The 110,696-nt window shown below is 60.4% G+C and carries 115 protein-coding genes and 3 tRNA genes (1 of these 118 running past the window's edge); 39 read left to right on the forward strand and 79 right to left on the reverse strand.

Features of this window, described 5'->3' with window-relative positions; translation table 11 throughout:
- Positions 1-57: 57 nt before the first annotated feature.
- From BVH74_RS11680 to tssA, 14 genes are read right to left on the reverse strand one after another with little or no spacing between them, the layout of a single operon-like run.
- On the reverse strand, positions 58-741 hold the full coding sequence (locus BVH74_RS11680; RefSeq protein WP_080050238.1) for a formylglycine-generating enzyme family protein: 684 nt from the start codon (positions 739-741) through the stop codon (positions 58-60).
- Positions 738-1,664 carry a formylglycine-generating enzyme family protein gene (locus tag BVH74_RS11685; RefSeq protein WP_080050239.1) on the reverse strand — a complete coding sequence of 309 codons (927 nt, stop codon included), beginning with the start codon at positions 1,662-1,664 and terminating at the stop codon, positions 738-740. The genes BVH74_RS11680 and BVH74_RS11685 overlap by 4 nt, the downstream gene beginning before the upstream one ends.
- Positions 1,657-3,708: a LysM peptidoglycan-binding domain-containing protein gene (locus tag BVH74_RS11690; protein ID WP_080050240.1), complete on the reverse strand. Its 2,052-nt coding sequence runs from the start codon at positions 3,706-3,708 to the stop codon at positions 1,657-1,659. The genes BVH74_RS11685 and BVH74_RS11690 overlap by 8 nt, the downstream gene beginning before the upstream one ends.
- A gap of 2 nt (positions 3,709-3,710) precedes the next feature.
- On the reverse strand, positions 3,711-4,553 hold the full coding sequence (locus BVH74_RS11695; protein WP_080050241.1) for a DUF4123 domain-containing protein: 843 nt from the start codon (positions 4,551-4,553) through the stop codon (positions 3,711-3,713).
- Entirely contained in the window at positions 4,538-6,619 is a 2,082-nt protein-coding gene (locus tag BVH74_RS11700) for a type VI secretion system Vgr family protein (RefSeq protein WP_080050242.1), read from the reverse strand. The genes BVH74_RS11695 and BVH74_RS11700 overlap by 16 nt, the downstream gene beginning before the upstream one ends.
- The gene (locus BVH74_RS11705) at positions 6,600-8,147 is read right to left on the reverse strand and encodes a sigma-54 interaction domain-containing protein (RefSeq protein ID WP_080051712.1); all 1,548 of its coding nucleotides are present in this window, start codon (positions 8,145-8,147) and stop codon (positions 6,600-6,602) included. The genes BVH74_RS11700 and BVH74_RS11705 overlap by 20 nt, the downstream gene beginning before the upstream one ends.
- A gap of 10 nt (positions 8,148-8,157) precedes the next feature.
- Positions 8,158-10,788: a type VI secretion system ATPase TssH gene (gene tssH / locus BVH74_RS11710; protein ID WP_080050243.1), complete on the reverse strand. Its 2,631-nt coding sequence runs from the start codon at positions 10,786-10,788 to the stop codon at positions 8,158-8,160.
- 12 nt (positions 10,789-10,800) lie between these two features.
- A complete protein-coding gene (gene tssG / locus BVH74_RS11715; protein ID WP_080050244.1) occupies positions 10,801-11,808 on the reverse strand; it encodes a type VI secretion system baseplate subunit TssG in 1,008 nt (335 codons plus the stop codon).
- On the reverse strand, positions 11,772-13,562 hold the full coding sequence (gene tssF, locus BVH74_RS11720; RefSeq protein ID WP_080050245.1) for a type VI secretion system baseplate subunit TssF: 1,791 nt from the start codon (positions 13,560-13,562) through the stop codon (positions 11,772-11,774). Before tssF ends, tssG begins: the two co-directional genes overlap by 37 nt.
- Positions 13,563-13,587: 25 nt before the next feature.
- Positions 13,588-13,860, reverse strand: coding sequence for a PAAR domain-containing protein (locus BVH74_RS11725; RefSeq protein ID WP_080050246.1), 273 nt, complete (start codon positions 13,858-13,860; stop codon positions 13,588-13,590).
- Between the two features lie 12 nt (positions 13,861-13,872).
- The gene (gene tssE / locus BVH74_RS11730) at positions 13,873-14,277 is read right to left on the reverse strand and encodes a type VI secretion system baseplate subunit TssE (RefSeq protein ID WP_080050247.1); all 405 of its coding nucleotides are present in this window, start codon (positions 14,275-14,277) and stop codon (positions 13,873-13,875) included.
- A 6-nt stretch (positions 14,278-14,283) separates the two neighbouring features.
- Positions 14,284-15,759, reverse strand: coding sequence for a type VI secretion system contractile sheath large subunit (gene tssC / locus BVH74_RS11735; protein ID WP_080050248.1), 1,476 nt, complete (start codon positions 15,757-15,759; stop codon positions 14,284-14,286).
- Positions 15,760-15,780: 21 nt separating this feature from the next.
- Positions 15,781-16,287 carry a type VI secretion system contractile sheath small subunit gene (gene tssB / locus BVH74_RS11740; RefSeq protein WP_080050249.1) on the reverse strand — a complete coding sequence of 169 codons (507 nt, stop codon included), beginning with the start codon at positions 16,285-16,287 and terminating at the stop codon, positions 15,781-15,783.
- Positions 16,288-16,303: 16 nt separating this feature from the next.
- Complete coding sequence (gene tssA / locus BVH74_RS11745; RefSeq protein WP_080050250.1) at positions 16,304-17,863, reverse strand: type VI secretion system protein TssA; 1,560 nt, start codon at positions 17,861-17,863, stop codon at positions 16,304-16,306.
- Positions 17,864-18,267: 404 nt separating this feature from the next.
- Between tssA and BVH74_RS11750 the strand changes: the two genes are divergently transcribed.
- Entirely contained in the window at positions 18,268-19,740 is a 1,473-nt protein-coding gene (locus BVH74_RS11750) for a helicase HerA-like domain-containing protein (protein WP_080050251.1), read from the forward strand.
- Here BVH74_RS11750 and BVH74_RS11755 read toward each other — a convergent pair.
- The 5 genes from BVH74_RS11755 to BVH74_RS11775 form a co-directional block, all read right to left on the reverse strand.
- Positions 19,724-20,647 (reverse strand): PA2778 family cysteine peptidase, encoded by a 924-nt coding sequence (locus BVH74_RS11755; RefSeq protein ID WP_231705507.1) that lies wholly within the window; start codon positions 20,645-20,647, stop codon positions 19,724-19,726. The genes BVH74_RS11750 and BVH74_RS11755 overlap by 17 nt on opposite strands.
- Positions 20,648-20,649: 2 nt before the next feature.
- Entirely contained in the window at positions 20,650-21,054 is a 405-nt protein-coding gene (locus tag BVH74_RS11760; RefSeq protein ID WP_373279451.1) for a PA2779 family protein, read from the reverse strand.
- A gap of 181 nt (positions 21,055-21,235) precedes the next feature.
- The gene (locus tag BVH74_RS11765) at positions 21,236-22,519 is read right to left on the reverse strand and encodes an NAD(P)/FAD-dependent oxidoreductase (RefSeq protein ID WP_080050252.1); all 1,284 of its coding nucleotides are present in this window, start codon (positions 22,517-22,519) and stop codon (positions 21,236-21,238) included.
- Between the two features lie 93 nt (positions 22,520-22,612).
- Positions 22,613-23,101: a SprT family zinc-dependent metalloprotease gene (locus BVH74_RS11770; RefSeq protein WP_080050253.1), complete on the reverse strand. Its 489-nt coding sequence runs from the start codon at positions 23,099-23,101 to the stop codon at positions 22,613-22,615.
- Between the two features lie 67 nt (positions 23,102-23,168).
- A complete protein-coding gene (locus BVH74_RS11775) occupies positions 23,169-23,636 on the reverse strand; it encodes a flavodoxin family protein (protein WP_080050254.1) in 468 nt (155 codons plus the stop codon).
- A 180-nt stretch (positions 23,637-23,816) separates the two neighbouring features.
- Between BVH74_RS11775 and BVH74_RS11780 the strand changes: the two genes are divergently transcribed.
- Complete coding sequence (locus BVH74_RS11780; RefSeq protein WP_080050255.1) at positions 23,817-25,115, forward strand: MFS transporter; 1,299 nt, start codon at positions 23,817-23,819, stop codon at positions 25,113-25,115.
- 60 nt (positions 25,116-25,175) lie between these two features.
- Positions 25,176-27,443: a glucosylglycerol-phosphate synthase gene (gene ggpS, locus BVH74_RS11785; protein ID WP_080050256.1), complete on the forward strand. Its 2,268-nt coding sequence runs from the start codon at positions 25,176-25,178 to the stop codon at positions 27,441-27,443.
- 40 nt (positions 27,444-27,483) lie between these two features.
- Here ggpS and BVH74_RS11790 read toward each other — a convergent pair whose 3' ends face one another.
- Positions 27,484-29,355 carry a choice-of-anchor I family protein gene (locus BVH74_RS11790; RefSeq protein ID WP_080050257.1) on the reverse strand — a complete coding sequence of 624 codons (1,872 nt, stop codon included), beginning with the start codon at positions 29,353-29,355 and terminating at the stop codon, positions 27,484-27,486.
- Between the two features lie 126 nt (positions 29,356-29,481).
- On the opposite strand from BVH74_RS11790, the gene BVH74_RS11795 reads away from it, so the two are divergent.
- From BVH74_RS11795 to BVH74_RS11815, 5 genes are all read left to right on the forward strand, one after another.
- Positions 29,482-30,093, forward strand: coding sequence for a DNA-J related domain-containing protein (locus tag BVH74_RS11795; protein WP_080050258.1), 612 nt, complete (start codon positions 29,482-29,484; stop codon positions 30,091-30,093).
- A 153-nt stretch (positions 30,094-30,246) separates the two neighbouring features.
- Positions 30,247-30,846, forward strand: a complete 600-nt coding sequence (locus BVH74_RS11800; protein WP_080050259.1) for a Yip1 family protein — start codon at positions 30,247-30,249, stop codon at positions 30,844-30,846.
- A gap of 115 nt (positions 30,847-30,961) precedes the next feature.
- The gene (gene ttcA, locus BVH74_RS11805) at positions 30,962-31,786 is read left to right on the forward strand and encodes a tRNA 2-thiocytidine(32) synthetase TtcA (protein ID WP_080050260.1); all 825 of its coding nucleotides are present in this window, start codon (positions 30,962-30,964) and stop codon (positions 31,784-31,786) included.
- A 22-nt stretch (positions 31,787-31,808) separates the two neighbouring features.
- On the forward strand, positions 31,809-32,480 hold the full coding sequence (locus BVH74_RS11810; protein ID WP_080050261.1) for a DNA-3-methyladenine glycosylase I: 672 nt from the start codon (positions 31,809-31,811) through the stop codon (positions 32,478-32,480).
- Positions 32,481-32,552: 72 nt separating this feature from the next.
- Positions 32,553-33,038: a C40 family peptidase gene (locus tag BVH74_RS11815; protein ID WP_080050262.1), complete on the forward strand. Its 486-nt coding sequence runs from the start codon at positions 32,553-32,555 to the stop codon at positions 33,036-33,038.
- Between the two features lie 35 nt (positions 33,039-33,073).
- On the opposite strand, the gene BVH74_RS11820 is transcribed toward BVH74_RS11815, so the two are convergent.
- Genes BVH74_RS11820 through BVH74_RS11830 form a run of 3 tightly spaced genes read right to left on the reverse strand, consistent with a single transcriptional unit; the run spans position 33,074 to position 35,534 of the window.
- A complete protein-coding gene (locus BVH74_RS11820; protein WP_080050263.1) occupies positions 33,074-33,712 on the reverse strand; it encodes a class I SAM-dependent methyltransferase in 639 nt (212 codons plus the stop codon).
- The gene (locus tag BVH74_RS11825; RefSeq protein ID WP_080050264.1) at positions 33,709-34,452 is read right to left on the reverse strand and encodes a CPBP family intramembrane glutamic endopeptidase; all 744 of its coding nucleotides are present in this window, start codon (positions 34,450-34,452) and stop codon (positions 33,709-33,711) included. Before BVH74_RS11825 ends, BVH74_RS11820 begins: the two co-directional genes overlap by 4 nt.
- A gap of 2 nt (positions 34,453-34,454) precedes the next feature.
- Positions 34,455-35,534, reverse strand: a complete 1,080-nt coding sequence (locus BVH74_RS11830; protein WP_080050265.1) for a patatin-like phospholipase domain-containing protein — start codon at positions 35,532-35,534, stop codon at positions 34,455-34,457.
- A 97-nt stretch (positions 35,535-35,631) separates the two neighbouring features.
- Here BVH74_RS11830 and BVH74_RS11835 point away from each other — a divergent pair, with 97 nt between their 5' ends.
- The 5 genes from BVH74_RS11835 to BVH74_RS11855 are packed head-to-tail and all read left to right on the forward strand — an operon-like array spanning position 35,632 to position 39,333.
- Positions 35,632-35,937, forward strand: coding sequence for a PepSY domain-containing protein (locus BVH74_RS11835; RefSeq protein WP_080050266.1), 306 nt, complete (start codon positions 35,632-35,634; stop codon positions 35,935-35,937).
- Positions 35,894-36,259, forward strand: coding sequence for a PepSY domain-containing protein (locus BVH74_RS11840; RefSeq protein ID WP_080050267.1), 366 nt, complete (start codon positions 35,894-35,896; stop codon positions 36,257-36,259). Before BVH74_RS11835 ends, BVH74_RS11840 begins: the two co-directional genes overlap by 44 nt.
- On the forward strand, positions 36,259-36,930 hold the full coding sequence (locus BVH74_RS11845; RefSeq protein WP_080050268.1) for a response regulator transcription factor: 672 nt from the start codon (positions 36,259-36,261) through the stop codon (positions 36,928-36,930). Before BVH74_RS11840 ends, BVH74_RS11845 begins: the two co-directional genes overlap by 1 nt.
- A complete protein-coding gene (locus BVH74_RS11850) occupies positions 36,927-38,243 on the forward strand; it encodes a sensor histidine kinase (RefSeq protein ID WP_080050269.1) in 1,317 nt (438 codons plus the stop codon). The genes BVH74_RS11845 and BVH74_RS11850 overlap by 4 nt, the downstream gene beginning before the upstream one ends.
- Before the next feature lie 52 nt (positions 38,244-38,295).
- Positions 38,296-39,333, forward strand: a complete 1,038-nt coding sequence (locus BVH74_RS11855; protein WP_080050270.1) for a quinone-dependent dihydroorotate dehydrogenase — start codon at positions 38,296-38,298, stop codon at positions 39,331-39,333.
- A gap of 101 nt (positions 39,334-39,434) precedes the next feature.
- On the opposite strand, the gene rmf is transcribed toward BVH74_RS11855, so the two are convergent.
- Positions 39,435-39,650 carry a ribosome modulation factor gene (gene rmf, locus BVH74_RS11860; protein ID WP_080050271.1) on the reverse strand — a complete coding sequence of 72 codons (216 nt, stop codon included), beginning with the start codon at positions 39,648-39,650 and terminating at the stop codon, positions 39,435-39,437.
- A gap of 256 nt (positions 39,651-39,906) precedes the next feature.
- Here rmf and rlmKL point away from each other — a divergent pair, with 256 nt between their 5' ends.
- The gene (gene rlmKL, locus BVH74_RS11865) at positions 39,907-42,084 is read left to right on the forward strand and encodes a bifunctional 23S rRNA (guanine(2069)-N(7))-methyltransferase RlmK/23S rRNA (guanine(2445)-N(2))-methyltransferase RlmL (RefSeq protein WP_080050272.1); all 2,178 of its coding nucleotides are present in this window, start codon (positions 39,907-39,909) and stop codon (positions 42,082-42,084) included.
- 33 nt (positions 42,085-42,117) lie between these two features.
- Here the strand turns inward: rlmKL and dacB are convergent, their stop codons facing one another.
- From dacB to BVH74_RS11885, 4 genes are all read right to left on the reverse strand, one after another.
- Complete coding sequence (gene dacB, locus BVH74_RS11870; protein WP_080050273.1) at positions 42,118-43,599, reverse strand: D-alanyl-D-alanine carboxypeptidase/D-alanyl-D-alanine endopeptidase; 1,482 nt, start codon at positions 43,597-43,599, stop codon at positions 42,118-42,120.
- 63 nt (positions 43,600-43,662) lie between these two features.
- The gene (locus tag BVH74_RS11875; RefSeq protein ID WP_080050274.1) at positions 43,663-44,805 is read right to left on the reverse strand and encodes a PDC sensor domain-containing protein; all 1,143 of its coding nucleotides are present in this window, start codon (positions 44,803-44,805) and stop codon (positions 43,663-43,665) included.
- A gap of 45 nt (positions 44,806-44,850) precedes the next feature.
- A complete protein-coding gene (locus tag BVH74_RS11880; protein WP_080050275.1) occupies positions 44,851-45,651 on the reverse strand; it encodes a TatD family hydrolase in 801 nt (266 codons plus the stop codon).
- A 5-nt stretch (positions 45,652-45,656) separates the two neighbouring features.
- Entirely contained in the window at positions 45,657-47,369 is a 1,713-nt protein-coding gene (locus BVH74_RS11885; RefSeq protein ID WP_080050276.1) for a DEAD/DEAH box helicase, read from the reverse strand.
- A gap of 141 nt (positions 47,370-47,510) precedes the next feature.
- Here BVH74_RS11885 and BVH74_RS11890 point away from each other — a divergent pair, with 141 nt between their 5' ends.
- A complete protein-coding gene (locus tag BVH74_RS11890) occupies positions 47,511-48,443 on the forward strand; it encodes a glutathione S-transferase family protein (RefSeq protein ID WP_080050277.1) in 933 nt (310 codons plus the stop codon).
- A 261-nt stretch (positions 48,444-48,704) separates the two neighbouring features.
- Here the strand turns inward: BVH74_RS11890 and greB are convergent, their stop codons facing one another.
- The 3 genes from greB to BVH74_RS11905 are packed head-to-tail and all read right to left on the reverse strand — an operon-like array spanning position 48,705 to position 52,378.
- Positions 48,705-49,199, reverse strand: a complete 495-nt coding sequence (greB, locus tag BVH74_RS11895) for a transcription elongation factor GreB (RefSeq protein WP_080050278.1) — start codon at positions 49,197-49,199, stop codon at positions 48,705-48,707.
- Positions 49,200-51,701, reverse strand: a complete 2,502-nt coding sequence (locus tag BVH74_RS11900) for an ABC transporter permease (protein WP_080050279.1) — start codon at positions 51,699-51,701, stop codon at positions 49,200-49,202. It abuts the gene before it with no gap.
- Positions 51,698-52,378 (reverse strand): ABC transporter ATP-binding protein, encoded by a 681-nt coding sequence (locus BVH74_RS11905; RefSeq protein WP_080050280.1) that lies wholly within the window; start codon positions 52,376-52,378, stop codon positions 51,698-51,700. The genes BVH74_RS11900 and BVH74_RS11905 overlap by 4 nt, the downstream gene beginning before the upstream one ends.
- Before the next feature lie 10 nt (positions 52,379-52,388).
- Between BVH74_RS11905 and BVH74_RS11910 the strand changes: the two genes are divergently transcribed.
- Genes BVH74_RS11910 through BVH74_RS11920 form a run of 3 tightly spaced genes read left to right on the forward strand, consistent with a single transcriptional unit; the run spans position 52,389 to position 54,324 of the window.
- Positions 52,389-53,024 carry an arylesterase gene (locus tag BVH74_RS11910; protein WP_080051715.1) on the forward strand — a complete coding sequence of 212 codons (636 nt, stop codon included), beginning with the start codon at positions 52,389-52,391 and terminating at the stop codon, positions 53,022-53,024.
- 46 nt (positions 53,025-53,070) lie between these two features.
- A complete protein-coding gene (locus BVH74_RS11915) occupies positions 53,071-53,361 on the forward strand; it encodes a hypothetical protein (RefSeq protein WP_080050281.1) in 291 nt (96 codons plus the stop codon).
- Positions 53,362-53,364: 3 nt separating this feature from the next.
- Entirely contained in the window at positions 53,365-54,324 is a 960-nt protein-coding gene (locus BVH74_RS11920) for a L,D-transpeptidase family protein (protein WP_080050282.1), read from the forward strand.
- A 166-nt stretch (positions 54,325-54,490) separates the two neighbouring features.
- Here the strand turns inward: BVH74_RS11920 and BVH74_RS11925 are convergent, their stop codons facing one another.
- Positions 54,491-54,745 carry an Lpp/OprI family alanine-zipper lipoprotein gene (locus BVH74_RS11925; protein WP_080050283.1) on the reverse strand — a complete coding sequence of 85 codons (255 nt, stop codon included), beginning with the start codon at positions 54,743-54,745 and terminating at the stop codon, positions 54,491-54,493.
- A gap of 229 nt (positions 54,746-54,974) precedes the next feature.
- On the opposite strand from BVH74_RS11925, the gene BVH74_RS11930 reads away from it, so the two are divergent.
- Complete coding sequence (locus tag BVH74_RS11930; protein ID WP_080050284.1) at positions 54,975-56,360, forward strand: GntP family permease; 1,386 nt, start codon at positions 54,975-54,977, stop codon at positions 56,358-56,360.
- A gap of 115 nt (positions 56,361-56,475) precedes the next feature.
- On the forward strand, positions 56,476-56,760 hold the full coding sequence (locus tag BVH74_RS11935) for a GNAT family N-acetyltransferase (RefSeq protein ID WP_080050285.1): 285 nt from the start codon (positions 56,476-56,478) through the stop codon (positions 56,758-56,760).
- A 60-nt stretch (positions 56,761-56,820) separates the two neighbouring features.
- Here BVH74_RS11935 and BVH74_RS11940 read toward each other — a convergent pair whose 3' ends face one another.
- Positions 56,821-57,897 (reverse strand): 3-deoxy-7-phosphoheptulonate synthase, encoded by a 1,077-nt coding sequence (locus tag BVH74_RS11940; RefSeq protein ID WP_080051716.1) that lies wholly within the window; start codon positions 57,895-57,897, stop codon positions 56,821-56,823.
- 241 nt (positions 57,898-58,138) lie between these two features.
- Here BVH74_RS11940 and BVH74_RS11945 point away from each other — a divergent pair, with 241 nt between their 5' ends.
- The 3 genes from BVH74_RS11945 (at position 58,139) to cysB (ending at position 61,203) form a co-directional block, all read left to right on the forward strand.
- Positions 58,139-59,098 carry a putative 2-dehydropantoate 2-reductase gene (locus BVH74_RS11945; protein ID WP_080050286.1) on the forward strand — a complete coding sequence of 320 codons (960 nt, stop codon included), beginning with the start codon at positions 58,139-58,141 and terminating at the stop codon, positions 59,096-59,098.
- Positions 59,099-59,118: 20 nt separating this feature from the next.
- Positions 59,119-60,030 (forward strand): 5'-nucleotidase, encoded by a 912-nt coding sequence (locus BVH74_RS11950; protein ID WP_080050287.1) that lies wholly within the window; start codon positions 59,119-59,121, stop codon positions 60,028-60,030.
- A gap of 198 nt (positions 60,031-60,228) precedes the next feature.
- The gene (gene cysB, locus BVH74_RS11955; RefSeq protein WP_080050288.1) at positions 60,229-61,203 is read left to right on the forward strand and encodes an HTH-type transcriptional regulator CysB; all 975 of its coding nucleotides are present in this window, start codon (positions 60,229-60,231) and stop codon (positions 61,201-61,203) included.
- 28 nt (positions 61,204-61,231) lie between these two features.
- Here the strand turns inward: cysB and BVH74_RS11960 are convergent, their stop codons facing one another.
- Positions 61,232-61,963, reverse strand: coding sequence for a phosphoadenylyl-sulfate reductase (locus tag BVH74_RS11960; RefSeq protein ID WP_080050289.1), 732 nt, complete (start codon positions 61,961-61,963; stop codon positions 61,232-61,234).
- A 220-nt stretch (positions 61,964-62,183) separates the two neighbouring features.
- On the opposite strand from BVH74_RS11960, the gene thrH reads away from it, so the two are divergent.
- A complete protein-coding gene (thrH, locus tag BVH74_RS11965; protein WP_080050290.1) occupies positions 62,184-62,801 on the forward strand; it encodes a bifunctional phosphoserine phosphatase/homoserine phosphotransferase ThrH in 618 nt (205 codons plus the stop codon).
- Between the two features lie 79 nt (positions 62,802-62,880).
- Here thrH and pabB read toward each other — a convergent pair whose 3' ends face one another.
- Genes pabB through rloB form a run of 3 tightly spaced genes read right to left on the reverse strand, consistent with a single transcriptional unit; the run spans position 62,881 to position 66,788 of the window.
- Entirely contained in the window at positions 62,881-64,203 is a 1,323-nt protein-coding gene (gene pabB, locus BVH74_RS11970; protein WP_080050291.1) for an aminodeoxychorismate synthase component I, read from the reverse strand.
- Between the two features lie 11 nt (positions 64,204-64,214).
- The gene (locus tag BVH74_RS11975) at positions 64,215-65,249 is read right to left on the reverse strand and encodes an alpha-L-glutamate ligase-like protein (RefSeq protein WP_080050292.1); all 1,035 of its coding nucleotides are present in this window, start codon (positions 65,247-65,249) and stop codon (positions 64,215-64,217) included.
- Between the two features lie 9 nt (positions 65,250-65,258).
- Complete coding sequence (rloB, locus tag BVH74_RS11980) at positions 65,259-66,788, reverse strand: osmotic stress tolerance membrane protein RloB (protein ID WP_080050293.1); 1,530 nt, start codon at positions 66,786-66,788, stop codon at positions 65,259-65,261.
- A gap of 358 nt (positions 66,789-67,146) precedes the next feature.
- Here rloB and BVH74_RS11985 point away from each other — a divergent pair, with 358 nt between their 5' ends.
- The 7 genes from BVH74_RS11985 (at position 67,147) to BVH74_RS12015 (ending at position 76,228) form a co-directional block, all read left to right on the forward strand.
- The gene (locus BVH74_RS11985) at positions 67,147-67,860 is read left to right on the forward strand and encodes a GntR family transcriptional regulator (RefSeq protein ID WP_080050294.1); all 714 of its coding nucleotides are present in this window, start codon (positions 67,147-67,149) and stop codon (positions 67,858-67,860) included.
- Positions 67,850-68,737, forward strand: a complete 888-nt coding sequence (prpB, locus tag BVH74_RS11990) for a methylisocitrate lyase (RefSeq protein WP_080050295.1) — start codon at positions 67,850-67,852, stop codon at positions 68,735-68,737. Before BVH74_RS11985 ends, prpB begins: the two co-directional genes overlap by 11 nt.
- Before the next feature lie 70 nt (positions 68,738-68,807).
- Positions 68,808-69,968 carry a bifunctional 2-methylcitrate synthase/citrate synthase gene (gene prpC, locus BVH74_RS11995; RefSeq protein WP_080050296.1) on the forward strand — a complete coding sequence of 387 codons (1,161 nt, stop codon included), beginning with the start codon at positions 68,808-68,810 and terminating at the stop codon, positions 69,966-69,968.
- Complete coding sequence (gene acnD / locus BVH74_RS12000; RefSeq protein ID WP_080050297.1) at positions 69,969-72,575, forward strand: Fe/S-dependent 2-methylisocitrate dehydratase AcnD; 2,607 nt, start codon at positions 69,969-69,971, stop codon at positions 72,573-72,575.
- Positions 72,572-73,768: a 2-methylaconitate cis-trans isomerase PrpF gene (gene prpF, locus BVH74_RS12005; protein WP_080050298.1), complete on the forward strand. Its 1,197-nt coding sequence runs from the start codon at positions 72,572-72,574 to the stop codon at positions 73,766-73,768. The genes acnD and prpF overlap by 4 nt, the downstream gene beginning before the upstream one ends.
- Positions 73,769-73,890: 122 nt before the next feature.
- Positions 73,891-75,375, forward strand: a complete 1,485-nt coding sequence (gene prpD / locus BVH74_RS12010; protein ID WP_080050299.1) for a 2-methylcitrate dehydratase — start codon at positions 73,891-73,893, stop codon at positions 75,373-75,375.
- Between the two features lie 64 nt (positions 75,376-75,439).
- Positions 75,440-76,228, forward strand: coding sequence for an SDR family oxidoreductase (locus BVH74_RS12015; RefSeq protein WP_080050300.1), 789 nt, complete (start codon positions 75,440-75,442; stop codon positions 76,226-76,228).
- A gap of 190 nt (positions 76,229-76,418) precedes the next feature.
- Here the strand turns inward: BVH74_RS12015 and folD are convergent, their stop codons facing one another.
- Complete coding sequence (folD, locus tag BVH74_RS12020; RefSeq protein WP_080050301.1) at positions 76,419-77,273, reverse strand: bifunctional methylenetetrahydrofolate dehydrogenase/methenyltetrahydrofolate cyclohydrolase FolD; 855 nt, start codon at positions 77,271-77,273, stop codon at positions 76,419-76,421.
- Positions 77,274-77,549: 276 nt separating this feature from the next.
- Here folD and BVH74_RS12025 point away from each other — a divergent pair.
- The 3 genes from BVH74_RS12025 to BVH74_RS12035 all read left to right on the forward strand — a co-directional run bounded on the left by BVH74_RS12025 (position 77,550) and on the right by BVH74_RS12035 (position 77,875).
- A tRNA-Arg gene (locus tag BVH74_RS12025) sits at positions 77,550-77,626 on the forward strand.
- Between the two features lie 36 nt (positions 77,627-77,662).
- Positions 77,663-77,738: transfer RNA gene (locus tag BVH74_RS12030), tRNA-His, on the forward strand.
- 52 nt (positions 77,739-77,790) lie between these two features.
- Positions 77,791-77,875 (forward strand) — tRNA-Leu (locus tag BVH74_RS12035).
- 136 nt (positions 77,876-78,011) lie between these two features.
- Here the strand turns inward: BVH74_RS12035 and BVH74_RS12040 are convergent.
- From BVH74_RS12040 to BVH74_RS12095, 11 genes are all read right to left on the reverse strand, one after another.
- The gene (locus BVH74_RS12040) at positions 78,012-79,181 is read right to left on the reverse strand and encodes an Arm DNA-binding domain-containing protein (RefSeq protein ID WP_080050302.1); all 1,170 of its coding nucleotides are present in this window, start codon (positions 79,179-79,181) and stop codon (positions 78,012-78,014) included.
- A gap of 92 nt (positions 79,182-79,273) precedes the next feature.
- The gene (locus BVH74_RS12045; RefSeq protein ID WP_080050303.1) at positions 79,274-79,465 is read right to left on the reverse strand and encodes a DUF7696 family protein; all 192 of its coding nucleotides are present in this window, start codon (positions 79,463-79,465) and stop codon (positions 79,274-79,276) included.
- 239 nt (positions 79,466-79,704) lie between these two features.
- Positions 79,705-81,555, reverse strand: a complete 1,851-nt coding sequence (locus BVH74_RS12055; protein WP_080050304.1) for a DNA cytosine methyltransferase — start codon at positions 81,553-81,555, stop codon at positions 79,705-79,707.
- Between the two features lie 326 nt (positions 81,556-81,881).
- A complete protein-coding gene (locus tag BVH74_RS12060; RefSeq protein WP_080050305.1) occupies positions 81,882-82,238 on the reverse strand; it encodes a DUF7673 family protein in 357 nt (118 codons plus the stop codon).
- Between the two features lie 5 nt (positions 82,239-82,243).
- Positions 82,244-82,528 carry a DEAD/DEAH box helicase family protein gene (locus tag BVH74_RS12065; protein WP_080050306.1) on the reverse strand — a complete coding sequence of 95 codons (285 nt, stop codon included), beginning with the start codon at positions 82,526-82,528 and terminating at the stop codon, positions 82,244-82,246.
- A 207-nt stretch (positions 82,529-82,735) separates the two neighbouring features.
- A complete protein-coding gene (locus tag BVH74_RS12070; RefSeq protein ID WP_080050307.1) occupies positions 82,736-85,483 on the reverse strand; it encodes a toprim domain-containing protein in 2,748 nt (915 codons plus the stop codon).
- Positions 85,480-85,779 (reverse strand): hypothetical protein, encoded by a 300-nt coding sequence (locus BVH74_RS12075; protein ID WP_080050308.1) that lies wholly within the window; start codon positions 85,777-85,779, stop codon positions 85,480-85,482. The genes BVH74_RS12070 and BVH74_RS12075 overlap by 4 nt, the downstream gene beginning before the upstream one ends.
- 72 nt (positions 85,780-85,851) lie before the next feature.
- Entirely contained in the window at positions 85,852-86,208 is a 357-nt protein-coding gene (locus tag BVH74_RS12080) for a hypothetical protein (RefSeq protein WP_080050309.1), read from the reverse strand.
- Entirely contained in the window at positions 86,205-86,525 is a 321-nt protein-coding gene (locus BVH74_RS12085; RefSeq protein WP_080050310.1) for an ogr/Delta-like zinc finger family protein, read from the reverse strand. The genes BVH74_RS12080 and BVH74_RS12085 overlap by 4 nt, the downstream gene beginning before the upstream one ends.
- The gene (locus BVH74_RS12090) at positions 86,522-86,992 is read right to left on the reverse strand and encodes a YmfL family putative regulatory protein (RefSeq protein WP_080050311.1); all 471 of its coding nucleotides are present in this window, start codon (positions 86,990-86,992) and stop codon (positions 86,522-86,524) included. The genes BVH74_RS12085 and BVH74_RS12090 overlap by 4 nt, the downstream gene beginning before the upstream one ends.
- A gap of 6 nt (positions 86,993-86,998) precedes the next feature.
- Positions 86,999-87,235 (reverse strand): DNA-binding protein, encoded by a 237-nt coding sequence (locus BVH74_RS12095; protein WP_080050312.1) that lies wholly within the window; start codon positions 87,233-87,235, stop codon positions 86,999-87,001.
- 84 nt (positions 87,236-87,319) lie between these two features.
- Here BVH74_RS12095 and BVH74_RS12100 point away from each other — a divergent pair, with 84 nt between their 5' ends.
- Both BVH74_RS12100 and BVH74_RS12105 read left to right on the forward strand, forming a co-directional pair.
- A complete protein-coding gene (locus BVH74_RS12100; protein WP_080050313.1) occupies positions 87,320-87,664 on the forward strand; it encodes a helix-turn-helix domain-containing protein in 345 nt (114 codons plus the stop codon).
- 129 nt (positions 87,665-87,793) lie between these two features.
- Positions 87,794-88,246: a hypothetical protein gene (locus BVH74_RS12105; protein WP_155121716.1), complete on the forward strand. Its 453-nt coding sequence runs from the start codon at positions 87,794-87,796 to the stop codon at positions 88,244-88,246.
- Between the two features lie 50 nt (positions 88,247-88,296).
- Here BVH74_RS12105 and BVH74_RS12110 read toward each other — a convergent pair whose 3' ends face one another.
- The 4 genes from BVH74_RS12110 to BVH74_RS12125 form a co-directional block, all read right to left on the reverse strand.
- Entirely contained in the window at positions 88,297-88,611 is a 315-nt protein-coding gene (locus BVH74_RS12110; protein WP_231705509.1) for a hypothetical protein, read from the reverse strand.
- Between the two features lie 156 nt (positions 88,612-88,767).
- Positions 88,768-89,037 (reverse strand): hypothetical protein, encoded by a 270-nt coding sequence (locus BVH74_RS12115; RefSeq protein WP_080050316.1) that lies wholly within the window; start codon positions 89,035-89,037, stop codon positions 88,768-88,770.
- A gap of 109 nt (positions 89,038-89,146) precedes the next feature.
- Positions 89,147-89,365, reverse strand: coding sequence for a TrfB-related DNA-binding protein (locus BVH74_RS12120; protein ID WP_080050317.1), 219 nt, complete (start codon positions 89,363-89,365; stop codon positions 89,147-89,149).
- Positions 89,365-89,814, reverse strand: a complete 450-nt coding sequence (locus BVH74_RS12125; RefSeq protein ID WP_080050318.1) for an AcrIF11 family anti-CRISPR ADP-ribosyltransferase — start codon at positions 89,812-89,814, stop codon at positions 89,365-89,367. Before BVH74_RS12125 ends, BVH74_RS12120 begins: the two co-directional genes overlap by 1 nt.
- 198 nt (positions 89,815-90,012) lie before the next feature.
- Here BVH74_RS12125 and BVH74_RS18790 point away from each other — a divergent pair, with 198 nt between their 5' ends.
- The gene (locus BVH74_RS18790) at positions 90,013-90,153 is read left to right on the forward strand and encodes a hypothetical protein (RefSeq protein ID WP_155121717.1); all 141 of its coding nucleotides are present in this window, start codon (positions 90,013-90,015) and stop codon (positions 90,151-90,153) included.
- 13 nt (positions 90,154-90,166) lie between these two features.
- Here BVH74_RS18790 and BVH74_RS12130 read toward each other — a convergent pair whose 3' ends face one another.
- The 26 genes from BVH74_RS12130 to BVH74_RS12250 form a co-directional block, all read right to left on the reverse strand.
- The gene (locus BVH74_RS12130) at positions 90,167-91,435 is read right to left on the reverse strand and encodes a phage late control D family protein (RefSeq protein WP_080050319.1); all 1,269 of its coding nucleotides are present in this window, start codon (positions 91,433-91,435) and stop codon (positions 90,167-90,169) included.
- Complete coding sequence (locus tag BVH74_RS12135; protein ID WP_080050320.1) at positions 91,432-91,863, reverse strand: phage tail protein; 432 nt, start codon at positions 91,861-91,863, stop codon at positions 91,432-91,434. Before BVH74_RS12135 ends, BVH74_RS12130 begins: the two co-directional genes overlap by 4 nt.
- Positions 91,864-91,868: 5 nt before the next feature.
- Positions 91,869-94,448 (reverse strand): phage tail tape measure protein, encoded by a 2,580-nt coding sequence (locus BVH74_RS12140; protein WP_080050321.1) that lies wholly within the window; start codon positions 94,446-94,448, stop codon positions 91,869-91,871.
- The gene (locus tag BVH74_RS12145; RefSeq protein ID WP_080050322.1) at positions 94,426-94,560 is read right to left on the reverse strand and encodes a GpE family phage tail protein; all 135 of its coding nucleotides are present in this window, start codon (positions 94,558-94,560) and stop codon (positions 94,426-94,428) included. The genes BVH74_RS12140 and BVH74_RS12145 overlap by 23 nt, the downstream gene beginning before the upstream one ends.
- Before the next feature lie 8 nt (positions 94,561-94,568).
- A complete protein-coding gene (locus tag BVH74_RS12150) occupies positions 94,569-94,916 on the reverse strand; it encodes a phage tail assembly protein (protein ID WP_080050323.1) in 348 nt (115 codons plus the stop codon).
- A 74-nt stretch (positions 94,917-94,990) separates the two neighbouring features.
- Complete coding sequence (locus tag BVH74_RS12155; protein WP_080050324.1) at positions 94,991-95,506, reverse strand: phage major tail tube protein; 516 nt, start codon at positions 95,504-95,506, stop codon at positions 94,991-94,993.
- A 14-nt stretch (positions 95,507-95,520) separates the two neighbouring features.
- Positions 95,521-96,690 (reverse strand): phage tail sheath protein, encoded by a 1,170-nt coding sequence (locus BVH74_RS12160; protein ID WP_080050325.1) that lies wholly within the window; start codon positions 96,688-96,690, stop codon positions 95,521-95,523.
- A 114-nt stretch (positions 96,691-96,804) separates the two neighbouring features.
- Positions 96,805-97,362, reverse strand: coding sequence for a hypothetical protein (locus tag BVH74_RS12165; protein ID WP_155121718.1), 558 nt, complete (start codon positions 97,360-97,362; stop codon positions 96,805-96,807).
- A gap of 5 nt (positions 97,363-97,367) precedes the next feature.
- On the reverse strand, positions 97,368-98,804 hold the full coding sequence (locus BVH74_RS12170) for a phage tail protein (RefSeq protein ID WP_080050326.1): 1,437 nt from the start codon (positions 98,802-98,804) through the stop codon (positions 97,368-97,370).
- Entirely contained in the window at positions 98,801-99,415 is a 615-nt protein-coding gene (locus BVH74_RS12175) for a phage tail protein I (protein ID WP_080050327.1), read from the reverse strand. The genes BVH74_RS12170 and BVH74_RS12175 overlap by 4 nt, the downstream gene beginning before the upstream one ends.
- Positions 99,415-100,323, reverse strand: a complete 909-nt coding sequence (locus BVH74_RS12180; protein ID WP_080050328.1) for a baseplate J/gp47 family protein — start codon at positions 100,321-100,323, stop codon at positions 99,415-99,417. The genes BVH74_RS12175 and BVH74_RS12180 overlap by 1 nt, the downstream gene beginning before the upstream one ends.
- The gene (locus BVH74_RS12185; RefSeq protein WP_080050329.1) at positions 100,320-100,664 is read right to left on the reverse strand and encodes a GPW/gp25 family protein; all 345 of its coding nucleotides are present in this window, start codon (positions 100,662-100,664) and stop codon (positions 100,320-100,322) included. Before BVH74_RS12185 ends, BVH74_RS12180 begins: the two co-directional genes overlap by 4 nt.
- On the reverse strand, positions 100,661-101,215 hold the full coding sequence (locus BVH74_RS12190) for a phage baseplate assembly protein V (protein ID WP_177344528.1): 555 nt from the start codon (positions 101,213-101,215) through the stop codon (positions 100,661-100,663). The genes BVH74_RS12185 and BVH74_RS12190 overlap by 4 nt, the downstream gene beginning before the upstream one ends.
- Positions 101,216-101,276: 61 nt before the next feature.
- Positions 101,277-101,729 carry a phage virion morphogenesis protein gene (locus BVH74_RS12195; RefSeq protein ID WP_080050331.1) on the reverse strand — a complete coding sequence of 151 codons (453 nt, stop codon included), beginning with the start codon at positions 101,727-101,729 and terminating at the stop codon, positions 101,277-101,279.
- On the reverse strand, positions 101,719-102,252 hold the full coding sequence (locus BVH74_RS12200) for a phage tail protein (RefSeq protein WP_080050332.1): 534 nt from the start codon (positions 102,250-102,252) through the stop codon (positions 101,719-101,721). Before BVH74_RS12200 ends, BVH74_RS12195 begins: the two co-directional genes overlap by 11 nt.
- Positions 102,230-102,460 carry an Rz1-like lysis system protein LysC gene (lysC, locus tag BVH74_RS18935; RefSeq protein WP_231705618.1) on the reverse strand — a complete coding sequence of 77 codons (231 nt, stop codon included), beginning with the start codon at positions 102,458-102,460 and terminating at the stop codon, positions 102,230-102,232. The genes BVH74_RS12200 and lysC overlap by 23 nt, the downstream gene beginning before the upstream one ends.
- Positions 102,348-102,791: an Rz-like lysis system protein LysB gene (gene lysB / locus BVH74_RS18980; RefSeq protein ID WP_080050333.1), complete on the reverse strand. Its 444-nt coding sequence runs from the start codon at positions 102,789-102,791 to the stop codon at positions 102,348-102,350. The genes lysC and lysB overlap by 113 nt, the downstream gene beginning before the upstream one ends.
- Positions 102,788-103,036 (reverse strand): hypothetical protein, encoded by a 249-nt coding sequence (locus tag BVH74_RS12210; protein WP_080050334.1) that lies wholly within the window; start codon positions 103,034-103,036, stop codon positions 102,788-102,790. Before BVH74_RS12210 ends, lysB begins: the two co-directional genes overlap by 4 nt.
- Positions 103,033-103,878, reverse strand: a complete 846-nt coding sequence (locus tag BVH74_RS12215) for an N-acetylmuramidase domain-containing protein (protein ID WP_080050335.1) — start codon at positions 103,876-103,878, stop codon at positions 103,033-103,035. The genes BVH74_RS12210 and BVH74_RS12215 overlap by 4 nt, the downstream gene beginning before the upstream one ends.
- Positions 103,875-104,198: a phage holin, lambda family gene (locus BVH74_RS12220; RefSeq protein ID WP_177344529.1), complete on the reverse strand. Its 324-nt coding sequence runs from the start codon at positions 104,196-104,198 to the stop codon at positions 103,875-103,877. The genes BVH74_RS12215 and BVH74_RS12220 overlap by 4 nt, the downstream gene beginning before the upstream one ends.
- Before the next feature lie 3 nt (positions 104,199-104,201).
- Positions 104,202-104,663, reverse strand: a complete 462-nt coding sequence (locus BVH74_RS12225; protein WP_177344530.1) for a hypothetical protein — start codon at positions 104,661-104,663, stop codon at positions 104,202-104,204.
- The gene (locus tag BVH74_RS12230) at positions 104,654-104,863 is read right to left on the reverse strand and encodes a tail protein X (RefSeq protein WP_080050337.1); all 210 of its coding nucleotides are present in this window, start codon (positions 104,861-104,863) and stop codon (positions 104,654-104,656) included. Before BVH74_RS12230 ends, BVH74_RS12225 begins: the two co-directional genes overlap by 10 nt.
- Entirely contained in the window at positions 104,863-105,324 is a 462-nt protein-coding gene (locus tag BVH74_RS12235; RefSeq protein ID WP_080050338.1) for a head completion/stabilization protein, read from the reverse strand. The genes BVH74_RS12230 and BVH74_RS12235 overlap by 1 nt, the downstream gene beginning before the upstream one ends.
- Positions 105,325-105,420: 96 nt before the next feature.
- The gene (gpM, locus tag BVH74_RS12240; protein WP_373279453.1) at positions 105,421-106,047 is read right to left on the reverse strand and encodes a phage terminase small subunit; all 627 of its coding nucleotides are present in this window, start codon (positions 106,045-106,047) and stop codon (positions 105,421-105,423) included.
- 84 nt (positions 106,048-106,131) lie between these two features.
- The gene (locus BVH74_RS12245) at positions 106,132-107,142 is read right to left on the reverse strand and encodes a phage major capsid protein, P2 family (protein WP_080050340.1); all 1,011 of its coding nucleotides are present in this window, start codon (positions 107,140-107,142) and stop codon (positions 106,132-106,134) included.
- Positions 107,143-107,167: 25 nt separating this feature from the next.
- Positions 107,168-108,010, reverse strand: a complete 843-nt coding sequence (locus BVH74_RS12250; RefSeq protein ID WP_080050341.1) for a GPO family capsid scaffolding protein — start codon at positions 108,008-108,010, stop codon at positions 107,168-107,170.
- 142 nt (positions 108,011-108,152) lie between these two features.
- On the opposite strand from BVH74_RS12250, the gene BVH74_RS12255 reads away from it, so the two are divergent.
- Complete coding sequence (locus tag BVH74_RS12255; RefSeq protein ID WP_080050342.1) at positions 108,153-109,910, forward strand: terminase ATPase subunit family protein; 1,758 nt, start codon at positions 108,153-108,155, stop codon at positions 109,908-109,910.
- On the forward strand, positions 109,907-110,696 hold the 5' portion of the coding sequence (locus BVH74_RS12260; protein ID WP_080050343.1) for a phage portal protein. It continues 251 nt past the right edge of the window; 790 of the gene's 1,041 nt are visible here — the first part of the coding sequence; it begins with the start codon at positions 109,907-109,909; the stop codon falls past the right edge of the window. The genes BVH74_RS12255 and BVH74_RS12260 overlap by 4 nt, the downstream gene beginning before the upstream one ends.

Genomic DNA, 110,696 nt, shown 5'->3' on the forward strand with positions numbered 1-110,696 from the left:
TGTATTGGTCCTGATCAAGGCTGAAGCGCTCTGATGGGGGATCCTGATAGTGGGGTTTCATGGTTCTGCTTGCCTTAGGAGCGACGAGCTTTGCAGGGCGCAGCGGAAGGTATATTCGGCAACGCTGTCCCAGTTCTCGTTGACTAGGCTAGGTGCTGACTCGGACATTCCTGTGCGTGAGAAACTGAAATCAAGGTTACGAATGACTTTACGCGTACCTTCAGCAGGGCCTTGTGGGTCAGTGACTTTGGGGTTTTCCCGATACCAGGTTTCGGAAAACCAGTCGTTGACCCATTCCTTGCCATTGTCAGCCATGTCGTAGAGGCCGAGGGGGTTGGCTGGCAGACGGCTGCCAATCGTGACGTACTTATCTCTGCCGTACATGTGCGCCTTTATGTCACGACTGGTCTCTTTCCCATCATGGGTGGAAAAAATCCATTCCTGACTGCCGCGGTTGCGTGCGGCAAACTCCCACTGGGCAGAGGTGGGCAGGTCCAGCGGCAGGTCGGTTTGGGCACCTAGCCATTGGCAGTAGTCCTTGGCTTCTTGCCAAGTCACCAGGGCAGGTTTATCGATAAAGAACTCGTTGGCAGGGTCTTTTTCGAACGGCTCCCTCGCCCATTTGTCCTGGTAGTTGCGTTCAAAAACCTCAATGCCATTGGTCAATAGGTAGGTATCGAAATCCCCCCAGGTTGTTTTGTGTTGACTCAGCGAGTAGTTGGACAGGGTGACAGGTTTCATGGTTCTGCCCGGCCCTGTGGAAACGCGCTTTGTAGGGCGCAGCGGAAGGTATTGGTAACTATCAGCGTCCACTCATCATTAAAGGTGCTTGGGAAGGACTCGGGGACGCCAATACGAGAAAAACTGAAGTCGAGGTTACGTACAATTTTTTGCGTACCTTCGTCAGGGCCTTGCGGGTCAGTGACTTTGGGGTTTTCCCGATACCAGGTTTCGGAAAACCAGTCGTTGACCCATTCCTTGCCATTGTCAGCCATGTCGTAGAGGCCGAGGGGGTTGGCTGGCAGGCGGCTGCCTACCGGGACATATTCGCCTGTGTCGTGCATGTACCACTTCATATCAGAACTGGTCTCTTTCCCATCATGGGTGGAAAAAATCCACGCCTGACTGCCGCGGTTGCGCCCGGCAAACTCCCACTGGGCAGAGGTGGGCAGGTCCAGCGGCAGGTCGGTTTGGGCACCCAGCCACTGGCAGTAATCCTTGGCTTCCTGCCAGGTGACAGTGGCTGGCTTCTCAACAAAAAAGCGGCTTTCAGGCTCTTGATCGAAAGGCGTTCTTTCCCAGGACTTGGTGAAAGCCTGCACGATGAATGGCAAGTCGTTGGCCAAAAGATAGGTATCGAAATCCCCCCAGGTTGTTTTGTGTTGACTCAGCGAGTAGCTGGACAGGGTGACTTCATGGGGCTGGTCTTCTTCGATGGTCGGCGGGAAATAGGGCCGCCATACGCCATCCTCGCCGACGGCGCCAAAGTCACCCATGATAAAGGTGCCGCCTTCGATAAAGACCAGATTGTTTATGGCGCGGCTGGTCAGTTCGGCAATACGTGGTTGCAGGTCAAGCGCTTTAGCGGCCCGCGAACTTTCCTGACAGCCATAAAGTAGCGTGGCACTGCAAAGCAATGCGGTAATAGCAGAACGATTACGCATAATGTGTTCCTGTCAGTTGAACATGTCGCGCTAGTTGTACCGGCTGGTTGGGCGTGGCGCGCGTACCTTGCAGTCGAGCTTCGATACGCTCGATTTGCAGGCTCGGAAATAGCCGCATCAGGCTGCGCAGACGATTGCGGTTGGCGCTAAAGTTTCCTTTATTACCAGTCGGATTGATGCGGGTAACGGTTTCTTCGTAGTCGCGCCAACACTGACTGACTTCCAGAAGAGCCAGAATGGCTCTTTCCCGGCTGTTGGCCCCCCAGGTGTAGCGATCCCAGAAGGTTGGGCCGTAGTCGAAGCAGAGGATATCCAAAAGGCGCCCTTTGACTTCCGGAGGGGCATATTTGATCCAGCTGTTATCTCTCTGAGCAAGGTCGGACAGGATATTGTCGGCTGTGTTTATGGCCAACTGTTCTCTTTCTCGGGCAGTACGATGTTCCTCGATAAGTGCATTTATTTCTCCTGCTACCCACTCCGCAGCTGCCCCACCATAATGGATGGCTTCAGTTGCATAGCCAACTCCTTTGAGAACGCCTAGTACAGCAAAGTTGGTCAGTTGGCTGAAGGCCCCGGCATCTATTTCCTCGACCTTGCGAAAATCCACGGTTAACAGGGCGTTGTAGACGCACTTGACCATGGTCACAAAGGTTCCAGCGTCTACCTCTGCTCCAACCTCGCCTGAGGCGCCAGCCCCGGCCACCAGTCCGGCATGTACATTGAAGTAAAACTTATGTGTTGTGCTGCTCCACTTGATCTGCAAACGTGCTTCGGCTCCTAGGCCAAGGGCTGCACCCGCACTAACACCCAGAGTGCACAGTGCGACCCACTGTCGCTGTTCTGCCAGCGTGTCCTGCCACTCTATGCTGCCTTCTAGTTTGCCATCGGCACGTACACCGACAAAGGCACCAGCTTCAACCGAAGCTGGGTCTCCTGAGCCACGGCTGCGGTTTGAGTTACCGGTGCCGCGCAGTTGCGGAATACCGTTGCTCATATCGATATGCACATTGGCACTGAGTAAAGCGCTGGCGCCGGCAAAGCCGATCAGTTCGGCCTTGACCCGGGCACGGAATTTACCTAGTGACGCATCCTGCAAACTGCCGTATTCATCGCGATAGCGAATGATCCATTCACTGTCTTCCTCGGCTGGCCAGGCGCATTCGGCATAAGCTTTGCCCTCGATCAGGCTGGCGCTGGCACTGGCCTTGGCTGCTATGTGTGCATTCATGCTTCTGGGGTCATAGCCCGCTTGCAAGCTGGCGCCCATGGCATAGCGCATGGCCTGGGCCTGCGCACCGGCGACGATGGGAGGCATCCCTTCGATAGGCGTCCAGCGAACCGGGTCACTTTGCCATTCGAGCAGGCACCAGTCGGTAAAGCTCTCATGCAAGGTCAGACTGGCTTTGAGAGACGGGGTACGCATGTCTTCGGCTATGGTGTCTAGCAGCTTGCTGCCGTCAACTTTACCGCTGGCCGGGTCATACCAGCCTTTAGCCCGTGCTCTGTCCTGAGCATCTATGCTGTAGCTTCGGTGCCGACGCCAGCCTGAGTCTTTGCGCACATAGGCATAATGTCGGTTACCCATCAGACGGCGTATTTCGGTCAGTTGCAGAGGCTCTGCAGGTTTGGCGCGATCAATGATGCGTTCTTGTTCCAAGCGTTCAATAAAATCATCTTTGAAGCTCTGAATGCTGTCTTCCATGCCTTCCATAGCAGCATGAAACTGCTGGATAAGCTGTTCAAGAATCGCTTCTTCCTGTTGGATTTCACGTTGATGCTCGGCGGTCAACGGTATGAAAACAGCCTCATCTGCCTGATGCAGCAAATCGACGTACTCATCGACACATTCGCTGCAGTCAGCGATTTGGCCAATGGCTCTGGTTTGCCGCGTGCTGGCAGTGTCAGGTAAGCGGATGCTCTGTTGTGGATAGATGCGGTTGGCATCTTCGATCTCGGGGTTAAGGCGCATCAGCGTTGCTACCGTTGTGCCGTTGGAGCGCGCAATAAGGCTGAGGTTGTCCCCGGATTTGACGATGTATTCCATGGTTAGACGTCCTTGTTCAGGCCAAACAGTTGCTGCTCTGCAACGTGCAAACGTTGGTCAGCGGTGTGGCTGTGGTCAGCCAGATAGTCTGTCCATTGCTGAGTGCTGAGTTCATGCGGGAAGCGCCAGGCCAGCTCCAGGTATTGCAGAGCCTGATGTTCAAGTGTGAACCCATAGTTCTGGGCCTGCTGGATCAGACTGGTTATGCGCTCGCGCTGGGTGGCGAAATCTGCCTGGTATGATTTGCAGCCGAGATGATGCATAGCCCGGTCAATGAAACGTTGCTGTTCTTCGGCTTGCCACTGCGCCAGTTGTTCCTCACGTAGCATGTACCAACCTTCGTCATTTACATCCTTCGGCTGTCCGGTGCTGTCGCAGGTGTAGGCTGTCCACGAATCATCGTTATGGATCAACCATTTCGAGATGGGGCCTGACCAAGCTTGAAAATCCTCAGGGTGCATGGAGTTGAACAGTCGGGCGGTCCACTCTGGAGCGTAAAAGCGGCAGTAGGCCAATTGCTGGGATGGCAGGCGGACACTGATCAGGCTACGCAGATGTTGTGCGAGGGTGTCTTTGCCAACGACTGAATGCAGCACCACTCCATGCCTTTGCCAGACTTCGGGAGAACTCAGCAACTGTCCTCCAGCCACGGGTTTGACCAGCCAGGGGCTGGCTTCGATGACTTCCGAGTGCCGGGTACCACGAAACAGTGGTTCGATCTGTGGATGCTCATCGAGAGAGAAAGCCGTAACGGGCACATCCATAGCTAAGCCATCGAGCAACAGATAGCAGTCATCCGAATAGCCGGGAGCCATAGCTCGTTGCATGTTCAAGCGTTCCGGCATGGGCAAGCCTCCAACGGGCAGTGGCCATCTGGCTGGCGATGACACTGGCTGGCCAGTAGCAGGTTATCTCTGGCTGCTGCTTTCAGGCGGGAAAGGTTGTTGGGTTGGACTGCCAGCGTTGCGGTGCCATACATAACCTGCTCGACGGCTCCTGGGGCGCTTGGCCGCAGTATGCCTATTCCCGAACCCCGCCCAGCCGCACCGCCGGAGTTGATCCGAATACCGGGCCCGTTCAGGGTCACGCCACTGGGGTCGAGTTTGAGGAAGGAGCCGCCGCCTCTGGCAGTCAGCTCAATACCCGCCTCGATCACTACTTTGTCGCCAGCGTAATAGTGAATCTCCCGGCCGCTGTCGATGAACTGCCCCTGACCCAGCTTGACATGCTGACTGCTGGCTACGGTCAGATGATCGTCGGCCTTGATCTCGGTCTTTCGGTCGGCATGGGTGGTGTGGTGTTCTTCGGCCAGGTTTTCGCTGTAGCGGTTGGCTTCGATGCGTTCGTGACGTTCATGGCCGACGCGGATCTTCTGGTCGTGTTCGATGTCCTGGTCCCAGTCGCGCTGGGCGTGGATAAAGATCTGTTCCTGTCCGGCCTTGTCTTCGATCCGCAGTTCGTTGAAGCCGTTGCCACCAGGGCTGGAGAGGCTTTTGAACAGGCTGCGGGTTTTGTGTTCGGGCAGCTCATAGGGCACCGGGTGGGCGCTGTTGTACAGGCAGCCGGAGACCAGTGGCTGGTCGGGGTCACCTTCGAGGAAGCTGACCAAGACTTCCATGCCGACTCTGGGGATGGTCACGGCGCCCCAGCCGTTACCGGCCCAACTGCTGGCTACCCGTAGCCAGCAACTGGTGTTGGCATCAGCCTGGCCTTCTCTGTCCCAGTGGAACTGGACCTTGACCCGGCCTTCGTTGTCGCAGTGGATTTCTTCGCCTTCCGGGCCGGTGACTACGGCAGTCTGTTGGCCGAGGACCTTGGGTTTGGGGTGGTTCAGGGCCGGGCGCCAGGCGCTGTCCCAGGGGGTGGCGGTGAAGTGGTTGCGGTAGCCCTGGGTGAAGTCGTCATCGTTGTCGCTGTCACTGGTGACCGACTCTTCCAGCACCTGGGGTTGTTTGCCCTGGTGGTGGATGGCGGTGATCAGCCAGAGGTCGTTCCAGCTCTGGGTGGGGTGGCCTTCGAGTTCGAGGAAGTGGCCGCTGCGCAGGCTCGGCTGGTCGCTGTCGCCGCTGGCCTGGCGGTAGTCGCTGCGGTGGCGTTCGAGGGCACGGCGGGCCAGCTGTTTGCCACGCTCGCGGTCTGTGAAGCGGCCGGGGTAGTCGTAGTCTTCGAGGTCCGGCAGGTGTTCGCTGCGGGCTTCGCTTTCGAGCAGCAGGCGGGCTTTCTGGTGGTCGTAGTCGCGGCGGCTGACCCGGCTGCTGCGGGTTTCCAGGCGCAGGCCGAAGCGTTTGACTACCGGGTCGTCGGCGACCATGCCGTTGCCTTGGTCGAATCCGGTTGGCTCAAGGCGCGGGAAGCCGGTCTGGTCGTCGCCGAACACCAGCAGGTGGCCGTCCGGGCTGTGGCGGAAGTGGTAGTGGATGCCTTCTTCTTCACACAGGCGCTGGATGAAGTGCAGGTCGCTTTCGTCGTATTGGGTGCAGTACTCACGGGCCGGGTAGTCGCTGCCGAGCTGGAACTGCCAGGCGTCGGACTGGATGCCGTGTTCGGGCAGGATCCGGGCGATGATCTCGGGCACGCTCAGGTGCTGGAAGATGCGCTGATTGTGGCGCAGGCCGAGGTAGTGCAGGTGCGGTACCAGTTCCAGCTGGTAGCGGGTCAGGCGCTGGCCGGATTCGCTGACGGCGGCGTGGTGGATCAGCCCGTGCAGGCCGCTGCCGTTGCCCAGGTCCAGCCAGGCGCTGTGCTGCAACAGGGCTTCGAGGTCGATGTCGGGCTGTTCGCTGACCAGTTGCAGCTCGATGCGGTAGCACTGGCTGATGGCCTCGCGGGCGGTAAAGGCCAGGACCTTGAAGTCGTGGTCGAGGCCGTCGAGGGTCAGGCTGAAATGGGCTTCATTGGCCGGATTGAACATGGTTCCTCTCCCTGGATTTCAGATCAGCCGGGCTGATATTGAGACGTTGCATACGGTAAAGAAGGGTGCGGCGCGGTAGCCCGAGCTCGCTGGCGGCGCTGGTCTGATTGCCCTGGTTGCGCTGCAGGCAGTCGAGCAACAGGTTGCGCTCCACACGCTCCATACGTTCACGCAAGCTCAGGCCGTTGGGCTGGCTGATGGTTTCCGGCAGGTTGAAGTGTTCGGGCAACAGCAGGTTGCCGTCGCACAGCAGCAGGGCACGGGCAATCAGTCCCTTGAGCTCGCGTACGTTGCCGGGGAAACTGTAACCGGCCAGATGCTCAAGGGCGCTGTCGGACCAGCGACAGATTTCGCGCTGCAGGAAGCAGCAGGCTTCATCGGCGAAATGCATGGCCAGTATGCGAATGTCTTCTCCACGTTCGCGCAGCGGTGGCAGCTCAATAGGGAAGTGGGTCAGGCGGTAATACAGGTCTTCGCGGAACTGGCCATCACGCACCTGAGCCTGCAGATCCTGATGGGTGGCGGCGATGATGCGCACATCAACCATGTGAGTGTCGCTGCTGCCCAGTGGCCGTACTTCGCCCTCCTGCAGTACGCGCAGCAGTTTGGCTTGCAGGGCCAGTGGCATGTCGCCGATCTCATCGAGGAACAGGGTGCCGCCATCGGCGCTGTCGATCAGGCCCCGGTGGTCTTTGTCGGCGCCAGTGAATGCCCCTTTGCGGTAGCCGAACAGCTCGCTCTCCAGCAGGTTTTCCGGGAGCGCGGCGCAGTTCTGGGCGATGAATGGCTGGGTGCGGCGAGAGCCATAGTCGTGGATGGCGCGGGCGACCAGTTCCTTGCCAGTGCCGGTTTCGCCGGTCAGCAGGACGGTGACCGGGTTGTGCAGGACCTTGCCGATCAACTGGTAAACCGCCTGCATGGCTGGACTGTCGCCGATCAGGCCATAGCCACGCGGATAGTTTGGCGCAGGTTCGCGTACTTCGGTGGTGGAGCTTTGGCCTTGCTGTACTTGTTGCAGCAGATGCAGTTGATGCAGGGCGAAGTTGCCAAGCAGTTGCAGGGAGTCGGCATAGCCATGAAGTTCCAGAGCCTCGTGGCTGGCCAGCAGTAGCAGCCCGGCAACATGTTGCTGGTCGTCGTGCAGGGGCAGGCACAGCAGGCTGCGCCAATCCGCGTTGGTGGCCGGCAGGAACGGGGTGGCATACAGGCTGTTGTCGAGCTGGGCGAGATACAGCACCTGGTTCTGGCACAGGCAGTACTGTAGCAGCTGCTGGTCGTTGTAGTCGCTCGATACGGTGTCTGCTTCGCGGCTGTGCGGCTGGCCGTCGAGCCACTCGGCGGCCAGGGTTAACTGGGTATGCGTGGCATCGAGCAGGAACAGTTGGCCCAGCGGACAGCCGGTCAGGCTGCTGGCGGCTTCGACCAAACGTTCCTGCAACTGACGACTGCCCCGACTGCCAGCCAGCGCGGTGAAGCGCGCGAGCAGGTCTTCGGCATAATGCAGCGGGTGCGTCAGCCGGTCGAACAGGGCAGGCAGTTTAAGCGAACTCACAGACCAGAGCCCCTTCGCCGTTGAGAGTGGCATGCACGTGACGGAGCGTACTGCCGCTAGCCATGGCATCCAGTAACTGGTCGACGATCTGCGGCTGCAACTGTTGATCTATCAGGTGATCGATCAGGCGTGCACCGCTGTCGCCGTAGTGGCAACGTTCGACGAAATGCTCGACCAGGGCCGGACAGTGGCTGAAGCCCAGTTGGCGACGTTGCAGACGATTGGCGAAGCGCTTGAGTTTGAGGCTTACCAGCTCGCGTAATACTTCACCGTCGACCGGGTAGTAGGGCACCACGCGCATACGTGCCAGCAGGGCGGGTTTGAAATGCCGGCTCAGCGTCGGGCGGATGGCCTGCTCCAGATCGTCGGCGGTTGGCCGCTGAGCTTCGGTACAGAGCTGGCTGATTTGCTCGCTGGCGAGGTTGGAGGTCATCAGAATCAGGGTGTTGCGGAAATTGATTTCCCGTCCTTCGCCGTCGTTGGCAACGCCCTTGTCGAAGATCTGATAAAACACGTTGAGTACGTCTGGATCGGCTTTTTCGATCTCATCCAGCAGGACTACAGAGTAGGGCTTCTGGCGTACCGCCTCGGTGAGCATGCCGCCTTCACCGTAGCCGACGTAACCGGGTGGAGCGCCCAGCAGTCGCGAAACGCTGTGCTTTTCCTGGAACTCGGACATATTGATGGTGGTCAGGAAGCGCTCGCCACCGTACAGCAGGTCAGCCAGTGCCAGCGCGGTTTCAGTCTTGCCGACGCCGCTTGGACCTACCAGCAGAAACACCCCGGCGGGTGCATCCGGATTGTTAAGACCGGCCGCGGCTGCCCGCATGGCGCGATCAAGCGCCACTACCGCCTGTTCCTGGCCACGTACCCGGCGGCGCAGCTCAGCGGCAAATCCGGCGACTTTGTTGTTGTGCTCGCGGGCCAACTGCTCAACGGGTACACCGGTCCAGTGGCTGATCACTTCGGCGACCAGCCGCGGGCAGACTTCATGGCTGACCAGACGCGCTGGGGCTGGAACCGCCTGCAACTCGGCCTGCAGACTCGCCAGCTCGGCTTCGAGTGCGGCCAGATCAGTGGTGCTATCAGGCATCAGGTTGTCGGGTAGGTCGCCATCGGTGTCGGGTTCGTTGGCTTCAGTCTGGCTCAGACGCATCTCGGCACATTGCTGGCGCAGGGTCAGCAGCCGGGTGGCCCGCTCGCGCTGTTGATTCCAGCTCTGTTCCAGGCTCAGCAGTTCATCCCGGGCCTGTTCCAGGCGCTCCTGCAGTTGGGTCAACAACAGGTTGTCCAGCTCCAGGCCGGCCTGGTGGTCGCGCTGCTGAGCCTGTAATTGACGCTCGCCTTCGGCAATTTCGCCGCGCAAGCGTTCGATGGCTTCCGGGGCGGAGGCCAGGCTGATACGTACGCGGGCGCAGGCGGTATCCAGTACGTCGACGGCCTTGTCGGGCAACTGGCGCCCAGCCAGGTAACGGGCCGACAGCTCGGCGGCAGCGACGACGGCATCGTCACGCAGATAGACGCCATGACTGCGCTCGTACAGCGGTGCCAGTCCACGCAGAATAGTAACGGCCTCGCTGGTGGTCGGCTCGTGCAACTGTACCGGCTGAAAGCGTCGGGCCAGGGCTGGGTCCTTTTCAAAGTACTTTTTGTATTCGCTCCAGGTGGTGGCGGCGATGGTGCGCAGCTCTCCCCGTGCCAGTGCTGGCTTGAGCAGGTTGGCGGCATCCGAGCCACCAGCCTGGCCGCCGGCGCCGATCAGGGTGTGGGCTTCGTCGATGAACAGGATGATCGGCTTGGCGGCTGCCTTGACCTCATCAATCACGCCTTGCAGGCGGCGTTCAAATTCACCCTTGATACTGGCGCCGGCCTGCAAAAGACCCAGGTCCAGAGACAGCAACTCGACATCGCGCAGGGCCTCGGGGACCTCGCCTGCGGCGATGCGCAGGGCCAGCCCTTCGACGATGGCGGTCTTGCCAACGCCGGCTTCGCCAACGACGATGGGGTTGTTCTTGCGCCGCCGGGCGAGGATATCGATCATCTGGCGCAATGCCTGGTCACGGCACAGGACCGGGTCCAGCTTGCCGTCCCGGGCCTGAGCGGTAATGTTGTGGGTGAAGCGGCTCAAGGCCGAGTCGGCAGCCGCAGCCGGGGCGTTGCCCGTGGCTTGTCCGGCCAGGGCGTAATCGCTCAAACGCTCAATGCGGATACTGTCGAGCATCGGCTGATAGCGGCTGCCAACATAGCGAACCGGGTTGCGTAGCAGGCCAAGCAGCAGGGCAGCCTGATCGATGTGGGTTTGACCCAGCTCCAGATTGGCTACCAGCAGGGCATCCTGGAGCCATTGCACCAGTTCGCTGGCAAACGCCGGGCTGCGACTGCCATCACCCTCACCGCGGGGCTGCAGCAGCGTACGGAAACTGTCGATATCGGCTTCGGCGTCCAGCAGCGCTTTGTTCAGCAGACTGTTGGGCCGCTCAAGCAACACCAGCAGCAGGTCTTCGATCTGAACCTTATTGGCCGCACGCATGACGCAGCGTTCGGCGGCGGCTTCAAGATCGCGGCGGCTGTCCGCGTCCAGAGCCTGCACCAGTTTTTGGATATCTACATTGATCATGTTCATCAGTCCTTAATGAGTTCGTCCGGCCAGGGTGACTTCAGCGTCGCTGTCACGTTGGCCAATCCAAGAGGTCCAGCCCAGCCGGCAGTGATTGTTGCGCCCCAGGTGAAGCTCGCGGATTTCTTCCTTGCGCAGTTGCAGGCGGATGTCATAGGCCAGCGGGGTGCGCAGGCTGAAGCGCACCAGAGCCAGCAGCGGCTGATAGGCACTGCCGGTGGGCAGAAAATCGTGGAAGCGGTCCCAGTCGAGTTCGCGAATGTGGATGCGGAATTTGCCGCTGCGATCACGCACGCTGTCGCCCAGTACCAGGCTGCTACCCAACTGGCTGTTGGCCAGGCCCAGGCGGTTGCGTTGTTCGGGCAGAATCTCAACCTGCCGTTCGACGCACTGTTCGATATGGAGCGCCGCGTGTTTGAAGTAGTAACGCAATACGGCCGAGACCAGCGCGGCGGACTGGGCGCGCATGCTGAGCAGGCCGAGATAGGGCAGCAGACGCTTCCAGTTCAGCTCATTTGAGCTGCGCAGTGCCGGGTAGCCCAGACCGATCAGGGCGAACAACTGGGCGGAAAACCCGTCGTCGGCTCCTTCGCTGAAGCGGCGGTGATAGCGATACTTACGCCAGATCGGCAGCATCAGGCGTTGCAGTCGGTTGTTGAATAGGTCGAGAAAGTCCCGGGTCGGATTGCCAGTCAGGCTGTCGCCCAACGCCTGCTCACTGTAGAACGCAGGCAAAGGCGAACTTGAGCCGAACAGGCCGAGCACATTGACGCGTATCCGTGCGCGCAACTCCCCCTGCTCATGGAAGAATTCCACCTGCTCTATATCCGTGCCGGGAAAACCCATGCTCGGGTTGGCCTGGAATTCCAGGCGCTCGTACAGGGCGTCGTCGGTCAACTGCGGATATTCTTCACGCAGCCTTTGCAGTACCAGCAGAACACCCTGAAACAGGCTGTACTCGCGGATACTGCGACCGAGCCGGCTTAGAGCAGGGGCTGTTGCCCCATGCGTGGTGTCCATTGATACCGCTCTCCCTGGGTGGTTGAAACCTGCAACTCATGGAACGAGTTGAGGCTGGCATACAGTGCAAAGAATTGATCGAGTACCGAGGCGAACAGGAACAGATCGCCTTCGCCAAGAAAATTGTCGCCATCGATCAGCAGTTCGGTGCGGATGCCTCGAACAGGCAGGCCGTGGTGCAGACGGTCTACATGACTGTGGGAAATCTTCTTCAGGCCTTCCAGCCGGCGCTGGCCGACTCGTGCCGCGTGCTGGTCGTAGTAACGCGGCAGGTCATAGGTTTCGAGGATTACTTTGAGTGCCTCGACATTGGCCAGCGACAGGTAATTCAGTGACATGTTGCTGATCAGCTTCCACAGAAAGTCACTATCCAGCGGTGGCGCGTAGCTGGGCGTGACCGTGCTGATATTGCGGAAGCTGAGATAGTCGGGGGTGTCTTCGCTGAGCCGGCAAATATCGCCGATGCCAAGCTGGCTCGGCAGATTCTGGTTGGTACACATCAACTCGATTGACAGCGTCTCATGTCGTTCGCTGCTGCGCGTCCCGAAGCTTAGGTAGGTCTCTAGCCCATCGCCCTGGATCGAGGGTGATTGACGCACGCTGTAGTGAGGTTTTGGCTCGGTGACATCAAAACTGTGGTCGTGCTCGAATGACTCGAAAGGCACATAGTCCTCATAACCCATGCCGCCAGGCTTCCAGCCGGTGACGCGCTCGACCGAGTAGACGCCGCACTGGTGGCTGGCGTATTCGGCCGGGCGCAGCAGATAGTGGTCCTGGCGTCCGTCGAGCCGGATTGGCGTGGCATCGTGGTTGAAAAGATTGACCACGGGGGTGCAATACAGGCGCACATTGTCGCTGCTCGGGCGGATTCGCTGGATACCGGCCTTGCGGATATGGCAGCGCAGCTCCAGGCCGGCGGCCTGTTGCAGCACGTCCTCGCCAGCGGCGCCAAGGCACTCCAGACCATTGATATCGACGAACAGGAACTTGTCTTCAAAAGCGAAGTATTCCTGCAGATAGCGGTAGCCGCTGAAGGTGTTGAGCGGGTAGGGGATCAGGGCCTGATTATCCTCGAACCCGGTTGGTTGGACCTGTTCGGCGGCCAGTCGCAGTGTGCTGGCGGTGGGGCCCTTATGCCAGGGCAGAGGCGTGCCCTGTTTGTCGAGCAGGACCAGTTCGATACCATCCAGATGCCGCAACAGGCCCAGGTAGAGCATCTGGCTGATATAGCGCTCACCGGCAAGATGCAGGCGCAGGCGGCGCAGGGCCAGATCCTTCAGGTTGCCGTCGCAAACCATCGACAGCTTCAGGCTCAGCAGCGCGCCGTCGCCCTTGACCGAGTAATCCAGCTGGCTCAATTGCAGTGGCAGAACCTCGACCTCGCTGGTGGTGCGGAACTGGCAGTTGATTCCCTGTACGGGCACCGACTCGACCGGCGTGTCGCGCGCCACTCGGACGGCTGGCCCTGCGCGCTTTACCGGATCAAACTGCAGCATGCTGAAGGCCGGCAGTGGGCGCATATAGTTGGGCCACAGCAGATGCATCAGCGAGTGCGTCAGTTCAGGCAGTTCGTCATCCAGCTTCTGCCGCAGACGCCCGGTCAGAAAGGCGAAGCCTTCGAGCAGACGCTCGACATCCGGGTCCTTGCCGCTCTGGCCGAGGAACGGCGCCAGCGCCGGGTTACGCTCGGCAAAGCGCTTGCCCATCTGGCGCAGCGCGCTCAGCTCGCTTTGGTAGTAGTGGTTGAATGACACGCAACTATCCCTGTAGTGAGAACAACTATCCGATCAGTACGCTGCCTGAACCCTGGACAACGGTGTTGCCATGGTCGCCACTGCTGCCGATTACGGCGGCGGGCTTGCCATTGATCATTACGCTGGTGCTGACGCCGCCGACCAGGGTGCTGCCGCAGCCGGTCGGGTCGCCCATCCGGGCTGCCGGCAGGCCGTCGATCAGTACATCCGGCGAGCCGGCGCTGATCGGATTGTTGCCGTGGCCCTTCTTCGGGCAACTGGTAAGGTCGCCGACGCGTGCGGCGGGTTTGCCTGACATGGGTAACTCCTTTTACTGGACTCTGACTTGTCCGCTGCCGTCGAGGCTGGCGGAGAAGCTGACTTTCTGGCGTTGGCCGGCTACATCCAGCAGGCCTTCGATGGCGAAGCTCAGACACAGCGGGTCGTGACTGCGTGGCAGCGCAATGACACGTACATTGCGCAGCCGCGGTTCATAACGCTCGATAAAGCCTTCGATGGCTGTGCGTGCCTGTTGCAGAGCATCGTGCACGGACAGGCGCATGTCGTTGAGATCTGGCAGCCCGTAGTCGGGCAGGGTCTGCACGCTGCCGGCACGGGTGCTGAGCATCTGCGCCAGATGCCGGGACACGGACGCCGCAACGGCGTCCGTATGGCCGAGATCGACTCGTTGCGTGGCGTCACCGGCCAGGCGTTCAAACAGGCTGCCGTAACTCACGTCGGTTTATTCCTTGTCGAGCTTGCCGACCAGTGACAGGGTGAAGTCCGCCCCCATGTACTTGAAGTGCGGTCGCACGCTGAGGCTGACCCGGTACCAGCCCGGCTGTCCTTCAACGTCCGATACCACTACCTGGGCAGCGCGCAACGGGCGACGGCCACGGACCTCGGCATTCGGGTTGTCCTGGTCGGCAACGTACTGACGGATCCACTTGTTCAGTTCCAGCTCCAGGTCGGTACGCTCTTTCCAGGCACCGATCTGTTCACGCTGCAGCACTTTGAGGTAGTGGGCCAGGCGGTTGACGATGAACAGATAGGGCAACTGGGTGCCGAGGCGGTAGTTCAGTTCGGCGTTCTTGCCTTCTTCGCTGTTGCCGAAGAATTTGGCCTTCTGGGTCGAGTTGGCAGAGAAGAACGCGGCGTTGTCGCTGCCCTTGCGCATGGTCAGGGCAATGAAGCCTTCTTCGGCCAGTTCGTATTCACGGCGATCGGATACCAGCACTTCGGTGGGGATCTTGGTCTCGATCTCGCCCATGCTTTCGAAATGGTGCAGCGGCAGGTCTTCCACCGCGCCGCCGTTCTGCGGACCGATGATGTTAGGGCACCAGCGGAACTTGGCGAAGCTCTCGGTCAGACGAGTAGCGAAGGTGAAGGCGGTGTTGCCCCACAGGTAGTCTTCGTGGCTGCCGGCGACGTTTTCCTTGTAGACAAAGCTCTTGACCGGGTTCTCTTCCGGGTCATAGGGGTTGCGCAGCAAAAAGCGCGGCAGGGTCAGACCGACATAGCGAGAGTCTTCACGCTCGCGGAACGATTGCCACTTGGCGAACTGTGGGCCTTCGAAGTGATCCTTCAGATCCTTCAGATCCGGCAGCCCGGTAAAGCTCTCCAGGCCGAAGAACTTGGGGCCGGCCGAGGCGATGAAGGGGGCATGGGACATGCTGGCGACGCTGGCCACATGCTGCAGGGTTTTCATGTCCGGTGCGCTGGGGTCGAAGTAGTAGTTGGCGATCAGGGCACCCACCGGCTGGCCACCGAACTGACCATACTCGGCAGTGTAGACATGCTTGTAGAGGCCGGACTGAACGATGTCCGGGCTGTCTTCGAAGTCTTCCAGCAGATCCTGTTTGGAGGCGTTGATCAGCTCAATCTTGATGTTCTCGCGGAAGTCAGTGCGATCGACCAGCAGTTTCAGACCGCGCCAGGACGATTCCAGTGCCTGGAAGCTGGCGTGGTGAAGAATCTCATCCATCTGTTGGCTGAGTTTGGCGTCGATCTCGGCGATCATCCGGTCGACCATGGCCTTTTTCACAGGCTCCTTGTCGTTCTGCGGCTTGAGCAGCTCTTCGATGAAGGCCGAGACGCCGCGCTTGGCGATGCCGTAAGCTTCATCCTCAGGGCTTAGCCGGGTTTCGGCGATGATGCGGTCAAGAATACTGTCCTGGCCGGCGGCCTGGGTTTGATCCAATGCGGTTTGCGTGCTCATGGGCTAACGTCCTTGTCGGTCTCAGGTGTCGAGTTGGTCCTGGGCGGCCAGGCCCAGCTCGGTGAGGATGCGCTCGCGCGAATCGTCGTCGCTCAATACGCTTTCAATCGCCTTGCGGAAGGCCGGGGCATTGCCCAGTGGGCCCTTGAGGGCGACCAGCGCGTCGCGCAGTTCCATTAGCTTGCGCAGTTCCGGAACCTGCTCGACCAGACTGGCGGGGTTGAAGTCCTTCATTGAGTTGATGTTGAGGCCAACCGCCAGCTCATCGGCACCCGAATCGTCCTGTAGACGGTTGGGCACACTGAAGGTCAGGCTGAGTTCCTGCTTGGCCAGCACTTCATCGAAGTTGTTCTTGTCGATCGCGATCGGTTTGCGTTCTTCGATCTTGCGGTCGTCGGCCCGTTGGGTGAAGTCACCCAGGACCATGAGCTTCAAGGGCAGCTCAACTTCTTCCTGGGCCCCGCCGGTGTCCGGCTTGAAGGTGACATTGATACGTTCCTTGGGGGCTACAGAGCCTTCTTTGGCCATCTTCCTTCTCCATTACTTACGGCCCGAGGGCCTGATCCAGTACCGTCTCGAAATCGAGGTGGCACAGCCTGCGGTAGATCCCGTCTCTGCGTTCGCGCACAGCCGCATTCTGCGGCATCAGCTCGTAGCAGTTGTGCAGCAGGCGCAGCACAGTGATGACGAGATCCGGTTCCCAGTCTTCCAGAGCAGAGCCCCGGAGCACGTGGTCAAGTGATTCGAGTTGGGTTTTTGCCAGGTCGTACTTGCGTGCTTCAAAGCACAGGCGGGCACGGGCCAGTTGCCAGTGCAGCCGGGCCCGACCGCCACGTGCTCGTTGCAGGCCGTCCGCCAGGTGCTCGGCTGCGCCACGCAATCCGTCCTGGGCCAGGATTTGCTGGGCTTGCTGGTAGCCTTGTTCCCATTCGGCTTGATTGCCGTCGTGGTGGCTGGTGGCCGTGTTTGGTTTGGCGCTGCGGTTGCTGCCAAGGCTACTCAGCCAGGCGCGGGTTTCGTTGTTGGCGAACGGCGTGCCGTCAAAGAAGCTCAGCGCCTCAAGGCCTGGCAAACGACGCAATAGTTGCGCCAGTTGCTGTTCCAGTTCCTGCATAGCCTGTTCGGCCTTGAGCGCGTTCAGGCACTGCCAAAGCAGGTATTGACCGTCGAGCCAAAACGGTGCCCGGGCCAGGCTGGTTTCAAGTTCCGGCAGCAGGCTGCTGTGCTGGCCCTGATTGATACGTTCCTGAAATGCCGCAAGGCGGTCATTGGGCAACCCGCGCAGGGCTGTCTTACCGGCGGCGTCGTGATCGGGCAAGTTGTCCAGTGGCAACCACAACAGCGTGCGTGACAGGCGGATGGCGCGCGGATCACCCGGGGTCTGGTTCTGCCACCATTGGCACAGCGGCCGGGCCTGCTCCTGCAGGGCGCGCAGGGCCTTGTGAGCATCACGGGTGCTGATGATCAGTTCGGGTGCGGTAGTGCCGACCAGGCTTGGTGGTGGGCTGATTGAGGCCGGATTCGCGGTGGCTGTGGTGCTTGGCGTCGCGCTGTCGCCCGCTGGTTGCTTCAACAAGGCTTGCAGGCGCCGGCACAGCGGCTGGAGGTGGGGGGCGTCATTGCCCAGTTGGGTGCTCAGGGTCTGATCCAGGCTGGTCAGGCTCTGGCACATCTGTTCAATCAGTTGGAGTTGCTCGGCGCTGGGTTTGTGTTCGCCCAGGGCCTGATCAAGACGCGGAGCAAGCCAGCCAAGGGCGGCGCTGCGGGTGCGTTGCTTGCGTGGATGCAGGTCATCCCAATGTTGCGTGCAGAGCTGTTCGAGCATGGCCAGCCCGGCGTGCAGGCCTGGCAACTGCTCACACTGGTACAGGCTCCAGGTTAGCCAGCAGGCGACGCGCAAATCCTTGGTTTGATGGCGCAACAGGGCTTCGGCCAGCTCCAGGACTTTCTTCCAGTCCGGGCCACCATTGAGGTGCAGGCCGGCAGCTTTTTCGAGCTCATTTTCGAGACTTTCAAACTCGGGTGAATAACGAGCGTCATCCCCGGCAAAGTTGTCGTCGCCGATTGCTGAGTGGGCCAGGGAAATATAATAGTCGGCGAGCATGTGAAGTTCGTCAGTCCTTGATAATGCTGTCCGGATAACTATCCAAGTTATCGCTGTGCGTGCCTTTATTGCGCCAAGAGTTTTGCTTAATGTTGCAGCTCTATGATATTGCGCAACTTTTTGCGCACTCGGTGTGCGCAACAATTTGCGCATTGGCGCCAGGCAAGGCGTATCCTAGTGGGGTGGCCTTGTCGAATCAAGGGATAAAGTGTGAACTGATTGGACTTTTATGGTGCTTGAAGGTGAATTGATATCAAGTTGTTATCGGGGTGAAATTAAGTTTGTAGTTTTGTGAACTTGTTGCTGTATTTTTTGCTGAATTCATGTTTGGGGTTGTGTCGGGCGGCAGGTGGGCGGAACAGCGGCTATGCTCCATAGATCCTTTATACGCACCGGAGATCGCCATGAATGAGTCCCATGCGTCTGTCCTGTTGTTGGGGGCTGCCCAGTCCGAGAAGGTAGGGTTGCGCTTGCGCATGGCCAATCGTCATGGCCTGGTGGCCGGCGCCACGGGCACCGGCAAGACCATCACCTTGCAGGTAATGGCCCAGGGATTTTCCGAACTGGGTGTGCCGGTCCTGGTCCCGGACATCAAGGGGGACTTTTCCGGAATTGCCAAGCCTGGTGTCATGAGTCCAGGGTTGGAGCGGCGTGCTGCGGCTGTTGGTTTGAGCGATCTGGTGCCGGCAGCAGCCCCAGTGGTGTTTTGGGATGTGCATGGCCAGCAGGGACATCCGTTGCGTCTGACTATGGCGCAGATGGGGCCGGTTCTGTTGGCGCGTTTGCTCAACCTCAATGACACCCAGAGTGGTGTGCTGCAGATTGTTTTTCGAGTTGCCGACGACAATGGCTGGCTGTTGCTCGACCTAAAGGATCTGCAGGCCATGTTGGCCCATGTCAATGAACTACGAACGGAAATCGGGCCTCGCTATGGCAATCTGTCGCCAGCCAGTATTGGCGCCATACAGCGGGCTCTGCTGACGCTGGAAGCGCAGGGTGGCGCGGATCTGTTTGGCGAGCCGGCGGTCATGCTCGATGATTTTCTGCAAACCGATGAGCAGGGGCGTGGAGTGGTCAATATCCTGCATGCCGAGCGCCTGTACCGGGATAGCCCGCTGGCCTATTCAAGCATTTTATTGTGGTTGCTGTCAGAGCTGTTCGAGCAGTTGCCGGAGCAGGGCGATGCCGACAAGCCGAAGTTCGTGATGTTTTTCGATGAGGCGCATCTGCTGTTCAAGGATGTGCCCAAGGCGCTGGTTGACCGGATTGAGCAGGTGGTGAGACTGATTCGCTCCAAAGGCGTGGGGGTGTACTTCGTGACTCAGAGCCCGCTGGATATTCCCGAGGTCGTGCTTGGTCAGTTGGGAAACCGTGTTCAACATGCCCTGCGTGCCTTTACACCGCGCGATCAGCGAGCCGTTCGTGCGGCGGCGCAGACCTTTCGAGCCAACCCGGGCCTGGATTGCGAGACAGTGATAGCCGAGCTTGGCGTGGGCGAGGCTTTGGTGTCGGTGCTTGATGACAAGGGTGTGCCGACTCCGGTTGAGCGTGTGTTGGTGCGTCCGCCCGCGAGCCAGATGGGCCCGCTTACCGCGCAGGAACGCCGGGAGTTGTTGGCGGCATCGCCGTTGGCCGGGGTTTATGATCAGGTGCTGGATCGTGAGTCGGCCTATGAGATTCTCCGGGCCCAGGCTGAGCAGTCACTGAGGCAGCCTGCTACTCCGCCTGCCGGGCGAGCTCGCAAAACTGCCGAACCTGGTGCCGCACTCGGTGGAATGCTGGGGAGTATGGGGCGGGCGGCAATGCGCAGCATTGGCACCCAGTTGGGGAGGCAGATTGCGCGGGGGCTGCTGGGGTCGCTCAGCGGGAAGCGCTAGCCGGGCATCTGGGCACAGGGCAGGCCTCTGGTGAGCTCTGCTCCAGGCATTCGCGGGTTTTGGCCGCTTCGTTTTCACAGCCCAGGGCTTCGAGCGTGACCAGCAGGTTGTTCCAGCCGGCGGACAGGCCTGGGTGGCGTTCCACCACCTGGCTGAACTGCTGCATGGCTTCGCGCGGTTTGTTTTGCGCCCAGGCGATGTTACCCAGGGCAAAGCCTGCTACCGGCTCGTCGGGCCAGTGTTTCTGGGCTGTCAGGTAGGCGGTAGTGGCGGTATCCAGGCGTCCAACCTGCTCCAGATCATTGGCTGCTCGCAGGTATGCCAGGGGCTCGGCGCTGGCCGGCAGCTGTTCGGGAGGAAGAGTAAGCTGCGCCCAGTTGTCGGCCCGGCGCCAGGTGCGCAGAAAAACCTTGAACGGCTCGCGCTGGGCCTGGTTCAGGCCGCTGTGCAGGATCAGCTCCTGGCTGTTGAGGTCATAACCAACCGCTACTGCGTAGTGCCACTGCGGGTACCAGTTGAACGCCAGATTCTGCATGACCAATACCGGGTTGCCTGCGGCCAGCTCGGCCAGCAGATTCTCCAGTTTGCCATTCAGGGGATAGACCAATAAGTCCTGCTCCCGGGCTGCGGCAACCATCTCGACTTGCAGGGTGCCCTGACGCTCGGGCAGATAGACCCTGTCCTTGAGTGTATCCGGTGAGGCTTCTATGCCGCGCTGGTTGAGCATCATGGCTAGCGAGGCTGGGCCGCACTGATAGGCGTCCTGGGGATGAAAGGGCACATCAAGCATCACCCGAGGTGGCAGGTGATCGAGTTGCTCGGGTGAGGGCAGGTGGAGCTGCCGCCCGGCGCAGGCTGACAGCAAAACTGCCAGCCCGAGCAGGGCAAGAGTGCGTAACAGGTTCAAGATCAACGGTTGATGCAGTTGACGAACTTGTAGACGTTGGTGGCGCAGAGCATGTCAGTGATGATGAAGATCACCAGAAACAGCACGATCACACCCAGCACGCCGGCACCGGCCGGGGCTTCATCAAGTTGGGCGTTGAAGTAGGCCAGTTCAGACGCGGTCAGGCTGTTGATGCGTTGCTCGACCTGGTCGGGGCTGACGCCCATGCTAGCCATTTTTTCCTGCACTGCCTGGTCGGCAAGCATGGCCTTGAGAGCGTCGCGGTCTACACTGAGCTGCTGGTCTGCGATCAGTTCGTGGGTGCCCACCATGGATGCCTGAACATGCAGACTGGTGAGACTGGTCAACATGAACAGCGCGGCCATCAGGATGGACAGGTAACGCTTGGTGGATTGCATGAACGTCATGGTGGGTACTCCTCGTTATGGGTTCGGGCGTCCTTATAGCTGACGACCCAGTGCAGCACTGGTACTGGCCTAGTGCTGCATTGAGCATAGCTGCTGCGCATAGGTCGACGTAATATCTGTGACTCCAAATTACCCCCAGGGTTCCTGGAGTATGCCGGCAATGTGATGCAAGTCACTGATTTTACACGCCGAGCTTGTCCCTCAGGTTGTAGTACCAGGCACCCATGGCGGTGAAAGGAATGCGCATCAACCGTCCGCCGGGGAAGGGGTAGTGGGGCAGTCCGGCAAAGGCGTCGAAACGTTCGGCCTGACCGCGCAGGGCTTCGGCCAAGAGCTTGCCGGCCAGATGGGTATAGGTAACGCCGTGGCCGCTGCAGCCCTGGGAGTAGTAGATATTGTTGCCGATGCGGCCCACCTGCGGCAGACGCGACAGTGTCAGCAGGAAATTGCCGGTCCAGGCGTAATCTATCTTCACACCCTTGAGTTGAGGGAAGGTCTTTTCCAGGTTGGGGCGGACCAGGCTTTCGATATTGGCTGGATCTCGTGCGCCATAAACCACGCCACCACCGAAGATCAGGCGCTTGTCGGCTGACAACCGGTAGTAGTCGAGCAGGTAGTTGCAGTCCTCGACGCAGTAGTCCTGGGGTAGCAGGCTGCTTGCCAGCTCGGGATCGAGCGGCTCGGTGGTTACCACTTGGGTGCCGCAGGGCATGGACTTGGCCGCCAGTTGTGGCACCAGGTTGCCCAGGTAAGCGTTACCGGCGACAACCACGTAATCGGCTTTTACCTGGCCCTGTTCGGTGTGGACTACCGGACGTTCGCCCTGGTCAATGCGAATCACTTTGGACTGTTCGTGAATGATGCCGCCCAGCGATTCAACCGCGGCAGCCTCCCCAAGGACCAGATTGAGCGGATGAATATGCCCGCTGCTCATGTCGAGCATGCCGCCGACATAGCGGTCGGTATTGACCACCTCGCGGATTCGTTGGGCATCCAGCAATTCCAGCTGAGTGTGGCCGTAACGCTCCCACAGGGCTTTTTGCGCCTGCAGGTGCCCCATCTGCTTCTTGTTGAAGGCTGCGAATACGCCGCCATCTTTGAGGTCGCACTGAATGTTGTACTTGGCGATCCGTTCGCGAATGATGCGTCCACCCTCGAAAGCCATATCACCGATCAGGCGGGCCTGCTGAGCGCCTACGCTACGTTCGACTGCATCGATGTCCCGGCTATAGCTGTTGACGATCTGTCCGCCGTTGCGCCCTGAGGCGCCGAACCCGACCTTGGCGGCTTCCAGTACAGTAACCTTGAAACCGTGTTCAAGCAGGAACAGGGCGGTGGAAATACCGGTATAACCTGCGCCAATGATGCAGACGTCGGTCTCGTGGTTGCCGTTGAGCGGCGGCCGCTCAGGGCTGGGGTTGGCGGATGCGGCGTAGTAGGACGTGGTATGCGGCGTATAGGCCATGATGCACCTTTTGTTGAATATTTTTTACAATCTAGGCTGATGCTACCCCCTGAATGGGTTTATTGCCAGAGGGTGATCAAAAAAAATGACAGATCAGGTCTGTGTCTGCTGGCCAGTGAAGTGCAGCAGGTTGCCGCAGCGGCGGCACAGATATTGGCGCCCCTTGGTCACCCAGGCGTGGCGCTGGGCGGTAAACGGCAGGTGCTCGGCACAGCCGCAGCGGTACAGGTACTGGGTCGAGCGTCGGCGCGGTACCTGATACGTGTGGCAGCGCTGGGCGGGCAGGCCGTAGAGGTGGGTCATCAGTCCTTGCCATTCCCGGCCGTGAGGTTTGATCCGTGGGCCGTATAACTGGTGGGCAATCAGGTGAGCAACTTCGTGGGCCACGGTCTGACGCAGGAAGTCGGCGCTGTTCTGCCGGTACATCAGGGCATTGAAGCGCAAGCGGTTGTCATTCAGGTAGGCGACTCCCGCTCGCTGACCGCGCAGGTCGAGATCGACCCGAGGGCGAGGGAAATGGCGGCCGAAATGCTGTTCGGCCAGCCGATAGCAGTCTTCAAGGCGTTGCATGAGCTGGTCCATGCGCCAAGTATAATGCTGCTAAGGCCCGCTCCAGAAGCCTTGGCTCCCTTACGGGATGACCTGCAGGTCAGAAGATACTGTTATCCAGACCGGCAGCCACATACAGACCAAGGTCATAGGCCTGGTCGGCAAAGCTTTCCTGCCACTCGCCCTTGAGGATCAGAGGATCCTGGACCCATTGCCAGCGCAGACCCGTTACGATCGACTCGATTGCCCGGCGGGTTCCGGTGCCATCCATGCCGGCGCGGATGTACAGGGCGCAGGGTAGCCCTTGCTTTTTTTCCAATACCGGGTAGTAGCAGCGGTCAAAGAAGTCCTTGAGCGCTCCGCTCATGTAGCCGAGGTTCTCTGTGGTGCCGAGGATGATGGCATCGGCCTGCAGCACGTCTTCCGGCACCGCTTCAAGCGGCGGGCGCCAGAGTGCCTCGACCTGCTCGATATCGCTGTGGCTGGCGCCCTGCAAGACGGCTTCCACCAGCTTTCGAGTGTTCTCGGAAGGGGCATGAGCGACGATCAGCAGACGTTTGTTCGACATGGGGATTTCCGTTTTCGGTATGTTTCCAGTGTAGCGTTATCGGAGCCCGGGTTGGAGGTGTGTGGGTTTTCTTGGCGCTCCTGTTGCGGTATGGTTTTTAGAGTTAAATATAAATTACGCACCTTTTTCACCCGCCTACCTGCCTGGCACCGAAAACAACCGTATGGGAGATTCGGTTCCATGTTCAGACTGTTGTTGCCGATTGGCGCCTTGCTGACCGGGATTGCCTTGCTGCTGCTGGGCACCGGGCTGCTCAATACCCTGCTGGCTCTGCGCGGCAGCGCCGAGGGGTTCTCCGACCAGATGCTGGGGCTGCTTGGCTCTGCCTATTTCGTTGGCTTCATTGTTGGTACCTGGTTGTGCCCGCGACTGATCCGGCGGATGGGACATGTGCGGGCATTTGCCTTCTTTGCGGCAGCGACCTCGGTCTGCGTGCTGCTTCACAGTCTGCTGGTCGATGCGCCGGTCTGGCTCCTGTTACGAGTGGTCACCGGCGTGGCCCTGGTCGGGATCTACACGGTGATTGAAAGCTGGCTCAATACCCAGGCACCAAATGAGCACCGTGCGCAGGTGTTTGCCGCCTATATGGCAGTCAACCTGCTGGCGCTAGCCATGGCACAACAGCTTCTGCATCTGGATAGTCCGTTGGTCTTCACTTTGTTCGCCGTGGCGGCAATGCTGGTGGTGGTCGCCTTGATGCCGGTTGTCGCCACTCGTTTACCGCAGCCCGAGATCAGTGACACACCGGCCTTGCCGCTGGCCCGGATCTGGCAAGCGGCGCCTGTTGCCTGCGCCGGCGCACTGCTCTCGGGTCTGGCGATGGGCGGGTTCTGGGGCTTGGGTGCGGTTTATGCGGCCCGTATGGGGATGCAGACGGCGCAAATCGCGGGATTCGTGTCGCTGGTGATCATTGCTGGCGCGCTACTGCAGTGGCCCTTGGGCTGGTTGTCTGATCGTATCGACCGGCGCCGGGCAGTTTGTCTGGTTTCTGCGCTGGCGGCGCTGGGCGGGCTATTGATGGCGCTGCTTGGGCCTTTCGGTCAATGGTTGCTGGTCGCTGCGGCGGTGTTTGGTGCCGGCGCCTTTGCGGTCTATCCGACAGTGGTTGCTCACCTGGTTGATCATTTACACAAGGAAGATATTTTATCCGGCAATGCCGCGCTGTTGATGCTGCATGCACTGGGTGCCGCAGTGGGGCCAGCTTTGGCTGGGGCATTGATGGGGCTGACCGCTGCATTGGCCCTGCCGCTGTTTTTTACCCTCATGTTCGGTCTGTGCGCCGTGTATGCCTGGCAGCAGGTGCGTGCAGGACGCGATCGCATCGTTGAGGAGCCGGCCCACTTCGTGCCGATGTTGCGGACCTCGCCGACCGTACTGGAAATGATGCTGGACGAAGACCCGGAGGCCGCAGAGCAGCCGGTCAATCATGCGAAATCGCCCGAACCTGCCGACGAAGCGGACGAGCCAAGCCGCGGCTGAGCTGTCCGTTGTGTTTATGGCTCCGGCTGGTTGGCCGGGGCCGGAAGAGGGGAATCTGTCATGCTACTAGCTACCGACCTGGACGGCACTTTGCTGGCCGGCGATCCGGAAAATCGTCAGCGTCTGTATCAACTAATCAATGCCCATCCGGGTATCAACCTGGTTTTTGTCACCGGTCGCGGGCTCGAGGTGGTGGTCCCGCTATTGTCCGATCCGGCCATTCCTGCACCGGATTACATTATTTGCGATGTCGGTGCGACCATTGTCGATGGTCGGACTCTGCAGCCGGTCTATCCGTTGCAGCAAATGATTGAGGACTGCTGGCCTGGGGAACTACAGGTGTTGGCCGCGTTGGCTGATAAGCCAGGGTTGGAGCGTCAGTCCGTGCCACAACAACGGCGCTGCTCGTTTTTTTGCAGCCCCGAGGCGGTGACCGAACAGTTGCAGGCCCTGGCTAGCGAGCTCGGTTGTGACCTGTTGTTTTCGGCAGGCATGTATCTGGACTGTTTGCCACGGGGGGTTAACAAAGGGAGTACTCTGCGGCGTCTGGTCGAGCATTTGCAGATTGCTGTCGATGATGTGCTGGTGGCAGGCGATACCTTAAATGATCTGTCGATGTACGAGCAGGGTTTCAAGGGGGTTTGTGTTGGAGATTCAGAAGCCGGTCTGCTGGAAGCCACGACTGAGCAAGCCAGGGTGTTGCATGCGCGCCTGAGCGGTTGCGGCGGCATTCTCGAGGCTTTCGCTCACTTTGGTTTTCTTGGCCCTCAGGGGGTTGACTCGGAGTTGCCCGATCTGGAGATCAAGGGCAAGGCTGACCTGGTGATGGTCTATCACCGGTTGCCCTATGAAGAAGGGCTTGAGCAGGGTCGACTGGTGCGCCGGCCACCGTCTTCGCCCAACGGTATCATTCCGACCCTGCTGAGCTTTTTTGCTCAGGATCGACGGGGTTCCTGGGTTGCCTGGTCGACCCATGAGCCGCGTCTGGGGCAGGCCTTTGAAGTTCATACGCCGGTCGACTCAGGTCGCTACCCGCATCTGGTTGCCGCAAGGGTAGCCTTGACCAAGCAGGATGTAGACGTGTTCTACAAGCGCTTCTCCAAGGAGGCTTTCTGGCCAACCCTGCATACCTTCTGGGAGCGTGCCCAGTTTTGCGAAGAAGACTGGCAGGTGTTTCTCAAGGTCAACCGGCTGTTTGCCGAACGCACAGCCGCCGAGGCCGCCGAAGGTGCGACGGTCTGGTTGCATGACTACAACCTGTGGATGGTGCCGGCGTTCTTGCGACCGCTGCGTCCCGATCTGACCATTGCTTTCTTTCACCATACCTATTTCCCCTCGGCGGATGTGTTTAACGTTCTGCCCTGGCGACGGGAGATAGTTGGCAGCTTGTTGCAGTGCGATTACATCGGTTTTCATATTCCGCGACAGGCGGAAAATTTCGTTGATGTGGCGCGTGGCGTTGCGCCGGTCGAGGTGTTGGATTCCATGGACTGCGCGCCGCGTTTCCTGACCTACGGCTGCGCGGTGGGTTTGGACAGGATGACCACGGCGATCATGGTGCATGGCCGGCGAATTGGCTTGGGGGCGCACCCGGTAGGGCTGGATGTGGCTCGGGTGGGAGCGATAGTCGAATCGTCGCAGTGTCAGCAGTTGATGCAGCGCCTGCGTGAGCAACTGCATGGGGTGCGAGTAGTGCTGTCGGTGGAGCGACTGGATTACACCAAAGGCACTCTGGAAAAGCTGCTGGCTTTCGAGGCATTACTTGAGGCTCATCCGGAACTGGTAGGAAAGGTCAGTCTGTTGACCGTCTGCGTGCCGGCGGCACGGGAAATGACTATCTACGATGAGCTGCTGACCCAGATCGAGCGTGCGGTCGGACGCATCAATGGCCGATTCTCCCGGGTTGGTTGGGTGCCGGTGCAGTTCTTCTATCGGGCGTTTCCGTTCGATGAGCTGGTGGCCTACTACCTGATGGCCGATGTGATGTGGATTACGCCCCTGCGCGATGGACTTAACCTGGTGGCCAAGGAATATGTCGCTACTCAGGGCTTGTGTCAGGGGCAGGGTGTGTTGGTGTTGTCCGAGTTTGCCGGGGCGGCAGCGGAATTACATGGTGCCTTGCGTACCAATCCACATGACCCTAATGATCTGCGCGATACCCTGTATGTGGCCCTGGCTTTGGGGCAGGCCGAGCGGCGGGCGCGGCTGCGTGAACTCTATGCCTGTGTCTGTCACAACGATATTCAGCGCTGGGGCGATGAGTTTCTGCAGGCGGTGGCAGCCATGAAACGGCAGGAGTCAGGTCAGGGCGCTGACCAGGCGGCCTGAAAACCAGCGCCGGGCACAACAGTGCCCGGCGCTGATTGACTCAGTCAGCGAACAATTGGTCAATCTGATAGATCGCTGTGGTGCCGCTGACTTCGTTACCGATGATCAGCAGGGGTTCACCATTGGGGGAGTCGTTGGCGGCTACGAATACCAGACCTTCTGCGCCCAGGTCCCCGACGTTGGCCAGGTTGGTTTGCGGATCACTCACCCAGTCTTCACGGGTGTTGAGGTAGTCGACGAAGTGCGGCGCTTGCGGGGAGCTGATGTCATAAACGATTACGCCACCCATGCGCTCAAGACCAATAAAGGCATAGGTCTTTTCTCCCAGCTTGCCAATGGCGACACCTTCGGGTTCGGGGCCTTTGTTGTCGCTGCGGTTGTCAAAGCTGTCGCCAGCGCTGTGGTTGGAGTTGAAGTAGTCACGACAAGGGGTGTCCCGCAGTGCCCCGGTACGGCACTCGTCGCTGGCCAGAAACTGCTCGAATTGATCAGCGGAATCCCAGATCAGATTGGCGTTTTCATCCCAGATAGAGAAGGAGCGGGCGCCGAAGGCGTAGATCTGGTCATACATGATCCGGTCACCGGCCGGGTCCGGGTTGCCATTGCTGTCGAACATCACCGGGTTGCCGCTGGCATCCTTACGGTAGCCATCGACCCAGCTAACGGTCAGGCGACCGAGCAGGTCGTCTTCGCGGCAGTCGCCAGGCTCACCAGCGCTGGCGCCGCAATAGCCGAACACCTCGGGGTTGAGCAGTGCGCCTGCGGCCAGGGCATGCAGGTGCGGCGGCATGTCGTCGCCGACCCGGCGAGCAAAGCCGCTGCGGTGAACCAGGTGCTTGAGGCGGATTTCCTCGACAAAACCCTGACTGGCATCGCCATCCCAGTAGGCCTGGTTGGTTTCACCCCAGGCGCGGGCGTCACCTTCGTTGGCGGTGACGATGTAGGTTGCGCCATCGACGCTGTAGGCCGCGATGCTGTCAGGGTGGTACATGCCGACGACGCCGGGCCAGGTGCGGATGTCGATGACGCCGTCAGTATCGCTGGCATCGATGCCGTTGCCGTCCAGACCATGGTCCTTATAGCCCAAGGGCAGTACGTCGGTGATGGTGGCGCTGGCGATATCCAGCTTGGCCAGGGCGTTGTTTTCCTGCAGGGCGACCCAGGCGGTAAGGCTGTCAGCCGAGACGGCGATGTATTCCGGCTCCAGGTCCTGAGCCACACTGGCATTGGGGCCAAAAATCCGTACTCCCTGGTCGATCAACGCCTGCTTCTGGTCATTGAAAGCCTGGAAACCGGCCGTACGAACGCTGACGATCTGCTGGCCGTCCAGCTCGATCACGCTGACGGAGCCTTCCGGGTCAACACTGTAGTCGTCGCTAGGCTCGCCCTCGTTGGCGACCAGCAGATAGCGTCCGTCCGGGGTGAACGTCAACATGTCGGGCTGGGCGCCGACTTGGGTGTGATCGAGTATGCTCAGGTCATTGGTGTCGACCAGCACCGCGTAACCGTTGTCGGTCTTGTTGGCGGCTTCAACGGCCACGGCCAGCAGACCGTCACGGTAGGCCACGCTGTTGACCACGGCGCCGGGGGCGATGGTTTCCATGGTCAGGGTCTGAATCAGGCTGGGGTTGCTCAGGTCGCTGGCATCGAGCACGTCGATGGCGCCGTTCTGGGCATTGACCACGAAAATTTGCCGGTTGATCGGATCAAAGGCCGGGATTTCAGCCGCGCTTTGGCCGAAGATACCGGAGCTGTAACGGCCCAGGAAACTGAGCGAGATGCTTTCCGGGGTCAGTTCCGGTGCGGGGGCTGGCGGCTCCTCGGGATTACTGCGATTGCTGCTGCCGCTGTTGCAGCCAGCCAGGCCCAGGGCCAGGGCCGTACCGGCGGCGATGATCCACTTATTGTTCATGTTGGGTCCTTGAGAGGTAAGAAAGAGCGGCAACAGTGATACCCCGTGCTGGTGACATGGGCATGTCAGCCTGATGTCGATCCAATGACATTCGGAGCATTGGGGTTGGGCTGATACACTTGAGCAATGACCGTTTCCACTGCCGACCAGTTACTCCCGCCAGATTTTGATGAAGCCGTGCTGGCTGTGCTCAGAACGCACCCCGCCGGGATCGGCGAGTACCGCCTGATTGGCCTGCTGGCCGAGCGCTTTCCTGAGTCGTTATTCGCTACCCCGGGTGCCTTGCGCGACCCGCTGCGGCTGTTTCAGGTGCATTTTCTGCTGTTTCACGCGCTGTACCGGTTGTCCGACCGCCTGGCCGAATGCGGGCAGCAATTGCGCATTCATGCCCTGAGCATTGTGCTTGAGAGGCGTCGGGATAGTGGGCCGGGGCTCTGTGAGCCAGATCCCTTGCGCAGCTATTACCTGGATTGGCAGCAGTGGGTCACAACCCACCGTGAGGATGTTGAGCGACTGCTGAGTCAGTTCAGGGCGATGCCGGCAGCCATTTCTGCTCAGGCAAGAGGCCAGGCCCTGGCCTTGTTTGAACTTCCCGACCCAGCCTGCCCCAAGGCGATTAAGCGCCGCTATCGAGAGTTGGTGAGTCGTCACCACCCCGACCGGGGAGGTGATACCGCGACCCTGCAAGAGATCAATGAAGCTCTGTTAATTCTGCAACGCTATTACGGGAAAGCCTGAAGTCGCCAATTCCTCTAAGCGGGGAGGCTTTTTTTGGCCATTTTTTGGCTATAGTCGAGTACAAGGGCTGCGACACGCTGTCGCACCTGTTCACCCGTTGCTGGGGGGCGTATACCACGACAGCGGGGCAGATAATAATCAGGAGGTCAGACCATGATCCATCACGTATTGGGGTTGTTCACTCATCCGGATCAGGAGTGGAAGGAGATCAAGGGTGAGGAAGAAAGCATTGGTCACATGTATCTTACTCATGTGCTGATTCTGGCAGCCATTCCGGTGGTCTCAGCCTATATCGGCACGACCCAGGTGGGCTGGACCATCGGCACGGCTGAAGCGGTCAAGCTAACCCAGGCCAGTGCGTTGCAGATGACGGCCTTGTCCTATCTGGCGATGCTGGCCGGTGTCGCGGTAATGGGCGCCTTTATCCACTGGATGGCCCGCACCTACGACTCCAGCCCGACGATCACCGACTGTGTAGTATTTGCTGCCTACACCGCCACTCCGCTGTTTATCGGAGGGTTGGCCGCGCTGTATCCGAGTCTGTGGCTGGGCATGATCGTTGGTACAGCGGCCATTTGCTATACCGTCTACCTGCTCTATCAGGGCATCCCGATCTTCATGGATATTCCCAAGGAAGAAGGCTTCCTGTTCTCCAGTTCGATTCTTGCAGTTGGTCTGGTGGTGCTGGTGGCGATGATTGCCACCGCCGTGATCTTCTGGGGCTTCGGTGTGGGGCCTGTGTACCTGCGCTAAGCTCGAGAGAGACAACGCCCCCGCTGGTCGCAAGGTCAGCGGGGGCGTTGTTTTTATGGCGGGCGATTGCGGTTAAAATAGCCGGCTTTGCCAATCATGTGGATGTGTTTGCGCCATGACCAGTTTGAGTGTCAACCAGAATAAGTTGCAGAAACGCCTGCGTCGCCTGACCGCTGAGGCGGTCACCGATTACAACATGATCGAAGAGGGCGACAAGGTGATGGTGTGCCTGTCCGGTGGCAAGGACAGCTACACCCTGCTGGACATGCTGCTGTATTTGCAGAAGGTTGCGCCGATCCGTTTTGAGCTGGTGGCGGTCAACATGGACCAGAAACAGCCGGGTTTCCCCGAAGAGGTGTTGCCGGCCTATCTGGACAGCATTGGCGTGGCTTACCACATCCTCGAGCGAGATACCTACTCGATCGTCAAGGAGAAGGTGCCGGAAGGCAAGACCACCTGTTCTCTGTGTTCGCGCCTGCGTCGCGGCAACCTGTATACCTTTGCCGACGAGATCGGGGCAACCAAGATGGCGCTGGGTCACCACCGTGATGACATCGTTGAAACCTTTTTCCTGAATATGTTTTACGGCGGCAACCTCAAGGCCATGCCGCCCAAACTGCGTTCCGATGATGGCCGCAATGTGGTGATCAGGCCGTTGGCCTACTGCAATGAGAAAGACATTGCCGCCTATGCACGGATGCGCGAGTTCCCGATCATCCCATGCAACCTCTGCGGGTCGCAGGAGAACCTGCAACGCAAGGTGGTCAAGGAAATGCTGCAGAACTGGGAACGCGAGACTCCCGGCCGGGTCGAGAACATCTTCCGGGCACTGCGTAATGTTCAACCCTCGCAGTTGGCTGACCCGAAGCTGTTTGACTTTGTCAGCCTGCAGATCGATGAGCAGGCCACGCCGCGCTTTGTCAATGTGATGAATCTCTGACCGCCAGAGCCAGGGAGGGGTGATGAAGGATTACAAATGGCTCCATGAATTCTGTCTGAACCGTTTTGGCTCCGAGCAGGCCCTGGAAGCCTTGTTGCCACAGCCCAGGCCCGCTGACGAGCTGCGGGCTTTGAGTGATGACCGCTGCCTGTCACTGTTGGCGTTACGGGTGTTTCGCGCCGGGCTCAAGCACAGCTTGGTGGATGCCAAGTGGCCCGCTTTCGAGGAAGTTTTCTTCGGCTTCGATCCGGACAAGGTAGTGCTCATGAGTTCAGAGCACATTGAGCGGTTGATGCAAGATAGCCGCCTGATCCGCCACCTGGGCAAGCTCAAAAGTGTCCCGCGCAATGCCCAGATGATTCTCGATGTGCGTGCCGAGTACGGCAGCATGGGGGCGCTGGTTGCGGATTGGCCGGCAACCGAAATCGTTGCGTTGTGGCGGCTTCTGGCCAAGCGTGGTAACCAACTGGGCGGGCTATCGGCACCACGCTATCTGCGGATGCTTGGCAAGGATACCTTCGTTCCGACCAATGATGTGTTGGCGGCGCTCAAGGCGCAGGGAGTGGTCGACAAGCCGCCAAGCAGTCAGCGTGATCTGGCGGCGGTGCAAGCGGCGTTCAATCACTGGCAGACTGAGAGTGGCCGTCCACTGTGTCAGTTGTCGGTGATGCTCGCCCATACCGTCAACCACTGAACCGGCCGCAGGACTTGACCCGGCGGGATTGACCCGGCAAGGTGAGCGCAGAGGCGCTGGAATGGGGGATGCATGCGTTTGAACATATGGCCGATGATGGTCTTGGCGTTGTTGCTGGTGGGCTGTTCCGGTACGCCGAAAATGGCACCGGAGGTACCAGCCGTCGCTGCCCCGATTGACCCTGTTCAAAGCGATGTGCTGTTCCGGGCCTTCAGCCTGATCGGCACCCCTTACCGTTATGGTGGCAGCTCACCCGATACCGGATTTGATTGCAGTGGCCTGATTCATTATGTCTATCGCGAAGCGGCCGGTATGAGCCTGCCGCGCACCACCTCGGGGCTGAATGCCCTGCAAAGCCAGGCTCCGGCCAATGCGCTGCGCCCTGGTGATCTGGTGCTGTTTGCCATGGGCGGGCGGCGAGTCGATCATGCCGGGATATACGTCGGTGAGGGCCGGTTCCTGCATGCCCCCAGCACGGGCGGGCGGGTTCGGGTCGACGAGTTGCAGGCCAGTCACTGGCAGCGCACGTTCAAGGGCGCTCGGCGGGTTCTGGACTAACAATAAGCTCGGTTCGTGGGCTGGTGCTGGGTCTCTCAAGGTTTGCGCAGCAGTGCCACATCCGCGCCAATCAACTCCAGTTCGGCTCCCCACTGTTGTGCCAGCCATTCAAAAGTGCGGCTGCTGAAAAAGCAGATGTGCGTCGGATCATTCTTGTAATGCCAGCGGGCAAAGGCGTCCGGGCCGGTGACCCGTTTGGTCATCAGGGCCAGCCAGCCACCCGGGCGCAGGCATTGCCAGAGCCGTTGTAGTTCCGATCCCGGTTGCGCCAGGTGCTCCACCACCTCGGTTGCGGTAATGAAATCCCAGTGTTGTTTGAATACTTCGGTGTTGGGGGCGTAGAACAGGTCATACAGCGCGACCTGATGGCCATGCTCGCTCAGCATGGCGGCCAGGGCCGGGCCTGGGCCGCAGCCGAAGTCCAGACCTCGACTGGCAGCAGGCAAGCGTTGCAGCAAGGGCTCTGCCAGCCGACTGAGAAAGCGCCGGTAGCCGGGGTCATCGACCTGGTTTTCATGGCGGTCGTATTCGGCCCGTTCCTGGATTGCCGTCAGATGCCACTCAGGCGGCACAAAGACCAGCTCGCAGTGCTGGCATTGCCAGTAATCCCGACGCTTATCGCGCTGGTAGGGTTGGCTTTCGCCCTGGCATAGCGGGCAGCGATGCTTGCTCATGTCAGAGCGACCAGCAGCAGGGTCAGGCCGTTGTAGAGCGCATGCGCCAGAATGCAGGGCCAGAGTTGCTGGTAACGCCAGCGCAGCCAGCCAAGCAAGAGACCGAGCAGGGCAATTACCAGCATGCCGCCGGGGCTGTAGAAACTGTGCAGCAGGGTGAAGATCAGGGTGGTTGAGGGTAGGGCAACCAGCAGCCCTGGGCGGGTTGCGGCCAGCCCCTGAAACAGCCAGCCACGAAATACCAGCTCTTCGGCTAGCGGCACCCAGACGATGGTGATCAGCAGGGCGAGCAGCAACCGTCCCGCTGGCAGATCAAGCAGTGGGGTAACGGCTCGTGGGGCGCTGCTGGTTTCCGGCCAGGGTAGGTTGGTCTGGATATGCAGGTTGACCCAGTCAGCCAGCGGGTTTGCCAACAGTACCATGAGAACCGCAAGGCTCGTGGCGATCATCGGGCCTCTGGCCGGACGCCATGGGCCCCACAGCCAGCGCATGGCTCCGGCAGGCTTGAGCAGGCACGCGGCGAGCAGACTGCCAACGATGATCAAGCCAGCGAACAGAGCGTCGATCAGGAGAAACTGGGTATCGATGTGCAGGCTGCTGGCAGTGAGCCCGATCAGACCGCGGGCCAGCCAGTGACTGATCAGGCCTAGGAGCGCGTAGATAAAAGCCAAGCGCAGAATGATCAGGGCATCGTCGAGTGCCGAGTGGCTCTGGGCCGGTAGCGCCAGCGGTCCTGACATGTTCAGAGCGGCTGTAGACGTTCGATCAGCCGGCCGCTGTCGGCCAGCTCAAGGAATTCATCGCCTAGTCGCTGGCTTTCGGCCATGGCGCCGCGCCAGTAACGCTCGCGGCCGTCATCGTCGCCCAGGTAACGGTTGAAGTCCCGGCGATCGGGTAGTTTGCCGTGCGGCAGGCTGGCCAGGTACTCGCGCGAGGGGGCCAGCAGCAGAACGTCGGCCAACTGCTCGGGATTGCCGCGCCGCCAGGGCAACGACTTGTCGAACCAGCCAGGCACCACCCGGTCAACGAAGTGCGGGTATAGCACCACGCCGGGCGTCTGGTAGGGCAGGTCCAGATGGTAGTCGAGCAGACCGCCGTCACGGTAAACGCCCTGGCCGGCACCGGGAATATCGCGCACGCCTTGCATCACCATAGGGATCGCGGCCGAGGCCAGCAGTGCCGAGCGCAGGTTGCTGCTGTTCAGGCTGATGTGCTGGCTGGGAAAGTCGAGTAGCTCGGCCAGCGGCGGGCGCTGACGCGGGTCATGGAGGATGACTCGTTCGAAATAACGCTTGAGGTGGCGCCGGCCCAACAGGTTGGCGCTGATGACGCCGGTAAGCCCCAACCCCAGTCGTGAGCGGCTGTCATGGCGCAGTAGCCCAAGGCTTTTCACCACCATGACATTGAGATGGTAGTGCGGGTTATTGAGTACATGGGCCTGATGCTCGCCGAGCAGGGCGTCGAGCATGTCGGCACAGCGTTGACTGATGTCGGCGACGCCAATGCCCTTGGGAAAACGCATATCGGTATAGAGCTCGCCCAGGCGCCGCAACCCGGTTACCGGATCGGGCAGGCAGGCGCTAACGAACCGCCAACTGCCGATTGAGGCGCCGATCAGGCTGCGTGGCTGCGGACTGCGGGCCAGCCAGTCGCCGAACAGTGCCAGATCCAGGCCTTGAATACCCAGGGCCTTTGGGCCGCCGGCTGCTCCCGGAATGACATGGACGTCGCTCGGGCTCAAGCCGTTCTCGCGGATATGGGCCATGGCGCGGTGGCCTGCGCGCAGGGTCAGGGCGGGGGTGGCGATATGTATGGCGGTCATGCGGCTCTTTAAGGTTCGGTTCAGGTAGCCCGGCTAAGCTGTAAAGGCATTCAACTACCGGCCCTGATATGGGGCAGCTCAAATGGAGACTTATACTATGAAAAAACTCACCACACTGTCATGCGCTGTGCTGCTGGGTTTGGCTGGTTCTGTTGCGTTTGCCGATGATGTGCGGGTCGATGAGGCGCTACGGCTGGTCAACGAAGGACAAATTCAGGCACTGGATCAGCTCAACGACAAGGCCCTGGCAGTTCAGCCTGGCGACATCACCGATACTGAGCTGGAGCACGAATACGGACGCTATGTCTACAAAGTGGAGATTCGCGATGCCCAAGGGGCCGAGTGGGACGTCAAGCTGGATGCCAGCAGCGGCGAGGTCCTGCGTCACAAGCGAGATAACTGAAAAACGCCGCAGCGTCAGTGCAGCCTGGCTGCCTCTGGCGCTGGTGCTGGCCCTGAGCGGCTCACCATTCGCCTGGGCGGGCCGCGATATTGGCCATGACGAAGCGCTGTACCTGGTAGAGCAGGGGGTGATATTGCCGTTACAGACGCTCATTGATGATGCCCTGCGACGTTTCCCCGGGCGGTTCCTGGAAGCCGAGCTGGAGTGGGACGATGGCCGTTATGTGTACGAGATCGAGATAGTAACCGAGGGGCGTCGGGTAATCGAACTGGAATATGACGCAGTGACTGGGCAACTGCTCGATATCGACGAGGACGACTGATGCGTTTGCTGCTGCTGGAAGACAACGTGTCATTGGCCGATAGCCTGTGTGCGCTGTTCAAGGAGGCCGGCTATGTGGTCGACTGGCGCGCCGACGGTCGGGATGGCCAGCACCTGGGCGAGCAGGAGCCCTACGACCTAGTAGTGCTGGATCTGGGGCTGCCTGGGCGCAGCGGCCTGGATATCCTGCGTAACTGGCGCGCCGCCGGGATTGATGTGCCGGTATTGATTCTGACTGCCCGTGGCAGTTGGAGTGAGCGCGTTGAAGGGCTCAAGGCTGGTGCCGACGACTATCTGGGCAAACCCTTTCATCATGAGGAGTTGCTGCTGCGGGTTCAGGCGCTGCTGCGCCGTAGTCATGGGCGTGACCCGCAGCCCTGGCTGGAAGCCGGTGGCTTACGTCTGGATGAGCAGCGCCAGCAGGTCTCAGGCCCCGGGTTTGAAGATATTGCACTGTCGGCCAGCGAGTTCAAGCTACTGCGTTATCTGATGCTCCACGCTGGCAAGGTCCTGTCGAAGAGCCGGTTGAGCGATCACCTTTACGACTACGAGGCTGATCGCGACTCCAATGTGATCGAGGTTCAGATCAATCATCTGCGTCGCAAGCTTGGCCGCGATGCCATTGCTACCCGGCGTGGCCAAGGCTACGTGTTTGTCGGATTGGAACCATGACTTCTATCGGTCGCCGTTTGGGTGGCGGATTGCTGGTAACTCTGCTGATTACCGTGGTGCTGATCGGGCAGGGCAGTGTCTGGTTATTCGATCAGGCGCTCAGACGCTATCTGACCACTGTGTTGCAAAGTGAAACCGACTCGCTGCTGGCGGCCATCACGCCGGGTGATCAGGGATTCTACCTCGACAGTCTGCGTATTGACCCTGACTACCAGCGCCCGTTCTCCGGCCGTTATTTCGTGATCGACAGCCTGGACGGGCGCTGGCGCTCACGCTCATTGTGGGATCAGCGCCTGCCGCTCGAAAGTGATCCGGGGCTGCGCGATGTATTGGCCCCAGGGCCCCAGGGACAAGAGTTGCTGGTGTGGTCGGGAAACTATCAGAAAGGCGGGCAACATTTTCTGATCAGTGTGGCGATTGACTACCAGCCCTTGCTGGCATCCTTTGATCGTGCGCGCTGGCTGATCTGGGGGCTGGGGGGCGTGGTGATTCTGTTCACTCTGCTACTCCAGCAGTGGTTGCTGCGCCGCGCATTGCGCCCGTTGGGCCAGGCTCGGGATGAACTGGCTGAATGGCATACCGGCCAGCGTCTGGTGCTGAGCGAGGCGGTGCCGCTGGAGTTCCGCCCGCTGGTGGAGGAAATCAACCATCTGGGTCGTCAGGTTGAGCGCATTATCAAGCGCTCACGCAGCGGGCTTGCCGATTTGGGACATGCCCTGAAAACGCCCTTGGCGGCACTCGATAGCCAGCTTCAGCAGCAGGCCAGCCAGATCGAGCTGGATAGTCTGGAAGCCATGCAGAGCCAGTTGCTGGTCATGCGTCAACAGCTGGAGCGAGCGTTGCAGAAGGCCCGGTTGGCGCCTGAGCGACAGGTCGGCCAGCGCTTCGATCCGGCGCAGGATCTGCCTTGGCTGGTGCAGTCGCTGCACAGCATCCATGGCGACCAGCTTCGGCTGCACCTGCCAGAACAGTATTGTGGCGACTGGCCGTTCGAGCGTGAGGACATGCTTGAGCTGTTGGGCAATCTGCTCGATAACGCTTGTAAATGGGCGCGCACCGGGGTCTGGCTCGATTGGCAGCAGCAAGGCGGTGAGCTGTGGCTCAGTGTCGAGGACGATGGTCCGGGCATTACCGCAGACGAGCGGGATAAGGTCTTGCTGCGCGGCACCCGGCTGGATGAACAGGTCAGCGGTCATGGTCTGGGGTTGGCGATCGTCGCTGATCTGGTCGAGGTTTATGGCGGGCAGATGGACCTGGACCAATCGGCCCATGGTGGTTTGGCCGTACACCTGCGCTTGCCCGTGCAGCCCTGACGGCGGGGCTGTATACTCTGCGCCAGTCCATTCCCCGCACAAGGCCCGTTCCATGTACTCGACCCTGCGCTCGCTGCTGTTCCGTCTACCGGCTGAAACCTCCCATGATCTGGCGCTGGACCTGATTGGTGCTGCCGGGCGTTTGGGGCTGGCAGAACGCTTGGCGCGGCCTGTTGCGCCACAGCCGGTGCAGGTACTGGGCCTGAACTTCGACAATCCGGTCGGTCTGGCTGCCGGTCTGGATAAGAACGCATTGGCGGTCGACGGTCTGGCGGCTATGGGTTTCGGCTTTATCGAAGTCGGTACCGTTACCCCCCGGCCGCAAGCGGGCAACCCTAAGCCGCGTCTGTTCCGGCTACCGGAACGTGAGGCGATCATCAACCGTATGGGGTTTAACAATCTGGGGGTGGATGCCCTGCTTGAGCGTCTGGAGGCTACCCGTTACCGCGGGGTGCTGGGCATCAATATCGGCAAGAATGCGGTAACGCCGGTTGAGAACGCGGTCGATGACTACCTGTATTGTCTGCGCAAGGTCTATGGCCGGGCCGACTATGTCACTCTCAACCTGTCATCGCCCAATACGCCTGGTTTGCGCACTCTGCAGTACGGTGATGCGCTCAAGCTGCTGCTGGAGCAGATCAAGCAATGCCAGATCGAGCTGCAGGCCGAGCACGGCCGTTATGTGCCGGTGGCGATCAAGATCGCACCGGATATGACGCCCGAGGAACTGGGGCTGGTGGCCAATACCTTGGTCGAACAGGGTATGGATGCGGTGATTGCCACCAACACCACTCTGGAGCGCTCAGCGGTTGAAGGACTGAAGCATGCTGATGAAGCCGGTGGTTTGTCCGGTGGTCCCTTGACCCAGGTCTCAACCGAAGTCATCAAAGTGCTGGCTGGCGAGCTGGGTGGCAAGTTGCCAATCATCGGGGTTGGCGGGATTCTGTCGGGCGCCGATGCTGCGGAGAAGATTCGTGCAGGCGCCAGTCTGGTGCAGATCTACAGCGGTTTTATCTACCGTGGGCCAGAACTGGTTCGCGAGTGCGTGGATGCCATTGCGGCGCTGCGGGTCACTGAATTTTCATCTTGAGGTGCCCAGAAATAAATGGCCCCCGCAGAGCGGGGGCCTTGGGCCGCTGGGGCCCGGCGCTGTGGAAGAGCGCCTTGGGAGAAAATCGTCGAATAGGGAGGTCAGCCTACGGCATGCATCTCGTTTAATCGATGCACACCGGAAATACCGGTATAGCCGGCCCAATGATCGGCCCGACCTTCACGCCAGCCATTCATCCAGTTCTGCCGGGCGCTGGGAGTATTGAAAGGACAGGAATCGCGGGACTTGCCCTGAACACCATGTTGATAACCGCGCTGAAATGCTCGTTCCATCGGATCACGCTTGAGTCTTCTCATATGGTAAAGCCCTCGTGTGGTTCAACTACCCGTGCGACAAACGGCCGCCACGGGGTATTGGTACCGGGATAACCTCCCAATACCCGAGAATCGCCAAACCATTCCAGCAGGCCGATTCTCGATACACCGACGCTCAAGACATGGTGCTGTTGTACCCTATAGGGCGGTAGCTCCGAAAGACCAATTCGTCATACCTCCAAAGCTGGTTAGTGGGGTTAGGACATAAAACTGTAACAGAACACTGGAAATCAACCGGATGCGTGAGACTCTTGAATTTTTTGTAACCTGCCCGAAGGGGATCGAGGGTCTGCTGCTCGACGAACTGCATACCTTGGGGATCGACTCGACGAAGGAAACCCTGGCTGGGGTCAGCGTTGAAGGCACGCTGGAGCAAGCCTATCGCACCTGTTTGTGGTCGCGTTTGGCCAACCGTGTGTTGTTGGTGTTAGCGCGTTTTCCTGCGACCAGTGCAGAGGATCTGTATCGGGGTGTTCAGGCGATCGACTGGGCTGATCATCTGGCGGTCAGCGGCAGTCTGGCGATTGATTTCAGTGGCCAGCTTCAGGGAGTAGACAATACTCATTTCGGCGCACTCAAGGTTAAGGACGCAATTGTCGATCAGTTGCGCCAGGCTGATGGCAGCCGCCCCAGTGTCGACCGCAAACAGCCGGATTTGCGAATCAATGTGCATTGCCGCCGGGGAGAGGTGCAGTTGGCGCTGGATTTGTCCGGGCAGAGCCTGCACCAGCGGGGCTATCGCCTTCAACAGGGAGCTGCGCCGCTCAAGGAAAACCTGGCTGCGGCTATTCTGATCCGGGCTGGCTGGCCAGAACTGGCCAGCCAGGGTGCTGCGCTGGCCGACCCCATGTGTGGTTCAGGGACCTTTCTGGTCGAAGCCGCATTGATTGCCGCCGACATCGCCCCCAACCTGCAACGCCAGCACTGGGGGTTCAGTGGCTGGCAGCAACATGTTCCGGCGCTGTGGCAGCGCCTGGTGGATGGGGCTCGGGGCCGAGCCGAGCAGGGGCTGAGCCGTCGACCGTTATGGATTCGTGGCTACGAGGCCGATCCGCGCCTGTTGCAGCCGCTGCGCAACAATATCCAGCGCGCCGGTCTGGGTGAGTGGGTCAAGGTCTATCAGGGCGAGCTGGCCAGCTTTGAACCGCATCCAGATCAGGGGCAAACCGGTCTGGTGGTGTGCAATCCGCCCTACGGAGAGCGTTTGGGCGATACCGCCAGTCTGGTTTACCTGTATCAGAAACTCGGCGAGGTGCTGCGTGAGCGTTGCCCAGGCTGGCAAGCGGCAATTTTTACCGGCAACCCGGACCTTGGCAAGCGTATGGGTATTCGCAGCCACAAGCAGTATGCGTTGTTCAATGGGGCTTTGCCGTGCAAGCTGCTGCTGATGAATCTCGAAACGCAAAGCTATCTGACCGGCAAAGCCGGGGAGAGCGATGTTCCGGTCAGCCAGGATAGTCCAGCCAGCCAGGCGCGGCTCAGTGAGTCGGCGCAGATGTTTGCCAACCGGTTGCGCAAAAACCTCAAGACGCTGGGCAAGTGGGCGCGTCAGCAGGGGATCGACTGCTACCGTCTGTACGATGCCGATATGCCCGAATTTGCCGTAGCTGTCGACTGGTACGACGGGTGGGTGCATGTGCAGGAATATGCAGCGCCTGCATCGATCAGTGAAGATAAAGCTCAGGCCCGACTTCAGGATGTGCTGGTGGCTTTGCCGCAGGTGCTGGGAGTGGCGCCTGAGCGGATTGTGCTCAAGCAGCGTCAGCGTCAGGCAGGCAAGCAGCAGTACCAGCGCATGGATCAGCGTGGTCAGTTTCTGGAGGTGCGTGAAGGTCAGGTCCGTTTGCTGGTCAACCTGACTGACTACCTGGATACCGGCTTGTTCCTTGATCACCGGCCAATGCGCCTGCGGCTGGCCTCTGAGGCTGCGGGCAAGCGTTTTCTCAACCTGTTCTGCTATACCGCCACGGCCAGTGTGCATGTCGCGGTCGCTGGCGCGCGTAGTACGGTTAGTGTCGATCTGTCCAAGACCTATCTGGATTGGGCGCGGCGTAACCTGTCACTGAACGGTTTGTCTGATCTGCATCGCCTGGAGCGCGCCGATGTGATGCAGTGGCTGGAAGCGGATAGCGCTGAGTACGACCTGATCTTCATTGATCCGCCGACCTTCTCCAACTCCAAGCGCCTGGATGACGTGTTCGATGTTCAGCGTGACCATGTACGCCTGCTGGACATGGCCATGGCGCGTTTGGCCAAAGGCGGGGTGCTGTACTTCTCCAACAACTTCCGTCGTTTCAAGCTTGATCCGGAGTTGGAGCAGCGTTATCAGGTCGAGGATATATCCGCACAGACCGTGGATCGGGACTTCCAGCGTAATCCGAAGATTCATCGGACCTGGCGTCTGACCCGGCGCTAAGCCGTTACCGGGTCAGGCAACAGGCCCTGACGGTCACTGCTGTTTGTGGCTGGCGACGTCAGTCGGCACGCGGCGGTGCACGTCCTTGAGTACTAGGTCCAGCGCTTCGCGGCCTGCTCCTGCCGCGCCATGGTTGATGATTGCAGCGACGGCCCAGGACTGGCCGTTGGCATCACGGGTTATGCCAGCGATGGCCCGGACATTGCGCAGCGAGCCGGTCTTGATGTGCGCTTCACCGGCCACTGGCGTGCCGCGCAGGCGGCGACGCATGGTGCCGTCCATGGCCGCCAGCGGCATGGATGCGATGAACTCCGCAGCAAAGGGACTTTGCCAGGCCTGCTCCAGCATCATGGCCAGATCACGAGCAGTCATGCGTTCAATACGTGACAGACCAGAGCCATTATCCAGTACCAGGCCGCGGGGTTGAATGCCCTTGCCGCTCAGCCATTGGTTGATTGCCCGGGTGGCGGCCTGGTGGTCGTCAGCGTCATTGGCGCTGCGCCGTTCGCGACCGATGGTCAGAAACAACTGCCGGGTCATGGTGTTGTTGCTGTACTTGTTGATGTCGCGCACCACCTGGACCAGATCCGGTGAGTAGCTGCGTGCCAGCAGTTGGGCATTGGCCGGAGTGCGGCCAATCCGTGTGGTTCCGGCGATGGTGCCGCCCATTTCCTGCCATAGAGTACGAATCAGGCTGCCGGTATAGGTGCTGGCGTCAAGCGCAGACAGGTAGCGTTGCGCGCTGCAACCCTGGTGCAGGCTGCCAGTCAGAGTCAGTCTGGCGTGACTGCCATGGTCCTGCAGTCCGTAGGTGATGTTGGGCCAGGGGCAGGAACGGACCGCCGGCAGCAACTTCAGTTGATTGTCGATCTGCAGCTCTGGCAGGGCTGGCTCCAGGTGCGTGCGCACACCGCCGGACTCGCCAAAAGTGCTGAGGGTGAACAGTTTGAGGTTGCTCAGCAGCGGATCGGGTTCCACCAGAAACGGGCGGCTGGGATCGTTGCCATCATCCTGAAAACGCACCGGGTTGGCCGGGAAGCGCAGGTCTGCTGGTTGCAGCACCAGATCGCCGCTGATAGTACGGACTCCGGCGGCGCGCAGGTCACGCAGCATCAGCCAGATCCGCTCCATGGTCAGCTTCGGGTCGCCATTGCTGCGAAAAACCAGATCCCCCTGCAGTACGCCGTTGCTGATCGGGCCGGTGCCGTACAGGTCGGTGTGCCATTGATAGGTTGGGCCAAGCAGTTCCAGCGCAGCGTAGGTTGTCACCAGCTTCATAGTCGAGGCCGGGTTAAGTGGCTGGTCGGCATTGACGAACTGTGGCATGCCCTGACCCTCCAGCGGGATGACCGCGAGGGCGAAAGCGTTGGCAGGGATTTGGGCGTTGGCCAGTGCCGTGCTGATCTGGCCGGGCAGGCGGCCCTGGTCGCCGGATTCTGCCCACAGTGGTGCTGCGAACGAGATGCCCAGCACAGTGATCAGGCAGCACAGACGTTGTTTGTTGAAGAGGGGCATAGAGGCTCCGACAGCGCTGCTGGTTGGCATTAACAATGCCCCATCATCCCGCAAAAGCCTGTCTCAGCCAAGGGCTGAACGCGTTCCAGAGCGGCGTCGCGCCGCTAACCAGACCAGTGGTACCAGCACCAGCATCAGTAGCAAAGTGGCGAACACGCTTTGGCGGCGGATCCGGTAGGCGTCAGCCAGCAGTTCATCTTCCGGGACCAGTATGGCCAGGTAACTGTCGGGTATATCCTTGACTGGCAGGCGCTGCTGCAAGACTTGCCAGTGACGCCCCTCCAAGGTCAAAGGCTGCTGTCGTTCGATCTGATAGCCGTCCAAAGCCAGAGCGGCCAGCAGAGTGCTGCCCAGTTCGTTAAAACGCTTCAGACGCAAGGGGCCGCTGCGGCTGGTGCTGATGATGCGCTGTACGTCGTGATAGGCGATTACGGTGCCTTCGGTATCGTAGATCAGTAGTTCACTGGATGGGGTCATGCGGTGGTCTGCGAGCAGCGTGGAAAGCTGGCTCAGGGTCAGGTCGGCACCGAGTACGGCGTTGTCACCGGCAGGCCTGGCCATGGTGGTGCCGAACTCGTTGGTGGAGAAGAACACGTAAGGGGTGGTGATGATCTGATTGGCGCTGGCCTTGGCTGCCTCGTACCAGGGTCTGGTGCGGGGATCGAAGCCGTCATGCGGCGGGTGCTGGCTCTCAAGCAGCTTGAATGTTTGATCCAGGTACAGATGGATGACGACCGGACGCCGGTACTGCCCGGCAGCGATATGCCAGACCATCCAGTGGGCAGCCTGGGGGGCGTTGAAGCGGTCTCGGCTGGCCGCGTTGGGTAGCGGTCGCAGCATCAGATAATCACCGCTGTCCCAGCCGATATACACCGAGTTGAGTTGTGGATTGTCGGTCAGGACCTGGGCCAGCATCGGGATTCGGGTCAAGCGCTGCTCAAGGTTTTCGGTGTCGGGCAGTGCATCCAGCGCCAGTAGGTTCAGTGCTCGTCTGGGCGGGTTATAGGTGGCGGCCAAGCTGTACTGGAGTTGCTTGGCGATCTGGTTGAACAGCGCATTGCCGCTGCTGAGCATGGCTCGGCTGTGCAACTGGTAGTGGAGCAGGGCCAGCAATAGCCCGGTAATCAGGATCAGGGTGCTGGCCAACAGTAGCGCTGGCCAGGGAAATGCTGAGGCTGGGCGTTCCGATTGGGTGGGTTCTGGCATGCCGCTTCCTTAGTGCAGGATGACACTGTGCCAGCAGACTATAGACTACGCGTCGGGAGTTGGCAGGTTGAAGCACTGGCGAGCGGTTTCGCTGGTATGTTTGGCCAGTTGTTCCAGTGATTCGCTGCGGCAGGCGGCGACGGTGCGGGCCACTTCCAGCAGCCAGGCCGGCTCGTTGCGCCGACTTTTCGGCTTGTTGGCGAGTGTCCGCGGAAGCAGCCAGGGAGCGTCGGTTTCCAGCATCAGCCGGCCGGCTGGAATATCGGCGACCAGGGAATGCAGGTGGGTGCCACGGCGCTCGTCGCAGATCCAGCCGGTGATGCCGATGTGCAGGTCCAGATCCAGATAGCCATACAGCGCCGTGCGGTCGGCAGTGAAACAGTGCACTACTGTCGCCGGGAGTTGGTCACGGTAGTCGCGAAGTATTTCCCGTAGGGTCTGACTGGCATCGCGTTCATGCAGAAACACCGGCATGCCCAGTTCGGCGGCAAGGCTGAGCTGGTCTTCCAGTGCCTTGCGCTGCTGTGGGCGAGGGGAGAAATCGCGATTGAAGTCCAGGCCGCACTCACCAATGGCCTTGACACAATCGGCCTGGGCGAGCTGGCGTAGTTCAGTGCAGGAATGGGCTTGCCAGTGGCGGGCGTCATGCGGGTGGACGCCAGCGGTGCAGAACAGCCGCTGAGGCGCTTCGGCACACAGTTGCTGAACCTGATGGCAATTTTCTAGGGAGGTGGCGGTAAGCAGGATCTGACTGATACCGGCTTGCCAGGCGCGTTCCAGCACCTGGTCCCGGTCCTTGTCGAAGGCGGCGTCAGTAAGATTGACGCCGATATCGATCCATTCCATCGGTATTAGCCGCGAGGCTTGCCCTTGCGTGGGGGCTGCTTGCCGGCGAAGTCGCGGCGCGGCTTGTGGTGCCGTGGCCGATGCTCGGTCTCGCCAGGCGGCAACGGCCAGGCCTTGATCTGCAGAGTCATGCCGTTGATCTCAATGCCAGCCAGACGGTTGAGCGTCGAGCTGTCGAGTTGCGGCAGGTAGACGGCAGTATGCTCGTTGAACAGCTTGATGTTGCCGATCTGGCTCTTCTGCAGGCCGGCATGCTTGACCAGGGCCTCGACCAGAGGTTTTGGTAGCAGGCCATTGCTGCGTCCGCCCTGGACCTTATAGCGCACCAGGCCACTGTCGCGTTCAGCCAGGCTGTCACGTTCACGGCGCGCAGGTGCTGTAGGCAGGTCTGCAACCGGCTCCAGCAGGGCTTTGGCGCCCGGCAGGATCGACAGCAGGCAGGCGGCCAGTTCGGTGGCGTCCAGGCTGGTCAGTTCCTGCAGGTCATGTACCAGTTGCTCGTGCAGAGCGCCGGATTGCTCGCTGGCGCTGTTCAGCCGGGTTGCCAGTTTGTTCAGCCGGCCGCTGCGTACGGCATCGGCGCTGGGTAAAGCCTGGGGCTCGATTTTCTGCCCGGTGGCTTTCTCCAGTACATGCAGCAGACGCCGTTCGCGCGGGGTGGCAAACAAGATTGCGGTGCCTTGGCGGCCAGCCCGGCCGGTACGGCCAATCCGGTGTACATAGGACTCGCTGTCGTGCGGCAGGTCGTAGTTGAGCACGTGAGTGATACGCTCGACGTCCAGGCCGCGGGCGGCCACATCGGTGGCAACCACGATATCCAGCAGGCCGCGCTTGAGGCGGTCGACCACCTGTTCACGCAGTTGCTGGCTGAGATCGCCGTTCAGCGCCGCGGCCGCAAAGCCGCGAGCTTCTAGGCGCTCGGCCAGTTCCAGACTGGCGGTTTTGGTTCGCACGAACACGATCATGGCTTCAACCGGCTCGACTTCGAGCAGGCGGGTCATGGCATCCAGTTTGTGGTGGTTGGCCACTTCCCAGACTTTCTGGGTAATGGTTTCCAGGCTGCTCTTGGCGCCGCTGTGCAGGCGAATTTCTTTCGGGTCGCGCAGATGATTGCGCGCTACGTTACGCACACCGGGCGGCATTGTCGCGGAGAACAGGGCCTTCTGGGTGTTGTCCGGGACTTCATCGAAAACCGCTTCAAGGTCGTCGGCAAAGCCCATCTTGAGCATTTCATCGGCTTCATCGAGCACCAGAAAGCGCAGTTGCTGAAGTTTCAGGCTGCCACGACGCAAGTGGTCGGTCAGTCGACCAGGCGTCGCGACCACGACCTGTACGCCGCGTTCCAGCGCTTTGAACTGTGGGCCAAAGGCCGAGCCGCCGTACAGGGCCAGGACCGAGAAACCACGCAGATTCTGGGCGTAGCGCTGCAGCGCTTCAGCGACCTGCAGGGCCAACTCCCGGGTTGGGGTCAGAATCAGGGCCTGGGTGGCTCGCAGGCTCGGGTCGATGCCGGCCAGTACCGGCAACGCGAACGCTGCGGTCTTGCCGGTGCCGGTTTGAGCCAGGCCGAGCAGGTCATGACCCTCGAGCAGGGTCGGAATGGCCTCGGCCTGAATCGGGGAGGGGGTTTCATAACCGAGGCTGTTGAGAGCCTCGAGAAGCGCTGCAGGCAAGCCGAGATCGGCAAACTGCGTCGCCGCCGGAGCGGTATCGGACATACGAGAAGTAAACCTTGGGGGATATGATAATGGCGTAGTATACGTGTTTTCTGGCCTGATTGCTGCAGGGTTTTTCTCGGCCGGCAAAAAACTCTCTTGGCTGCCACCCTGTCGGCAGCAATTGTTCATAAGGAGTTGCGCATGGGACGCTTGGTTGAAGGTACCTGGTACGACGAGTGGTATGACACCGAAGCTAACGACGGAGCTTTCATCCGGGAGGATTCTGGGTTCCGTCACAGCATTGAACCTGGCGGGCGTTTCAGTCCAGACTCCGGGCGTTATCACTTGTACGTGTCGCTCGCCTGTCCCTGGGCTCATCGAACTCTGATCATGCGCAAGCTCAAGGGGTTGGAGTCACATATCGGGGTCAGCGTGGTGCATCCGCACATGCTGGATGAGGGCTGGGTTTACGACAGTCCGGAACCTTTGCACGGTTATACCCACCATCATCAGCTCTATACCCGGGCCAAAGCCGATTACAGCGGGCGGGTGACGGTCCCGGTGCTGTGGGATCGGCAGGAAGACACCATTGTCAACAACGAGTCTTCGGAGATCATTCGTCTGTTCAACTCGGCGTTCGACAGCCTGACCGGCAACTCGGACGATTATTACCCGCAGTCATTGCGCGAAGAGATCGAGAGGCTCAATCGGCGTATTTACGACGAAATCAACAATGGTGTTTACAAGGCGGGCTTTGCTACCAGTCAACAGGCCTATGAGCAGGCCTGCCGTACGCTGTTCGCGGCACTTGACTGGCTTGAACAGCTGCTTGGTGAGCGTCGTTATCTGGCGGGCGCACAGGTGACTGAGGCCGACTGGCGGCTGTTTACCACGCTGGTGCGTTTCGATCCGGTATACCACGGTCATTTCAAGTGCAATCTTCGACGGATCGAGGACTACCCGAACCTGGCCGGCTATACCCGGGAGCTGTATCAGTGGCCGGGCGTGGCCGAGACCGTGGATTTCTGGCACATCAAACAGCACTATTACTACAGTCACGGCATGATCAACCCGACCCGGGTGGTGCCGCTTGGCGAGGGAATGGATTTAACTCTGCCGCATGGGCGTAGCTAGGGTCTGTTGCCGTTTCATCGCAACCGCGCCGGAGCCTGTTTTTGCGCGAGGCAAGGCGCGAAATGCGAGGTTTGGTGGGCCAAATAAGCATTGAGTAACGCGGCATCGCGCAAAAACAGGCCCGGCCCTTCGGGTTGCGCGTAAAATGTCGCCATGCGTCGTTGTGGGACTTGGCAAGGGAGTAACCATTCCCTGCGTCCCACGCCTGGCCTGGCGACATTTTTCGCAGCAACGCGGTTTGCGATGAAACGGCAACAGACCCTAATAGCGAATCGCGACAATCCAGTAGCAACGCTCGCCTGCCGGGGCCTGGACGACCACTTCGTCGTCCAGGGCTTTGCCTAGTAGCGCTCGGGCCATGGGGCTGTCGATGCTGATGTGTTGGCGCTTGGGGTCGATTTCGTCAGGCCCGACAATGCGTACGGTCAAGCTTTGGCCGTCCTCATCTTCCAGCTCTACCGTGGCGCTGAAAAAAACCTTGCTGGGGTCGCTGGGCGGCTGATCAACGACCTTGAGGTTTTCCAGACGTTTACGCAAAAACCGCACTCGGCTGTCGATCTCGCGCAGCATCTTCTTGCCGTAGATATATTCGGCATTCTCCGAGCGATCGCCCAGCGCGGCGGCTTCGCTGACCGCCTGGGTGACCGCCGGGCGCCGCACATGCCAAAGCTCGTGCAATTCATCGCGCAGGCGCTGGGCCCCTTCGGCGGTGATCAGCGGGGTTCCGGCGCTGCGGGGAGGGCGGTAGCGGCTCATTCAGACACCCCGATTGATCAGGCGCATGGGACTTTGTTCTACGACCGGGCGGGTGCCCCAGGCTCCAGCCAGTCCAATCAGTAAGGCTCCAGTCAGCGGAACCAGCAGCCATAGCCCAAAGTGCGGACTCCAGCTTAGATCCAGTGCCTGGCGGTAGAGCAGCAGGGTGATCAGCTCGGCGGCGGCGATGGCCAGTAACCCAGCCAGCGCTCCCAGCAGGGCGAATTCCAGGCGATTGGCCTTTTGCAGCAGTGGCCGGCCGGCGCCCAGGGTGCGCAGCAGTGCACCTTCGTAGAGACGCTCATCCAGGGTAGCCTGCAAGGCGGCGAACAGAACGGTAAAGCCGGCCAGCAGGACGAACAGCAGGACGTATTCAACGGCCAGCGTGACCTGGGCCAGGATGTCGCGGATCTGTGCCAGTATGGCTTCGACCTCAAGCAGGGTCATGGCTGGAAAGGCCCGTGCCAGATCGCGCAGAGCTTCGCGTTCAGTACTTGGCAGGCTGAAGCTGGTCAGCAGGGTCAGGGGCATGCCGTCGAGGGTGCCGGGGGAAAAGATCATGAAGAAATTCGGGGTGAAGTTGTCCCATTCGACTTCCCGAATGCTACCGACCCGGGCCTGGATCTGCTGGCCGGCGATCACGAAGGTCAGGTCATCGTTCAGGCTGACGCCAAGGTTGTCTGCCAGCCCGGCTTCGACCGAAACCCAGTGACGGTCATCCGGCAACTGGTCGAACCAGCGGCCTGCGCTCAGGCGGTTGTCAGTGGCCAGGGTAGCTGACCAGGTCAGGCTCAGGTCGCGGTTGATTGCGCGCTCGGCCTGGCTGTCCTTGGTGACCAGATCACGCACCGGTTGGCCGTTGACTTCGATCAGCCGGCCGGGGCTGACCGGGTAGAGTGGGGCGGCGCGAGCGCCAATCTGTTCCAGTTTGGCGGTAAAGGCCTCGGCTTCGCTGGGCAGAATGTTCAGGGCGAAGTGGTTGGGGGCATCATCCGGCAACTGGGCCTGCCAGGTGTCGAGCAGTTCGGTACGCAGGATCAGGATAACCACCATGGACATCAGGATCAGGCCGAAGGCCAGAATCTGCCCGGCTGCGGTGGTCGGCTGCTTGAGCAATTGCCCGCTACCCAGACGCCAGGCCAGGCTGGCGTTGCGCAGCCGGGCGCCGGTTTGCTTGAGCAGGGCCCAGGCCAGCAGGCCGAGCAGCAGAGACGCCAGGGCTCCGCCAAAAACAACTGCCAGGGTGATTGGCAGGTTGCTGGTAAATTGCCACATCAACAGCGTCAGCGAGCCCAGGGCCAGGCCATAGATAACCCAGCCGCTGCTCGGTAGTGGCGCCAGATCGCGGCGCAGAACTCGCAGGGGCGAGACTCGGCCGAGTCTGAGCAGCGGTGGCAGGGCGAAGCCGATCAGCCCGACCAGCCCGGTGGCGGTACCGATCAGGAGCGGCGTCAGGCCGGGACGGGGAATGTCCGGAGGCAGCAAATCAGCCAGCAGGTACACCAACCCCCATTGCATCAGCCAGCCCAGTGCCAGCCCGATCAGGGTGGCCAGCAGGCCGAGCCAGGCCAGTTGCACCAGAAATACCTTGAGTACCAGCCGGCGGCTGGCACCCAGACAGCGCAGCAGGGCGCTGGTGTCGAAGTGGCGGCTGGCGAAGCGGTTGGCCGAGAGCGCAACCGCCACCCCGACCAGTACCACTGCGGCAATACTGGCCAAACCGAGGAACTGGTTGGCGCGTTCCAGCGCATTGCCGATCTGCCGGTTGTCGTCACCAACGGTCACCAGCCTTTGGTGCTCGTTCAGGCGTGGTTGTAACCACTGGCGATAATCGGCCAGGGCTGTTTCCGGGCCGCTGACCAGCAATCGATAGCGTACTCGGCTGCCGGGCTGGATGATGCCGGTGGCCTCGAGGTCAGCCAGGTTCATCAGCACCCGTGGTGTCAGGCTGTAGAAGTCGCCGGCGCGATCGGGTTCGTGGGTCAGCAATGCGTCAATCCGCAGTTCTGACAGGCCGACTTCCAGGGTGTCGCCAATATCCACGCCAAGCACGCTGACCAGTCGGGGTTCGACCCAGAGCTGGCCAGGGGCCGGCGTCTGCTCAGCCACCTGCTCCTGGCCAAACAGTCGGTCACTGATGCGGACCTGGCCACGCAATGGATAGCCGGGCCCCACCGCTTTGACACTGGAGAGCTGCATGTCGCTGTCGCTGGCCATGACGCTGGAGAATTCGACCACTTCGGTCCATTCCAGGCCGCGGCTGCTGGCCTGCTCAGCGTACAGTGGCGGTAGCGGATCGCGAGATGAGATCAGCATGTCGGCGCCGAGAAATTCGGCGGCGCGGCTGGCCATGCCGCGTTGCAGGCGGTCAGTGAAGAAACTGATCGCGGTGCTGACCAGAACGGCGATGATCAGCGCCAGGACCAGCACCCGCAGCTCTCCGGCGCGCCATTCACGGGCCAGCAGGCGGCTGGCCAGCTGAGCAGAATGTTCTCGGCTCATGCGGCCTGCTCCAGCAAGCGGCCGGCTTCCAGATGCAGGGCGTATTGGCAGCGCTCGGCCAGGCGTGCATCGTGGGTGACCATGATCAGGGTGGTGCCCTGTTCACGGTTGAGCTCGAACAGCAGGTCGGTAATGCGCTGGCCGGTTTTGGCGTCGAGGTTGCCAGTTGGCTCGTCGGCGAACAGGATGTCCGGCTCACTGGCGAAGGCGCGGGCAATCGCCACGCGCTGCTGCTCACCACCGGAAAGCTGACGCGGGTAGTGGCTCAGGCGCTGGCCCAGGCCAACCCGTTCGAGTAGCTGGGCTGCCCGCTCGCGGGCGTCGCTGCGGCCATGCAGCTCCAGCGGCAGCATGACATTCTCCAGCGCGGTCAGGCTGGCGAGTAACTGGAAGGACTGGAATACGAAGCCAACATGCTCGGCCCTGAGCGCTGCACGTTGGTCTTCGTCGAGCTGGCTGAGCGGCTTGCCGGCCAGTTCGACTTCGCCGTTGCTTGGCAGATCGAGCCCGGCCAGCAGGCTGAGCAGGGTCGATTTGCCCGAGCCGGATGCCCCGACGATGGCGACACTGGCGCCGCGGGCGATATGCAGACTGACGTCGTCGAGGATGGTGAGCTCGGCTTCCGAGGTACGAACGACTTTGCTAAGGTGGCTGGCAACGATCACGCTGTCTGACATGGTATCTGCCTTGAAAACTGTCTGGAAATCCTGGCTGGCTCTGTGCCTGGCCGGCTGGCTGGCGCTGCCGGCCAATGCACAGAGTCTGTTGGTTGTTGGCGATAGTATCAGTGCCGCATTCGGTCTGGAACTTGAGCAGGGCTGGGTCAGCCTGCTGCAGGAGCGTTTGCATCAGCATGGCTATCCTTATGAGGTGATCAATGCCTCGGTCAGCGGTGACACTACGGCTGGTGGGCTAGCCCGCTTGCCGAGCCTGCTGGAGCGCTATCAGCCGGCCCTGGTAATGATCGAATTGGGTGGTAATGACGGCTTGCGTGGATTGCCTCCAGCCAATATGCAACAGAATCTTTCCAGTATGGTGCGCAGTGTGCAGAGCAGCGGGGCTGATGCGTTGCTGCTGGGTATCCGCATTCCGCCCAATTATGGGGTGCGTTACACCCGGGCGTTTGAACAGGTCTTCGTCGATGTCAGTCAGGCCCACGAGGTGCCGCTGGTACCATTCGTCCTGGAAGGGGTGGCTGGCGAGGACAGCTTGATGCAGGCTGATGGCATACACCCAACCGCTGCGGCGCAGCCCATAATCCTGGATAATACCTGGCCGGCCATTGAACAATGGCTGCAATCACGGTCCGAGGATATTGAATGATGAGGAACTCCAGGTGACGCTGTCCTGGATGGCAAGGCGGTGGTGCATGGTGGAGCAGGATGAGCAGCAGGATCTGTTTGTCAGTAATCCCTGGCATGTGCACCTGGTGGATATCAATCTGCGGCTGGATGTGCCGCGGGAGCGAACCTTGTGCGGGGATCTTTTGCCATCACGGCCGGTCTATCGCGAAGTAACCCGTCAAGCGTTGCGGGGCCTGTGCCCGGCGTGTCTGGCCATGGCGCGCGGGCAGTATCAGGTACGACGCCCGGTCGCTCGGAATGTTGAGCTGTCGGGGTTGTCTATGCAGATAGAGCTGAGTGGGGTTGGAGTAAGCTGAACGATGAGTGGATCCAGGACTAGACTGCTGGGTGGTTTGCTGAGCTTGCTGCTGGCTGTTCCGGCGATGGCCACCAGCTATGATCTGACCCCGGGCCAGGAGCTGGTCGGGCGTATCTACAGTGTCGAGGCACGGTTCGAGAATACTTTTGCCGATCTTGGCGAAATGTATGGTTTCGGCTATCTGGAGCTGTTGGCGGCCAATCCGGATATCGATCCCTGGCTGCCAGGCGAAGGGGTGCAGGTGGTGATGCCAGGTAAACACATCTTGCCTGATGCGCCGCGTGAAGGGATTGTCATCAACCTGCCTGAATACCGGCTTTATTATTTTCCGCCTGGTGGCGAGAAAGTCATGACCTATCCGGTGGGTATCGGTCGAGAGGGTTGGTCCTCACCCATTGGCCAAACCCGGGTTGCGCGCAAGGAAGCCAATCCATCCTGGTATCCGCCCCAGTCGATTCGTGAAGAGCATGCTGCACAAGGTGAATATTTGCCGGCGGTAGTGCCGCCGGGGCCGGACAATCCCATGGGGCCGTTCAAGATGAATCTGGCCATGGGAGCCTATGTGATTCATGGCACCAACAAGCAGTTTGGTATCGGTATGCGGGTCAGTCATGGCTGCTTTCGCATGAACAATGCGGACATTACCGAGCTTTACCCGCATATTCCGATAGGTACCCAGGTAACCATCGTTAATCAACCGTTCAAGCTGGGTGTGCACGAAGGCAAACTGTACCTTGAGGTGCATACGCCACTAGATGAGCACGGTATGCCTTCAACGCTGGATCGCCAGGCAGCAATGCAGAGTCTGTTGGCTGCGCAGGGCGCCAAGGTGGAGGGGTATCGGCTGGACTGGGGGCAGATCCGTGATCTGGTGTATGCAGAAAACGGCATGCCAGCCGTAATAGGTACACCTTTCCAACCGGAGTGGGCTGGAAAGGCGTATTTAGGAAGCTCTGATTAAATCAGTTTCGGTGTCGGCCCAGTTGTCACTGACCTGCTCTAGACACGCCGTGAACCCATCCTTGGGGGCTTGACGATGCCCGTCCAGGGCATCGACAGTCTAGAACAGGTCAGCGCCAACCGGGCTGCTGGACTTTTGTGCAATTAATCAGAGTTTCCTCAGGGTCTTACTTGCGGCTGGTCCGCTCCAGCATGCGCATGGCCCGCTCATTGGCTTCGTCAGCGCTTTGCTGAGCCCGCTGGGCGGCAGCCAGTGCTTCTTCCGCCTTGCGATAGGCCTCATCGGCACGAGCCTGAGCACGTGCTGTGGCGTTCTCGTTGGCAGTCAGACGAGCGCTGGTTTCCTGTTGCTGGGTGTTGCTGCAGCCGACAGCCAAAAGCGCGGCCAGGGCAACGGCGGACAATTGCAGTGCAGTTTTCATGGTTTTCCCCTTCTCGATGAGTCCTTGCGTTGGGTCGGTTCTATTGAACGCTCCCCGTTAGCATCAACAATACTAGCACTGGTTTTTGACTATGGTGTTGTCATAAGTCATAAACCAGCGTGTTAGAGGGTATTCAGCAATTTTAATTCCCTGTTGCAGGTGTTTGTTCTGGCTCGACAGTGCGGTAATGTGTCGCAACCACAATGAGACAACTACAAGGAATGCATTGATGCTGGGCAACTTAGGCTTGCTAGCGGGGCTCGCCCTGCTGATTTTCATGGCCCTGCGCGGAGCCAATATCTTTATCGCCTCGCTGGTTTGTGCCCTGGTAGTGGCAGTGACCAACGGATTGTTGATTCCCAAGACTCTGCTTGAGTTCTATCCCTTCGGCCCGCTTGGAGCCTTCACCTTTGCTGGCAAGTTCTTTCTGCTGTTCCTCTGTGGGGCAATTTTTGGTAAGGCCATGGCGACCAGTCAGGCAGCCAAGAGCATTGCACTGGCCATTACTAATAGCCTGGGTGTAAAGCGCACCCTGTTGGTGGGCATGTTGGTATGTGCGCTACTGACCTACGGCGGTGTAGTGGTGTTCGTGGTGGTGTTCACCATGTATCCGCTGGGTATCACTCTGATGCGTGAAGCCAATCTGCCCAAACGGCTCTGGGCGGCGGCGACCTCGGTTGGGGCCGGAACCTTCACCATGACCGCGCTGCCGGGGACTCCGTCGATCCATAACGTGATCTCGGCCAGTTCGCTGGGGACCGACCTGTTTGCCGGCGGCTGGATCGGGATCTTTGCTGCTCTGATCATGGTTGGGCTTGGCATGTGGTATGTCGAACGCGGCTGGCGGCTGGCCCGGGCCAATGGTGAAGGCTTTGTCGAGAATACCCAGGACAAGCGTATGGAGCAGTTGATCGGTGATCCTGCCGATGCGCCGCCGTGGTATCTGGCGATGGTTCCGATGATCGTGGTGCTGGGCGTGATCATGCTGCCGCGGCTGTTGCTGGCCATGGGTGACTGGTCCGGTAGCGACAGCTTGCTGGCGCGCAGTCTGGTCTTTAGCCAGACGCAACCGATCATCTGGCCGAGCATGGCCTTGATCCTGGGTTCGTTGACCTGCGTAGTGCTGTTCCCGAGCATGCGGCGCAAGGTGGGGCAAGTATTTGGCCAGGGCGCCGAAGACTCGATCATGCCGCTGCTCAATACGGCGGCAGTAATCGGCTTCGGTGGAGTCGTGACCCAGACCGCCGGTTTTGGTCAGTTTGCCCAGTGGATTCTCAGTGCTGATCTGCCGCCGCTACTGTCAGTGTTTGCCTCGGCCAGCGTAGTCTCGGCCATCGTTGGTTCGTCCTCTGGCGGTCTGCAGATTTTCATGCAGTCGCTGGCTCCGCATTACCTGGAGATGGGCGTACAACCGGAGATCCTGCACCGGATCGCCGCCATTGCCTCGGGCGGTTTAGACTCGTTGCCGCATTGTGGCGCAGTGATCGCCACCTTCATGATCATGGGGTTGACCCATCGTGAGGCTTACAAGGATATGTTCGTGGTCACCGTGGCTATCCCGGTGGTGGCCTGTCTGGCCGCGATCGCACTACTGATGATGCTGGGTATGGGCTGAGTCGGAAGCGGGGAATGACAGGGGGGGTGAGCGAAAAATCGGGTGGAATTTTTTTCCTGATTTGTTGTCTATACTGTTCCCCTGTTCCCTTTTGGATTTCCACAGGAGACCGACAATGCCACTGACGCCGATCCAACACGATCCGCAAGCACAGCAGTTCTACATTGTCGTCGATGGCGCAAAAGCCTATTTGTCCTATATGGATCTGGGTAAAAAGACGCTGGATATCTACCGTACCTTCGTGCCCAGTATTCTGCGCCGCAGGGGGCTGGCCGCCAGGCTGACAGCCCATGCCCTGCGCTATGCAGAGGAGGGCGGGTACACGGTTATACCCTCCTGCTCGTACGTGGAGTGGTACATGGATCGCCAGACTCGCCTCGTCGAAGCCCGTACTGCCTGAGTCCTATTGCAGAAACGACAAACCCCGCCTTGGCGGGGTTTGTCGTTTTAAGGGCCGGGATCAGCCGCGCTGACGCTTGGGCATAACATCCTTGAGTTTGGCGTGCATGCTGCGGATGCTGCTGACTGTAGTATCCCAGTCGATGCAGGCGTCAGTCACAGAAACTCCGTACTGCAGTTGCGACAGATCCTGGGGAATCGACTGATTACCCCAGCCGATATGGCTTTCAACCATCAGGCCGATTATCGAATTGTTGCCTTCGAGAATCTGATTGGCAACGTTATCCATCACCAGTGGCTGCAAGCCCGGGTCCTTGTTGGAGTTGGCGTGGCTGCAGTCGACCATGATGTTCAGCGGTACGCCGGCCTTTTGCAGTTCCTTTTCACATAGCGAGACGCTGACCGAGTCATAGTTCGGTTTACCGTTGCCGCCGCGCAGTACCACATGGCCGTATTTGTTGCCCTTGGTGGTTACGATCGATACCTGGCCATCCTGGTTGATACCCAGGAAGCGGTGCGGGCTGGAGACTGACTGCAGGGCGTTGATGGCCACGGTCAGGCTGCCGTCGGTACCGTTCTTGAAGCCGACCGCCGAAGACAAGCCCGAAGACATTTCCCGGTGGGTTTGCGATTCGGTGGTACGGGCGCCGATGGCGGACCAGGAGATCAGGTCCTGCAGGTACTGTGGGGAGATTGGGTCGAGCGCTTCGGTAGCGGTCGGCAAGCCCATCTCACTCAAATCACGCAGCAGTTGCCGGCCAATGTGCAGGCCGTCTTCGATCTTGAATGAATCATCAAGATAGGGGTCGTTGATCAGACCTTTCCAGCCAACGGTGGTACGTGGTTTTTCAAAATAGACCCGCATGACCAGATACAAGGTGTCGCTGACTTCCTCGGCCAGTTTTTTCAAGCGCTGGGCGTAATCCTTGGCGGCTTCGACATCATGGATGGAGCAGGGGCCAATGACGATAAACAGGCGCTGGTCCTTGCCATCGAGAATGTCGCGAATAACCTGGCGGCTATCGCTGATGGTCGCCTGGGCGGCCGGTGTCAGCGGAATTTTGGCTTTGAGTTGGGCGGGTGTGATCAGTACTTCGTTCGAAGCGATGTTAAGGTCATCGATTGGTAAGTCGGCCATCATCAGTCTCAGCAGGTTTGTCAGGCAGCCAGCGGCGCCTTGGTTCAATATTATGGAGGCTCCAGGGTGGCTGACAGCTTAATCAAGCTTGCCGCGCCAGGCTACCCCAACTTGCTACTATTGGGTCGATTGATGGTTTGGATCGAACGCCAGCTTTGTCGCGTGGCTGACGGTCTTGAGCTGGCAAAGACGATTACCATGACGTCCAGTCGGACCATGCACATGACAAGAAGAGGGTGATATGCAAAGCAGCATGCCAAGAATCGGGGTTATCGGTACGGGCGCCATTGGCGGCTTTTACGGCCTGATGCTGGCCCGTAGCGGCCAGGACGTACACTTTTTGTTACGTAGTGAGTATCAGGCGGTGCTCGACAAGGGGCTGACCGTCGACAGTTGGGTGCACGGAATGCTCAACCTCAATCCGGTACAGGCCTATCGCGACGTGGCCGACATGCCGGCCTGTGACTGGTTGCTGGTGGGCGCCAAGTCGACTACTAATGCTGAGTTGGCGCCAATCATTGCCAAGGCTGCGGCGCCTGGGGCCAAGGTAGTGTTGTTGCAGAACGGGCTGGATAACGAAGCCGACCTGCGGCCGTTGCTGCCTGATGACCTACACCTGATCGCCGGGCTGTGCTATGTGTGCCTGTACCGTACCGCGCCCGGTGTGGTGGTGCATCAAGACAACGGCCTGATCGACCTGGCCTACCATAGCGGCCCAGCCGGCGACGATACGGCGCGAGCGGCTGTACTGAGCGAGGGCGCGGAGCTATTCCGTCAAGCCGGTATCAAGGCTCGGGAGGCCGCCAACCTGGAGTCAGCTCGTTGGCAGAAGCTGGTCTGGAATGCAGCTTTCAATGGCGTTTCCGTACTGCTCAATGGCGGCACCAAAGCGTTGCTCGATAACCCGGCCAGTTGGCAGTTGATTCGTGATCTGATGGCCGAGATCGTCAGTGCTGCCGAGGCCCAAGGCTACAGCATGCCGGAGCAATACCCGGAAAAACTGCTCAAGCACACCCACACCATGCCGGACTATCAGCCCAGCATGTACCACGACTGGCTGCACAAGCGCCCGATGGAGCTGGACAATCTGTACGGCAAAGCGCTGGAAAAGGCCGCCCAGGCCGGTTGCGCGATGCCGAAAACCGAGGCATTGTTGCAGATGTTGCGGTTCATTCAGGACAGGTACCTGGCCGCTGACTGACCCCTTTGCCAGGAGGTGCCATGCCCGTACTGCTCGGTGACAAGTTGGTGATTGCGATCTCCTCGCGAGCCTTGTTCGATTTGGATGACAGTCACCAGGTCTATGAGCAGGAAGGGCTGGAAGCCTACCGGCAATATCAGATAGCGCGTGAAGACGAACCGCTGGCCCCTGGCGAAGCCTTTCAACTGGTGCAGAAGCTGCTACGGATCAACAGCCTGCTGGAAGGCGAAAGCCGGGTAGAGGTGGTGCTGTTGTCGCGCAACAGCGCTGATACCGGTCTGCGAGTTTTCAACTCGATCCAGCATTATCAGCTCGGGATTACCCGGGCTGCCTTTGCTGGCGGTCGCAGCCCGTTTACCTATGTGCCAGCCTTCGGCTGCCATCTGTTTCTTTCCACCCATGCCGACGATGTTCGCAGCACTCTGGAAGCCGGGTTTGCCGCCGCAACGATTCTGCCTTCGGGGCGCCCGCGTGACACCGGTGACGAGTTGCGCATCGCCTTTGATGGCGATGCGGTACTGTTCTCCGATGAATCCGAGCAAGTGTTTCAGCGTGATGGACTGGAGGCCTTTCAGGCCAAGGAGCGCGCCGCTGCGCGTGAGCCGTTGGCCGGTGGGCCGTTCAAGCATTTCCTGGCCGCTCTGAACCGGATCCAGACCGAGTTCGGTGTCGATGATTGCCCAATCCGTACTGCTCTGGTTACCGCGCGTGGAGCTCCGGCCCATGAGCGGGTAATTCGGACCCTGCGAGAGTGGGATATTCGCCTGGATGAATCGCTGTTTCTCGGCGGGCTCGATAAGTCTGAGTTCCTGCGTGCCTTCGGAGCAGATCTGTTCTTCGATGACCAGGAAGGTCATTGTCAGCGAGCCGTGGGAGTGGTCCCGACCGGGCATGTGCCGCACGGCATCAGTAATCTGCGTAAAACCAGCTAGGAACCAACCTCAAACTGCTTACACCGGTCTGACGAGGCGAAAAAAGACCCTTAAAGCCTTTTGGCAGACCAGTGGTCGGTTATTTTGTCGCCTGACCAATCATTTCAGTTACAGATGGTCTAACCTCGTAGTGATAACGGTTATTATGGTTATAACGCGGCGCACGACCGTGAAACCGTCAGACCAGGGGATCCCATCATGAAACTGCAGCAGCTCCGCTATATCTGGGAGGTCGCTCATCACGATCTTAACGTGTCGGCCACCGCGCAGAGTCTGTACACCTCACAGCCGGGTATCAGCAAACAGATCCGCCTGCTTGAGGATGAACTGGGGGTTGAAGTCTTTTCTCGCAGCGGCAAACACCTGACCCGAGTTACGCCTGCGGGCGAGCGCATCATTGCTACCGCCGGTGAGATTTTGCGCAAGGTCGAAAGCATCAAGCAGATCGCCCAGGAGTTCAGTAACGAACGCAAGGGCACCTTGACTCTGGCAACCACCCACACCCAGGCACGCTACGCCTTGCCGCCGATTATTGGTCGCTTCATTCAGCGCTATCCCGATGTGTCCCTGCACATGCACCAGGGCACGCCGATGCAGATCTGCGAGATGACGGTCGATGGCACCGCTGATTTTGCGATTGCCACTGAAGCGTTGGAGCTGTTTTCCGATTTGGTGATGATGCCGTGCTATCGCTGGAATCGTTGTGTGATCGTACCTAAGGGGCATCCACTGACCAAGTTGCCGGAGTTGTCACTCGAAGCTTTGGCTGAACATCCGCTGGTCACCTACGTGTTTGGCTTTACTGGTCGCTCGAAGCTGGACGAGGCATTCAGCAATCGCGGTCTGGCACCCAAGGTGGTGTTTACTGCCGCCGATGCTGACGTGATCAAGACCTACGTGCGGTTGGGGTTGGGGGTCGGGATTGTCGCCCATATGGCGCTTGATCCGGTGGCCGATGCCGACCTTGTGACAATCGACGCCAGCAAGCTGTTTGAGCCCAGCGTAACCAAGATCGGGTTCCGCAAGGGGACTTTCCTGCGTGGCTATATGTATGACTTCATCGAGGCTTTCGCGCCGCACCTGACCCGCGATGTGGTCGACAAGGCCCTACAGTGCCACAACAAGCTGGAACTTGATGAGTTGTTCGCAGGAGTAGAGCTGCCAGTCCATTAGACTGGCAGCTAGTGTGCAGGGACGCTGATCAGCTCTTGGCGATCAGGTTGCCGGCGTGCAGGCCGCATTCCTTCTGGGTAGCTTCTTCCCACCACCAGCGGCCTTCGCGCTCGTGCTGGTTCGGCAGTACCGCACGGGTGCAGGGCTCGCAGCCAATGCTGACAAAGCCGCGCTCATGCAGCGGGTTGTAGGGAATCTCCAGCATGCGGATGTAGTTCCACACATCTTCGCTGCTGTAGTTGGCCAGCGGGTTGAACTTGATCAGCGGATGCGCTTCGCTGCCGAATGCCTCGTCCTGTTCGATCACCGGCACATGGCTGCGGGTGCCGGGGCTCTGGTCGCGGCGCTGGCCAGTGATCCAGGCATCGACGGTTGCCAGCTTGCGCCGTAGCGGGGCGATCTTGCGGATGCCGCAGCACTCGCCATGACCGCTTTTGTAGAAATCGAACAGCCCCTTTTCCTTCACATAGGCTTCCAGGGCCTGATGCTCGGGGGAAAGTACTTCCAGAGCGATGCCGTAATGCTCGCGGACTTTTTCCAGAAACTGGTAGGTCTCCGGGTGCAGGCGGCCGGTATCCAGGGTGAATACCTTGATGGCGGGGTTAATCTTCCAAGCCATGTCCAGCACTACGATATCGTCGGCGCCACTGAATGACAGCCACAGATTATCAAAGTGCTCAAAGGCCAGTTTGAGTATGTCCTGGGGGGATTTGCCGGCGTAGCTTTCGGCCAGTTCGGCGGGGTCGAATGTCTTGGTCATCAGGCTCGTTTCCTTCCAGGCGGTCAATGCGCCGCTGTTTTGAGCGAAGTCTAACAAAGCCCGACTTAGTCCATCCTCTTTTATTTAGTTATATTTTTATGTCTTTTGGCTATCATCAGGCAAGCTAACAGGCGTGTCTGTTAGCTTGGACTGGCATTGCGTCGCAGGCGCTTAGCCGGTAGATTGTCGGCCATTTCATCGATCACATCAGGAGCTGCCCGTGGAAATCGCCTGCCTTGACCTTGAAGGGGTACTGGTACCGGAAATCTGGATTGCCTTTGCCGAGAAAACCGGTATCGAAGAGCTGAAGGCGACTACCCGGGATATTCCCGACTACGACGTGCTGATGAAGCAACGCCTGGGCATTCTCGATCAGCACGGCCTCAAGCTGGGTGATATTCAGGAAGTGATCGCCACCCTCAAGCCGCTGGACGGCGCGGTGGAGTTCGTTGACTGGCTGCGCGAGCGCTTTCAGGTCGTGATTCTGTCCGATACTTTCTACGAGTTTTCGCAGCCGTTGATGCGTCAGCTCGGTTTTCCGACCCTGCTGTGTCATCGTCTGATTGCCGACGAGAGCGACCGGGTAGTGGATTATCAACTACGCCAGAAGGATCCCAAGCGTCAGTCTGTTATTGCGCTCAAGAGCCTGTACTACCGGATCATTGCTGCTGGTGACTCCTACAATGACACTACCATGCTGTCCGAAGCCCATGCCGGCATCCTGTTCCACGCCCCGGACAACGTGATTGCCGAGTTCCCGCAGTTTCCGGCAGTGCACACCTATGAAGACCTGAAGAAAGAGTTCATCAAAGCGTCGAATCGTACGCTGAGCCTCTGATTTAGGGAAACACTGATTAAATCTGTTTCTGCGTTGGCCCAATTGTCGCTGGGCTTGTGTGCAATTAATCAGTGTCTTCTTAGTTTAGTGCTTCCATCAGAACCCTGACCTTGGTCAGGGTTTCCTGATATTCGGCTTCAGCCTCCGAGTCGGCGACGATGCCGCCACCTCCCCACAGATAGAGTCGGTCATCCTGATGAATCAGGGTGCGGATGGCGATATTCAGGTCCATCTGGCCTTCACAGCCGATATAGCCGATGCTGCCGCAATACAGGCTGCGCCGGACTGGTTCGAGTTCCTCGATGATCTGCATTGCGCGAATTTTCGGTGCTCCGGTGATCGATCCGCCCGGGAAGGCGGCGGCCAGCAGGTCGAGGGCGTCCTGACCTTCGGCCAGCTCGCCGGTTACGCTGCTGACCAGATGATGAACGTTGGGATAGGTTTCCAGGGCGAACAGCTCGGGAACCCGGACACTGCCGGGCCGGCAGCTGCGGCCCAGGTCATTGCGTAGCAGGTCAACGATCATCAGGTTTTCCGCCCGGTCCTTGAGGCATTCAAGTAGCTCTTCGGCTAGAGCCTGATCCTGTTCTGGCGTTGCGCCACGCCCTCGGGTGCCCTTGATCGGGCGGGTCTCTACATGGCCGTCATGGACCTGCAGAAAACGTTCCGGTGACAGGCAGAGCAGAGCGCCGTCAGGGCTTTCCAGGTAGGCGGAAAACGGAGTCGGGCAGGCTTGGCGCAGGCGTTGCCAGGCGCTCCAGGGATCGCCACTGCAGTCGGCGCTGAAGCGTTGAGCCAGATTGATCTGGTAGCAGTCGCCGGCCTGAATGTAGTGCTGAATGCGCTCAAAGGCTTGCTGGTAATCGGTACGGCGTTGCTCGGCCTGGAACGCACTGGTCAGGTGGAAGGGGGCTGGTGCGACAGCGCTGGTGCGCAGGCGTTCGAGAATGGCCTCGTGCTCGCTGTTCGGCAGGCGTGGATGACTCACCAGCCAGCTTTGACGCTGCTGGTGATCGCTCAGCAGCGCCCACAGGTGAATGCCCATGCGCAGGTCGGGTAGCCGGATATCGGCTTTGGCTAGCTCGGGCAGGGCCTCCAGGTGTCGACCGAAATCATAGCTGACATAACCCAGAGCCCCGGCGCCAAAGGGCAGGGGCTGGCCGGGCCAGGATGCCGGGCCAAGATCGGCCAGCAGTTGACGCAGGCGAGCAAGCGTTTCTCGGCCGTGTTCTGCATGTAGCGGTTCGATTATCTGGCTTGGGCCGGCACTCAGCAGGCTGTAGCGGCCCAGCTGAGAGGGGGTGGCCGAGTCCAGCAGGACCGGATGGCCAAGGTCACGCACGCTGGGCAGCCAGGCATCAAGCCTGGGCTGATAGCCCAGCTCAGTGAGTTGGTAGTGCATTTACGATGTCGTCATGCAGGGTTTTCGGAGTTGCTGGACTCCGGGCTTGCCGGGGGGTCTTCGGGCTTGATTGAACGCGGCTGGCTAAAGTGCTTTTGGGCGTAGGCCACGCGCTGCTCAGGCGTTTCCGGCTCATGGCCGGTCTTTTTCAGTGCCGCCAGATGGCGTTCGACGGCATGGCAGCGGTGGGTCAGGCCGGCATCGTTGGCAATCTGGATATTCAGGCCTGGGCGGGCGTTGAGCTCCAGAATCAGCGGACCCTGATCCTGATCCAGTACCAGATCGACGCCGATGTACCCCAGACCGGACAATTCGTAACAGGATGCCGCCAGGGCCATGAAACCGTCCCAATCCGGCAGTTGTACACCATCGACCGGGTTGGCAGTGTCGGGGTGTTTGCTGATCTTCTTGTTCAGCCAGGTACCCTTGAGGGTTATGCCGGTAGCCAGATCGACACCGACCCCGATCGCGCCCTGGTGCAGGTTGGCCTTGCCACTGGATTGGCGGGTCGGCAGGCGCACCATGGCCATCACCGGATAGCCCATCAGCACGATGATGCGAATGTCCGGTACGCCTTCATAGCTGATGCTCTTGAAGATCGGATCGGGGGTGACTCGGTATTCAATGATTACCCGGTCACGGTGGCCGCCGAGCGAGTACAGTCCAGACAGGATGCTGGAGATGTGGTGGCCGATTTCGTCGCGGCTGATGATCTTTCCCGATACGGTCTTGAACATGCCTTCGTAGCGATCGGCGATGACGATGATGCCGTCGCCGCCGGCGCCCTGGGCCGGCTTGATAACGAAGTCCTTGTGTTTGTCGACAATCGAATCGAACTTGTCGAAATCCTTCTCGGTTTCAATGATCCCGTACAGCTCCGGCACATGAATGCCGGCAGCGATGGCGCGCTCCTTGGTCAGGATCTTGTCGTCGACCACCGGATACAGGTGCCGCTTATTGTACTTGAGTACATAGTCGGCATTGCGGCGGTTGATGCCCATGACGCCATGGGCTTTGAGCGCTTTCAAGGTTTTCAGGAAGAACATGCGGTTTCCTCAGCCCTGTTGGGTCAACGCCTTGAAGCGCATCAGTTCGGTCAGCCGGTAGCCACGATAACGCCCCATCGCCAGCATGAAGCCTACCAGTACCAGCAAGATTGCCGGGAAGGTGAAGACGAAGTAGGTCAGCTCCGGAATGGTCATCAACAGGTGCGCGAGGGTAGCAGCGACCAGTGTGCCGAGTGCGACCTTGAACGAATGGCTGCCGCCACGCTCTTCCCAGGTGATTGACAGGCGCTCGATGGTCATGGTCAGGATCACCATCGGGAATAGCGATACCGACAGCGCCCGCTCGATACCGAGTTTGTGACTGAACAGACTGATGGCGGCGATGACCAGCACCACGAAGGTCAGTACGATCGACAAGCGTGGCAGCATCTGCAGCTTCAGGTGTTCAAGGTAGGAGCGCAGTGACAGGCCCAGCGCGGTAATCAGGGTGAACAACACGATACCCCAGCCAACTTGAGTCTCGCGGAAGGCCAGGGCGATCAGTACCGGGGTAAAGGTCCCCAGGGTCTGGATGCCGATCAGGTTGCGCAGAATCAGGATTACCAGTACTCCGACCGGGATCATGATCATCACCTGATAGACATGCTGGGCATGCAGCGGCAGGCCATAAAGCGAGTATTCGAGCAGTGCCGAGGCGCGATTCTCGGTGGTCATCTTGGCCAAGCGCAGAGCGTTCATCTCACTGTTGTTGATGGTGAAGCTGACGCGGCCCTGGCGGCCGCCTTCAAGGTTGAACAGCGGCTGGCTGCCGGTCCACCAGATCAGGCGGTTGTCGGGGATGCCTTGCTGGCCGGTTTCAGGGTGGTAATACAGCCAGCGCTCGCCGTTATGGCTACGCAGCCACAGTTCCGGCTCCTGATTGGCCGTGCTTTCCAGGCGAATGGTATGTACCAGCTCCAGCGGGATTCGTGCATTGGACAGCAGCACATCAATTACCCGGGCCTTGTCCAGCGCACTGGCGCTGCCGCCAAGCAGCAGCTTGACATTGTCGTCGGTGATGTCATTGACCCGGCGAATGGTTTCACTGATGAAGGTTTCGATGTCGGCCGAGTGCTGGCGGATCGGACTGATCAATGCATCGGCGGCGACCTGCTCGGGGCCATCCAGAACAATCGGCTGGCGTGCTGGAGGCGGCGGCGCGACCGTGGGGGCGGTGCTGTAGCGCTTGGTCAGCACCAGGCGGTAGTACAGGGTCTGGGTGCCACTGGCACGGCGGGCTGACCAGGTCACCCGGCGGTTGCTCTGCACCTGATTGATGCTGACTCCGTAATTGTTGGAGATGAAGCTTTCGTTAAGGCTGATGTAGTCCTGATTCAGTGGCGGAATGAACATCTGAGCCTTGATGGGGACGCCACTGCTGGCCTGAAACTCGAACTTGGCGTCGAGGCTCCAGATATCGTCGGTTTCGTCTTCCTTGACCGGAATGTCGAGCACGACGATCTGGTATCCGGTGATCAGCAGGCCAAGGCTTACAAGAATGAAGATAAGGATTTTCAGGTGCAAGTTGAGCGATTGCATAGTCTTCCCAGTGGCTGTGTAGGTCACCGCTTCCTGTCGTCATCCAGGTGCGCAGGCATCGGTTCGGTGAACAGGGCGGCATATTAGCACGCCCTCAGGTTGGTACGTAGTCCGGCCGAAAAGTGCCATGGCAGTGTCTCGATGCCGGTGACTGACGCTTCTGGTCGATGGTTGGCGGCAGGTATTGAAGAGAGATTGTGAGGGCTGTCCATGCATGGTCCATAAGGTTGGCAGATTCTGAGTACAGAATAGCGTAATAAGGGTTTTTTGATGGATTGTTGACAATCTTGTGCGGTGAGGCGCATTATTCGCTCAGTTGAATCGTGTTGACCAATAATTTAACAAAGGTTGTCAACAATTGGCTGAAGCAGACACCCAGTCGCCCGCGCTCACCCTGTCCGACGGTGCCTTTGCCCGTATCCAGTCGGCAATCGTCAAAGGCGAGATTGCGCCGGGTACCCGTATCAGCGAGCAGTATCTGAGCAGTACTTTCGGTATTGGTCGTGGCCCGCTGCGCGAAGCCATCCGTCGGCTCGAGGGGCGGCGTCTGGTGGTGCGCATTCCGCATGCTGGGGTGCGTGTTGTTTCACTCAGCTATGCAGAGCTGATCGAGCTGTACCATGTGCGTGAAGCGCTGGAAGGCATGGCCTGTCGGTTGGCGGCGCAGAACATGAGCGATGAGGAAATCGCCGGTCTGCGTGAGGTGCTGGCGACCCATGAGAAACACAGTGGTCTCAAGGCCAACGAGTCCTATTATCAGCAGGAAGGTGATCTGGATATTCATTACCGGATCATTCAGGGCAGCAAGAACCAGACCCTCAGCGACATGCTATGTGGTGATCTCTACCACCTTGTGCGCATGTACCGCTACCGCTACTCCACTACGCCCAAGCGTCCGCAGCAGGCGTTCGCCGAACATCATCGAATCATTGAAGCCATCGCCGACCGTGATGGCGAGCTCGCGGAAATGTTGATGCGCCGCCATATCAGCGCTTCACGCCGCAACATCGAGCGTCGCATGCAACAGCAAGACGCGCCCCAAGATCCTCAGGAGGGACTGAATGATGAGTAATAGCCCAGGTCAACGTTTCCGTCAGGCGCTTGCTGAAGAGCAACCCTTGCAGGTTATCGGCGCGATCAACGCCAATCACGCCCTGCTGGCCAAGCGTGCCGGCTTTAAGGCCATCTATCTGTCTGGTGGTGGCGTCGCTGCCGGTTCGCTGGGTTTGCCGGATCTGGGTATCAACACTCTGGAAGATGTGCTGATCGACGTGCGCCGGATTACCGATGTCTGCGACCTGCCGCTGCTGGTGGATATCGATACCGGTTTTGGTCCCAGCGCTTTCAACATTGAGCGCACGGTCAAGAGCCTGATCAAGGCCGGTGCCGCTGCCGCGCACATTGAGGATCAGGTAGGTGCCAAGCGCTGTGGCCACCGCCCGGGCAAGGAAATTGTCTCGACCGAGGAAATGGTTGACCGGGTCAGGGCTGCGGCCGATGCCAAGACCGATCCAGACTTCTTCCTGATCGCCCGCACTGATGCTATCCAGGCCGAAGGCGTGGACGCCGCGATTGCGCGGTGCAAGGCCTATGTCGAGGCCGGTGCCGATGGCATTTTCGCCGAGGCCGCTTACGATCTGCCTACCTACGAGCGCTTCGTCAAGGAGCTGAATGTGCCGGTTCTGGCCAACATTACCGAGTTTGGCGCCACCCCGTTGTTCAGTCGTGATGAGCTGGCCTCGGTGGGGGTGGCCATCCAGCTGTATCCGCTGTCGGCGTTTCGGGCCGCGAACAAAGCGGCGGAAAATGTCTACACCGCGATTCGTCAGGAAGGTCACCAGAAGAGTGTGGTCGACAGCATGCAGACCCGCGCCGAGCTCTATGACCGTATTGGCTATCACGCCTTTGAGCAGAAGCTGGATGCGCTGTTTGCTGCCGGCAAGAAGTAATAAGCCGGTCCGGCCCCGCCCTGGTGGGGCTGTTGAATAACGACAATGATTGCCTGGAAGGAGATGAACGATGAGCACCAACGACACCACCACGCCGACGTTCAAACCGAAGAAGTCCGTTGCCCTGAGCGGCACCACCGCCGGTAACACCGCGCTGTGCACCGTAGGTCGCAGCGGCAATGATCTGCATTACCGCGGCTATGACATTCTTGATGTCGCCACCACCTGCGAGTTCGAGGAAATCGCTCACCTGCTGGTCCATGGCAAGCTGCCGACCATCGCTGAGCTGGCCGGTTACAAGACCAAGCTCAAGGCCCTGCGCGGCCTGCCGGCCGGGGTCAAGGCCGCGTTGGAACAACTGCCGCCGTCGGCGCATCCGATGGATGTGATGCGGACTGGCGTCTCGGTGCTGGGCTGCCTGTCGCCAGAGAAGGACGACCACAACCATCCCGGCGCCCGCGACATTGCCGACAAGCTGATGGCCTGCCTGGGTTCGATGCTGCTGTACTGGTATCACTACAGCCACAACGGCAAGCGCATCGACGTCGAGACCGATGACGATTCTATCGGGGGGCATTTCCTGCACCTGCTGCACGGCGAAAAGCCGCGCGATTCCTGGGTGCGCGCCATGCACACCAGCCTGATCCTGTATGCCGAGCATGAATTTAACGCGTCGACCTTTACCTCACGGGTGATTGCCGGTACCGGCTCGGATATGTACTCCTGCATCGCCGGTGGTATCGGCGCCCTGCGTGGTCCCAAGCATGGCGGTGCCAACGAGGTCGCTTTCGAGATCCAGAAGCGCTACGACAATCCGGACGAGGCTGAAACCGACATCCGCGAGCGGGTGGGACGCAAGGAAGTGGTAATCGGCTTCGGCCATCCGGTCTATACCGTCGCCGATCCGCGCAACAAGGTGATCAAGGAAGTGGCCCGCGAACTCTCAGTAGAGCAGGGCAATACCAAGATGTACGACATTGCCGAGCGTCTGGAAAGCGTGATGTGGGAAATCAAGAAGATGTTTCCCAACCTCGACTGGTTCAGCGCCGTGAGCTACCACATGATGGGCGTACCGACTGCCATGTTTACCCCATTGTTCGTCATCGCCCGTACCTCGGGCTGGTCCAGCCATGTCATCGAACAGCGTATCGACGGCAAGATCATCCGCCCCAGCGCCAACTACGTCGGCCCGGAAGATCTGAAATTCGTCCCGCTCAAGGATCGCAAGTAAATGAACACTCAATACCGCAAACCCTTGCCGGGCACTGACCTGGACTATTTCGATGCCCAGGCGGCGGTCGATGCGATCGCGCCGGGCGCCTACGCCAGGTTGCCGTACACCTCGCGGGTGCTGGCTGAGAACCTGGTGCGCCGTTGTGAGCCGGCGACCCTGACTGATTCGCTCAAGCAGTTGATCGAACGCAAACGCGAGATGGACTTCCCCTGGTATCCGGCCCGGGTGGTCTGTCACGACATTCTGGGTCAGACCGCGCTGGTCGATCTGGCTGGTCTGCGCGATGCCATCGCCGACAAGGGTGGTGATCCGGCCAAGGTCAATCCGGTGGTGCCGGTACAGTTGATTGTTGACCACTCGTTGGCGGTCGAATGCGGCGGTTATGACCCGCAGGCGTTCGAGAAGAACCGTACCATCGAGGACCGTCGTAACGAAGACCGCTTCCATTTCATCGACTGGACCAAGTATGCGTTCAAGAATGTTGATGTGATCCCGCCTGGCAATGGCATCATGCACCAGATCAATCTGGAGAAGATGAGCCCGGTGATTCAGGCCCGTGACGGCGTTGCCTTCCCGGATACCTGCGTCGGTACCGACAGCCATACGCCGCATGTCGATGCCCTGGGGGTGATCGCCATCGGCGTTGGTGGTTTGGAAGCCGAGAACGTGATGCTTGGCCGTGCCTCCTGGATGCGTCTGCCGGACATCGTCGGTGTCGAGCTGACCGGCAAGCTGCAGCCGGGGATTACCGCCACCGACATGGTCCTGGCGCTGACTGAATTCCTGCGCAAGGAACGGGTCGTGGGTGCCTATCTGGAGTTCCGTGGTGCGGGTGCCGCCAGTCTGACCCTGGGGGATCGGGCGACCATCTCCAACATGGCGCCGGAATACGGTGCCACGGCGGCGATGTTCTTCATCGATCAGCAGACCATCGATTATCTGAAACTGACCGGCCGCGATGACGAGCAGGTTAAACTGGTCGAGACCTATGCCAGGCAGGCGGGGCTTTGGGCTGACAGCCTGGCTGATGCCGACTATGAGCGCGTGCTGCGTTTCGATCTGTCCTCTGTAGTGCGCAATATGGCTGGCCCGTCCAACCCGCATGCCCGGGTCGCCACCAGCGATCTGGCGGCCAAAGGGATCGCCGTGGGCCTGGAGCAGGCGCGTGCCCAGGAAGCTGAAGGCTTGATGCCCGATGGCGCGGTAATTATCGCTGCCATTACCAGCTGTACCAACACCAGCAACCCGCGCAACGTGATTGCCGCCGGCTTGCTGGCACGCAACGCTAACAAACTCGGCCTGACCCGCAAGCCCTGGGTCAAGACCTCGCTGGCGCCGGGCTCGCGGGTAGTGGCTGACTATCTGCAGGAAGCTGGTCTGACCCATGAGCTGGAGCAGCTTGGCTTCGGTGTGGTGGCCTTTGCCTGTACTACCTGCAACGGTATGTCCGGCGCGTTGGATCCGAAGATTCAGCAGGAGATCATCGACCGCGACCTGTATGCCACCGCCGTGTTGTCGGGCAACCGCAACTTCGACGGGCGTATCCATCCCTATGCCAAGCAGGCCTTCCTGGCTTCACCGCCGCTGGTAGTGGCTTATGCGATTGCCGGGACCATCCGTTTCGATATCGAAAAGGATGTGCTGGGTGTTGTTGATGGCAAGGAAGTTCGTTTGCAGGATATCTGGCCGAACGATGAGGAAATCGATGCGGTACTCAAGGCCTCGGTCAAGCCCGAGCAATTCCGCAAGGTCTATATCCCGATGTTCGACATCACCCGCGACAACAGCGCCAAGGTCAGTCCGCTGTACGACTGGCGACCGATGTCCACCTATATCCGCCGCCCGCCGTACTGGGAGGGAGCGCTGGCTGGTGAGCGCACGCTCAAGGGTATGCGTCCGCTGGCGGTACTGCCGGACAACATCACGACTGATCACTTGTCACCGTCCAACGCGATCATGATGGACAGTGCGGCTGGGGAATACTTGCATAAAATGGGCCTGCCGGAGGAGGATTTCAATTCCTACGCTACCCATCGCGGCGATCACCTGACCGCCCAGCGTGCGACCTTCGCCAATCCCAAGCTGATCAACGAAATGGCCGTGGTCGATGGTCAGGTCAAGCAGGGCTCGCTGGCCCGGGTCGAACCTGACGGCAAGGTCATGCGCATGTGGGAAGCCATCGAAACCTACATGAACCGCAAGCAGCCGTTGATCATCATCGCCGGGGCCGACTACGGTCAGGGCAGTTCACGCGACTGGGCGGCCAAGGGCGTGCGTCTGGCCGGAGTCGAGGCAATCGTGGCCGAAGGTTTCGAGCGCATTCACCGCACCAACCTGATCGGCATGGGCGTACTGCCGCTGGAGTTCAAGCCAGGTACCACGCGCAAGACCCTGGGTATCGACGGTACTGAAACCTTTGACGTGCTCGGTGAGCGCAAGCCACGTACCGAGCTGACTCTGGTCATCCATCGGACCAATGGTGAAGTGATCAAGGTGCCGGTCATCTGTCGTCTGGACAGCGATGAGGAAGTGTCGATTTACGAGGCGGGCGGGGTGCTGCAGCGCTTTGCTCAGGACTTCCTTGAGGCCGAGGCGACAGCATGAGTCATCCTGCACAAATCAAAATCCCCGCCACTTACATGCGTGGCGGTACCAGCAAGGGGGTGTTCTTCCGTCTGGAGGATCTGCCGTCCAGCTGCCAGGTGCCGGGTACGGCGCGTGACAAGCTGTTCATGCGGGTGATCGGCAGCCCCGACCCTTATGCCAAGCATACCGATGGTATGGGTGGGGCGACGTCCAGTACCAGCAAGTGCGTGATTCTGTCGCGCAGCACGCAGCCGGACCATGATGTGGATTACCTTTATGGTCAGGTGGCAATCGACAGCGCTTTTGTCGACTGGAGCGGCAACTGCGGCAATCTGTCGACCGCGGCCGGGGCTTTTGCCATTCATGCCGGGCTGGTGGATCCGGCACGGATTCCAGACGACGGTATCTGTAGCGTCAGAATTTGGCAGGCCAATATCGGCAAGACCATCATTGCCCATGTGCCGATCAGTGCCGGACAGGTGCAGGAGACCGGTGATTTCGAGTTGGATGGGGTGACCTTTCCGGCGGCGGAAATTCAGCTGGAGTTTCTTGATCCGGCCGATGAGGGTGAAGGCGAGGGTGGCGGGGCGATGTTCCCTACCGGCAATCTGGTCGATGACCTGGTGGTGCCGGGTGTCGGCACCTTGGAGGTGACGCTGATCAACGCCGGTATCCCGACTGTGTTCGTCAATGCCGCCGCCATTGGTTACAGCGGCACTGAGCTGCAGGAGGCGATCAATGGTGACGCCAGGGCTCTGGCCATGTTCGAAGCCATTCGTGCCCAGGGCGCGGTGAAAATGGGGCTGATCAGCGACGTCAGTCAGGCTGCCAGCCGTCAGCACACGCCCAAGGTCGCCTTTGTCGCGCCGCCGGTCGACCATGTGTCCTCCAGCGGCAAGGTCGTCAAGGCTGGTGATATCGATCTCTTGGTGCGGGCGTTGTCGATGGGCAAGCTGCATCACGCCATGATGGGTACCGCAGCCGTGGCTATCGGCACGGCTGCCGCCATTCCAGGGACGTTGGTGAACCTGGCCGCCGGTGGTGGTGAGCGCCAGTCAGTGGTGTTCGGACATCCGTCCGGCACTCTGCGGGTTGGTGCCGAGGCGGTCCGGCTCGACGGCCAATGGCAGGTCAAAAAGGCGATCATGAGTCGCAGTGCGCGCATCCTGATGGAAGGCTGGGTACGGGTGCCGGGAGACTGCTTCGAGTAAACCGCTATGCTAGGGTCTGTTGCGATGAAACGGCAACAGACCCTAAAGTGACTCTGGTGGCTGGTCGGGTACTCTGGTACCCGGCCGCGTCCTGTCCTCAGTTCTGAGAAGGAGCCCGCCTTATGAGTATTCATGCCGACCCCAATCTGCGCCCGGACTATGATCGGGTGTTACAGGACATCGCCGACTATGTCCTGGATTTTGACTCTCCCTCGCCTGAAGCTCTGGATACCGCCCGTTACTGTCTGATGGACAGCCTGGGGTGTGCACTATTGGCGCTTCGTTTTCCTGAATGCAGCAAGCACTTGGGGCCATTGGTGGAAGGAACCCTGGTGCCGCATGGTGCCCGGGTGCCGGGCACGGCGTTTCGCCTGGACCCGTTCAAGGCCGCCTGGGATATTGGTTGTCTGGTGCGCTGGCTGGACTACAACGATACCTGGCTGGCGGCCGAGTGGGGGCACCCGTCCGACAACCTGGGGGCGATCCTGGCGCTTGGCGATTACCTGGCACAGAAAAGTGTGGCCGGCGGTCGAGAGCCATTGCTGATGCGTGACGTGCTTGAGGCGATGATCATTGCTCATGAGGTCCAGGGCGTGATGGCCTTGGACAACGCCTTTAATCGGGTGGGGCTGGATCATGTCATTCTGGTGAAGCTGGCTTCGGCGGCAGTCAGTGTTCGCCTGCTTGGCGGCGGGCGTGATGAGCTGTTGTCAGCCCTGTCGCAGGTGTTTGTCGACGGCCAGGCTCTGCGCACCTATCGTCATGCGCCCAATGCCGGTAGCCGCAAGTCCTGGGCTGCAGGTGATGCCAGTAGCCGTGGACTGCGTCTGGCGGATATTGCCATGCGCGGTGAAATGGGGATCCCCGGAGTGCTGACTGCCCCGCAGTGGGGGTTTTATGATGTGTCGTTCAGTCACGTCAGCAAGGACTTGAGCACCAAGCCCGAGGCGCAGCGCCGATTAAGCCTGGCGCAGGGGTTTGGCTGTTACGTGATGGAGAATGTACTGTTCAAGATCAGTTTTCCCGCTGAATTTCATGCCCAGACCGCTTGTGAGGCGGCTCTTGGATTGCATTCGCAGGTTTGTGAACGTTTAGCCGAAATCGAGCGGATCGTCATCAGTACCCAGGATTCGGCAATCAGGATAATTTCCAAAACGGGTCCACTGACCAATCCGGCCGATCGTGATCACTGCCTGCAGTATATGGTTGCGGTGCCGCTGGTCTTTGGTGCGTTGACAGCCGATCACTATGAGGACGCTTTCCATGCGGCGCACCCGGTTATCGATGAGCTGCGCAGCAAGATGCAGGTAGTTGAGGATCCGCGCTATAGCCGCGAGTATCTGGAGCCTGATAAACGCTCGATTGCTAATGCGCTGCAGGTGTTCTTCGCTGATGGCTCCTGTACCGAGAAGGTCGAGGTCGAGTACCCGCTCGGGCATCGCCGTCGCCGGGCTGAAGGCATCCCGCTGCTTATGGAGAAGTTTCAGGTCAATCTGGCGAGCCGCTTTCCGGTGCGCCGCTGTACCGCGATTACCGAGCTGTGTTGCCAGCAGCAGGCTTTGGAAGATACCCCGGTGCACGAATTCATGGACCTATTCATGCTCTGAATGCCTGCGTCGCACTCAACAAAAAACCTCTAGACTGTGGTTTTGATCGACTCGGAGGTGCGCAATGAATCTGGATTTGACGGGCCGCAGAGCCCTGGTATGTGGGGCCAGTCAGGGAATCGGTGCTGCTTGCGCCCGGCAGTTGGCTGAACAGGGTGCCGAAGTGGTGCTGCTGGCCCGTTCCGTGGAGCGGTTGCGAGCTGTGGCCGATAGCTTGCCGGCGGAGTCTGGGCGTCGCCATAGCGTGATAGCGGTGGATGCGAGTGACCGGGTGGCGCTGGTTGCTGCAGTTCAGGCTGAACTGGAAGAGGCCGGGCCGTTACACATCTGGGTCAATAATACCGGTGGCCCGGCACCGGGGCCGGCGCATGCGGCCGAGCCGGAAGCCTATGCGGCGGCTTTTGCTCAGCACCTGGTCAGCGCCCAAGCGCTGCTGCAGGTGTTGTTGCCTGGGATGCGTGAGGCTGGTTATGGGCGCATCCTCAACGTGTTATCGACCTCGGTCAAGCAGCCTATCGCCAATCTAGGGGTCTCCAACAGTATTCGCGCGGCCATGGCCAACTGGGCCAAGACGCTGGCCAGTGAGCTGGGGCCGGATGGCGTTACCGTAAATAATGTGCTGCCGGGGTTGACCCGTACTCCGCGTCTGGAAAGTCTGATCAGCCATCTGGCGCAGGCCGGTGGTAAAACCGAAGAACAGGTGGCTCAGGGGATGCTGGCCGGTATCCCGGTGCGGCGCTTTGCCGAGCCGGAAGAATTTGCCAGTGCGGTGGGATTTCTTGCTGCGCCGGCTGGTGCCTATATCAACGGTGTCAATTTGCCGGTAGATGGTGGAAGTACCGGCTGCCTGTGATCTAAGGAACCTCTGAAAAACTACCTGCGTTGGCAATACTGCGTTAAAAACAGCCTCAAAATGCTCATTTACACCGCGTAAACTGCGCTTTTTCGGCTGTTTTTGCGGGGCCGCCATCGGTATTGTCTTGCCTGCCTCGCCTACGTTTCTCAGAGGTTCCCTACCCAGCGGCAGCCGGTGCTTCCGGTTGCTAGCCGTGCAGATGCTCGCAGGCGTGCAGGGTGTTTTCCAACAGGCAGGCCCGGGTCATCGGACCGACGCCGCCGGGTACCGGGGTGATCCAGCTGGCGCGCTGGGCGGCGACTTCAAATTCGACGTCGCCACACAGACGGCCATCTTCCATGCGGTTGATCCCGACATCGATGACGATGGCGCCGGGCTTGATCCACTCGCCCTTGACCAGGCCCGGCTTGCCGGCGGCCACAACTACCAGGTCGGAGCGGCCGACGTGTTCGGCCAGGTTCTTGGTGAAACGGTGGGTGACGGTGGTGGTGCAGCCGGCCAGCAGCAGCTCCAGTGCCATGGGCCGGCCAACGATGTTGGAAGCGCCGACTACAGTAGCGTCGAGACCATAGGGATCAACGCCGGTGCTACGCAGCAGGCGAATGATGCCCAGTGGGGTGCAGGGGCGCAGCAGCGGCATGCGCTGGGCCAGACGGCCAATGTTATAGGGATGGAAGCCGTCGACGTCTTTATCCGGGCGGATCCGCTCGAGCAGCAGCGAGGCGTCCAGATGGGCCGGTAGCGGAAGCTGGACCAGAATGCCGTCGATCTCGGGATCTTCGTTAAGGGTGTCGATCAGCCCCAGCAGTTGCTCCTGGGTGGTGTCGGCAGGCAGATCGTGCGAGCGGGAAATGAACCCGACCTCTTCACAGTCCTTGCGTTTGTGGGCGACATAGACCTGTGAGGCGGGATCCTGGCCAACCAGGATTACGGCCAGGCCGGGCAGGCGCAGGCCCAGGCGTTGACGTTCAGCGACCTTGTCGGCGATCTCGCGGCGAAGATTGGCGGCAATCTGTTTGCCGTCGATGAGTTTGGCGTTCATGTGCTTCCTGACGCAGATAAAGAATGGCGGCCATTGTCGCATGGCGGGGGCTCGGGCAAAAGGGTATGGCGGCTTGCGGTTTAAGCTACTCAAATAATTCAAAAAAATTCATTGTTCGGCGTTGACGTGGGGTAGGGGGCTGAGTATGATTCGCCCCGCTTCACAAACACAGCGACAGCAGTGATTGGAAGGCGACCAGGCTCCCCGGTGCTGCTCGGTAACCCCTTGTAGCCTGAGCATTTTCAGATACCCTAGGGTATCGGTGATGTGCACAAGGCGCCCGTAGCTCAGCTGGATAGAGCATCCGCCTTCTAAGCGGATGGTCGCAGGTTCGAGTCCTGCCGGGCGTGCCACAGCACGATGGGCTGGAAGTTTGAAGCAGGTTAATGGTGGGCGTAGCTCAGTTGGTAGAGCACAGGATTGTGGCTCCTGGTGTCGTGGGTTCGATTCCCATCGTCCACCCCATTTTTCTTCAAAGGCGCCAGACCCCGGTCTGGCGTCTTTGTTTCAGCGTTTCGCGGACGTGGTGAAATTGGTAGACACGCTGGATTTAGGTTCCAGTGCCGCAAGGTGTGAGAGTTCGAGTCTCTCCGTCCGCACCATTTAAGCCCTTGATTTTGCTGGGGTGTGTTTCTGAAAGGCCCTTAAATGGGAACCTGTTGGGAACATTCTGGGAATATCGGGCATGAAAAAACCGCCTCGCGGGCGGTCTTTTCGTCTTCCTGTCGGCGGTTTCTTTCAGCGGCTCAGCGCCGTTTCAATGATGCTCAACTGGTCGTGTGCGCGCTTCGGTATCCAGGTGCCGTAGTGGCGGTGGATCATGGCGGTTGATGTGTGGCCCATGTACTCAGCGACCCATTCAACCGGCGCTACGCCGGTGCTCAGGATCTGGCTGGCGAAGGTATGCCGGCAGTTGTTGGGGCTCCGGTACCGGACGCCGACGCTCTCCAGGTGGCCACGCCACCAGCTTTTCAGCAGCACGTCAGAACTCGACCAGGCCGCCCGGGTGGTGCTCTTGTGGAAGACGAAGCGCAAGCGCTGCACGCGAGTTGTCCGGTTGTCTCGCTCGGTGACTGGCACCTCGACCGGTGGCAGATCCCTGGTGAACCGGACCTGAGCCAGCAAGGCCTGGTGAGCCGGGCCAAGCAGCTTGAGTTCCCGGTTAGAGCGTCGGGTCTTGGTGACCTTGTAGTGGCCACGGACCTGGCCGCGCCGGAAGCGGATGATGCCGGCCTCCAGATCAATCACGTCTTCCCATGCCAGGGATATGGCCTCTGATACACGCGGGCCGGACCAGACCATGAACTGGGCAAGGTTGAGTTCCTGCTCAAAACCCGGGGTAGGGGTCAGAATGCGGGTGATCTCGTCCTGGTCGAAAGGGTCCACCTCTTCGGCATCGGGCAGCTTAATGTCGATGCCCAGGGTTGGGTCATGCGACGAACGGTTGCGCGCCCGGTAGAGGGTGTAGGTTTGGTGCAGGATGTTGAGAATGTCGCGGATGGTCTTGTTGTGCAGCTTAGGCATCAGATCCTTCTGCACCCAGCTCATCACCTCGATGGTATCGACGCTATCGGCTTGCCGGGCGCCCCACTGGGGGCGAATGTGGTTTTTCACCTTGCTGGCGTAGCCCCGGAAGCCTGACGGCGCCATTTCGTTGCGCTTGATCTCCAGCAGCAAATCCAGATAGTGGCCGACCGTGCCGGTTTGCACCTTGGGCGAGTGCGGGAAATGCCGGGCGTAGTCGAATGAGCCCTGCTTGATCTCGAAGGTGATCATGCCCACCAGTCTGTGGGCATTGTCGATATTGTCCTGGGTGGCCTCGCCCGGGATGGGTTCCCGGCACAGCTCCCCCTGATACCTGAAATAGATCCGGATGCGGTTACCACGCACCTCTACACCGTCTGCCATTGAGCGTCCCCACGCTGTACTTTGTCCGCCAGTCTAAGTGCCTGGCAAAAAAACGGCCCCAAGCGGGGCCGAGAATCGAGCCGGCAGGATTCTTACTTCATCCACTCGGCCCGGCGGCGCCACTGCCGGCGCATTTCTTCGATCAGCGCCTCGGCCGCTGCTGAGCCTCGTTTCGAAGTGATCAGCTTTTTCAGCTCATCGATCCTGTCCGGAGTGGTGTAGCCACGCCTGAGCCAGTCGCGGGCTTCGCACTCGTGACGGTGCCTTGCCTGGTCAGATGACATGACGCTGATCCTCTTGCTGGCTGGCGGTGCGGTCTGCCCGTATCAGCCTGGCCAAGGCGTTCTGGCGCTGCGCCAGTCGCCGGGAGTGCTGCCAGTGTGTATCAGTGGCCGCCCAGGCTTGATAAACCGAAGGTGACCACCCCGGGTTTTCTCGGCTTGCCAACCATGTTTCAGGGCATAACTGAGCAGGTAGGACAGGCTCTTGCCGGTGCGTCTGCCTCCAGTGATAAGAACGCGGCTCATAGCGCTGCCCCCTCACGGCTCACGCTGACGGCGATGGCCAGCGGCTGGACCCATACCGGCATGCTGCTTAGGACGAAGGTTTCTCCCTGCTCGGAAAGCATCAGGGTACTGAGCATGACATCAGCAATGGCCTTGCCGGCCTTCCTTGGCACGGCATTGCCGATACGCTCACGCCAAGCGCTGTCGTTGGTGCCGGTGAGGGTGAATTGCTCGCCAACTAGCTGCAGATCCCCGGTTGATTCGCACGGCTGCCAGATATCCTCCGGATCGAACATGCTTTGCAGGGCTGCAAGTTCAAGGGTGGTAAACGGGCGGTGCCAGGTGTTGTCCATGCTGCGGATGATGCAGGTCAGCCGATCATTTGCTGCCGGCATCCGTGGATCTGCTACCGACCACCGGCCGTTGTCTTGTCTGGCGCTCGCTGATACTGCGCCGGACTGACCGTTCCAGGGCACAACGCCGTAATGGCCACCGGTCAGGTAGTGGTCGCCCTTGCTGCGCTGCATGCCAGGGCGTGGGTCTGCGATCGACAGTGCGCCGCTAGCGACCTGCTGGCTTCCAGTGACGGTTCCCGTCGGACCTGCCCAGTTTGCGACATGAAGCTTGCGGCTGCTCGCCCCCGGGTGCCAGTTGTGATAACGGGGGTCTTGTACAGCAAACGCGCCCTGGCCTGTGGTGCTTCCTGAGATAACCGTGCGCGACACGCAATCCCACTGAGCGACGTTGTATTTAGCATGCCCGATTCCCGGGTCACGCGGGTCGGCCACGCTGAACGTCCCCTGTCCAGGCGACTTCACGCCTATTACTGCGCCGCTGGTTTCATCCCAACGTCGAACGCCGTACTGCTGGTACTGCGCAGCACCGACCGGTGCCCGGGGATCCGCAACAGAAAACGCGCCATTCGTGGGGCTGTTGCGGCCAGCGATGGTGCCGGCGGTGTCTTCCCAGCCATGCACACCCAGATAGCCGGCGCGGTACTCCGGAACGATCACGTAATCGCGCAGGTGGCCATCCTCGACCGCCAAACGGTTCAGGCTGCGCCAGTCCTTGCCGGCCTCAACCAGGGCGAGTCTGACCCAAGTCTTCCATTGCAGCGCCGGTACGCGGTGCATAGGGCCAGCCAGCTCGATATCTCCAGCCAGCGGCATGCGGCCAAGGATTTCGCCAACGCCCTTGAGGCGATGTGTTTGGGGTTGATACAGGAAGGCGGGCACATGCTCAATGTGACGGGCCACCAGCAAGAAACGCTTGCGGCTCTGTGCCAGGCCGGCGATTTCGCCACAGTCATGCACGGTTTCTGCTACCGCGTAGCCGTAGAAGTGGAACAACTGATTGATCTGGTCCAGCAGGTGCCGACCACGGCTGGCCAGGCGCGGGACGTTCTCGAACACGATCAGTTTGACCGGGTTGTCCTTCCAGGCCTCAAGCATCAGCCAGACACAGCGCAGGGTCAGTTCATTCAAGGCCTGGTATTTGGGCGTCAGGCTAAGGCTCTGAGAAAGCAGTCCCGAGGCCCCTTTGCAGGGGCTGGAAATGAACACGGCGTCCGGGTTTTCGTTGCCTGCTGCGCGGCGCACGTCATCGAGGGTGGCTTCTTTCCAGCCCTCTGGCGGTTCTTTGCCGTGGAATCTCGCGTATTGGTCGCGGGTGAACAGGTCCAGCAACGTACCTTTGGTGCCGGTGGCCTTCTCAAAGTCAGCCAGGCCAGCCGGGTCGATGTCGATGCCGCCCAGGCAACGCCAGTTGCCCTCCATGTTGTTCAGGCGCAAGGCGCTGTCGTTGAAACCGGCCGAGCCTGAGCCCAGGCCACAGCAAAAGCCAAAGTGGGTGTAGGTGCGCTTGATCATTGACCGAGCCCTCCAAGCGCTTTAGTCAATGCGTTTTTCTCACTTGCTGGCGTAAGATTCGATTGATGGATCCTGATCTTGTACCCGTTGCGCAAGCAGACAGTGGCCACAGGACCATTCATTGATACGACCTTGGCCTCCCTGACACTGATGCTGGTTGTCCGACTGTTCGAGCGAACGACACAGAAAGTCACCTTATCGCCGGGTTTGAAAGTGGTTGTGGTAGCCTTGCTGGTACCGCTGTTGGGTTGTACTTGCATGGTGCTAACCTTTCGGTGGTATTGGCCCCGGTGAGTTGCCGCTCATCGGGGCTTTCTGTTTGGGGCTTAGCCCCAGCGCTTCACAAACGCCCGCCAGATGGCCGGGCCGTTCTCGATCAGTTCGTGTACTTCCCGCTCTGGTGACCAGTCCATGGCCAGCACGGCCAGGCAGTCGTTGTGCAGTTCCAGATCCAGGGCGCGCAGGCTGGTCAGGTCGAGGGGGTATTCCGGGCCGTTGTAGAGGCCGAGCAGGAAGCGGCCGACCACGGCGCTTTGGCCGCTGTGGCCTTGGGCTACAACCACCAGCCTGGCCAGTGCTGGCAGACCGGAGCGGCTGACGGCTTCACGGTGCCGTTGACACTCATTGACCTGTTGCCAGACCTGTTCCAGGGCTGCGATGTCTTTGTCGATGTCTGTTTGCATGGCCGCTACTCCATTGCCTGCTGGGCTACATGAATAGTCAGGTGACTAAACGCGTTGGCTGCGTCTGCCACCTGTTTCATGACGTGAAGTTGCTTAATCTGCTCTGGGCTGCAGTCGTCGATCAGGATGCAGGTATCGCCAGCTTCGATGCGCGCCATAACGGTTCTGACAAGTGCGATTGATGTGAACTCGAGCGCGGGAATGATTACGTACCCTTTGGGGGTGGCCAGCTTTTCCAGTTTGGTGGTTTTCCCGCTGCCCTGTGGCCCGGTGATGACGTTGATTTGCATGGTGCTTTCCTCTCAGTGGTCCCCCGGCGTTGCCGCGCCGGGGTGGTGGGTTAGTGGAGCATTGCCAGGATCAGATCCGGGCAGGCGCTGGCGAAGGTGATCAGGGCCAGCAGGACCAGGCCGCTGCCGAGCAGGGTCCAGAGGTCTTGGCGGGATTTGCTTTGCATGGTGCTCTCCTTTCAGTGGTAACCGGCGTTGCCGCGCCGGTCAGGCTTGGAAAACCCAACACTTGACGGTGGTGGGCTTGGGGTTATCGAAGGCGTGGGCGCGGTGGTTCTGGCGCTCGCGGATGCGGCTGTTGACGGCCTTGACGTTGACGAACTTGCGGCTTCGGCTTTCTGGCAGCAGGCGGCGCAGTTCCGAGGCGCTGGCCAGCTCCTGGCGGTGTTCGCCGGCGAGCCTGACGAACTCGTTAAGGTTGATGGCGATCAACTGCTCGTCGCGGCTGTGGTTGACCATGCCGTCGTCGCGCTCGGATTCCAGGTAGTCGTAGACCTCCCAGAACTGGGCCACGGCCGGGTGGTCTGCGCTGATCGAGCTTTGGCGCTCCAGGGCCATTTCAACCAGCTCCTGGCGGCAGGCGTTGATCTGCTGTTGGGTGAGCGGGCAGAGCTGGGCCAGGCAGTCCACCAGGGCCATCAACTGGGCGTGGCACTTGATGATTCGCTCGACGCGCAGATCCTTGATGCCGCGCAGCAGGGTTTCATGGCCGGGGTAGGCCTGGAGAAAACACTGCATGAGCTGCTGCTCCTGGGTCATGACCTTGACCATGAAGTAGCTGAGCTGCTCGACCTGCATCTGTTCCAGCTCTGCGGCCGCCTGACGGCTCGCTGGCGTGGCTTCCGGTCTGCACAGCCATACTTTCACCAGTCGGGTCATGATCGCCTCGTGTGCGCTCACAGAGGCGTTCTGGCTGATGACGATGGTGCCCCGGAATGGTGGTTCGTGGGTTTCGTTGCCGGCGGTCTTCACACCGGTCACGCCCAGGTTGCCGCCGTTGAACAGCGGCTTGAGTTCGTCCCAGTCGTAGGCTTTTTGCGGGCGGCCGGTACTGGCGGCGGTGGGGTCGTTACGGTCGGCTTCCAGCAGCACGGCGGGCTGGTTGGATACCTGACTGAGCCAGCGGCGGCGGCCAGCGGTGGTCATTTTGGACGGGTCTTTACCTTCGTCGTCCGGGCGGCCGAACAGCTTCCACACGAGGTTGATCAGCGTGGTCTTGCCCGCGCCTGCCTCACCGGTCAGCTCAAGGAACGGGTAACTCTTTTGCGCCAGGCGGATCTGCTCGGCCAGGTGCGAGCCCAGCCAGAAGGTCAGTACCAGCAGGCCCTTGGCGCCGAAGCACAGCCACAGGCGGTTCAGCCAGCTATCGGTGTAGTGGGTGGCCCTGGTCTCAATGTGCAGGCTGATCGAGCGCTGCAAGGTCTTGAGCCGGGTGGTGCCCATTTCAAAGAAGTCTTCGTCGTTGGCTTGATAGACCTGGCCACCGCGCACAGCGATATCCCCGAACACATAAGCCTGATGCTCTTTGCTGTAGCCCATGTAGTCGATGGTCTCGACGGTTTTGAGGGCGTAGAGCTGCTTGCGCATGATGTGATCGAGCTGGCCGCCGCTGCCGGTATACATGGCCCCCGTGGCGACATGCAGCAGGCGCTTTTTGAACTCGCCGGCGGCCGCCACCTGGGCGGCGGTGAAGGTGCTCTTGACCGTGCCGCCGTCATGCGGGAAGTCAATCCGGAAGTAGTACCAGCTTTCATCGGTGACCAGGTTGCGCTGGTAGTACAGGGCCTGGAACGCACAGTTGGCTAGCTCGACCACGCCGCCGGCGAGCTGCAGAGCGCGGTCACGGCGCTGGTTTTCGGTCAGCAGGCGGTCTTCCTGCCGCTCGCTGTCTTCCAGGGCCTGGCGGGCCTTGTTGTACTTGTCCAGATCCAGCTTGAACCAGTACAGGCGGTTATCGAAGGTGAAGGGGAATTCTGCCTTCTCGCGCCAGGTATACATGAGCAGGGCGTATTCACTGGCGTTTTCGGCCAGCAGCAGGTCACCGTAATGGCGGGCCTCTTTGAGGTCGCGCTCGATGCGCTCCTTGCGCTTGGCCTGGTCATCGATCACTGACCAGCGCAGGTGCAGGTCATTCCAGTCGACCTTGCGGCCGTTCTGCGGGATCTGGGCGGCGCTGCACTTGTAACCCATGGCCTTGGCGCGGGGGCTGTATTTGCGGATGCCGGAGCGGGCCGAGGGCTCGTTATCCAGCGCCCAGACCAGCTTTGGCAGGTTGCCGGCGCGCTGGCTGGCCAGATCTTGCAGGAACTTGTCTGGGAAGGGCGCGCTACTCATCATGGCCACGGCGGCAATGCCGTGGTGCAGCAGGGCGATGGCGTCGAATACACCCTCGACGATCCACAGCTCGTCTACCTCCAGCAGATCCAGGCAGGGCGGCACCCAGCACTTGCCCTTGTAGCTCCAGCCCGGCTTGAAGCGGGCTTTCATGCCGCCGAAGCGGTTGGGCCGGTCAATCAGCCGTTCCCAGTAGCCGCCCTCGGGCATTTCAAAGCGCACCGTTGCGCTGCCGATATCCCTGGTCCTGTCCCAGTAGTTTTCCTGGCTGAACCAGCCCTTGATCAACGCCAGATCAAACCCACGGTTGAACGAGAGGTAGGCAATGGCCGAGGCGGTGGGCTCTTCCTTGGTGGGCGGGTGACGCTTGCTCCAGTCGTCGAACAGATCGCTGAACAGATCCTTGACGTGGTACTGAGCACCGCAACTGCCCCGGCCACAGGTGACTACCCAGGGGTTTTCAGCGTTGGCGTACAGGGACTTACGCTTGTTCTTGCCACCGTTGCAGGTCGGGCATATGCCCTTGCGTAGCCAGTTGGTGTTGGGGATTTTTTCGAGCTTGAATTTTTCGTTCAGCTTTTTCAGCAGGTCAGCGCGTAGCTTTGCGGGCATGTCGATCATGCGGAGCGCCCTCCGATCAACCGGCGTTGCAGCTCGATGACCTCCAGCAGGCCGTTGTCTTGCTCGTGACGGGCGTTGAGCAGCGCCTCGGCGACCAGAAAGCCGGATACTCGTGAGGCGTACCACTGGGCCATGCGAACATCGCCAGCCCCGGCCATGCTGGCCATGGTCTGTAGCCATTCGCGCACCGGCTCGAACTGGCCAGCCGCGTGGCGTAGCGCCGGCAGGGTGGCCAGGTGCTCGCTCAGGGTCAGCCCGGCGGGCTGTGGCGGTTGTGTGTGTGCGGCGTTTTGCATCGCGTTCACCGTATTCAGGGTGCAACTTCCCCCTACCCACACGCGGCGGGCAGGAGACAGGGTTAATCAGGGTCAGCTAACGGCGGTCAGGCGCCGGCGCTTGGGCGTATCAATCAGGTGCTGAGCGATCAGCGCCACCGGTACCGCCAGGGTCATGCCGCTGGCGGGGTCAACAATGGCGACGGTGTGCTCGCTGGAGTGCTCCAGATCCAGCCGGTAGGGCTGGTTGGCGCTGGTCAGCTCACCCCAGGCGCGGGTTACCAGCTTTTCAGCCATGGCCTGCGGCACCCGGAGCGAGGTGGTCAGGTAGCCCAGGGCGCGGGTGAACAGGAGCTGGCCTTCGCCCAGGTGCTCGGCCTGGTGGCGCTGCATAAAGCTGAGGGCTGCGGCTTGCATGTCGGCCTGATAATCCGTGGTGTGGGTGGTCATGCGCGGGCCTCCTGGTCCTGGTCGAGCTGTTCGAGGAACGTCAGTTGATCGCTATCGGGCGACAGGTCGCGCAGCGCCTGCATGCGCTCTTTTACCGGTGACAGCGGTAGTTTTACCTGGGGCTGTGGTAGCCCCGATGGTGAAAGGGTGTAATCCCAGGTGAGCGAACCGACGTAAGAGGCGCCGCAAACGATGTTGTTGCACTTGCCGTACATGGTCTGGAACGTCGGTGTCTGCTTTTCAGATTTGCGGATGAACATTGGTTGACCGCATGCCGGGCAGAGGCATCGGTACCCTCCGTGGTTAGGTGCTGTCATCGCTTACCCCGCTTGTGCAAGTTGATAGTGGCCACCACTTCGGCGTGGCGAGCGGCCATGTGCTTGGCGTGTAGTGCCAGAATCTCGCTGGCTTCCTGCTCGTCGATTTCACCATCACTAAGAGCCTGGGCAATGAACTGGTCTACCCGGCCGCGCTTAGTGGATGTTTGCAAGCCGCGCTGATGAAGCTCGACGTTGTCCAGCGTATCCACGTCCGGCAGGGACACGTAAAACCCGCCGTAGAGGCTGCATAGATAGTCCGGCAGGTAGGTGGTGCCGGTGTCGGACTCCAGTAGGGCTATCTGGCCGTCATCCAGCGGCCGGTGGCCGTTGTTTTCGTAGGCGTGGTTATCAAACTGCTTGAGTTTCAAGCCCAGGCGCGCTGCGGCAGATTCACGGCCACCGGGGTAAGCCCGGATCACAGCGCTGACGACTTGGCGGCGGCTATCAAGAATTTCACGGCTCATCTTCTGTTAGCCCTCTGCTGCGGTTGCGGGGTACGGTTCAACCACACACGGCTTGATGCCCAGCAGTACGGCGGCTTTGTGAGCCTCGCCGCGCAGGCACTTCTGCTGGCCATTGAGCACGGCATAGACCGTAGAAGGGGTTAAGCCGTTGCGTTCGGCCCATTCCTTGGCGGAAAGGCCTTGTGCTATCAGGCGTTGGCGCGCTGCCTGGCGGGCTTGCTCTGTAGGGTAGGCGTTAGGCATAGTGTTAATTCGTGCAATTTCATGTGATGACACGCAAAGAATGATGCACGAACCTGCATTCGTCAATAGCAAGGATGAATAAATTTGCATCATTCACGAGATGCCATCGGCCGCCGTTTGCAAGAGGAACGTCAGCGGCTGGGTTTTGTTCAAGCGGAATTTGCTGAAAAAGTCGGCCTGGCCAAGCGAACTTTGGCCGGCTACGAGGGGGGGCAAGGCGATATCGGGGCCACCGCCCTGGCCGCCGCCAGTGATATTGGCGTGGATATTCTCTATGTGGTCACTGGTCGCAGGACTCCAGCCGATGCGACCGCTGTAACTGATGACCGGCTGAAAATGCTTAAGACCTACGACAAGATATCCCCACCTGACAAGGCTTCTGTGCTGCGTCTGGCCGAAGCGCTGGCGGTGTATGAAGTCAAAGAGTGAACTCAGGGCAGTGGAACAACAGAAAAGGGGCCTATGATGGCGATGACGCAATGCAAAGAATGCAAACAGGACGTATCAACCAGCGCGAAGACTTGCCCGAGCTGCGGGGTGAAAGACCCCGGAATTAAGATGATTCACAAGCTGGGGGGAGCGGTGCTGCTGGGTGCTTTAATCCTTGTTGGGGTGAACGCCTGTAGTGGGGATGATGAAGCTACGGCCAAGGTCGAGCGCCAGGCTATTACAGAAGCGGGCACCGAACGGAAGTGGTACGAAGGCGGCACATTGCACCAGGCCAACGGGCTGGATTGGCAGACGGCAGACTATGCCAACAAGCTGGCAACAGCGGGAGACCTGGTTGCAACGGTCTACCAGAGCGGAAAACTTAACTCTGAGCTGTCTCGCCGAATTACCGATCCTGTAGAGGCGCGTCGGATGTCTGAGGAACTGGTGAAACAGTTGGACGATGCCTTCGAGCCGGAGACTGATCCAGATCAAAACCAAAAGATGTATGTGAACCAGAAGGTTTCAAGCACTGCTGCCATTGTCATGGCTCTTATGGGTTGGCTGGATCTGAGCGATTAGCCAAGAGCATAAAAGCCCTCCTGACTGGAGGGCTTGCCGGTAGTAATGTTTCAGGCTCGCCCTGGCTGGTGACTGAACTGCTGGCCGGCTGCATCTTCGGCCATGGCCTCGGCGATCAGGTCATCTGCGACCGGATCGGCGGCTCCGCCGTCTGCGCGGTGCGCCTGGTACCAGCCGATGATCAGGCTGGCTACGTTGTCCTCTGGTGCATCGCGCATCATCTCTAACGGCAGTCCGCTGGCGTGGCAGATACGCTCTATCACTGCCCAGTCAAAACTAACCGCACCGTCTGGGTCGCGGGCTAGTTTGAGGTCGGAAAACTCAATGTCGTCAGGGATAGCTACGCGGGTCAGTTGCTGCTGCATGTATGCCTCCACGGCCTGGGTGATGTAGTCGGTTAGCCGAAGGCCGACCGCACGGGATGCGCGAACCCAGCGGCCTTTGGTGGCCGCTGGTACTCGAAGATGGATTAGGGATTCGGTCATCTTTGAAGTGGCCCGGCCGTAGCCGGGCCATCCTGATCAGTAGATTTCGAATTCGGCGTTGGCCATGGCGTCATCCCAATCCAGAGTTCCGAGGTCTTCGGCGTTCATGAACTCTTCTTCGTCGACGTAGACATACATGAAAACGGTCACCTGATCTTCGCCTTCCATGGCTTTAATCCGAGCCGACAGCTCTGCTGTGCCGTTGTTAGTAACGCGATTGGTAGGCTCCACATTTGCGAACAGCAGTGTGTTGATGACTTCTTCGCCGACTGCTGCGATGGCCTGTTCTTTGGTAATTCTGCTCATGATGTTGCTCCTATCAGGAATCCCGGTTCCGCCGGGGCGGTGGAGTGGCTTTCTCGCCTCTCCATGGTTTTAATTATACACTCTTAAGAGTGTATAGCAAGTATTTTTTCTACCGTTCGTCGGGTTCGTCCGAGACTGTTTTAGCCAGCTCAATTGCAGTCTTGCAGCGCCGGATGACATTCGCAACCGCCTGCGGGGTGGTGTTGAGTACGGCGGCCACTTCCACCTGTTGCCGCCCCTCGACCAGCACCAGTCTGGCGGCCTCCTGGCTGACACCTCCGCGCAGGCGGATCAGCTTGGCCAGGGCCTCGAATTGTTTTTCAGTCATCATGCCTCCCGAATATTTGCGCCCGGCATTACCAGCCAGGTGGTGCCGTGCTCATCGCTCATCTCAACGGCCTGGAAGCCCAGGGCCTTTGCGACCTGTCCGCGAATGCGCTGAGCTTCCCAGCCGGCGTCCGCCCAGTCTTCTGCCTTCAGCAATTCGATGTCGGCGTCCTTAACCTGGGCCTCTTCAATGGCCAGCTCATACAGCCGGTCCAGATCTTCGCACCAGTGGCCAGCTACTTCATTCAACGCGGCCATTACGGCTTCATGGTCCAGTTCGTAGCTCAGCACTGATTGAGTCAGCGCTTTGCTGTCTTCAATCTCGATAACGTGCAGCACGTCACCATGGGCCAGGGCAGAGGCCTCCGAGTCGGCAGCGAACAGCCCGCCAAACAGACCTTGGTTCTTGATCTCGCTGATGGTTTCGTAGCTGCCGTGGAAGAGTTGCATGGTCGTTCTCCTTTGCCTTGATGTTTATTATACACTCTTAAGAGTGTATATCAAGCAATTGCCATTCTTTTAATACTGGTTTTATATACAGCATTCTTTCTGTGTGTTTATAGGCTTGGGTTTTTTCAGAATCGGGTTACTCCTGAACTGCCCACGCCATGGGGGCGAGGGTTTGCAGTATTGAAAAGGAGTCGTCTGATGTACGAGAAGTCCAACGAGGGGAAGAAGCTGGAAGACTGGCTGCGAGCGTGGGAGGCGCTTTTCCCCCAGTTGAGTGTTGAGGACCGCGATGTTCTGATGCGGTATGCCAAAGCCCTGGCACAAGCCGGGAAAGGGTAGTACCTAACCGCGCCTACGCCTGTAGGCGCTCCCATTCCCGTTTCACTGCCCGCTCACAGGTGCGCTTGCTGGCGTACAGGTGAGTGAGGCGCTTGGGGTTGGCCTGGTCGCCTTCGGTGATCTTGTGCTGCTGGCCCGTCTTTTCGTCCCGGTACCAGGCGAGTACCCCGGTATAGCTCTGGGTGCCGTCGCCGGTGATTTCTTCGTTTTCCGGTAGCTGCGCGGTCAGGTCCAGGCGGGTGATCAGCCCTTGGTCGCTGAGTTCGTGGGTGATGTTGCCGCCCAGCCAGATAATGGCGTCTATCTCGCTTTTCACGCCCTTGAGGGTGTAGGTCAGTTCGGGGATCAGCTCCGGACGGCCGCGCGCGAGGGTGTAGGTCAGGGTCTGGGTGCCGCGTTGCAGGCGTTGCCATTCGGCCCGGGCGGCGGTGAGGGCGCTTTCACGGTCTGCGTAGGTGTGGCGCAGGGTTTTGGCGTTGTCTGGCTCGGTGTTTTCGCCCGCTTCGCCGGCAATGGCCTGTTTGCGTTCGGCGCTGTTGGTTTCGTAGTAGTAGGCCCTTACCCCGGTGTAGTTGTTGCGGTCTGCGTTGATATAGCTGTGGCCGTCGCCGTCGGCGCGGGTCAGGGTGATGTGTGGCAGGTCCAGGCCGCTGGCGGTGACGCCGGCGCCGATGGGCTGGAACAGCAGGTGGCCATTCTTGACGCTGGCCACGGCGTCGTGGTCTTCAGCCAGGCGGCTGATGAGGTTGGCGTCTGACTCGCCGGCCTGGTCGAGGTGGGGCAGGCCGACGGCGGCCAGTGTGACGTTCACCAGCGGTTTGAGGGCGTGTTCGCTGGCGATGGTGCGCAGGATGTCGCCCAGGGTTTTGTTGTGCCAGCTCCGTTCCTGCTTGCGGGCAAAGCCTTGGCGCAGATCGGCGCTGCGGGCGCGGATGGTGAGCACGTCTGGGCTGCCGGTGTGGTTGATTTCGTCGACGGTGTAGGTGCCTTTATCCACCAGGCCGGTGGTGCTCCAGCCAAGCCATAGGCGGATGACGGCGCCGGTGGGTGGCATGGCCAGGCGGCCGTCATGGTCGCTGAGGCGGATGTCGAGCTGGTCGGCGTCCATGCCGCGATTGTCGGTCAGGGTGAGGCTGATCAGCCGGGCGGTGATGTCTGCGGTGATGTCGCGGCCGTCCACGGTCAGTCGGTAGCGGGGCTGGGCGTAGCTGATGGCGTCTGTGACTTGCCCGGTTTGGCGATCTAGGATCTGGCGGGCGGCGGGAATCAGGCGGTCGATCATCGGAGGATGTTCCCGAGGGTGTCGAACAGGCTGCCGAGCAGGTCCACGCGGCTTTCATCGACGCGGGCCAGGCTGAGGCTGAATTCGATACGGCGGGCGGCGCCGTCGCTGAAAAACAGGGTTTTGGTGGTGCTCAGGCGCTCGATGACGTAGATGCCGTAGATGCGCCCGGTGCCTTCGATCAGTGGCCAGGCTTTACCGGTGTCTGCCATGACGCGCAGGGTGTCCAGGCTCAGGCTGGAGCCGCACAGTTCGGGCACCAGCAGGCCGGGGAGGGTGATTGTTTCGTCACCTGGGCCGATGAATTGTCGGGCCGGGCGGGCACCCACCCGGCTCTGGCTGGGGTGGCGCCATTCCATCTGTTGCTGGAATTCCTGGTAGGCGAGGGTCTGCATGCCGAAGATGAACATGCCCAGACTCATCATCATTGCACTTACTCCTGGTCGTAAAGGGCTGACCGGCCCCTGGCGGCGCGCTCGCGTTCGCGGCGGTCCAGCTCGGCGGCTACGGCGCGGCCGATGGCTTGGGCGTCCATGCCTGGGGCTGGGTGGATGTGGATTTCGTAGCTGTTGGACGAGGTGGCGGCGGTAGCTACTGGGCGGGCAGCCAGTGGGCGGCGGTTGTCGAACTGGATGCCGTCGGTAAGGGCTTGGGTGCTGGCGATGCGATCAGCCACGGCGGCTACGGCTTCGAGCGGTTCGCGCTGTTCACGGTTGATGCCTTGGGCCAGGCCTTGCATGGTGTAACCACCCAGCTCGGCGAATACGCGGCTGGGGCTGTTGATGTTGAGCTTGTCTTTGAACCAGCCGGTGACGGCGCCACCGACGTTCATGATGCCGTCTTTGAGCTTGCCCATGCTGGCCTTGAGGCCGTTCAGTAGGCCGTCAATCATGGCGCTGCCGAGGGTTTTGAAGTGCTCGGGTACTTGGATGCCCAGGGCGCTCAGGGCGCTGGTGATGCCGCGCCAGAGCAGCCCCAGGGGAGACCAGTTGATCAGCAGCTTGGCAATGCCGAGCATGCCGCCGTCGAATGCGGTGCTGATCTCTTGCCAGATGCCGGTGAAGAAGGTGACCAGCGCGCCCCAGATGGCGCGGGCGGCAGTGACCAGCCCTTGCCATAGGGCTTTGAGCCCGCCGATTACGCCGTCCCAGTTTTTGTAGAGCAGGTATCCCGCGAGTACCAGCAGGCCGATGGCAATGCCGATGGGGTTGGCCAGCATGGCTTTGCCCAGCCACAGGAAGGCCCCGCCGATGCCCTTGAGGATGGGGATAATGCTCACGGCCTTGATGCCGAAGAAGGTCAGCCCATAGCGGATCATGGCGAACGGGCCGATGATCGAGGCCAGGGCGATGGTCAGGGCGCCGAAACCTGTGATGAGGATGCCGAGGCCTGCAATGGTCTTGATGATCTGCTTGGTCAGTTCAGGGTTTTCAGCCATCCATTCCCTGACCCGCCGAATTATCCCCACCAGGCCCTTTACGGTGTCGCGCATTTCTTCGTTGATCAGTTCCTGCATGCCGATGCCGAGATCTGCCCAGACGCTTCTGAGTGAGGCCATGTCGCCGCCGAGGTTGTCACCCATCACGGCCGCTGTTCTGGCTGCTTCGCCCTGGGCTTCGCGCAACTGTTCGATCAGGGTTTGCAGTTCGCCGGAGCCGGCTTGCTGGGTCAATACCGTCAGTGCGCTGCCTGCCTCTTCGCCGGCAATGGCCTTGAGCAGCGCGCCACGCTCGGTATTACCGAGGTTTTCGGTGCTGTCGTGGATCTGGCGCAGGATGTTGGGCAGGGGGAGCATATTGCCCTGAGCATCGCGTACCTGGATGTTGAGTTGTTCCAGGGCAGCGGCGGCCTTCTTTGGTGGCCCGGCCAGGCGGCTGAGAATGGCGCGCATGGCAGTACCGGCCATGGACCCTTGAATACCGGCGTCTCCCAGTTTGCCGGCTGCTGCTGCCATGGTCTCAATGTCTTGACCGTAGGCCGCTGCATTGGGGGCTGCGTATTTCATGGTCTCGCCGAGCATGTGCAGCGAGGTATTTGAGCGGGTGAACGCGGCGGTCAGTACGTCACCCACGCGGGCGGTGTCGGCTGATTGCAGATTGAAGCCGGTGAGGATGTTCGATGTGATGTCAGCGGTTTGCGCCAGGTCCATGGCTCCAGCTTTGGCTACGTCGAGCATGGCCGGCATGGCGTCACGGATGGCCTGTGGAGTGAAGCCGGCCATGGCCAGGAAGCCTTGCCCCTGTGCTGCCTCGTTGGCGCTGAACGAGGTGTTGGCGCCCAGTTGCCGAGCCTGGGCGCGTAGGGCTGCCAGTTCTTCGCTGCCGGCTTCCAGCCGGGCTAGGGCTCTGACCCGGCCCATGTCGGCGTCAAACTCAACGCCTGGAGCCAGCAGCCGCGCGCCGCTGTAAAGAATCCCGGTACCGGTGGCGACCCCGGCAGCGCCGGTGGCGGCCATGCTGCCAGCCAGGGCTTGGGTTTTCTCGTATTGGCGCTTGGCGTCGGCCAGGCGCTTTTGCTGCTGGGTGACTGACCTGAGCCGGTCTTCCTGCTGTTTCAGCGTGGTGTTTGTACTTGCCAGGCGCTGCTTTAGCTCGCGCTCGTGTTCGCCGAGGTTGCGGGTGCTGATGCCGGCTTCGCCCAGTTTGCCGCGCAGGCCTTGCAGTTCTCGCTGCTGTTCGCCGTGTTTCTGCTTGAGCGCCTGTGACTCGCGCACAGCCCGCTTGAATTCGTTGCTGAGTTGCTTGGTTGGGTTGGTGGTTTCGGCCATCTGGCGCGACAGCTCGCGCACACGGTCGCGGCTGGCGGCCAGGGCCTGGCCTGTTTGCTCGTTGGCGGTGCGCAGGCTGCGAAAGCTGCTGATGTCTTTCTGCTGGGCCTGCAGTTGCTTGAGCTGGTCGCGGGTGTTCTTGAGGTCTTGCCCCAGCCCTACGCTGCCCTGGGCAATGGCCCTGATGGGTTTGGTGGCACGGTCCAGCGCCTGGAGGACTACTTCAAGCCTTAGTTGCTGAGCCATGCACCTGATTCCATTGCTTGATGGCGCGGTGGCGCCAGTCGATCAACTCGGTGAGGGTGAGGGTGTCCATGTCCCTCGGCCCCCAGTGGTAGACCAGGGCGATATCGCCCATGGCTTCTTCTACGCTTCGAGGGAGCCCTCTCTCGCTTTCTTCGTCAGCAAAAAACTGGCTACGGCGACCCCGCATTGCATCAGGTCGGCGGGGTCCAGGTTGCCGACCTCGATGTCGGTCAGGGTCGGCTGGCTGATGCGTGGCAGTACCTTGCGCAGGGCGATTACGTCCATATGGGCCAGATCCATCAGGCTGGTACCGCGCAGCTCGCCGGAGACCGGCTTGCGCAGGGTGATGCTGGTGATTTCGGTTTCACCGCGCTTGATGGGCTGGTCCAGCGTGATGATTTCTTCGTTGGGGTTTTTGCTGGTCTGTTCAGCCTGTGCTGTGGCTTCCGGTTTGTCGGCTTTGCTCACGGGTGGTTCTCCTTTACTTGGTATGCCGGCGGGCGCTGATCAGGCTGGCCCGCCGGGCTTTGGGGGTTATGGGGTTACAGGCCGATGGCGCGGCGCTGCTCGGCGAGCATGTCCACGCCGTCAACGTTTTCGATCATGTTGAGGATGTCGATTTCGACCAAGACTTCGCCGTCTACGGTCAGCTTGTAGTAGCTGCAGGTGGTGGTGATGCTGTGCTCGGTGTCTTCACCGGGCGAGGCGTCGCCGAATTCGATCTCTTCATGCCGGCCACGGACGACGACTTCAACGGCGCTGACTTCGCCGGTGTCGTCACGCTGCACCGCGCCGGCAAAGCGCAGTTGCACGGCATCGGCCCGGGTGGCGCCCCACTGGCGCAGGGCGATCAGATCCCAACCGCCAAGGGTCCACTCGAACTGGATGCCGTCGTCGGACAGGCCCTGGTCGGTCTTGACCGGGCCGTTCATGCCAGCACCCCGGTAGCCTTCCATCTTGCGGCTGAGCGGGGGCAGGGTGGCGGACTTGGCTACGCCCTGGTAGCTGTTGCCGTCGTTGAAAATGTTCAGGTTCTTGAGCTTGCGCGGCATGGCCATGGCGGTGCTCTCCTTTAGGCGTTGATGCGGCTGGCGAAGTCGGCCAGGTAGCGGTCAGTGATGCGTTGACGCAGCGCGAGATTTTCCAGCGGCGGCACCGGTGTGTAGTCGTAGTCGATGTAGAGCTTGCCGTCCTTGAGGGTGGTGGGCTCGTTGGCGGCTTCGTCGTACCAGGCTGAGCCGTCGATGATGTAGCCCTGGTTCTTCAGCTCGCGGAACTTGGCGTTGATGCCTTCGAGGATGTCGCGCACCAGGCTGGGGTGCATGGGTTTGTCTACGGCCCACAGGTGGGCTTCGGCCATGGTGTCGGCCAGCACCTGGGCGGTGCGGGTGTAGTTCTCGAAGGCGAACAGCGGGTCATCGGAACAGGTGCGTGAGCCCCAGAAGCGGAAGCCGCCTTCGCGGATCAGGGTGGTGACCTCGTTGCTGTTGAGGTAGCCGGCGTCTGTGGCTGGGTTTTGCAGATCCCAGAACACGCCCTTGCTGATGCCGGTGACGCCGTTGACCGGGATGTTCGACAGGGTTTTGTGCCAGCCGACTTGCTGGTCGATCTTGGCGCGCAGGCCGAGGGCACGGGCGACGGCTGAGGCTTGTACGTCCTGGTTCTGGCTGGTGCTCCAGTTGAGGAAGTCGGGCCAGATGAGCATGAGTTCGCGGGCGCCGAAGTTTTCACGGTAGGCGACGGCTTCTTCCTTGGTGGCACAGTCCCAGGCGCTGGCGTAGGCAAAGGCGCGCAGTTGCTGGGCGATGGCGACCAGCTCGGTGGCAACTGGCAGGGAGTCGAGGCCTGGCACGCCGAGGATGCGCGGGGTGACGCCGAGGCTGGCTTTGGCGGTGAGCAGGGCCTTGAGGCCGGTGTATTGGCCTTCTGGGCTGACGCCGCCGACGATGTTGGAGGTGGTTTCGGCGTCGTCTGCGCCGGCTTCAACGCGCACTACGGCGGTCAGCGGGCTGGCGTTGTCTGCGATGGCGTCCAGGCTGGCGGCCAGGGTGCCGTTGTCGCCGGCTTTGCCGGAGGCGGACAGTACGTCGGTGAGCAGCACCGGCTTGTTGAGCGGGAAGACAGTGGCGTCAGCGTCAGACGAGGTGCAGACCATGCCAACCACGGCGGTGGAAATGGTGCGAATTGGCCGCACACCTTCGTTGATTTCGATGACGCGCACGCCGTGATGGTAATCAGACATGGGCTTGGCTCCGGTCAGGTTCAGTGATCGTGAGCCTTGAGGGTGCCGCGCGCGTGGGGCTTGGGGAACCTGACGCCGGTGTAGCGGGGGGCGCTACACCGGCGGGGTGGTTGGTTAAGAGTTTGAGGCGTTACCCACGCCGGCGATGGCGGCATTGATCGCGGCAATGGCTTGTTCAGCCGCTGCCTGGGCCTGTTCTGGTTGCTCTGCTGCCATCAATTCCCTGACCTGTTCCTTGGCGGCCAGGCGGGTTTCACGGATGAAATACAGCGCTTCGGTCCAGGCTGCAGCCTCGGCCAGGATCTCGTCAGCGGCCTGTTGTGCTGTGCGGCCGTTGATTGCCCAGGCCGCCACGGCGCGGGGCACGTCGCCCTGGTAGTTGGCAGCAGCGAAGGCCTGGGCTTCTTCCCGTGCGGCTTTGTATTCCTCAGCGCGCAGCGGGGCGCCTACGACCAGGGCGCGGGCGGTGTCGGCGGTGTGGTCGATCTGGTTGCAAAGATCCTCGACACTCATAGGCGCTACCGTTGGCGGACTGAACTCGTCGTTTACATAGGTCCAGCCCGGTTCGATATCACTGCTGCAAGCAATCCACACTAAAGACGGATGGAAGCGGCCGGTCGGGTTGATTGCCGTGATTTCGGCCACGGTGCCGTTATCGATTCTTGCCCACATAGTTGTCACCACTCCACCACAACAATGCCACGAAAACCGTTGCCGCCATTGGCTTCAAGAATACCGCCGCCACCGCCCGCACCATGAGTTACGCCAGATCTTCCTGCGGTAGATGAGGATTCCGAGAGCGCTCCTCGACCGCTACCACCCAGGCCACCGGTAAATGCTCCAGATGTTCCAGAGCTGCTTTGTCCACCGGGCCCGCCCGCTAAATTCAAATTTCCACCATTTCCAACTCCCGGATCTCCGCCGCTAAGTACGCCACCACCTGACCCACCTGTAGCAGAAATGTATGAGCCAAAAGAGCTTGTCCCACCTGGTGTGCCAAGTCCTGTCGAATCTGCCCTACCTGCCCCGCCGGAACCAACTGTAACGCTTACTGATACGACACTAGACAGATTGACAATGCCGGAGCTTCTACCGCCACCGCCTCCTCCTCCTCCTGCAAAACTGTTGTTTCTTCCGCCTCCACCTCCAGCGCCGATAACTGTCACGCGCGCATAGCGGCGACCGCTTCGCAATACTGCAGGCACAGAAAAAGTGTGATTACCTGCTGTATCGAAAACGGCCACTCCCCCAGTTATCGACGCGGGCAGCTCAGCCTGACCCACACACCACCAATTTCCAGCCCCATCACTACGCAGACGCAGCCAGTCACCTGAAAACAGCAGTTCCGTGGTGGACTGGCCAGAGGCTTGAACAGTTGTATCGAGCCTCAGCTTATCCGTACCTGATGCTGCGATGACCAAGGCGTTGCTGCTGGCATCGGTGCGTCTGAGAACCAGCTCGCGGACGCCTAGGGATGAGGTCGCGGCGGGCAGTGTGTAGGTGCGGGTGCCGCTGGCGGCACTGAGCAGGATCAGGCCTTCATGATCAGCGTTGAGCTGAGTGTTTGCGCTCAAGCTGGTGATAGCTCCGCGCAGTTGGTATTGCGGGTGCGGATCAGTTTCTGCTTTGTGATTGACGATTAGCGAGTCTGCATAGGCTCGGGTCGCCAACACTACGCTGGGGTCAATTTTGAGCTGAATGTACTCAGTGCTGCTGACCAGGATGTTCAGCCGCACTACCTGGGTGCGGCCGCTGCCCTGGCTGAGTTCGGGTTTGAATGTCGGCGGACAGTTGGCTACGGCTACCAGGTCGTTGTCTTCGTCGTAGAGGCCAATTTCTCGAATCCACCAGCCGCCGACATTCTCGGGGAGGACTTGCTCGGCAATGATGATCGCGTCGTTGTTCGGGTCGATGTCCAGTCGGTTGAGCGGTGCCCGGCGGCGCTCATTGATGAGAGAGGTTTGCAGCCGATCTGGGTCAGGGTCTGTACCGTTGGCGTCACCTACGCCCATCTGGGTGATGACCCAAGGGATGCCCAGGGCATTCGCATTGGCCTGCTTGGCTTCACCGACAGCGGTGAGGATGGCCATGAATTGAGAGTTCTGGTCGGTCATGAGTAGATATCCATGGTGTCGATAACATGCTCACGCGCACCCCAGGCCAGTGTGCCGCTGACCTCGATGTCGCGTGGTTGTGGTGGGTAGATGTCCAGCTCATCGCCGTCTGACAGGGCGATGCCGATGTGTTCTGTGCCGTGAACATCCAGGGCGATGGCCAGGCCTGTGATGTGGCGGCTTACCGGTTTGGCGTCGTCGATCAGCCAGACCAGCTCCTGATACATTTCTTCGGTGATGCCGGTTTCAAGTACGCCAATAAGCAACTGAAAGGTGCCGGGGGTGGCCGGGGGCGATTCTTCCCACCATTCTCGGACCTCAATCAAATAACCCAGCGGCTCGACCACCCGGCGCAGGGCTCCGATGGTGCCTTTGTGGGCATGGATGAAGTAGGCCGCTTTGATGGCTTCGCGCTTGGCGCGCTCTGGCCAGACCGATGACCAGCGGTCGACGGAATACGCCCAGGCCAGATAGGGCAGCAGCTCGACTGGGCAGGTGTCCGGGTTCCAGAGGTCGCGCAGGGGTACGGTTACCCGCTCGATCTGGGCCAGCGCCTGGGCGGCGTTGCGCTCCAGCTCGGTGGCGTTACCGGGCAGCAGGCAGGCGGGCATCAGTCGCCCCCTACGGTGACGCTGTAGCCAGTACAGAACGGGGCTTGCTGCAGGGTGGCGATGATATCGGCCCAGCCGGGCAGCTCAACACGGCGCACACCTTCGATATGCAGGGCGGCATCCAGCGCTGAGCGGTTGACCTCCTGGCCCAGTCGGCGGCGACGGTTGACCAGGGCATCCAAGCGATGTTCTGCAGCAGCGCGGATCGGTTCAGCCTCTGGGCCGGTGGTTTCCAAGTACAGCACGGCGGTGACGGTGTACGGGATGACCGTTGCGCTCTGCACGGTGAGGCGGTCTGCCACTGGGCGCCGGTCATCGTCTGACAGGTAGGCGTCTACCAAGTTGAGCAGTTCTGCATCGGCGGTGCCGTCATCCAGGGCGCTTTGCACTGTGACGACTACCTCGGCTGGGGCTGGGCTGTCACAACTGGCATCCGCTACGCGGCCGTCAGCACTGCGGGCATGAAAGATGTAGGCGTTGCGCGGCCCTGCGGTGCTGAGCCCTTCCAGGGCCATTTGGGTGCGCTCGCGCAAGGCCTCGTTGCCTTCGTAAACCGGTGGCTCTGGTGGGCTGGCGGAGGGGTTGCCGGGGCTGATCAGTAGCCGCTGGACATTGAAGCGGGCGGCGATCTGTTCAAGGTCTTCATCTTCGGCGTAGGCCAGCATGACCGCCAGTGCTGATTCGTTGACCCGCTGCCGCCAGACCAGTTCACGGTAGGCGTTTTCCTGTAGCAGCTTGGTGAGCGGTTCGCTTTCGAGTTGCAGGCGGGCAGCGATCTCTGACTGTTGTTCTACGGGGAACAGGGCGACCAGTTCGGCTTTGCGCTCGGCCAGGATGCTTTCGTAATCGAGCGGTTCAACAACCTGGGGAGCAGGCAGGGCGGACAGGTTGATCGGGGTGAAGCTCATGCCAGCCCCCCGAGTGCCAGGGGCACTTGCAGATTGAGGGGTTCGCCGGTGTCAACGCGGCTTGTTTCGATGTCGAGCGTGGTTTGCCCGTCAAAACTGGTGGCGCCGAGCTGAACGCGGGTTATGCGCAGGCGTGGTTCCCAGCGCATCAGGGCCATGGCTGTGGCGGCATAGACGCGCAGGCGGTTGGCGCCGTTGGCTGGCTGGTCGATCAAGTCGGGCAGCAGGCTGCCGTATTCGCGCCGTTCCAGACGGGTGCCGATGCGGGTGGTGAGAATGTCGGCAACGCTCTGGCTCATGTGTTCGGCGTTGGTCAGCAGGGTTCCGGTATGGCGGTTCATTGCGGATCTCCTGACAGGCCGTTGCCGGGGGTAACACCTGTGGTTTTGTGATGCATGACGCTGATGCCGCCGGCGACAACATCTTCGGTGGTGGTGACCTTGCCGTTGATGTTGATGTTGCCGTTGATCTGTACGCCGCCAGGGGCGGTGAGGATCAGTTTGCCGCCGGCGGTGAGCATGACGGTCATTTCCTTGCTGCCCATGTCGTAGCCCACCCAGGTGCCGTCGGCGTACTGGGTGCGCTCTTCGGTAGGGGTGTTGCTGGGCGCGGGGTGTTGGGCTGAGTTGAGGCCGAGCAGGACAACGCCGGCGGCCAGGTCGCCGCTGGGGCTGAATACCAGGCACTGTTCGCCAACGCTGGGGGGTGACCATTTGCGCACAGCAGCGGCGCGCAGTGCGAACCAGGGCAACCAGCCGCTGAGCACCTGGCCAGACTGGACCCGGCAGGCGGGGGGCTTGCCTTGGTCGGGGTCGCCATGGTCCACCTGGGCAATAGTGCCCAGGCGTAGCAGGTTGTCGAGGCGGCGGGTCAGGTCGGCGAGTGCATTCATGCTGCCGAGGATTGCTGACCCGCGCGCGAGGCGCATCAGATTGCAGGTTGAGCGGGGGGCGCTACACGTCGCCGAGCTGATCGAGTACGCGGGAGCGGATCAGGTCGAGGTCTTCGGCACTGAAGCCGAGCAGTTCGCGCTTGGGGTAGCGGATTTCGCTGGTGTTGCGGCCTGGGCGTTCGCGCAGGCCTTTCTGGTGAACGCGGGCGATGCGGGCGGTGCGGCCGAGGAATTCCAGGCTGATGGCTGCGGCGCTGGTGCGTACTTTGAGGAACCGGGTGGTGCTCAGGCGGTTGAACATGCGCTGGCGGATGCGGCCACCCCGTTCGCGCAGGCGTTTCTTGCGCGGGGTGTAGGCGCTGCCGTCGGGGTTGCGCTGGGCGCGGATACGTTTCTGATGACTGCGGCGCAGATCCCGGGCCAGGTGCTGGCTGAGTTGGCGCCTGGCTTTGGGTTCCAGTCGGTTGAGCAGGGCGCCGGCCCAGTCTTCGAGCTGCTGGATATCACTGGCCATGGTTGGGCCGTTGTGGGTGTGGTGTTGCCATGTCTACGCCGTGGCCTTCGATGCTGTCCCATTCGGCCAGGACATCGCCATTGGTAATCAGTTGGTAGTGACCAGCCGGGAGGAACGGCTCCAGTTCGGGTTCTGGTGGGTGGGTGATGCTGAGGCTGCCGTCTTCCTGGCGTTTGACAATGACACGTTCGGTCAGCGGCAGGCTGATTTCGATGTCTACCAGGTCGTTGGCCAGGACTTCGGCGTCGAAGGCAATGGCGGTTTTGTTGCGTTCGTGGTTCTCGAGCAGTTCGCGCTGGTTGATGCCTACCCAGGCGATCAGGGGCACGAAGATGGCGTCGGGGTCGCCGGCGTAGTCGGTGATGATCAGTTTGAGGTTGTAACTGTACTCGAACGATAGGCCCACGGCGGTGGTGGATATCGCGTGGCCGTCATCCATGAACACCAGTACCCGGTCTGGGTGTTTGCGCAGGGCGGGTACGCTGTTGATGAGGTGCTGTTTAAGGCTGCTGGGCTTGAGCATGCTGGGCCTGCTGGTGTTGGTAGATCATGTCGACCTGGGCGGCGCATTCGGCCCAGGCGTTGCCATCGATTTCGCTGTCGGTGATCAGGTCGCCATTAGTCTGGGGGCTGACTGGTGGCAGGGTGCAGGGCGTCACGGCTGGACAGCCAAGCCTGATAGTCTGCGGCTCCGGTGATGGCAGGGCGCTGGCGCAGCCGCCGAGCAGCAGCAGGCAAAGGCTGATCAGCCCATTGGCGCAGTTCTTCGTTTTCACGTTTTAAGTCCTCGATCTGGTGCAGGCTGGTGCTGAGGCGCTGCCGTAGCTGGTTGTGAGTTACGCGCAAATCAGTCTGTGCCTGACGTTCGTGCTGCAGGGCTGTTTCCAGCTCGTTGATAGTGGTGGCCTGGCGGGTGGTGCGCTGGCGTTCAGCCTGTAGTTGTGCGGTGGCCAGGGCTGTGCGGCCCTGTTCGGCCTGGCTGCGCTGATGCTGGCCCCAGAGCAGCAGGGCCAGGGCGGTGAGCAGGGCGAGGCTGTAGAGGGTTTGGCGTAGGGTGGTCACTCGATAAGCCCTTTGACCTTGAACATAAACATTGGCTGGGCGTCTGGCCCGTGCACCAGGGGAAATAACAGCCCCTCGATGCAGGAAAATGCGTGGATCAGATATTCAAGCGGTGCCCACTTGGCAAATACCAACGGGGCTTCACTTTCGATATCACCCATCCAAAGCGGTATGCCGTAGTAGCTGCCGTGGTGAGTGCAGCCCAGCGCCTTGGCCTCAGCCGCAACTGTGTAGCCAGGGATCATGCCGCCACCTGCTGCCCACAGCCGCAATCAGTATGCCGCTGATAGGCGCGTTCGAGCTTCACGTCGTAGAGATTGCGGGCGTAGGCCGGGCCGTTGTAACGGCGGGCGAAGTCTGCCCATTTCTTGGCTTTCAGCGCCTTGTGCAGGGCGGGGTCGGCTTCGATGAAGCGGACGAAGGCTTCGAAGTGTTCGTCTTCGTTTTTGGCCATGCGGGTGAGGAAGTCGTCCAGGCTGCTGTAGCCGAGGTTGTCCCAGTGGTAGCCCATGATCTGGAAGGCGCCCCAACTGGCCGATTCTGGGGCGCTGATGGCGTCGATCAGCTTGGCTTGGGCCAGGCGCTGGTGCTCGGCGCTGCCGCCGGCATAGCCGCCGGGGCGCGGGTTGACCAGGTTGGGGTGCAGGGTGGCGAGTTCGTCGGCGTGGGCTTTGAGGGCTGTGGCGTCGTCACCCTTGGCGCGGACGGTGCTCAGGCGCCGGTACATGATGTGGCGCTCGTAGAGGATCTTGGGCTTGCCGTTGGCGAGGAAGCCACCGCCGGCGCTTTCTACCTCGTTGACAGCATAGATGCTGGCCAGTTCGACGCCCAGGCGCTTGGCTGCGGCCACCATGGTGGTGTTGTGCAGCAGGCGGGTGCAGTCGCCACCGGCCAGGGCGCCGAGGGTTTTGGGGCCGGCGATGCCGTCTACCACCAGGTTCATCTTGAGCTGGTAGGCGCGGACGGCCTTTTCGGTTTCGTCGCCGAAGACGCCATCGGGGTACAGATTGGCGCCGTTGGTATTCAGGGCTTTTTGCAGTTGCAGGACGGCTTGACCGGTGGAGCCGTGGCGCAGGAGTTGGGTCATAGTTGCTCTACCTTCTTTTCAAGGGCGCGGCGGGCTGCTGCGCGGCTGGTTTCAACGCCGAGCAGGCCGACTACGCAGGCGAAAAACGTGCCGGCGCTGGCGGGCGCGCCGATGAATTCGGCGCCGTAATGCACGCCCACTCCAAGCAGACCGCACAGGGGCGTTTCGATGGCCAACTGCCGGAGCCGGCCGCCGGTGTAGATGATTCGCCAGAAGGCGACGAAGAACGCGAGGGCACCGGCGTAAAAGGCCGGGAAGTGCTGTTGCACCCAGGCAATCAGCCAAGCCCAGGTTTCGGGACGATCAGGCATCTGTGGCATTCCTTAGCCCTCCGTGAGGGAGTGGCCTAGCTGGACGAAGGGGAGGCGGTTAATGCGTTGCACCACTTCACCGAGCAGGGCCGGGTTGAAGCGTTGGGGTTGCTCAAAGCCCAGGGCGGCGGCGCAGAACTCGCTGCAGAACTTGCGGCGCTTGCTGTGCCGGGCAATGGGCAGAATTTGGCTGAACAGGATGCCGGGCCAGTCATAGCCCCGGCCTTCATGCTGCTGAAACAGGGCATTGATACGGCCGTGGTTGGCCCAGGGCAGGGCGATCAGGTCCCAGTGGGCAAGGTTGAGTTCGATCCGCTTGGCGCGCACGCCGCCATCCATGGCCGAGGCTGAGAGCCAGCGGCCGTCGGGCATGACCAGTTCACAGTGGCTGTATTTGGAGCCGGTCCAGAGGCGGATCAGGCGGTTGAACAGCCGGCCCTTACCCTTGTAGAGGGCGAGATAGATCAGTCCCATAGGTTCACCATCCCTGAGTTTGTGTTTTCGGTTGGGGCGTCGGGTAGCTTTACCAGGGTGCCGCTGGGCAGTTCTGCGCCGAGGTCGGCTAGGCCGGGGTTGGCGTCGAGTACCTGCTCGACGACGCCGGCGGTGCGGCCGTAGTAGCGCCAACAGATCGCGTCTACGGTGTCGCCCTGGTGCGATCTGATGGTGTCCATCAGATCAGCTCAACAGTGGCGTGGGCGATGCCGAGCAGGTCGCGCACGGCGTGGCGGTGGTCGCGGCGGTAATCGTCGGCGGTGGGGCGCAGGTCGTCGGCTTGCCGGGTGGCGCTGTTGGTGGCGTCGAAGCTGCGGTAACGCTCGGCCAGTTCTGCGGCTACCAGGGCTTGAATGGCCCGGGTGTAGATCTGTTCCAGGCCGTTCTTGCCGCCAATTTCACTGGGGTCTACTTCTGCCAGGGTGTCGTGGCCTGCGGCCTGCCAGTTGGCTTTGCGGCTGGCCAGTTCGCGGTTGGTGGACAGCATGGCGTTGATGATGCTGGTTTCTAGGCGCAGGTCGGAGACATCGCCGTTCAGGCGCACACTGGCGCGCAGGGCTTCGGCATCGATATCGGGGAAGAAGCCGTCATTGCTGAGGATGAAAGGCTCTGTGTTGGCCTGGCCGATAAATCCGCTCATGTTGTCCTCTGGTCGGCGGTGGTCGGGGCTTCACAGCAAGGAAGGAGTGAACCTGCTGATCCGCCCCGAGCCGCCGGGTGCGTGGGGTACGCTCTGTTAGCCGGTGGTGCCGGCGTGTTTGTTGAGAAGGCGGGTGACGCCTTCCAGATCCTTTTTGCCGCCACATTTGTCGTGCAGCTCGATGGCGCGGGTGATGTGGTCACGGGCGCTTTCGAGCAGTTCGGCCTGGTCGTCGGTCAGCTCGGCTTTGTCGATGCCGAAGGCGTAGGCGCGGCCGATTGCCAGGTGCAGCTTGGCGCGGGCTTCGTCGGGCATGTCGTGCTTGGCGGTCAGTTCGGCGGCTTGCACCAGCGGTTCGACCGGGAAGCTGTTGCCGGCTTTCATGGCGCGCAGGGCCAGTTCTGCCGGTTCCTCGGCGATCAGGCAGGCGGGCGACCGGTTGAATTTGTCGGGCATGCTCAGACCATGTTCGAGCACATAGGCGCCGATGCGCATGCCGCCCAGGAAGTCGCCGGCGTCGAAGTGCCAGAGCATCAGGGTGGTGAGTACGTCATCTTGGGCGCCTTTGCCGGCCGACAACACGCCTTCGATATAGCCGGTGTAGTCGGGCAGCAGGCGCCGCTTGAGTTCGGCCTTGGCTTCCTGGCTTTGCACTTGCTTGAGCTGCTGGGAGTGCTGGTGCAGTTGGGCCAGTTGCAGTTCGTAGGCGGTGGCGCCGGCCATGCTGGTTTGCGGGCCAGCGGCAGCGGCCGCGAGGGCGGCGCGCTTTCGCTGTTGTGACCGCTGTGCTGGGGACATTGGCACGGGTTATACCTCCTCGACGTTCTCGGCCAGGGCCACCAGGCCGAAGTCTTCGATGACGTAGGCGTCATTCGAGGACTGGTAATCGGCAACGCGGTCATATTCCGGTTCATCCTTGATGTGCCGGCGGCGGGCGCTTTCCAGCCAGTAGATCGACAGGTTGCTGAGCGTGGTGACCAGCACGGTGTTGTCGGGGAAGTAAGGCGCATCGTAAGGGCGCAGTCCACCCAGACGGGCGGTGGCGATGATCTCGTCGGCGGCCAGTTCTTCCTGGTTGGATTCGGCTCCACGCTCGACGGCCTTGAGCAGCTTTCCATGCAGCAGGTTGCGCGAAACAATGACACGCAAGTCCGGGTGTTTTCGGTGCCAGGGGTCAAGCATTTGCACCATGTCATAGACCAAGGCGTCGAGGTTTTTGTAATCACCGGTCGCGCCGATGGTCACTTTGCCGGAGTTTTCAACAACTTCATCCAGTACGCGATCCGGTGCGCCGGTGCGAATCTTCTGCAGCCAGCCGATATTCACGTCTTCGCCAAGCGGGTTGGTAACCGGGTCGGTCTCGGCTGCGGCGCTGGTGCCGTGGAAACCGACCATAATCCGGTCCAGCCCCTGACGCTGGGCAATGGCGCCGCTCAGGCGAATCTGGAAGTCGGGGAACTTGGCCCACTGGTCCAGCAACTGGTAGGGGAAGGCGCTGTCGTAGTCGGTTTTCTTGCAGTTGTACTCGTCCTTGCTCAGTGCGGAACGGTCTTTCGGGTTACGACGGTTGCCGCCGGCAGTGTTGGTGCGGCTGGCCAGTGGGCCGTTCACACCCAGCAGCAGAGCCTGACCAGACTGTTCGCTGACGCCCAGGACGTTCACCTGGCGCAGCATTTCAGTGGATTCCTGAATGGCCGTTTCCAGGCTTTGCTGAATGGTTGGTTCTACGTTGAATTTGTTGGTAGCCACGGCTACGCCGTTGAGTTTGGCGACGTGGCCGAGGTAGCCATTGAATACTTCGCGTGTTTCGTTGCGCATGTGATGCTCCGTGCGTCAGGGTTGATCAGAACGAGGCCAGAACCTGGCCGTTACCACCGGTCGCCGCCGGGCGTTGGGTGAAGTTGGGCTTGGGCTCGCCTTCGAGCTTGGTAATCAGCTCGTCCAGCTTCTGGCTCTGGGCGGTGAAGTCACTGCGCAGTTTGGAAATATCGCTTTGGGCGGTGCTGAACTGCTTGTCCTGGTCGGCGACGTGCTGGGCCAGCTCTTCCAGTGAGTTGCCGAGTTCGTTGAAAAGGGCGGCGTCCTTGCCTTCCTTGTCCTTCTGTTTGCCCAGCAGCTCGCGCACGCGGGCGAAGATGCCGTCGGCCTTGCTCGGTTCTTCCGGGGCCACTTCGTCAAATTCCAGTTCGACTTCCAGCGCCTCGGTGAACAGGTTTTCCTTGTTCTGCTTGCGTGCTGCCAGTGGGTTGGCGTCTGGGTTCTGGGCCGAGAAAGTGAGCATTTCGGTTCCCAGGCTGGCCGGGCTGTCGGTCACGGCAAGGCCTTCCATGTAGGCCTTGCCGGTGTCGGCAAACTTGGGGTTGATTTCAATGCTGGTGTAGATCTTCTGGCGCTTTTTGTTCAGCGCGATCAATTCATCGGTTGGCTCGATCTGGGCGAACAGGGCCAGGCGTTTCTGACCGGCGACTTCGACTTCCTCAGTCTTGAGTGCTACCACGTCACCGTAGGCGCGGAAGGGGCCGTCGGCGGTGATGCTGCGGAAGTGCTCCAGCCAGATGCGGGCGCCGTAGGTGTTTTGACTGTAGGTCTCGGCGGCGTCCTGCAACCATTGGCGCTCGATCCGGCGGCCATCGGTGGTGCCTCCCTCAACGGCGACACGGACAAACTTCGAGCGGTATTTCTTCATGACCTGGTGTCCTCAATCCTGAAAGGTGTTGAGGGCATGGTCTGGGGTGGGGCGTTCAGCAGCAACGTGGCTCAAGTTGAGCGGGGGGCGCTACACCGGGCCAGTGCAGCCGCGCGCGCGGGTGGGCGTCAGCATCTGCCCCATGAATGCCATTACTCAGCCCCTGACCGACAGTCGCCGCCACGCCAAGTTTTTGTACTGGACGGGCTGGCGTGTCTGTGAAATCGCCGAATACCTGGGCGAGAAAGACAAGACCATCCACAGTTGGAAGGCCCGGGATGAGTGGGACCGGGCAGACACTGTAGAACGGGTTGGGGGTGCGCTGGAAGCGCGGCTCGTCCAGTTGATCCTGAAAGACCCAAAGACCGGCGGGGACTTCAAGGAAATTGACCTGCTGCACCGGCAGTTGGAACGCCAGGCAAGAATCCAGCGGTACCAGGAGGGCGGAACCGAAACCGATCTGAATCCGAACATTGCGGCGCGTAACGCTGGGCCGAAGAAACAGCCAGCGCGAAACGAACTCAGTGAAGAGCAGATCGAGCAACTGGTCGATGCGTTCCGTGAGTCCTGTTTCGATTATCAGCTCGACTGGTACCGGGCCGGAAGCATGCGGACCCGGATGATTCTCAAGTCGCGCCAGATCGGGGCGACGTTCTATTTCGCCCGTGAGGCGCTGATCGACGCTATCACCACTGGGCGCAATCAGATTTTCTTGTCAGCAAGCAAGGCCCAGGCCCACCAGTTCAAGACCTACATGCAGACCTTTCTGCTTGATGTGCTGGGTGTGAAGCTGACCGGTGATCCCATCGTGTTGTGGAACGGTGCCGAGCTGCATTTTCTCGGTACCAACTACCGCACCGCACAGGGCCGGTCGGGCAATTTCTACTTTGATGAATTTTTCTGGGTGCATGGTTTCGACCAGATCAACAAGGTGGCCAGCGGTATGGCCCTGCACAAGAAATGGCGCAAGACCTATTTCAGTACCCCGTCAACCATGGCTCATGAGGCCTATCCGCTGTGGACTGGTGAGCGCCGCAACAAGCGCTTGCCGGCAGACAAGCGGGTCAAGATCGATGTGAGTCATGACTCCCTGCAACAGGGGCGGCTGTGTGAGGACCGGATCTGGCGCCAGATCGTGACCATCCTCGATGCAGAATCCCGGGGCTGTGACCTGTTCGACCTCGATGAGCTGCGCGAAGAGTACAGCGCCGAGGAATTCAACAATCTGCTGATGTGCCTGTTCATCGATGACGGCGACTCGATTTTCCCGCTCAAGCTGCTGCAGCCATGCATGGTTGATACCTGGGATGTCTGGGCTGACTACAAGCCGTTTGCCGCCCGCCCGATTGGTGACCGCCAGGTGTGGCTGGGCTATGACCCGGCAGACTCTGGCGACAGTGCCGGTCTGGTGGTGGTTGCACCGCCGATGGTACCGGGCGGGCCGTTCCGAGTGCTGGAGCGGCACCAGTTCAAGGGTATGGACTTTGCTGCCCAGGCCGAGTTCATCCGCAAGGTCACTCAGCGCTATTGGGTAACGTATATCGGTATCGATACCACTGGCATGGGGTCCGGGGTTGCCCAACTGGTGCGCCAGTTCTTCCCAGGGCTGACCACATTCAGCTACTCGCCCGAGGTCAAGATGCGTCTGGTGCTCAAGGCCATGGACGTGATCAAGAATGGCCGCTTGCAGTTCGATGCCGGCTGGACCGATCTGGCTGCCAGCTTGATGGCCATCCGCAAAACCCTTACCCCCAGTGGCCGGCAGGTGACCTTTGTGTCTGGCCGCACTGATGACATTGGCCACGCCGATTTGGCGTGGGCGCTATTTCACGCATTGCACCACGAACCGCTTGAGGGCCAGACAGGGGTCAACTCGGCACGCATGGAGATTATTGGATGAGCAAGAAACGCAAGAGTCAGCCCCGGCAGTCGGCAACGGTAGAGCAGGGGGGCGGCATCGAGGCGTTCACCTTCGGCGAGCCTACCCCTGTGCTGGATAGCCGGGAAATCTTCGACTACCTGGAATGCTGGATGAATGGTCGCTGGTATGAGCCGCCGTTGTCCCTCGATGGACTGGCCCGTTCGACCAGGGCGTCGGTTTTCCTGCAATCGGGTTTGATGTTCAAGCGCAACATGCTCAGCCGGGCATTCGTGCCGCATCGGTTGCTCAGCCGCCAGCACTTCGAGCAGTTCGCCCTGGACTACCTCTGGAGCGGCAACGGCTATCTGGAGCGGCAGGAAAACCGCTTCGGCCAGGCGCTGCAACTGGTGCCAGTCTTGGCAAAGTACATGCGCCGTGGCGTTGAGCTGGACACCTATTTCCAGGTGCGTGGCTGGAAAGATGAGCACGAGTTCGACAGCGGCAGCGTGTTCCACCTGCGCGAGGCTGATATCAATCAGGAGATTTACGGGGTGCCGGAATGGTACGCCGCGTTGCATTCCGCGTTGCTCAACGAAAGCGCCACGCTGTTCCGCCGCAAGTATTACCAGAACGGGTCACACGCCGGATTCATTCTCTATATCAATGACACCGTTCACAACGAGGCCGACATCAACGGCATCAGCGCCGCGATGAAGCAAAGCAAAGGGCCTGGCAACTTCCGGAACCTTCTGGTCTATGCGCCCAACGGCAAAAAAGATGGCCTGCAGGTGATCCCAATCAGCGAAGTTGCCGCCAAGGATGACT

Source organism: Halopseudomonas phragmitis (genome assembly GCF_002056295.1).
In the GTDB taxonomy this organism is placed as follows: domain Bacteria; phylum Pseudomonadota; class Gammaproteobacteria; order Pseudomonadales; family Pseudomonadaceae; genus Halopseudomonas; species Halopseudomonas phragmitis.

Coding starts and splice junctions, on each gene's coding strand:
- BVH74_RS12250 (WP_080050341.1), bottom strand. CDS start 108,010: ATGAAGAAATACCGCTCGAAGTTTGTCCGTGTCGCCGTTGAGGGAGGC.
- BVH74_RS11840 (WP_080050267.1), top strand. CDS start 35,894: ATGCCAGCAGCGGCGAGGTCCTGCGTCACAAGCGAGATAACTGAAAAA.
- rloB (WP_080050293.1), bottom strand. CDS start 66,788: ATGCAATCGCTCAACTTGCACCTGAAAATCCTTATCTTCATTCTTGTA.
- gpM (WP_373279453.1), bottom strand. CDS start 106,047: ATGGCCGGCGCCACCGCCTACGAACTGCAACTGGCCCAACTGCACCAG.
- BVH74_RS11945 (WP_080050286.1), top strand. CDS start 58,139: ATGCAAAGCAGCATGCCAAGAATCGGGGTTATCGGTACGGGCGCCATT.
- BVH74_RS11905 (WP_080050280.1), bottom strand. CDS start 52,378: ATGTCAGACAGCGTGATCGTTGCCAGCCACCTTAGCAAAGTCGTTCGT.
- BVH74_RS11850 (WP_080050269.1), top strand. CDS start 36,927: ATGACTTCTATCGGTCGCCGTTTGGGTGGCGGATTGCTGGTAACTCTG.
- prpD (WP_080050299.1), top strand. CDS start 73,891: ATGAGTATTCATGCCGACCCCAATCTGCGCCCGGACTATGATCGGGTG.
- BVH74_RS12215 (WP_080050335.1), bottom strand. CDS start 103,878: ATGACCCAACTCCTGCGCCACGGCTCCACCGGTCAAGCCGTCCTGCAA.
- BVH74_RS12235 (WP_080050338.1), bottom strand. CDS start 105,324: ATGAGCGGATTTATCGGCCAGGCCAACACAGAGCCTTTCATCCTCAGC.
- BVH74_RS11770 (WP_080050253.1), bottom strand. CDS start 23,101: ATGGACCAGCTCATGCAACGCCTTGAAGACTGCTATCGGCTGGCCGAA.
- BVH74_RS12115 (WP_080050316.1), bottom strand. CDS start 89,037: ATGAGCAGAATTACCAAAGAACAGGCCATCGCAGCAGTCGGCGAAGAA.
- BVH74_RS11685 (WP_080050239.1), bottom strand. CDS start 1,664: ATGCGTAATCGTTCTGCTATTACCGCATTGCTTTGCAGTGCCACGCTA.
- BVH74_RS11940 (WP_080051716.1), bottom strand. CDS start 57,897: ATGGCCGACTTACCAATCGATGACCTTAACATCGCTTCGAACGAAGTA.
- BVH74_RS12130 (WP_080050319.1), bottom strand. CDS start 91,435: ATGATCGACCGCCTGATTCCCGCCGCCCGCCAGATCCTAGATCGCCAA.
- BVH74_RS12145 (WP_080050322.1), bottom strand. CDS start 94,560: ATGGGCGATATCGCCCTGGTCTACCACTGGGGGCCGAGGGACATGGAC.
- BVH74_RS11855 (WP_080050270.1), top strand. CDS start 38,296: ATGTACTCGACCCTGCGCTCGCTGCTGTTCCGTCTACCGGCTGAAACC.
- BVH74_RS11780 (WP_080050255.1), top strand. CDS start 23,817: ATGTTCAGACTGTTGTTGCCGATTGGCGCCTTGCTGACCGGGATTGCC.
- BVH74_RS12055 (WP_080050304.1), bottom strand. CDS start 81,555: ATGATCAAGCGCACCTACACCCACTTTGGCTTTTGCTGTGGCCTGGGC.
- BVH74_RS11750 (WP_080050251.1), top strand. CDS start 18,268: ATGAATGAGTCCCATGCGTCTGTCCTGTTGTTGGGGGCTGCCCAGTCC.
- pabB (WP_080050291.1), bottom strand. CDS start 64,203: ATGCACTACCAACTCACTGAGCTGGGCTATCAGCCCAGGCTTGATGCC.
- BVH74_RS11875 (WP_080050274.1), bottom strand. CDS start 44,805: ATGCCAGAACCCACCCAATCGGAACGCCCAGCCTCAGCATTTCCCTGG.
- BVH74_RS12015 (WP_080050300.1), top strand. CDS start 75,440: ATGAATCTGGATTTGACGGGCCGCAGAGCCCTGGTATGTGGGGCCAGT.
- rmf (WP_080050271.1), bottom strand. CDS start 39,650: ATGAGAAGACTCAAGCGTGATCCGATGGAACGAGCATTTCAGCGCGGT.
- BVH74_RS12190 (WP_177344528.1), bottom strand. CDS start 101,215: ATGAATGCACTCGCCGACCTGACCCGCCGCCTCGACAACCTGCTACGC.
- BVH74_RS11975 (WP_080050292.1), bottom strand. CDS start 65,249: ATGTTCTTCCTGAAAACCTTGAAAGCGCTCAAAGCCCATGGCGTCATG.
- tssB (WP_080050249.1), bottom strand. CDS start 16,287: ATGGCCAAAGAAGGCTCTGTAGCCCCCAAGGAACGTATCAATGTCACC.
- BVH74_RS11935 (WP_080050285.1), top strand. CDS start 56,476: ATGCCACTGACGCCGATCCAACACGATCCGCAAGCACAGCAGTTCTAC.
- BVH74_RS11885 (WP_080050276.1), bottom strand. CDS start 47,369: ATGTCCGATACCGCTCCGGCGGCGACGCAGTTTGCCGATCTCGGCTTG.
- BVH74_RS11825 (WP_080050264.1), bottom strand. CDS start 34,452: ATGTCAGGACCGCTGGCGCTACCGGCCCAGAGCCACTCGGCACTCGAC.
- BVH74_RS12225 (WP_177344530.1), bottom strand. CDS start 104,663: ATGGGACTGATCTATCTCGCCCTCTACAAGGGTAAGGGCCGGCTGTTC.
- rlmKL (WP_080050272.1), top strand. CDS start 39,907: ATGCGTGAGACTCTTGAATTTTTTGTAACCTGCCCGAAGGGGATCGAG.
- BVH74_RS11790 (WP_080050257.1), bottom strand. CDS start 29,355: ATGAACAATAAGTGGATCATCGCCGCCGGTACGGCCCTGGCCCTGGGC.
- BVH74_RS12045 (WP_080050303.1), bottom strand. CDS start 79,465: ATGTCATCTGACCAGGCAAGGCACCGTCACGAGTGCGAAGCCCGCGAC.
- BVH74_RS11900 (WP_080050279.1), bottom strand. CDS start 51,701: ATGAGCCGAGAACATTCTGCTCAGCTGGCCAGCCGCCTGCTGGCCCGT.
- tssH (WP_080050243.1), bottom strand. CDS start 10,788: ATGATCAATGTAGATATCCAAAAACTGGTGCAGGCTCTGGACGCGGAC.
- BVH74_RS12230 (WP_080050337.1), bottom strand. CDS start 104,863: ATGGACACCATCAGATCGCACCAGGGCGACACCGTAGACGCGATCTGT.
- BVH74_RS11930 (WP_080050284.1), top strand. CDS start 54,975: ATGCTGGGCAACTTAGGCTTGCTAGCGGGGCTCGCCCTGCTGATTTTC.
- BVH74_RS11845 (WP_080050268.1), top strand. CDS start 36,259: ATGCGTTTGCTGCTGCTGGAAGACAACGTGTCATTGGCCGATAGCCTG.
- BVH74_RS12165 (WP_155121718.1), bottom strand. CDS start 97,362: ATGTGGGCAAGAATCGATAACGGCACCGTGGCCGAAATCACGGCAATC.
- ttcA (WP_080050260.1), top strand. CDS start 30,962: ATGACCAGTTTGAGTGTCAACCAGAATAAGTTGCAGAAACGCCTGCGT.
- ggpS (WP_080050256.1), top strand. CDS start 25,176: ATGCTACTAGCTACCGACCTGGACGGCACTTTGCTGGCCGGCGATCCG.
- BVH74_RS12095 (WP_080050312.1), bottom strand. CDS start 87,235: ATGCCTAACGCCTACCCTACAGAGCAAGCCCGCCAGGCAGCGCGCCAA.
- tssG (WP_080050244.1), bottom strand. CDS start 11,808: ATGGACACCACGCATGGGGCAACAGCCCCTGCTCTAAGCCGGCTCGGT.
- BVH74_RS12245 (WP_080050340.1), bottom strand. CDS start 107,142: ATGCGCAACGAAACACGCGAAGTATTCAATGGCTACCTCGGCCACGTC.
- BVH74_RS12180 (WP_080050328.1), bottom strand. CDS start 100,323: ATGAGCTTCACCCCGATCAACCTGTCCGCCCTGCCTGCTCCCCAGGTT.
- BVH74_RS11795 (WP_080050258.1), top strand. CDS start 29,482: ATGACCGTTTCCACTGCCGACCAGTTACTCCCGCCAGATTTTGATGAA.
- BVH74_RS12185 (WP_080050329.1), bottom strand. CDS start 100,664: ATGAACCGCCATACCGGAACCCTGCTGACCAACGCCGAACACATGAGC.
- BVH74_RS12255 (WP_080050342.1), top strand. CDS start 108,153: ATGAATGCCATTACTCAGCCCCTGACCGACAGTCGCCGCCACGCCAAG.
- BVH74_RS11925 (WP_080050283.1), bottom strand. CDS start 54,745: ATGAAAACTGCACTGCAATTGTCCGCCGTTGCCCTGGCCGCGCTTTTG.
- BVH74_RS11915 (WP_080050281.1), top strand. CDS start 53,071: ATGGTGGAGCAGGATGAGCAGCAGGATCTGTTTGTCAGTAATCCCTGG.
- BVH74_RS11700 (WP_080050242.1), bottom strand. CDS start 6,619: ATGTTCAATCCGGCCAATGAAGCCCATTTCAGCCTGACCCTCGACGGC.
- BVH74_RS12220 (WP_177344529.1), bottom strand. CDS start 104,198: ATGCCACAGATGCCTGATCGTCCCGAAACCTGGGCTTGGCTGATTGCC.
- BVH74_RS11960 (WP_080050289.1), bottom strand. CDS start 61,963: ATGACCAAGACATTCGACCCCGCCGAACTGGCCGAAAGCTACGCCGGC.
- prpB (WP_080050295.1), top strand. CDS start 67,850: ATGATGAGTAATAGCCCAGGTCAACGTTTCCGTCAGGCGCTTGCTGAA.
- BVH74_RS12140 (WP_080050321.1), bottom strand. CDS start 94,448: ATGGCTCAGCAACTAAGGCTTGAAGTAGTCCTCCAGGCGCTGGACCGT.
- BVH74_RS12125 (WP_080050318.1), bottom strand. CDS start 89,814: ATGCAACTCTTCCACGGCAGCTACGAAACCATCAGCGAGATCAAGAAC.
- BVH74_RS12065 (WP_080050306.1), bottom strand. CDS start 82,528: ATGCAAATCAACGTCATCACCGGGCCACAGGGCAGCGGGAAAACCACC.
- BVH74_RS12075 (WP_080050308.1), bottom strand. CDS start 85,779: ATGCAAAACGCCGCACACACACAACCGCCACAGCCCGCCGGGCTGACC.
- BVH74_RS11725 (WP_080050246.1), bottom strand. CDS start 13,860: ATGTCAGGCAAACCCGCCGCACGCGTCGGCGACCTTACCAGTTGCCCG.
- BVH74_RS11880 (WP_080050275.1), bottom strand. CDS start 45,651: ATGGAATGGATCGATATCGGCGTCAATCTTACTGACGCCGCCTTCGAC.
- BVH74_RS12175 (WP_080050327.1), bottom strand. CDS start 99,415: ATGCCCGCCTGCCTGCTGCCCGGTAACGCCACCGAGCTGGAGCGCAAC.
- BVH74_RS11680 (WP_080050238.1), bottom strand. CDS start 741: ATGAAACCTGTCACCCTGTCCAACTACTCGCTGAGTCAACACAAAACA.
- BVH74_RS12090 (WP_080050311.1), bottom strand. CDS start 86,992: ATGAGCCGTGAAATTCTTGATAGCCGCCGCCAAGTCGTCAGCGCTGTG.
- tssC (WP_080050248.1), bottom strand. CDS start 15,759: ATGAGCACGCAAACCGCATTGGATCAAACCCAGGCCGCCGGCCAGGAC.
- greB (WP_080050278.1), bottom strand. CDS start 49,199: ATGAGCCGCTACCGCCCTCCCCGCAGCGCCGGAACCCCGCTGATCACC.
- acnD (WP_080050297.1), top strand. CDS start 69,969: ATGAACACTCAATACCGCAAACCCTTGCCGGGCACTGACCTGGACTAT.
- folD (WP_080050301.1), bottom strand. CDS start 77,273: ATGAACGCCAAACTCATCGACGGCAAACAGATTGCCGCCAATCTTCGC.
- BVH74_RS11820 (WP_080050263.1), bottom strand. CDS start 33,712: ATGAGCAAGCATCGCTGCCCGCTATGCCAGGGCGAAAGCCAACCCTAC.
- BVH74_RS12085 (WP_080050310.1), bottom strand. CDS start 86,525: ATGACAGCACCTAACCACGGAGGGTACCGATGCCTCTGCCCGGCATGC.
- BVH74_RS11810 (WP_080050261.1), top strand. CDS start 31,809: ATGAAGGATTACAAATGGCTCCATGAATTCTGTCTGAACCGTTTTGGC.
- prpF (WP_080050298.1), top strand. CDS start 72,572: ATGAGTCATCCTGCACAAATCAAAATCCCCGCCACTTACATGCGTGGC.
- BVH74_RS11830 (WP_080050265.1), bottom strand. CDS start 35,534: ATGACCGCCATACATATCGCCACCCCCGCCCTGACCCTGCGCGCAGGC.
- dacB (WP_080050273.1), bottom strand. CDS start 43,599: ATGCCCCTCTTCAACAAACAACGTCTGTGCTGCCTGATCACTGTGCTG.
- BVH74_RS11920 (WP_080050282.1), top strand. CDS start 53,365: ATGAGTGGATCCAGGACTAGACTGCTGGGTGGTTTGCTGAGCTTGCTG.
- BVH74_RS12070 (WP_080050307.1), bottom strand. CDS start 85,483: ATGATCGACATGCCCGCAAAGCTACGCGCTGACCTGCTGAAAAAGCTG.
- BVH74_RS11765 (WP_080050252.1), bottom strand. CDS start 22,519: ATGGCCTATACGCCGCATACCACGTCCTACTACGCCGCATCCGCCAAC.
- BVH74_RS12170 (WP_080050326.1), bottom strand. CDS start 98,804: ATGACCGACCAGAACTCTCAATTCATGGCCATCCTCACCGCTGTCGGT.
- BVH74_RS12105 (WP_155121716.1), top strand. CDS start 87,794: ATGATTCACAAGCTGGGGGGAGCGGTGCTGCTGGGTGCTTTAATCCTT.
- BVH74_RS12200 (WP_080050332.1), bottom strand. CDS start 102,252: ATGCTCAAGCCCAGCAGCCTTAAACAGCACCTCATCAACAGCGTACCC.
- BVH74_RS12040 (WP_080050302.1), bottom strand. CDS start 79,181: ATGGCAGACGGTGTAGAGGTGCGTGGTAACCGCATCCGGATCTATTTC.
- BVH74_RS11950 (WP_080050287.1), top strand. CDS start 59,119: ATGCCCGTACTGCTCGGTGACAAGTTGGTGATTGCGATCTCCTCGCGA.
- BVH74_RS11760 (WP_373279451.1), bottom strand. CDS start 21,054: ATGACGTTCATGCAATCCACCAAGCGTTACCTGTCCATCCTGATGGCC.
- prpC (WP_080050296.1), top strand. CDS start 68,808: ATGAGCACCAACGACACCACCACGCCGACGTTCAAACCGAAGAAGTCC.
- BVH74_RS12060 (WP_080050305.1), bottom strand. CDS start 82,238: ATGCAAACAGACATCGACAAAGACATCGCAGCCCTGGAACAGGTCTGG.
- BVH74_RS12080 (WP_080050309.1), bottom strand. CDS start 86,208: ATGACCACCCACACCACGGATTATCAGGCCGACATGCAAGCCGCAGCC.
- BVH74_RS11690 (WP_080050240.1), bottom strand. CDS start 3,708: ATGGAATACATCGTCAAATCCGGGGACAACCTCAGCCTTATTGCGCGC.
- BVH74_RS12210 (WP_080050334.1), bottom strand. CDS start 103,036: ATGATCCCTGGCTACACAGTTGCGGCTGAGGCCAAGGCGCTGGGCTGC.
- BVH74_RS11835 (WP_080050266.1), top strand. CDS start 35,632: ATGAAAAAACTCACCACACTGTCATGCGCTGTGCTGCTGGGTTTGGCT.
- BVH74_RS11800 (WP_080050259.1), top strand. CDS start 30,247: ATGATCCATCACGTATTGGGGTTGTTCACTCATCCGGATCAGGAGTGG.
- BVH74_RS12195 (WP_080050331.1), bottom strand. CDS start 101,729: ATGGCCAGTGATATCCAGCAGCTCGAAGACTGGGCCGGCGCCCTGCTC.
- BVH74_RS11890 (WP_080050277.1), top strand. CDS start 47,511: ATGGGACGCTTGGTTGAAGGTACCTGGTACGACGAGTGGTATGACACC.
- BVH74_RS11695 (WP_080050241.1), bottom strand. CDS start 4,553: ATGCCGGAACGCTTGAACATGCAACGAGCTATGGCTCCCGGCTATTCG.
- BVH74_RS11775 (WP_080050254.1), bottom strand. CDS start 23,636: ATGTCGAACAAACGTCTGCTGATCGTCGCTCATGCCCCTTCCGAGAAC.
- BVH74_RS12135 (WP_080050320.1), bottom strand. CDS start 91,863: ATGATGATGAGTCTGGGCATGTTCATCTTCGGCATGCAGACCCTCGCC.
- BVH74_RS12160 (WP_080050325.1), bottom strand. CDS start 96,690: ATGTCTGATTACCATCACGGCGTGCGCGTCATCGAAATCAACGAAGGT.
- tssA (WP_080050250.1), bottom strand. CDS start 17,863: ATGCTCGCCGACTATTATATTTCCCTGGCCCACTCAGCAATCGGCGAC.
- BVH74_RS18790 (WP_155121717.1), top strand. CDS start 90,013: ATGTACGAGAAGTCCAACGAGGGGAAGAAGCTGGAAGACTGGCTGCGA.
- BVH74_RS12120 (WP_080050317.1), bottom strand. CDS start 89,365: ATGACTGAAAAACAATTCGAGGCCCTGGCCAAGCTGATCCGCCTGCGC.
- BVH74_RS12155 (WP_080050324.1), bottom strand. CDS start 95,506: ATGGCCATGCCGCGCAAGCTCAAGAACCTGAACATTTTCAACGACGGC.
- BVH74_RS11815 (WP_080050262.1), top strand. CDS start 32,553: ATGCGTTTGAACATATGGCCGATGATGGTCTTGGCGTTGTTGCTGGTG.
- cysB (WP_080050288.1), top strand. CDS start 60,229: ATGAAACTGCAGCAGCTCCGCTATATCTGGGAGGTCGCTCATCACGAT.
- BVH74_RS12110 (WP_231705509.1), bottom strand. CDS start 88,611: ATGCAGCAGCAACTGACCCGCGTAGCTATCCCTGACGACATTGAGTTT.